Source organism: Vibrio sp. 10N.286.55.E10 (genome assembly GCF_002872555.1).
In the GTDB taxonomy this organism is placed as follows: Bacteria; Pseudomonadota; Gammaproteobacteria; order Enterobacterales; family Vibrionaceae; genus Vibrio; species Vibrio crassostreae.
Genome location: NZ_MCSD01000060.1, coordinates 173,014 through 288,356 on the forward strand (window position 1 = coordinate 173,014; position 115,343 = coordinate 288,356).

Annotated in this window: 97 protein-coding genes, 5 tRNA genes and 1 other annotated feature; of the genes, 59 read left to right on the forward strand and 43 right to left on the reverse strand. The window is 44.2% G+C overall.

Annotated elements, in window-relative coordinates; genetic code table 11:
- Nucleotides 1-62 precede the first annotated feature (62 nt).
- The 14 genes from ruvA (at nucleotide 63) to nadA (ending at nucleotide 12,437) form a co-directional block, all read left to right on the forward strand.
- Nucleotides 63-674: a Holliday junction branch migration protein RuvA gene (gene ruvA, locus BCV39_RS21890; RefSeq protein ID WP_017062079.1), complete on the forward strand. Its 612-nt coding sequence runs from the start codon at nucleotides 63-65 to the stop codon at nucleotides 672-674.
- 103 nt (nucleotides 675-777) lie between these two features.
- The gene (gene ruvB / locus BCV39_RS21895; RefSeq protein WP_017062078.1) at nucleotides 778-1,794 is read left to right on the forward strand and encodes a Holliday junction branch migration DNA helicase RuvB; all 1,017 of its coding nucleotides are present in this window, start codon (nucleotides 778-780) and stop codon (nucleotides 1,792-1,794) included.
- 552 nt (nucleotides 1,795-2,346) lie between these two features.
- Nucleotides 2,347-3,933 carry a cytochrome ubiquinol oxidase subunit I gene (cydA, locus tag BCV39_RS21900; RefSeq protein WP_102432925.1) on the forward strand — a complete coding sequence of 529 codons (1,587 nt, stop codon included), beginning with the start codon at nucleotides 2,347-2,349 and terminating at the stop codon, nucleotides 3,931-3,933.
- Between the two features lie 13 nt (nucleotides 3,934-3,946).
- Nucleotides 3,947-5,083 (forward strand): cytochrome d ubiquinol oxidase subunit II, encoded by a 1,137-nt coding sequence (gene cydB, locus BCV39_RS21905; RefSeq protein WP_048659654.1) that lies wholly within the window; start codon nucleotides 3,947-3,949, stop codon nucleotides 5,081-5,083.
- Between the two features lie 31 nt (nucleotides 5,084-5,114).
- Nucleotides 5,115-5,222, forward strand: coding sequence for a cytochrome bd-I oxidase subunit CydX (gene cydX / locus BCV39_RS21910; RefSeq protein ID WP_000270284.1), 108 nt, complete (start codon nucleotides 5,115-5,117; stop codon nucleotides 5,220-5,222).
- The gene (gene ybgE, locus BCV39_RS21915) at nucleotides 5,215-5,517 is read left to right on the forward strand and encodes a cyd operon protein YbgE (protein ID WP_017055065.1); all 303 of its coding nucleotides are present in this window, start codon (nucleotides 5,215-5,217) and stop codon (nucleotides 5,515-5,517) included. Before cydX ends, ybgE begins: the two co-directional genes overlap by 8 nt.
- Before the next feature lie 172 nt (nucleotides 5,518-5,689).
- Entirely contained in the window at nucleotides 5,690-6,127 is a 438-nt protein-coding gene (ybgC, locus tag BCV39_RS21920; RefSeq protein WP_102432924.1) for a tol-pal system-associated acyl-CoA thioesterase, read from the forward strand.
- Nucleotides 6,117-6,800 carry a protein TolQ gene (gene tolQ, locus BCV39_RS21925; RefSeq protein ID WP_010437896.1) on the forward strand — a complete coding sequence of 228 codons (684 nt, stop codon included), beginning with the start codon at nucleotides 6,117-6,119 and terminating at the stop codon, nucleotides 6,798-6,800. Before ybgC ends, tolQ begins: the two co-directional genes overlap by 11 nt.
- Nucleotides 6,801-6,803: 3 nt before the next feature.
- A complete protein-coding gene (gene tolR / locus BCV39_RS21930; protein WP_048664689.1) occupies nucleotides 6,804-7,247 on the forward strand; it encodes a protein TolR in 444 nt (147 codons plus the stop codon).
- 13 nt (nucleotides 7,248-7,260) lie between these two features.
- The gene (tolA, locus tag BCV39_RS21935; protein ID WP_102432923.1) at nucleotides 7,261-8,328 is read left to right on the forward strand and encodes a cell envelope integrity protein TolA; all 1,068 of its coding nucleotides are present in this window, start codon (nucleotides 7,261-7,263) and stop codon (nucleotides 8,326-8,328) included.
- Nucleotides 8,329-8,340: 12 nt separating this feature from the next.
- Nucleotides 8,341-9,696: a Tol-Pal system beta propeller repeat protein TolB gene (gene tolB / locus BCV39_RS21940; protein WP_102432922.1), complete on the forward strand. Its 1,356-nt coding sequence runs from the start codon at nucleotides 8,341-8,343 to the stop codon at nucleotides 9,694-9,696.
- A 111-nt stretch (nucleotides 9,697-9,807) separates the two neighbouring features.
- Entirely contained in the window at nucleotides 9,808-10,350 is a 543-nt protein-coding gene (pal, locus tag BCV39_RS21945) for a peptidoglycan-associated lipoprotein Pal (protein WP_017062069.1), read from the forward strand.
- Between the two features lie 33 nt (nucleotides 10,351-10,383).
- Nucleotides 10,384-11,166, forward strand: coding sequence for a tol-pal system protein YbgF (gene ybgF / locus BCV39_RS21950; RefSeq protein WP_048612755.1), 783 nt, complete (start codon nucleotides 10,384-10,386; stop codon nucleotides 11,164-11,166).
- 209 nt (nucleotides 11,167-11,375) lie between these two features.
- Nucleotides 11,376-12,437, forward strand: coding sequence for a quinolinate synthase NadA (gene nadA / locus BCV39_RS21955; RefSeq protein ID WP_017062067.1), 1,062 nt, complete (start codon nucleotides 11,376-11,378; stop codon nucleotides 12,435-12,437).
- A gap of 13 nt (nucleotides 12,438-12,450) precedes the next feature.
- Here nadA and BCV39_RS23470 read toward each other — a convergent pair whose 3' ends face one another.
- Nucleotides 12,451-12,579 (reverse strand): hypothetical protein, encoded by a 129-nt coding sequence (locus BCV39_RS23470; protein WP_258186367.1) that lies wholly within the window; start codon nucleotides 12,577-12,579, stop codon nucleotides 12,451-12,453.
- Between the two features lie 30 nt (nucleotides 12,580-12,609).
- On the opposite strand from BCV39_RS23470, the gene BCV39_RS21960 reads away from it, so the two are divergent.
- A complete protein-coding gene (locus tag BCV39_RS21960; protein ID WP_017063519.1) occupies nucleotides 12,610-13,641 on the forward strand; it encodes a potassium channel family protein in 1,032 nt (343 codons plus the stop codon).
- A 75-nt stretch (nucleotides 13,642-13,716) separates the two neighbouring features.
- Here the strand turns inward: BCV39_RS21960 and BCV39_RS21965 are convergent, their stop codons facing one another.
- Nucleotides 13,717-14,286 carry a UPF0149 family protein gene (locus tag BCV39_RS21965; RefSeq protein ID WP_048659643.1) on the reverse strand — a complete coding sequence of 190 codons (570 nt, stop codon included), beginning with the start codon at nucleotides 14,284-14,286 and terminating at the stop codon, nucleotides 13,717-13,719.
- Between the two features lie 171 nt (nucleotides 14,287-14,457).
- Here BCV39_RS21965 and BCV39_RS21970 point away from each other — a divergent pair, with 171 nt between their 5' ends.
- The 6 genes from BCV39_RS21970 (at nucleotide 14,458) to BCV39_RS21995 (ending at nucleotide 22,086) form a co-directional block, all read left to right on the forward strand.
- Nucleotides 14,458-16,911, forward strand: a complete 2,454-nt coding sequence (locus BCV39_RS21970) for a hybrid sensor histidine kinase/response regulator (RefSeq protein ID WP_102432921.1) — start codon at nucleotides 14,458-14,460, stop codon at nucleotides 16,909-16,911.
- Nucleotides 16,912-17,159: 248 nt separating this feature from the next.
- Nucleotides 17,160-17,609 carry an L-alanine exporter AlaE gene (locus tag BCV39_RS21975; RefSeq protein ID WP_102432920.1) on the forward strand — a complete coding sequence of 150 codons (450 nt, stop codon included), beginning with the start codon at nucleotides 17,160-17,162 and terminating at the stop codon, nucleotides 17,607-17,609.
- A gap of 180 nt (nucleotides 17,610-17,789) precedes the next feature.
- Nucleotides 17,790-17,880, forward strand: a tRNA-Ser gene (locus tag BCV39_RS21980).
- Nucleotides 17,881-18,135: 255 nt separating this feature from the next.
- Nucleotides 18,136-19,350: a sodium/glutamate symporter gene (gltS, locus tag BCV39_RS21985; RefSeq protein ID WP_102432919.1), complete on the forward strand. Its 1,215-nt coding sequence runs from the start codon at nucleotides 18,136-18,138 to the stop codon at nucleotides 19,348-19,350.
- 252 nt (nucleotides 19,351-19,602) lie between these two features.
- Entirely contained in the window at nucleotides 19,603-20,529 is a 927-nt protein-coding gene (locus tag BCV39_RS21990; RefSeq protein ID WP_102432918.1) for a LysR family transcriptional regulator, read from the forward strand.
- Nucleotides 20,530-20,832: 303 nt separating this feature from the next.
- A complete protein-coding gene (locus BCV39_RS21995) occupies nucleotides 20,833-22,086 on the forward strand; it encodes a D-amino acid dehydrogenase (RefSeq protein WP_102432917.1) in 1,254 nt (417 codons plus the stop codon).
- A 117-nt stretch (nucleotides 22,087-22,203) separates the two neighbouring features.
- On the opposite strand, the gene BCV39_RS22000 is transcribed toward BCV39_RS21995, so the two are convergent.
- Complete coding sequence (locus tag BCV39_RS22000; RefSeq protein WP_102432916.1) at nucleotides 22,204-22,983, reverse strand: ABC transporter substrate-binding protein; 780 nt, start codon at nucleotides 22,981-22,983, stop codon at nucleotides 22,204-22,206.
- Nucleotides 22,984-23,483: 500 nt separating this feature from the next.
- Between BCV39_RS22000 and BCV39_RS22005 the strand changes: the two genes are divergently transcribed.
- The 6 genes from BCV39_RS22005 (at nucleotide 23,484) to BCV39_RS22030 (ending at nucleotide 32,618) form a co-directional block, all read left to right on the forward strand.
- On the forward strand, nucleotides 23,484-25,118 hold the full coding sequence (locus tag BCV39_RS22005; protein ID WP_102432915.1) for an ABC transporter substrate-binding protein: 1,635 nt from the start codon (nucleotides 23,484-23,486) through the stop codon (nucleotides 25,116-25,118).
- Between the two features lie 55 nt (nucleotides 25,119-25,173).
- Nucleotides 25,174-26,148, forward strand: coding sequence for an ABC transporter permease (locus tag BCV39_RS22010; protein ID WP_102432914.1), 975 nt, complete (start codon nucleotides 25,174-25,176; stop codon nucleotides 26,146-26,148).
- A gap of 8 nt (nucleotides 26,149-26,156) precedes the next feature.
- On the forward strand, nucleotides 26,157-27,146 hold the full coding sequence (locus BCV39_RS22015; protein WP_048664694.1) for an ABC transporter permease: 990 nt from the start codon (nucleotides 26,157-26,159) through the stop codon (nucleotides 27,144-27,146).
- Nucleotides 27,146-28,099, forward strand: coding sequence for an ABC transporter ATP-binding protein (locus BCV39_RS22020; protein WP_102432913.1), 954 nt, complete (start codon nucleotides 27,146-27,148; stop codon nucleotides 28,097-28,099). The genes BCV39_RS22015 and BCV39_RS22020 overlap by 1 nt, the downstream gene beginning before the upstream one ends.
- A gap of 10 nt (nucleotides 28,100-28,109) precedes the next feature.
- On the forward strand, nucleotides 28,110-29,099 hold the full coding sequence (locus tag BCV39_RS22025; protein ID WP_061018419.1) for an ABC transporter ATP-binding protein: 990 nt from the start codon (nucleotides 28,110-28,112) through the stop codon (nucleotides 29,097-29,099).
- A gap of 75 nt (nucleotides 29,100-29,174) precedes the next feature.
- On the forward strand, nucleotides 29,175-32,618 hold the full coding sequence (locus BCV39_RS22030; protein ID WP_055319761.1) for a hypothetical protein: 3,444 nt from the start codon (nucleotides 29,175-29,177) through the stop codon (nucleotides 32,616-32,618).
- A 90-nt stretch (nucleotides 32,619-32,708) separates the two neighbouring features.
- Here BCV39_RS22030 and BCV39_RS22035 read toward each other — a convergent pair whose 3' ends face one another.
- Entirely contained in the window at nucleotides 32,709-33,704 is a 996-nt protein-coding gene (locus BCV39_RS22035) for a LacI family DNA-binding transcriptional regulator (protein ID WP_019821076.1), read from the reverse strand.
- Between the two features lie 547 nt (nucleotides 33,705-34,251).
- Between BCV39_RS22035 and BCV39_RS22040 the strand changes: the two genes are divergently transcribed.
- Together BCV39_RS22040 and BCV39_RS22045 are read left to right on the forward strand one after the other, a co-directional pair.
- On the forward strand, nucleotides 34,252-35,850 hold the full coding sequence (locus tag BCV39_RS22040) for a glycoside hydrolase family 16 protein (protein ID WP_057621915.1): 1,599 nt from the start codon (nucleotides 34,252-34,254) through the stop codon (nucleotides 35,848-35,850).
- Between the two features lie 456 nt (nucleotides 35,851-36,306).
- Entirely contained in the window at nucleotides 36,307-37,638 is a 1,332-nt protein-coding gene (locus BCV39_RS22045; protein ID WP_102432912.1) for a carbohydrate porin, read from the forward strand.
- A 280-nt stretch (nucleotides 37,639-37,918) separates the two neighbouring features.
- Here BCV39_RS22045 and BCV39_RS22050 read toward each other — a convergent pair whose 3' ends face one another.
- A complete protein-coding gene (locus BCV39_RS22050) occupies nucleotides 37,919-38,797 on the reverse strand; it encodes a helix-turn-helix domain-containing protein (protein ID WP_102432911.1) in 879 nt (292 codons plus the stop codon).
- Between the two features lie 142 nt (nucleotides 38,798-38,939).
- On the opposite strand from BCV39_RS22050, the gene BCV39_RS22055 reads away from it, so the two are divergent.
- Complete coding sequence (locus tag BCV39_RS22055) at nucleotides 38,940-41,753, forward strand: glycoside hydrolase family 3 protein (protein ID WP_102432910.1); 2,814 nt, start codon at nucleotides 38,940-38,942, stop codon at nucleotides 41,751-41,753.
- Between the two features lie 89 nt (nucleotides 41,754-41,842).
- Here the strand turns inward: BCV39_RS22055 and BCV39_RS22060 are convergent, their stop codons facing one another.
- The 5 genes from BCV39_RS22060 to BCV39_RS22080 form a co-directional block, all read right to left on the reverse strand.
- Nucleotides 41,843-42,748: a MalM family protein gene (locus tag BCV39_RS22060; RefSeq protein WP_102432909.1), complete on the reverse strand. Its 906-nt coding sequence runs from the start codon at nucleotides 42,746-42,748 to the stop codon at nucleotides 41,843-41,845.
- Between the two features lie 176 nt (nucleotides 42,749-42,924).
- Complete coding sequence (locus tag BCV39_RS22065; protein WP_102432908.1) at nucleotides 42,925-43,662, reverse strand: dienelactone hydrolase family protein; 738 nt, start codon at nucleotides 43,660-43,662, stop codon at nucleotides 42,925-42,927.
- Nucleotides 43,663-43,879: 217 nt separating this feature from the next.
- Entirely contained in the window at nucleotides 43,880-44,809 is a 930-nt protein-coding gene (locus BCV39_RS22070) for a pyridoxal-phosphate dependent enzyme (RefSeq protein ID WP_102432907.1), read from the reverse strand.
- Between the two features lie 92 nt (nucleotides 44,810-44,901).
- The gene (locus tag BCV39_RS22075; RefSeq protein WP_017063525.1) at nucleotides 44,902-46,200 is read right to left on the reverse strand and encodes a HAMP domain-containing sensor histidine kinase; all 1,299 of its coding nucleotides are present in this window, start codon (nucleotides 46,198-46,200) and stop codon (nucleotides 44,902-44,904) included.
- Nucleotides 46,197-46,874 (reverse strand): response regulator transcription factor, encoded by a 678-nt coding sequence (locus tag BCV39_RS22080; protein ID WP_102432906.1) that lies wholly within the window; start codon nucleotides 46,872-46,874, stop codon nucleotides 46,197-46,199. The genes BCV39_RS22075 and BCV39_RS22080 overlap by 4 nt, the downstream gene beginning before the upstream one ends.
- 125 nt (nucleotides 46,875-46,999) lie before the next feature.
- Here BCV39_RS22080 and BCV39_RS22085 point away from each other — a divergent pair, with 125 nt between their 5' ends.
- From BCV39_RS22085 to BCV39_RS22095, 3 genes are read left to right on the forward strand one after another with little or no spacing between them, the layout of a single operon-like run.
- Nucleotides 47,000-48,019, forward strand: a complete 1,020-nt coding sequence (locus BCV39_RS22085; RefSeq protein ID WP_102432905.1) for a glycosyltransferase family 2 protein — start codon at nucleotides 47,000-47,002, stop codon at nucleotides 48,017-48,019.
- Complete coding sequence (locus tag BCV39_RS22090; protein WP_102432904.1) at nucleotides 48,016-49,503, forward strand: glycosyltransferase family 39 protein; 1,488 nt, start codon at nucleotides 48,016-48,018, stop codon at nucleotides 49,501-49,503. The genes BCV39_RS22085 and BCV39_RS22090 overlap by 4 nt, the downstream gene beginning before the upstream one ends.
- A complete protein-coding gene (locus tag BCV39_RS22095) occupies nucleotides 49,490-49,954 on the forward strand; it encodes a GtrA family protein (protein WP_102432903.1) in 465 nt (154 codons plus the stop codon). The genes BCV39_RS22090 and BCV39_RS22095 overlap by 14 nt, the downstream gene beginning before the upstream one ends.
- A 102-nt stretch (nucleotides 49,955-50,056) precedes the next feature.
- Here BCV39_RS22095 and BCV39_RS22100 read toward each other — a convergent pair whose 3' ends face one another.
- The gene (locus tag BCV39_RS22100; protein WP_081016134.1) at nucleotides 50,057-52,459 is read right to left on the reverse strand and encodes a YgiQ family radical SAM protein; all 2,403 of its coding nucleotides are present in this window, start codon (nucleotides 52,457-52,459) and stop codon (nucleotides 50,057-50,059) included.
- A 237-nt stretch (nucleotides 52,460-52,696) separates the two neighbouring features.
- Between BCV39_RS22100 and BCV39_RS22105 the strand changes: the two genes are divergently transcribed.
- On the forward strand, nucleotides 52,697-53,377 hold the full coding sequence (locus tag BCV39_RS22105; RefSeq protein WP_048659617.1) for a hypothetical protein: 681 nt from the start codon (nucleotides 52,697-52,699) through the stop codon (nucleotides 53,375-53,377).
- A 113-nt stretch (nucleotides 53,378-53,490) separates the two neighbouring features.
- The gene (locus BCV39_RS22110; RefSeq protein ID WP_004741624.1) at nucleotides 53,491-53,691 is read left to right on the forward strand and encodes a DUF4250 domain-containing protein; all 201 of its coding nucleotides are present in this window, start codon (nucleotides 53,491-53,493) and stop codon (nucleotides 53,689-53,691) included.
- A 139-nt stretch (nucleotides 53,692-53,830) separates the two neighbouring features.
- Here BCV39_RS22110 and BCV39_RS22115 read toward each other — a convergent pair whose 3' ends face one another.
- Nucleotides 53,831-54,742, reverse strand: a complete 912-nt coding sequence (locus BCV39_RS22115; RefSeq protein ID WP_048664705.1) for a LysR substrate-binding domain-containing protein — start codon at nucleotides 54,740-54,742, stop codon at nucleotides 53,831-53,833.
- 281 nt (nucleotides 54,743-55,023) lie between these two features.
- On the opposite strand from BCV39_RS22115, the gene metE reads away from it, so the two are divergent.
- Nucleotides 55,024-57,387, forward strand: a complete 2,364-nt coding sequence (gene metE / locus BCV39_RS22120) for a 5-methyltetrahydropteroyltriglutamate--homocysteine S-methyltransferase (protein ID WP_102432902.1) — start codon at nucleotides 55,024-55,026, stop codon at nucleotides 57,385-57,387.
- Between the two features lie 101 nt (nucleotides 57,388-57,488).
- Here metE and BCV39_RS22125 read toward each other — a convergent pair whose 3' ends face one another.
- From BCV39_RS22125 to BCV39_RS22150, 6 genes are all read right to left on the reverse strand, one after another.
- Nucleotides 57,489-57,884, reverse strand: a complete 396-nt coding sequence (locus tag BCV39_RS22125) for a GspS/AspS pilotin family protein (RefSeq protein ID WP_048659614.1) — start codon at nucleotides 57,882-57,884, stop codon at nucleotides 57,489-57,491.
- A gap of 1 nt (nucleotide 57,885) precedes the next feature.
- Complete coding sequence (locus BCV39_RS22130; RefSeq protein WP_017063533.1) at nucleotides 57,886-58,182, reverse strand: YciI family protein; 297 nt, start codon at nucleotides 58,180-58,182, stop codon at nucleotides 57,886-57,888.
- Between the two features lie 194 nt (nucleotides 58,183-58,376).
- Nucleotides 58,377-58,775 (reverse strand): acyl-CoA thioester hydrolase YciA, encoded by a 399-nt coding sequence (gene yciA, locus BCV39_RS22135; RefSeq protein WP_009846426.1) that lies wholly within the window; start codon nucleotides 58,773-58,775, stop codon nucleotides 58,377-58,379.
- Between the two features lie 267 nt (nucleotides 58,776-59,042).
- Entirely contained in the window at nucleotides 59,043-59,627 is a 585-nt protein-coding gene (locus BCV39_RS22140; protein WP_048659613.1) for a septation protein A, read from the reverse strand.
- A 133-nt stretch (nucleotides 59,628-59,760) separates the two neighbouring features.
- Entirely contained in the window at nucleotides 59,761-60,009 is a 249-nt protein-coding gene (locus tag BCV39_RS22145; RefSeq protein ID WP_017069991.1) for a hypothetical protein, read from the reverse strand.
- A gap of 287 nt (nucleotides 60,010-60,296) precedes the next feature.
- Nucleotides 60,297-61,184, reverse strand: a complete 888-nt coding sequence (locus BCV39_RS22150; RefSeq protein ID WP_102432901.1) for a LysR substrate-binding domain-containing protein — start codon at nucleotides 61,182-61,184, stop codon at nucleotides 60,297-60,299.
- 181 nt (nucleotides 61,185-61,365) lie between these two features.
- Here BCV39_RS22150 and hisC point away from each other — a divergent pair, with 181 nt between their 5' ends.
- Together hisC and BCV39_RS22160 are read left to right on the forward strand one after the other, a co-directional pair.
- Complete coding sequence (hisC, locus tag BCV39_RS22155; RefSeq protein ID WP_102432900.1) at nucleotides 61,366-62,508, forward strand: histidinol-phosphate transaminase; 1,143 nt, start codon at nucleotides 61,366-61,368, stop codon at nucleotides 62,506-62,508.
- Between the two features lie 10 nt (nucleotides 62,509-62,518).
- Nucleotides 62,519-63,292: an ABC transporter substrate-binding protein gene (locus tag BCV39_RS22160; protein ID WP_048669311.1), complete on the forward strand. Its 774-nt coding sequence runs from the start codon at nucleotides 62,519-62,521 to the stop codon at nucleotides 63,290-63,292.
- Between the two features lie 120 nt (nucleotides 63,293-63,412).
- Here BCV39_RS22160 and BCV39_RS22165 read toward each other — a convergent pair whose 3' ends face one another.
- Nucleotides 63,413-64,732, reverse strand: coding sequence for a dicarboxylate/amino acid:cation symporter (locus BCV39_RS22165; protein ID WP_346762970.1), 1,320 nt, complete (start codon nucleotides 64,730-64,732; stop codon nucleotides 63,413-63,415).
- A gap of 410 nt (nucleotides 64,733-65,142) precedes the next feature.
- Here BCV39_RS22165 and BCV39_RS22170 point away from each other — a divergent pair, with 410 nt between their 5' ends.
- Together BCV39_RS22170 and BCV39_RS22175 are read left to right on the forward strand one after the other, a co-directional pair.
- On the forward strand, nucleotides 65,143-66,549 hold the full coding sequence (locus BCV39_RS22170; protein WP_102432898.1) for a nodulation protein NfeD: 1,407 nt from the start codon (nucleotides 65,143-65,145) through the stop codon (nucleotides 66,547-66,549).
- Nucleotides 66,550-66,631: 82 nt separating this feature from the next.
- A complete protein-coding gene (locus tag BCV39_RS22175) occupies nucleotides 66,632-67,429 on the forward strand; it encodes a slipin family protein (RefSeq protein ID WP_048664711.1) in 798 nt (265 codons plus the stop codon).
- 84 nt (nucleotides 67,430-67,513) lie between these two features.
- On the opposite strand, the gene trpA is transcribed toward BCV39_RS22175, so the two are convergent.
- The 7 genes from trpA to BCV39_RS22210 all read right to left on the reverse strand — a co-directional run bounded on the left by trpA (nucleotide 67,514) and on the right by BCV39_RS22210 (nucleotide 74,620).
- Nucleotides 67,514-68,320, reverse strand: coding sequence for a tryptophan synthase subunit alpha (gene trpA / locus BCV39_RS22180; protein ID WP_076654685.1), 807 nt, complete (start codon nucleotides 68,318-68,320; stop codon nucleotides 67,514-67,516).
- On the reverse strand, nucleotides 68,320-69,510 hold the full coding sequence (trpB, locus tag BCV39_RS22185; RefSeq protein ID WP_102432897.1) for a tryptophan synthase subunit beta: 1,191 nt from the start codon (nucleotides 69,508-69,510) through the stop codon (nucleotides 68,320-68,322). Before trpB ends, trpA begins: the two co-directional genes overlap by 1 nt.
- A 115-nt stretch (nucleotides 69,511-69,625) precedes the next feature.
- A complete protein-coding gene (trpCF, locus tag BCV39_RS22190; protein WP_102432896.1) occupies nucleotides 69,626-71,077 on the reverse strand; it encodes a bifunctional indole-3-glycerol-phosphate synthase TrpC/phosphoribosylanthranilate isomerase TrpF in 1,452 nt (483 codons plus the stop codon).
- A 25-nt stretch (nucleotides 71,078-71,102) separates the two neighbouring features.
- Complete coding sequence (gene trpD / locus BCV39_RS22195; RefSeq protein ID WP_102432895.1) at nucleotides 71,103-72,098, reverse strand: anthranilate phosphoribosyltransferase; 996 nt, start codon at nucleotides 72,096-72,098, stop codon at nucleotides 71,103-71,105.
- A 9-nt stretch (nucleotides 72,099-72,107) separates the two neighbouring features.
- Nucleotides 72,108-72,716 (reverse strand): aminodeoxychorismate/anthranilate synthase component II, encoded by a 609-nt coding sequence (locus BCV39_RS22200; protein WP_048659603.1) that lies wholly within the window; start codon nucleotides 72,714-72,716, stop codon nucleotides 72,108-72,110.
- Between the two features lie 2 nt (nucleotides 72,717-72,718).
- A complete protein-coding gene (locus BCV39_RS22205) occupies nucleotides 72,719-74,308 on the reverse strand; it encodes an anthranilate synthase component 1 (RefSeq protein WP_102432894.1) in 1,590 nt (529 codons plus the stop codon).
- A 125-nt stretch (nucleotides 74,309-74,433) separates the two neighbouring features.
- Nucleotides 74,434-74,548 (reverse strand) — a sequence feature (Trp leader region).
- Entirely contained in the window at nucleotides 74,495-74,620 is a 126-nt protein-coding gene (locus BCV39_RS22210; RefSeq protein WP_009848753.1) for a trp operon leader peptide, read from the reverse strand. (Overlaps the previous feature by 54 nt.)
- A 120-nt stretch (nucleotides 74,621-74,740) precedes the next feature.
- Between BCV39_RS22210 and BCV39_RS22215 the strand changes: the two genes are divergently transcribed.
- The 3 genes from BCV39_RS22215 (at nucleotide 74,741) to rluB (ending at nucleotide 77,472) form a co-directional block, all read left to right on the forward strand.
- Nucleotides 74,741-75,595: a PHP domain-containing protein gene (locus tag BCV39_RS22215; RefSeq protein WP_048659601.1), complete on the forward strand. Its 855-nt coding sequence runs from the start codon at nucleotides 74,741-74,743 to the stop codon at nucleotides 75,593-75,595.
- 62 nt (nucleotides 75,596-75,657) lie between these two features.
- Nucleotides 75,658-76,278: an L-threonylcarbamoyladenylate synthase gene (locus BCV39_RS22220; RefSeq protein WP_009848751.1), complete on the forward strand. Its 621-nt coding sequence runs from the start codon at nucleotides 75,658-75,660 to the stop codon at nucleotides 76,276-76,278.
- Nucleotides 76,279-76,437: 159 nt separating this feature from the next.
- On the forward strand, nucleotides 76,438-77,472 hold the full coding sequence (gene rluB / locus BCV39_RS22225; RefSeq protein ID WP_017055112.1) for a 23S rRNA pseudouridine(2605) synthase RluB: 1,035 nt from the start codon (nucleotides 76,438-76,440) through the stop codon (nucleotides 77,470-77,472).
- Between the two features lie 225 nt (nucleotides 77,473-77,697).
- Here the strand turns inward: rluB and BCV39_RS22230 are convergent, their stop codons facing one another.
- From BCV39_RS22230 to yeiP, 3 genes are all read right to left on the reverse strand, one after another.
- A complete protein-coding gene (locus BCV39_RS22230) occupies nucleotides 77,698-78,180 on the reverse strand; it encodes an RNA methyltransferase (protein ID WP_017629620.1) in 483 nt (160 codons plus the stop codon).
- Between the two features lie 147 nt (nucleotides 78,181-78,327).
- Nucleotides 78,328-78,657 carry an HI1450 family dsDNA-mimic protein gene (locus BCV39_RS22235; protein ID WP_004741258.1) on the reverse strand — a complete coding sequence of 110 codons (330 nt, stop codon included), beginning with the start codon at nucleotides 78,655-78,657 and terminating at the stop codon, nucleotides 78,328-78,330.
- A 10-nt stretch (nucleotides 78,658-78,667) separates the two neighbouring features.
- The gene (gene yeiP / locus BCV39_RS22240; RefSeq protein ID WP_017055115.1) at nucleotides 78,668-79,237 is read right to left on the reverse strand and encodes an elongation factor P-like protein YeiP; all 570 of its coding nucleotides are present in this window, start codon (nucleotides 79,235-79,237) and stop codon (nucleotides 78,668-78,670) included.
- Nucleotides 79,238-79,374: 137 nt separating this feature from the next.
- On the opposite strand from yeiP, the gene BCV39_RS22245 reads away from it, so the two are divergent.
- Nucleotides 79,375-80,142, forward strand: coding sequence for a nucleotidyltransferase (locus BCV39_RS22245; RefSeq protein ID WP_048659598.1), 768 nt, complete (start codon nucleotides 79,375-79,377; stop codon nucleotides 80,140-80,142).
- A gap of 85 nt (nucleotides 80,143-80,227) precedes the next feature.
- On the opposite strand, the gene BCV39_RS22250 is transcribed toward BCV39_RS22245, so the two are convergent.
- Nucleotides 80,228-82,591, reverse strand: a complete 2,364-nt coding sequence (locus BCV39_RS22250) for a DNA polymerase II (protein WP_102432893.1) — start codon at nucleotides 82,589-82,591, stop codon at nucleotides 80,228-80,230.
- A 426-nt stretch (nucleotides 82,592-83,017) separates the two neighbouring features.
- Here BCV39_RS22250 and uvrY point away from each other — a divergent pair, with 426 nt between their 5' ends.
- From uvrY to nspC, 10 genes are all read left to right on the forward strand, one after another.
- Nucleotides 83,018-83,662: a UvrY/SirA/GacA family response regulator transcription factor gene (gene uvrY / locus BCV39_RS22255; protein ID WP_004729778.1), complete on the forward strand. Its 645-nt coding sequence runs from the start codon at nucleotides 83,018-83,020 to the stop codon at nucleotides 83,660-83,662.
- A 15-nt stretch (nucleotides 83,663-83,677) separates the two neighbouring features.
- Entirely contained in the window at nucleotides 83,678-85,510 is a 1,833-nt protein-coding gene (gene uvrC, locus BCV39_RS22260) for an excinuclease ABC subunit UvrC (RefSeq protein ID WP_102432892.1), read from the forward strand.
- Nucleotides 85,511-85,556: 46 nt separating this feature from the next.
- Nucleotides 85,557-86,114 (forward strand): CDP-diacylglycerol--glycerol-3-phosphate 3-phosphatidyltransferase, encoded by a 558-nt coding sequence (pgsA, locus tag BCV39_RS22265; protein WP_048659595.1) that lies wholly within the window; start codon nucleotides 85,557-85,559, stop codon nucleotides 86,112-86,114.
- Between the two features lie 266 nt (nucleotides 86,115-86,380).
- Nucleotides 86,381-86,454 (forward strand) — tRNA-Cys (locus tag BCV39_RS22270).
- Between the two features lie 36 nt (nucleotides 86,455-86,490).
- Nucleotides 86,491-86,566 (forward strand) — tRNA-Gly (locus BCV39_RS22275).
- Nucleotides 86,567-86,646: 80 nt separating this feature from the next.
- Nucleotides 86,647-86,733, forward strand: a tRNA-Leu gene (locus tag BCV39_RS22280).
- A gap of 32 nt (nucleotides 86,734-86,765) precedes the next feature.
- A tRNA-Gly gene (locus BCV39_RS22285) sits at nucleotides 86,766-86,841 on the forward strand.
- 875 nt (nucleotides 86,842-87,716) lie between these two features.
- Nucleotides 87,717-90,656: a pyridoxal phosphate-dependent class III aminotransferase gene (locus BCV39_RS22290; RefSeq protein ID WP_198591315.1), complete on the forward strand. Its 2,940-nt coding sequence runs from the start codon at nucleotides 87,717-87,719 to the stop codon at nucleotides 90,654-90,656.
- An 8-nt stretch (nucleotides 90,657-90,664) separates the two neighbouring features.
- Entirely contained in the window at nucleotides 90,665-91,915 is a 1,251-nt protein-coding gene (locus BCV39_RS22295) for a carboxynorspermidine synthase (RefSeq protein WP_019820628.1), read from the forward strand.
- Between the two features lie 171 nt (nucleotides 91,916-92,086).
- Nucleotides 92,087-93,220, forward strand: coding sequence for a carboxynorspermidine decarboxylase (gene nspC, locus BCV39_RS22300; protein WP_048664720.1), 1,134 nt, complete (start codon nucleotides 92,087-92,089; stop codon nucleotides 93,218-93,220).
- A 66-nt stretch (nucleotides 93,221-93,286) separates the two neighbouring features.
- On the opposite strand, the gene BCV39_RS22305 is transcribed toward nspC, so the two are convergent.
- The 4 genes from BCV39_RS22305 to BCV39_RS22320 all read right to left on the reverse strand — a co-directional run bounded on the left by BCV39_RS22305 (nucleotide 93,287) and on the right by BCV39_RS22320 (nucleotide 97,336).
- Nucleotides 93,287-93,829: a DUF1566 domain-containing protein gene (locus BCV39_RS22305; protein WP_102432891.1), complete on the reverse strand. Its 543-nt coding sequence runs from the start codon at nucleotides 93,827-93,829 to the stop codon at nucleotides 93,287-93,289.
- Nucleotides 93,829-95,469: a DUF1566 domain-containing protein gene (locus tag BCV39_RS22310; protein ID WP_102432890.1), complete on the reverse strand. Its 1,641-nt coding sequence runs from the start codon at nucleotides 95,467-95,469 to the stop codon at nucleotides 93,829-93,831. The genes BCV39_RS22305 and BCV39_RS22310 overlap by 1 nt, the downstream gene beginning before the upstream one ends.
- Before the next feature lie 191 nt (nucleotides 95,470-95,660).
- The gene (locus BCV39_RS22315; protein ID WP_019820630.1) at nucleotides 95,661-96,173 is read right to left on the reverse strand and encodes an ACT domain-containing protein; all 513 of its coding nucleotides are present in this window, start codon (nucleotides 96,171-96,173) and stop codon (nucleotides 95,661-95,663) included.
- 254 nt (nucleotides 96,174-96,427) lie between these two features.
- Nucleotides 96,428-97,336 (reverse strand): DUF3943 domain-containing protein, encoded by a 909-nt coding sequence (locus BCV39_RS22320; RefSeq protein WP_102432889.1) that lies wholly within the window; start codon nucleotides 97,334-97,336, stop codon nucleotides 96,428-96,430.
- Nucleotides 97,337-97,546: 210 nt separating this feature from the next.
- Here BCV39_RS22320 and BCV39_RS22325 point away from each other — a divergent pair, with 210 nt between their 5' ends.
- On the forward strand, nucleotides 97,547-98,785 hold the full coding sequence (locus BCV39_RS22325; RefSeq protein ID WP_102432888.1) for a CinA family nicotinamide mononucleotide deamidase-related protein: 1,239 nt from the start codon (nucleotides 97,547-97,549) through the stop codon (nucleotides 98,783-98,785).
- A gap of 161 nt (nucleotides 98,786-98,946) precedes the next feature.
- Here BCV39_RS22325 and BCV39_RS22330 read toward each other — a convergent pair whose 3' ends face one another.
- Genes BCV39_RS22330 through BCV39_RS22340 form a run of 3 tightly spaced genes read right to left on the reverse strand, consistent with a single transcriptional unit; the run spans nucleotide 98,947 to nucleotide 102,864 of the window.
- The gene (locus BCV39_RS22330; protein ID WP_102432887.1) at nucleotides 98,947-99,792 is read right to left on the reverse strand and encodes a DmsC/YnfH family molybdoenzyme membrane anchor subunit; all 846 of its coding nucleotides are present in this window, start codon (nucleotides 99,790-99,792) and stop codon (nucleotides 98,947-98,949) included.
- 1 nt (nucleotide 99,793) lies between these two features.
- Complete coding sequence (locus BCV39_RS22335; protein ID WP_004733360.1) at nucleotides 99,794-100,414, reverse strand: DMSO/selenate family reductase complex B subunit; 621 nt, start codon at nucleotides 100,412-100,414, stop codon at nucleotides 99,794-99,796.
- A gap of 11 nt (nucleotides 100,415-100,425) precedes the next feature.
- Nucleotides 100,426-102,864: a DmsA/YnfE/YnfF family dimethyl sulfoxide reductase gene (locus tag BCV39_RS22340; RefSeq protein WP_048659585.1), complete on the reverse strand. Its 2,439-nt coding sequence runs from the start codon at nucleotides 102,862-102,864 to the stop codon at nucleotides 100,426-100,428.
- 199 nt (nucleotides 102,865-103,063) lie between these two features.
- On the opposite strand from BCV39_RS22340, the gene BCV39_RS22345 reads away from it, so the two are divergent.
- Nucleotides 103,064-103,630 carry a molecular chaperone TorD family protein gene (locus BCV39_RS22345; protein WP_102460947.1) on the forward strand — a complete coding sequence of 189 codons (567 nt, stop codon included), beginning with the start codon at nucleotides 103,064-103,066 and terminating at the stop codon, nucleotides 103,628-103,630.
- Complete coding sequence (gene napF, locus BCV39_RS22350) at nucleotides 103,630-104,145, forward strand: ferredoxin-type protein NapF (RefSeq protein ID WP_102431256.1); 516 nt, start codon at nucleotides 103,630-103,632, stop codon at nucleotides 104,143-104,145. Before BCV39_RS22345 ends, napF begins: the two co-directional genes overlap by 1 nt.
- Before the next feature lie 125 nt (nucleotides 104,146-104,270).
- Here the strand turns inward: napF and yfaE are convergent, their stop codons facing one another.
- The 4 genes from yfaE to ubiG form a co-directional block, all read right to left on the reverse strand.
- The gene (gene yfaE, locus BCV39_RS22355; RefSeq protein WP_048664729.1) at nucleotides 104,271-104,549 is read right to left on the reverse strand and encodes a class I ribonucleotide reductase maintenance protein YfaE; all 279 of its coding nucleotides are present in this window, start codon (nucleotides 104,547-104,549) and stop codon (nucleotides 104,271-104,273) included.
- On the reverse strand, nucleotides 104,549-105,682 hold the full coding sequence (nrdB, locus tag BCV39_RS22360; protein WP_048664730.1) for a class Ia ribonucleoside-diphosphate reductase subunit beta: 1,134 nt from the start codon (nucleotides 105,680-105,682) through the stop codon (nucleotides 104,549-104,551). Before nrdB ends, yfaE begins: the two co-directional genes overlap by 1 nt.
- Before the next feature lie 103 nt (nucleotides 105,683-105,785).
- Entirely contained in the window at nucleotides 105,786-108,068 is a 2,283-nt protein-coding gene (gene nrdA / locus BCV39_RS22365; protein WP_102431255.1) for a class 1a ribonucleoside-diphosphate reductase subunit alpha, read from the reverse strand.
- 508 nt (nucleotides 108,069-108,576) lie between these two features.
- The gene (gene ubiG / locus BCV39_RS22370) at nucleotides 108,577-109,320 is read right to left on the reverse strand and encodes a bifunctional 2-polyprenyl-6-hydroxyphenol methylase/3-demethylubiquinol 3-O-methyltransferase UbiG (RefSeq protein ID WP_019821739.1); all 744 of its coding nucleotides are present in this window, start codon (nucleotides 109,318-109,320) and stop codon (nucleotides 108,577-108,579) included.
- 258 nt (nucleotides 109,321-109,578) lie between these two features.
- Between ubiG and gyrA the strand changes: the two genes are divergently transcribed.
- Together gyrA and BCV39_RS22380 are read left to right on the forward strand one after the other, a co-directional pair.
- Nucleotides 109,579-112,239, forward strand: coding sequence for a DNA topoisomerase (ATP-hydrolyzing) subunit A (gene gyrA / locus BCV39_RS22375; protein WP_102431254.1), 2,661 nt, complete (start codon nucleotides 109,579-109,581; stop codon nucleotides 112,237-112,239).
- Nucleotides 112,240-112,412: 173 nt separating this feature from the next.
- Nucleotides 112,413-113,042, forward strand: coding sequence for a tetratricopeptide repeat protein (locus BCV39_RS22380; RefSeq protein WP_102431253.1), 630 nt, complete (start codon nucleotides 112,413-112,415; stop codon nucleotides 113,040-113,042).
- Between the two features lie 120 nt (nucleotides 113,043-113,162).
- Here BCV39_RS22380 and BCV39_RS22385 read toward each other — a convergent pair whose 3' ends face one another.
- Both BCV39_RS22385 and nrfA read right to left on the reverse strand, forming a co-directional pair.
- A complete protein-coding gene (locus BCV39_RS22385) occupies nucleotides 113,163-113,507 on the reverse strand; it encodes a rhodanese-like domain-containing protein (RefSeq protein ID WP_102431252.1) in 345 nt (114 codons plus the stop codon).
- 125 nt (nucleotides 113,508-113,632) lie between these two features.
- Nucleotides 113,633-115,063: an ammonia-forming nitrite reductase cytochrome c552 subunit gene (nrfA, locus tag BCV39_RS22390; protein WP_170960826.1), complete on the reverse strand. Its 1,431-nt coding sequence runs from the start codon at nucleotides 115,061-115,063 to the stop codon at nucleotides 113,633-113,635.
- Nucleotides 115,064-115,343 lie beyond the last annotated feature (280 nt).

Sequence of the window (115,343 nt, forward strand, 5' to 3'; positions counted from 1 at the left end):
GATAAGCATCCAGTTCTTTTATATTCTGTCCCTCAAATTATATTCCATCAAGAGAGTGAATTGTGATCGGACGTCTACGCGGTACATTAATAGAAAAACAGCCACCAGAATTACTAATCGAAGTGAGTGGCGTTGGCTATGAAGTTCAAATGCCAATGAGCTGTTTTTATGAATTACCAAATGTGGGCGAAGAGGCAATTATCTACACTCACTTTGTTGTTCGTGAAGATGCACAACTGCTTTACGGCTTCAATACAGTTAAAGAGCGTGCGCTGTTCCGTGAAGTTATCAAAGCAAATGGTGTTGGTCCTAAACTTGGTCTTGGTATTCTTTCAGGTATGACGGCGAGTCAGTTTGTTCAGAGTGTTGAACGTGAAGATATTTCTACGCTAGTGAAACTGCCGGGTGTCGGTAAGAAAACCGCAGAACGTCTGGTTGTTGAAATGAAAGACCGCCTGAAAGGGTGGGGCGCGGGTGACCTATTTACTCCAGCGACGGATGCAGCACCAATTGATTCTATGCCAACCGTTCACGACGCTGAAGAAGAAGCGGTAAGTGCGTTACTTGCATTAGGTTACAAGCCGACTCAAGCTTCTAAGGTGGTTTCTCAAGTGGCTAAAGATGGCATGACCAGCGAGCAGTTAATTCGCGAAGCACTGAAATCGATGGTTTAATACCTCATATACTTGTTCTACAAAACAGGCTCATTCACTTTGCCTTTACACAGAGTCAAGAAGCGCAGAGTCAACAAGCGCATAGTTAGGAATAGCAGAATTTATGATTGAAGCCGATCGCCTTATTGCACCGGACAACCCAGTATTCAAAGATGAAGATGTCATTGATCGTGCAATACGCCCTAAAGCACTTGCTGACTATCAAGGTCAGGATCATGTTCGTGGCCAAATGGAAATTTTCATCAAAGCGGCGCAATTGCGTAATGAGGCCCTCGATCATTTGTTGATATTTGGTCCTCCAGGCTTGGGGAAAACCACGTTGGCGAACATTGTTGCTAATGAAATGGATGTAAACATTCGCACCACTTCAGGCCCTGTACTGGAAAAAGCCGGCGACCTAGCGGCGCTGCTGACTAACCTTGAAGAAAATGATGTCCTATTCATTGATGAGATCCACCGCCTTAGCCCTGTGGTTGAAGAGGTGTTGTATCCAGCAATGGAAGATTACCAATTAGATATCATGATTGGTGAAGGCCCTGCGGCACGCTCTATCAAGATCGATCTTCCACCTTTTACGTTGATAGGCGCAACGACTCGTGCTGGCTCGCTTACGTCTCCGTTACGTGACCGTTTTGGTATCACTCAGCGTCTTGAGTATTACAAAGTTGAAGACTTGCAAAACATCGTGCAACGAAGCGCTGATTGCCTTGGTCTTTCTATGGAATCAGAAGGGGCGTTAGAAGTTGCTCGTCGTGCTCGTGGTACACCACGTATTGCCAATCGTTTACTGCGCCGTGTACGCGACTATGCGGAAGTGAAAGGAGATGGTCATATCTGCCCAGAGGTTGCCGATAAAGCGCTTAACATGTTGGATGTCGATGCTAAAGGTTTTGACTACATGGATAGAAAGCTTCTGCTTGCGATCATGGAAAAGTTTGGTGGTGGTCCAGTGGGTATCGACAATATGGCTGCAGCGATCGGTGAAGAAAGAGACACCATTGAAGACGTGTTAGAGCCTTACTTGATTCAGCAAGGTTACCTACAAAGAACGCCAAGAGGTCGAATCGCGACCGACAGAGCTTATTTACACTTCGGAATAGATAAGCCGTCTAATCGTTAAATTATTCATTTTTAAAGATCCCAGTTGCATAAGCGCTGGGATTTTTTGCATTTTACTGAATAACAACTCTTTGCGCTAATCGATAAAAAGGCTGAATAGCGGGTTTCAAAAATGAAAACTTTGATTTCAGGTTTGATTTAGCTAACAAAAATTGAAATAAGTTGTCATAACTTTTGTTAGTACTTTATGGGTAGTTGTAATTTGTATGTTGAAGTGGTGCTGAGCTTTTGTCACAGATATCATGCGCTGTTATTAACAGAGCTCAAATTGGTGTGATTTTAATCATGATTGTTCAAAAATACCTCTAATTTGCGTGAATAAAATTGATACAAATCAACGCAGGCTTCTCCTATAAATCTTTTGAAACATACTGATTTTACCAGTAATATTAGCGCCAGCTATATTAGCTCATGCTTAACAATAATCTAACTATAACGGTACGTTTTTGCTACAAATTTCAATTTGTAATAACAATTACATAAATTGTTTTAACATGGATTTTTGCGGTGAATAATCACACAAGTGTCATTCAGCCGACACAAAGGAGTTACCATGATTGATGTTGTTGATCTGTCGCGATTGCAATTTGCATTTACAGCGATGTATCACTTCCTATTTGTTCCACTGACACTAGGTATGGCATTTCTACTTGCCATTATGGAGTCAGTTTATGTAATGACTGGAAAGCAAATTTACAAGGACATGACTAAGTTCTGGGGTAAATTGTTTGGTATTAACTTTGCTCTTGGTGTAGCGACAGGCTTAACCATGGAGTTCCAGTTCGGTACTAACTGGTCTTACTATTCTCACTATGTTGGCGACATCTTTGGTGCACCGCTGGCTATCGAAGCGCTTGTTGCATTCTTCCTAGAGTCTACTTTTGTTGGTCTTTTCTTCTTCGGTTGGGACAGATTGTCGAAGCGTCAACACTTAGCGGTAACTTGGTTAGTAGCACTTGGTTCTAACTTCTCTGCGCTTTGGATCTTGGTAGCTAACGGCTGGATGCAAAACCCAGTGGGTGCGGAATTTAACTTTGAAACGATGCGTATGGAAATGGTGAGCTTCGCTGAAGTTGTACTAAACCCAGTAGCACAGGTTAAATTCGTACACACAGTAGCGTCTGGTTACACAACGGGTGCAATGTTCATCCTTGGTATCAGCTCATACTACATTCTTAAAGGTCGTGACCTTGCCTTTGCTCGTCGTTCTTTTGCGATTGCAGCATCTTTCGGTATGGCGGCGATCCTGTCAGTAATCGTGCTAGGTGATGAATCTGGTTACGAGCTTGGTGAAGTTCAAAAAGTGAAACTCGCTGCTGTAGAAGCAGAGTGGCACACTGAAGAAGCACCAGCTGCATTCACTGTTTTTGGTATTCCAAACCAAGAAACAATGGATACTGACTACGCAATTAAGATTCCTTACGTAATGGGTATTATCGCAACACGTTCTCTTGATAAAGAAGTAACAGGCCTGCGTGACCTGCGTGATGACCACGTTGATCGTATCCGCACGGGTATGTACGCATACGAGCTGCTTGAAAAGCTACGTTCAGGCGATAAGTCTGAAGAAAACATGGTGGCATTCGACGAAGTGAAAGGTGACCTAGGTTACGGTCTACTTCTTAAGCGCTACACAGACGACGTTGTTGATGCAACAGAAGAGCAAATCCAAATGGCTGCGGATGATTCTATCCCAACAGTTTGGCCTCTATTCTGGTCATTCCGTCTGATGGTTGCTTGTGGCTTCATCATGTTGTTTGTATTCGGCGCAGCGTTTGTTCAAACGTGTCGTCAAAAGATCGAACAGAAACCATGGGTACTTAAAGCGGCGCTGTTCTCAATCCCACTTCCTTGGATTGCGATCGAAGCGGGTTGGTTCGTTGCTGAGTTTGGTCGTCAACCATGGGCGGTTGGTGAAATCCTACCGGTTAACGTTGCAGCATCAGCACTAACTATTGAACAGCTTTGGACTTCTCTATTCGCTATTCTGGCACTGTACACAGTGTTCTTGATTGCTGAAGTTTACCTAATGCTGAAATTCGCACGTAAAGGTCCAAGTAGCTTAAAGACAGGCCGTTACCACTTTGAACAAAACGATAACTCTGTTGAAGACAAAGTTAGCCGTTCAGTCGAAGTATAAGTGAGGGAATATTATGTTTGATTACGAAAGCTTACGACTTATTTGGTGGGTATTGATCGGTGTTCTACTGGTTGGTTTCGCCGTAACTGATGGCTTCGATATGGGTGTTGCTGCTCTTTCACCGGTTATCGGTAAGAGCGACACTGAACGCCGTATTATGCTAAACACGATTGCCCCTCACTGGGATGGTAACCAAGTTTGGCTTATCACTGCGGGTGGCGCATTGTTTGCTGCGTGGCCACTGGTTTACGCAACATCGTTTTCTGGCTTCTACTTCGCAATGTATGCGACGTTAGCAGCGCTTTGGTTACGACCACTTGCTCTTGATTACCGTTCTAAGATCGAAGATCCAAAATGGCGCAAAACTTGGGACTACGCACTTTGCTTTAGTGGTACAGTTCCACCAATCATCTTCGGTGTAGCATTTGGTAACCTATTACAAGGTGTTCCATTTGACCTGAACGAATTTATGATGTCTAAGTACCATGGCACGTTCTTCGCTCTGCTAAACCCGTTTGCATTGCTTTGTGGTGTATTAGCTCTGATGTTGTTCGTGATGCAAGGTGCAACATGGCTTCAAATGAAGACTACAGAAGAGCTGCACGCTCGTGCTCGTAACGTTGCTCAGATCACTGGCCTAATTGCTATTGCTCTGTTCGTTATTGGTGGTTTCTGGGTTCAATCTATCGAAGGCTATGTTATTACAAGCACTATCGATACGTTTGCTGATTCAAACCCTCTAAACAAAGAAGTATCACTTCAAGTGGGTGCTTGGATGACAAACTTCGAAACGTATCCAGCAATGTGGGCTGCACCGATCCTTGGGGTAGCGATGCCACTGCTTGCTGTGATTGCATCTCGCTTTGAGCGTGGTGGTTTCGCATTCTTGTTCTCAAGTCTATCGAACGCAGGTGTTATTTTAACGGCTGGTTTTGCAATGTTCCCATTCGTAATGCCATCAAGCCTGAACCCTAGCCATAGTTTGACTATGTGGGATTCAACAGCGAGTGAGCTTACGCTTGGCCTTATGACTGCTGTTGCGGCGGTAATGGTTCCGGTGATTCTTGGCTACACAACTTGGACATACTACAAAATGTTCGGTCGTCTAGATAAGAAACACATCGAAGATAACGACGTTTCAGCTTACTAAGCTAGAAGTTAAATAACTTAGGAGAAATTTTATGTGGTATTTCGCATGGATTTTGGGTGTACTTCTAGCATGTGCATTCGGCATCATTAATGCTCTTTGGCTAGAGCATTCAGAAATGATGGACAAAGACAGTGAGTAATCTCGCAGAGCAAATCGCTAAACTGCATCAACCAATGGATAAGACTCTATTAAGAGCTTTATCCTTGGTATTGGGTTTCATGCATGTTGGTTTAGTGATGTGGGATCCTGAAGCGTATGCGACAAGCATCGGGGGCTTTAACGCGATCATCGGGCCAATGTTTATCTGGGCAGTTTGCTCAAGCATGGTTTACGGTATTGGATTTAAGCCAAGAGCTTGGATGTGGCAGCTACTGTTTAGCCCATACGTTTCACTCACAATTTTGCTCTACCTAACGGTGCTGCGCCTTCTATAAAAGGCAAAGGATTTAGGTTCATAACGATGTGAATCTTTATACTTGTTGGGTTTTTAGCCAAAAAGAGGTCATCTTATACAGATGGCCTTTTTTTTCGTCTGTTAAATCAAAAAATTCACAGCGATATACTATTAATGATAAGGAGTTAGGTTATAGTGAGATCTTTATCGTTTTGGGTTGTGGTAGCAAATTGCAGGGATTATCTAAGCCATTTACGTGGCCAGTGACAGTGTATTACGAAGACACCGATGCAGGTGGTGTTGTATACCATTCAAACTATCTTAAGTTTTTCGAACGCGCTCGAACTGAGATGTTGCGCTCAATTGGCGTTTCTCAGCAAGTCTTGTTAGAACAAAACATCGGTTTTGTAGTCCGACATATGGACATTGATTTTATTCAAGGTGCGCGCCTTGATGATTCTTTACAAGTCATTACAAATATTTACGAGTTGAAGCGAGCTACCTTGGTCTTCTGTCAAGAGATCGTAAATCCTGATGGCAAAGCATTGTGTAAAGCAATGGTTAAGGTAGCATGTATCGACAATCAAAAAATGAAACCAAAGGCAATGCCAACATTTATTCTTACGGAGCTAACGAATAGTGACTGCTGAAATCTCAATCTTAGGCCTAATTTTAGAAGCTAGTTTATTAGTTAAAATGGTCATGCTAGTTCTTATGGGCATGTCTGTTGTTTCTTGGGCGATGATCATCAAAAGAAGTAAAGTATTATCTCAAGCTTCGAAACAAACAGAAGTGTTTGAAGACAAATTTTGGTCAGGCGTTGATCTTGCAAAATTGTACCAAGAGAGCAATAAACGCAAAGACGAGCTTTCTGGTACTGAAGAAATTTTCTACGCAGGCTTTACTGAGTTTGCTCGCCTTCGTAAATCGAATGCAACATCACCTGACTTCATTATGGAAGGCACTGGCCGTGCGATGCGCGTTGCTGTTGCTCGTGAAGTCGATGAACTAGAAACTAACTTACCTTTCTTGGCGACCGTTGGTTCTATCAGCCCATACATCGGCCTATTTGGTACGGTTTGGGGCATCATGCACTCATTCATCGCATTAGGTGAAGTGAAGCAAGCGACACTCGCAATGGTTGCCCCTGGTATTGCAGAAGCGCTGATCGCAACCGCAATGGGTCTATTTGCTGCAATTCCAGCAGTTATGGCGTACAACCGCTTCAGCAGCCGAGTAGGCAAGCTAGAGCACAACTACGCGACTTTCTCTGAAGAGTTCCACAGTATTCTTCACCGTCAAGCGATGGCTGGCAGGGAATAATAGATGGCTGGATACCAACCTAAAAAACGCAAAATGACAGCAGAGATTAACGTTGTACCTTACATCGACGTTATGCTTGTTTTGCTGATCATTTTTATGGTGACTTCGCCGTTTGTTACTCAAGGCGTTGACGTTGAATTGCCTCAGGCTTCAACGGCTAAATCGGCACAAGACCTACTGGGGGACGACAACGCAAGTTTCATCATCGTTGAAGTGAACAAAGACGGTGAACTTGGCTTGAGCGTTAATGACGAAGAAGTACAGCGTGGTTTATCTATGGAAGATATTATCATCCGAGTGAAAGCTGAGTTGTCTTTGAAGCCGAATTCTCCAGTGGCGGTTGGCGGTGATGCCGCAACGCCTTACGCTGAAGTGGTTTTATTACTTGATGAATTAAGCCGTGCAGGTGTGCCAAAGGTTGGCCTTTTAACGGATATAAGGGAATAGCTCCGTAGCATTCATGAAAGCGACTAATAAAAAATCCAATAGTTTCAGAAAACCGCTTCTTATTTCACTTGGGCTGCACGTCATTTTATTCGTTGCGCTTATTTGGGGAGCGGATTTCACGATGTCAGAACCTAAGCCGACAGGGCAGATGGTTCAGGCTGTGGTGATTGATCCTCAGTTGGTTCGCCAGCAAGCTCAACAGATTCGTCAACAGCGAGAAGCCGCGAGCAAGAAAGAGCAAGAGCGTTTAGACAAACTGAGACGTGAAAGCGAACGACTTGAAAAGAATCGTAAAGCTGAAGAAGAAAATATTCGTAAGCTAAAAGAACAACAAGCGAAAGAGGCTAAAGCGACTCGTGAAGCTGAAAAGCGCCGAGTTGAGAAAGAGAAACAACGCAAAGCTGAAGAAACGCGTTTACAGCAAGAGAAAAAGAAAGCCGCTAAAGCCGAAGCTGATCGCAAGCTGAAAGAAGCTGCGTTGGTGAAAGCCGAGAACGAGCGTAAGGCCAAAGAAGCGGCAATCGCAAAAGCTGAACAAGAACGCGTGGCAAAAGAAAAAGCGGCGAAAGAGGCAGCAGACAAAGCTCGTAAAGAGAAAGAAGCCGCTGAACGCGCTGAAAAGCAACGCATAGCGAAAGAGAAAGAAGCGGCAGCCGCAGCAGAGAAAGCCCGTAAGGCAAAAGAAGCTGCAGCTAAAGCAGAAAAAGAGCGTAAACAACAAGAAGCAGCATTGAACGATATCTTTGCTGGTCTTGAAACTGAAGCGACTCAAAACTCTTCAGCAAGACAACAATTTATTAGTGATGAAGCACAACGTTACGGGGCTATCTATACCCAATTGATTCAACAGAATCTGTTGTTAGAAGACAGCTATCGAGGGCGCTCATGTCGAGTGAACCTTAAGCTGATTCCAACGGGCTCAAACGCTATTTTGGGTAGCTTAAGCATCTTAGATGGCGATAGCCGTTTATGTGCAGCAACCAAGCGTGCCGTGGCACAAGTGCAATCTTATCCATTGCCTAAAGACCCAGACATCGTGAAATCACTAAAAGACATTAACTTAACTGTATCACCAGAGTAAAAGGACGAACTTGTGTTAAAGAAACTACTACTGAGTTTTGTTTTCTTAATAGCTACAAGCAGCCAGTTTGCACATGCGGCACTGGAGCTGGTTATTACAGACGGTATTAACTCTGCACGACCTATCGCTATTGTACCTTTCCGTTGGGAAGGCGCAGAGCCATTGCCACACGATGTATCAGCAGTTATCGCTTCTGACCTACAACGCAGTGGTAAATTCAGCCCAGTTGCGACAAGCAAAATGCCTCAAACGCCTTACAGCGAAACTGAGGTGAACTTCGATGCTTGGACTAACTTAGGCGTTGATTCACTCTTAACCGGCTCTATTTCTCCAAACCCCAATGGTACTTATACAATCAGTTATCAGTTAATTGACACTATTCGAGGGCAATTGACGAAAGGTCATAGTAAAGGGCTAAATGATGATGGTCATTTGGTTCGTACTATGGATCATGTTCTCTTTCATAAAGTGAAGCGTGATTTATCGGCAACGGACTTGCGCCGATACGCACACCGTATTTCTGACTTAGTGTATGAAGAATTAACCGGTGAGAAAGGCGCGTTCTTAACTCGTATCTCTTACGTAGTTGTGAACGACAAAGATAAGTACCCATACCAACTTCGTGTTGCTGACTACGATGGCTTTAATGAGCGTTTAGTACTTCGTTCTAAGCAGCCTCTTATGTCTCCAGCATGGTCACCAGATGGTAAGAAACTTGCGTATGTGAGCTTCCAGAATGGCCAAGCTGAAATATTCATCATGAATATTTACACCGGTGAACGTGAGAAAGTGACGTCATACCCTCGTCACAATGGTGCGCCAAGATTCTCGCCAGATGGTAAAACATTGGCATTGGTATTGTCGAAAACAGGCAGCCTTCAGGTGTACACACTTGACCTTGCTAGCCGTAAGCTGACTCAAATTACCCGCGGCCGTTCGAATAATACTGAACCATTCTGGCACCCAGATGGCAAGTCTCTTATTTTCACATCGGATCGTGGTGGTAAACCTCAGATTTATAATGTAAATTTGTCCAATAATTCGACTTCTCGTATTACTTGGCAAGGTAGCCAAAACTTAGGTGGCCAGATCACCCCTGATGGTCGATTCCTTATCATGGTGAATCGCAGTAACTCAGGTTTTAACTTGGCTAAGCAGGATTTGGAAACCGGTGCGGTTCAGGTGCTAACAAAAACATTGTTAGATGAATCTCCAAGCATTGCGCCGAATGGAGGTATGGTTATCTATAGCTCTATTTACAATAAAACTAACGTACTATCGATGGTTTCTATCGATGGCCGTTTTAAAGCTAGATTACCGGCAACCAACGGACGTGTAAGAGCGCCTGCGTGGTCACCGTTCCTCTAGTTCTCTTGATACATTCTTTTAGCTATTGATAGTGTTAACTATTGTGGCAATTAACTATCTATAGCACTTAGTCGCTGTAGAAACTAAGTTTGATAACGTAAGGAAAAAAAGATGCAACTTAACAAAGTTCTTAAAGGCTTGATGATTGCACTACCAGTGATGGCAGTAACGGCATGTAGCTCAACTGATGAAGCAACATCTGCAACATCTGGTACAGAAAGCAACCAAACAACTTCAGGTTCAGAAGGCAACGTAGACACAACTGTTGTAACGCCAATTGACGCTAACGGTCAACTGTCTGAGCAAGAGCTTAAAGAGCAAGCGCTACGTGAAACTCAAACAATCTACTTCGCATTCGATAACTCTACTATCGCTGGCGATTACGAAGAAATGCTAGCAGCTCACGCAGCATACCTAGTTAAGAACGTTGACATGAACGTTACTATCGAAGGTCACGCTGATGAGCGCGGTACTCCTGAGTACAACATCGCACTTGGCGAGCGTCGTGCACAAGCTGTAGCGAAATACCTACAAGCACTAGGTGTTCAAGCTGACCAAATCTCTATCGTAAGCTACGGTGAAGAGAAGCCACTTCTTCTAGGTCAATCTGAAGATGTGTACGCTAAAAACCGTCGCGCAGTACTAGTTTACTAATTTTAGTAGACTATATAATTGAGGAATTGCCTCATGTTCAGTAACACAAAGCGAGTCATTTTGCTTTCGTTACTGGCAAGTGCAGCGAACACCGCGTTCGCTGCACCAGCTCCAGTATCCGATCTCAATAGCACCGCAACCAATTCATCATCTTCCTCTCGATCAGCATCTAACGAATCAGATATTGAGCGTTTAGAGCGCCTGCTTCAAAATCGCAATCTCGTTCAGCTTCAAATGCAACAGCAAATCGACGACATGGCACTGGAGATCAGTGAACTTCGTGGTGAGCTGGAACGAAACAGCTACGATATGAAGCAAATGCTAGAGCGTCAGCGTGAACTGTTCATTGAACTGGACCGCGTAAGAGGCGAGGTGAAAGCAGCAGGAACAGCAACGGTAGCAGTGGCGGCGAGCGAAGGCTCTAAAGACGCTTCTGGTACGTTCAGTACTGATGTGGATGAGCAAACTGCTTATCAAAATGCTGTAGATATGATTCTAAAGCAACGAGACTACACGGGTGCTATCGCTGCATTCCAGAAGTTTCAAAAAGACTTCCCAGATTCTACTTTCACACCTAACTCACATTACTGGTTAGGTCAGCTTTATTTCGCTAAGAAGCAAGATAAAGAAGCGGTGAAGAGCTTTGCTGCTGTTGTGTCTTACAAAGACTCAAACAAGCGAGCAGATGCACTGGTTAAGCTTGGTGACATAGCTGCGCGCAACAACAACGCGACGCAAGCTAAGAAATATTACCAACAAGTCGTAACCGAGTACCCAAACAGTGCTTCGGCTAAAGTGGCTAAAACCCACTTATAAACAAAATAGGGGTGCTTAGGCGCCTCTTTTTTATACCTGTTCACTTCCGTTTAGTGTTTACTTCTCTTGCTAGTGATGCCAACGCATTGCCTTGTTTATGCGTTTTAAGCATTAGCTAGCCACCGCTTGCAACCAATCCTTTTTGATCCCAATCGCTGTCCTGTGTAGAATACTCTAATTCTCGGAAGAAGTTGCGTAGAGCAAGAGCAATGAGTCATATACTAGATAAAATCGATACAGTTTACCCGTTTCCGCCTAAGCCAGTTCCATTGAGCGACGCTCAGAAACAGGCCCACATCGCAAACATCAAAAAACTACTTCAAGAAAAAGATGCAGTTCTAATTGCACACTACTACACCGATCCTGAAATTCAGGCTCTGGCAGAAGAAACTGGTGGTTTCGTTGGCGATTCATTAGAAATGGCTAAGTTCGGTAACCGTCACTCAGCAAGCACTTTGATCATCGCTGGTGTTCGTTTCATGGGTGAGTCTGCAAAGATTCTTACTCCTGAAAAACGCATTCTAATGCCAACACTTGAAGCTGAATGTTCACTTGATCTTGGCTGTCCAGCTGACAAATTTACAGAATTTTGTGATGCTCACCCTGACCACACCGTGGTTGTATACGCGAACACCTCTGCAGCCGTTAAAGCTCGTGCAGACTGGGTAGTGACGTCGAGCATCGCTTTAGAAATCGTTGAAAGCCTAGACGCCGAAGGCAAACCTATTATTTGGGGGCCAGACCGTCACCTAGGTTCTTACATCGCAAATCAAACTGGCGCTGACATGTTGCTTTGGCAAGGTGAGTGTATCGTTCATGATGAGTTCTCAGCTGATGCTTTGAAGAAAATGAAATCGGTATACCCAGAAGCGGCTATTTTGGTTCACCCAGAATCACCAGCAAGCGTGGTTGAACTGGCTGATGCTGTAGGCTCAACAAGCCAACTGATCAAGAAAGCAAAAGAGCTACCTCATCCACAAATGATTGTCGCGACAGACAAAGGTATCTTCTTCAAGATGCAGCAATTGGTTCCTGAAAAAGAGCTGATTGAAGCGCCGACAGCCGGTGCTGGTGCAACGTGTCGTAGCTGCGCACACTGTCCTTGGATGGCAATGAATGGCCTTGAAGCGATTGAAAACGCGCTTGAGAATGGTGGTGAGCAACACGAGATCTTCGTTTCTGACGAACTACGTGTGAAGTCTCTTATTCCATTGAACCGCATGCTAGATTTTGCAGAGCAGTTAAATGTACAGGTAAAAGGTAACGCGTAAGTCGTTCTTTTATCTAACCCCAAAAACCAGCCAATAGTGCTGGTTTTTTTGTACCTGCGTATAGGCCGCCAATATCAATCTTGTGGTCATGTATCTTTTTCTGATGATACATCTTGTTGATATCAAGTATTTTTTCTAGCATGTAAGTAAGATCGAAGGATTAGAGGCTCGAATGATAATCTGGTTACAACTCAAACGCTGGATCAAAGCAAACATCTTTGTTTTGAACGGCAAAAACTTACTGTTCACTTTTCTTGGCTACATCGCTCTATCGTGGTCGATGCTGTATTTGGCGGGTGAAACAGATTTAACCAGTTCGGTTACTGTATTCGCTTACTACTTAGTGGTGACGGCTTCTACAGTTGGTTATGGTGATTTATCACCGACCACGGTAGCGGGGCAGTGGATCGTTATTCTATTTGTGATTCCAGGCGGGTTGAGCCTTTTCGCCGCGTTACTCGGTAAAGTGGCAACAGAAGGTGTTGAATATTGGCGAGCGGGCTTGCTAGGAAAAAGGAGAGTTAGAGTGGACAACCACATTTTGATGTTGGGGTGGAATGAGCAAAGAACCATTCATCTCATTCGGATGCTACAACACGAAGAAACGGGTAAACGACCAATCGTGTTATGTACGCGTTCAGATATCGAGAACCCGTTACCCGGTGAAATTAACTTCGTTAAAGTAAACAGCTACACCGATGGCAAAGAGATGGAGAAAACGGGCATTGAGTCTGCAAGTTGCATCTTGATTGATAACCCAGAAGACGACATTACGTTATCTGCGGCGCTTTACTGTGCCAACCGAAATCCTAAGGCGCACCTTCTTGTTTACTTTAAAGACGAAGCGCTGAGCGATTTGTTACACAAGCATTGCCCTAACTCAGAATGTATTCCAGCGGTGGGTGCAGAGATGCTAGCAAAGGCTGCGGTAGACCCAGGTTCCAGTGCGCTTCACCAAGAATTATTGAGCTCAACAAGAGGCATGACACAGTATTCAACGTATTTCCCTGAAGACGCTGAGTCTGTCACCGTCGCGCCTATTTTCTCAGTGTTTAAAGAGAAGTATCAAGCAACTCTGATCGCCATTGATACGGGGAGCGGTATTGAACTCAACCCAGAGTTAGATCAAGTGGTCAGCAGTGGCACTAAGCTGTTTTATATTGCTGATGAGCGAATTGATGACTTCGATTGGAAAGGCTTCTAAAGCGACTATTTTATTTCGTCTGAAAACTAAAAAAGGCCTCATAATGAGGCCTTTTGGCTTGTATAAAGCTAACTGTTATTGAGCTTCAGCCAGTGCAATGCCACGCTGCGTTAGTCCACAAAGCATCACAGGAACCGCATTAAAGATCTCTTCAAATTGCTCTAGGCCTTCGATGCCTTGCTCTGCAAGCGTAGCAATTGAAGTTTCTGGATCGTAAAGCATGCTCAATGAAAGTAGGACGCCGCCAACAAGCGCGTTGTCTTCGCTCTCTTCAGGCATTAGCGTTTCCCAATCATCACGAGCAATCTGCCAGCCTTGAAGCAAGCCTTCACAAAAATCACGAGCGGCAGTGTTAACCACTTCTTCGTCGTCTAATTGACAAGCTTCAGGCCAAACCCAAGTACCTTCAATCAGTTCTGGGCGGGTTTTATTCCAAAGCTCGATGATAACTTCAATGTAGCTTTCTAGCTGTTCACCATCCGTAAAAGGCGCGACTTCTTCGCCACCCCATAAGAACGGTAGCCACTCATGCGGGGTTAACACATTGGGTGCCGCTGCCATTGCAGTGACAAATCCGATGGTTTTGTGTTCTGTGATTAGCTTTCCTTCCAACTCTGGAAGCGCAAGAATATCTTGTAAAGTCAAAGTGAGGTACCGTAAAAGGGAACATATTTGCGCTTATAGTACCAATGAACTTGTGCCAATCAAGCTTCAATCTAAAAAGGCTTGATGTCATGGATGATAAACACTAGTTTTAACAGAAAAGAAAACAATAAAAGAATTATGCAGATACGGTCGTCTTTAAAGAAAAAAAGCATGGTAGCGCTTGGGCTGTACCTTGCTATGTTTATTGCCATTGTCGGTAGTGTGACGTATTACGTCGTAGAATCCCCTGTGCGCGCCAAATTACAACAAAACCTCGACTTACGTACGCAACTGTTATCCGCATTGATTACAGAGCCACTCAGTAGCTCTCAAGGCTTTGTTGATAGTTTAGTTGGTTTTGCTCAAGCACATCGCAAAGGTGAAGATGTCATCCCGCTATTCAAGTCGATGTTAGCCGCGAGCGATGACACAATTGTTAGCGCTGGTATTTGGCCAGAACCGTATGCGTTGGATTCCGACAAGCTCTTAAACAGTTATTTTTTCAACAAAGCTGACGATGGCACGATTGATCAACTGTTCTCTTACAACAATCCTAAAAACGCCCCTTATCACGAAGAGTATTGGTATACCTCGGTTGTAGACAAGCCACAGGGAACCATCTCTTGGAGCGATGTCTATATTGATCCCTATACTCACGTTCGAATGATTACGGCTTCGTCACCTTATTACTATGACGGCACCTTTGCTGGTATTGCGACGGTGGATCTCTCGCTCGAAGAGTTGTTGGGTTTCATTAAAAACCACGCCGAAGAGTACAATCTTGGTATCACCCTGAGAGATAAACTCAACCAAGTGTTGGTTTCTTATAACTTCAATCTTGTTGAAGGCATCTATATCAGTAGCAACCAATTTGGTGATTTCGGCTGGCAAGTGGATGTGGTGAACTCAAAAACACGTGTAGCAGACGAAGTATTTCGCCAGGTGATGAGCATTGAAGGCGGTATTGTTCCGCTATTGCTACTTTGTGTGATGGCGGGATATTACTTATTGAATCGTTATTTGATTAGTCCAATCACAAGGATTGCTGCACAGGTTGATAGCTCGAAAGCCGGCGAAATCATTGATGTGGATTACTCGAGTGATGACGAAATCGGCCATTTAATTAAAACCTTTAACGAAAAGACTATTTATCTCGAAGCGGAAAAGGTTAAAGCTCAGGCGTCTACCAATGCAAAAACCGCTTTCCTTGCAACCCTATCACATGAAATTCGCACCCCTATGAATGGTGTGTTGGGTACCGCTCAGATCCTATTAAAAACGCCTCTAAACTCCGAACAAGAGAAGCATCTTAAGAGCCTGTATGAGTCCGGCGATCATATGATGACCCTACTCAACGAGATCTTAGACTTCTCGAAGATCGAGCAGGGTAGGTTGGATCTTGATGAAACGCGTTTCCCGCTTGATTCGATCATCGGCAGTATTAACAGTGTTTACTACACATTGTCTTCCGAGAAAGGGCTTCAATTCAAAGTGTACTCCGAGGTGCCTTCTGGTCGTTGGTATTTCTCAGATAAAGCTCGCCTTCGCCAAATTTTGTTTAACTTGTTGAACAACGCGGTGAAGTTCACCTCCAGAGGCTTTGTTGAGGTGTACTTGAAAGAAGTCGTAGAGGGAAGTGACACCTACCTTAGTATTCGAGTTCGTGACACCGGAATTGGTATCTCTAAAGAAGCTCAAAAGCGTATTTTTAAACCGTTTGAACAAGCGGAGTCTTCCACTACAAGGCGTTTTGGCGGTACTGGTCTTGGCTTAGCGATTGTGAAGAAAATTGCCCAACTGATGGATGGCAGTATTACCGTCACCAGTGAAGAAGGGATAGGCACGAGCTTTGATGTTCGCTTGAAGATTCAACCTTGCCAGCCTGGCGAAATCGAGAGCTTGCCACATAAGAAGCTAGACTACTCAGGCTTAAAGGTACTGATCGTCGAGGATAACCGAACCAATACAGTGATCATTGAAACCTTCATGAGCAGTAAAGGATTCATTTGTAAGAGCGTCGAGAATGGTGAGTTAGCGATACAAGCCGTGGTTGCTGAGCGCTTTGATTTGATACTCATGGATAACCATATGCCTGTGATGGATGGTGTTGAATCAACCACTGCGATTCGTGCGTTGATAGGTGATGTGTCATCGGTATTGGTGTTTGGTTGTACGGCTGATGTCTTTAAAGAGACTCGTGAGCGTATGCTGGGAGCGGGTGTGGATTATATTATCGCTAAGCCGATTGATGAGCGTGAACTGGATGATGCTTTATTCCGCTATTCAAATAAGCTTTACCAATACCATGAAGTAAAAGCGGATGATCTCGAAAGTCAAGACGTAAAACAACACGATTCGAAAAGTAAAAGCGAGTCACTGCCTAAACCTGATCTTCGAAACAAAGATAACACTGAAGAGCTGTTAGTGACGCTGTATGTGGCGTTAGAAGACAACAACCTAGAACTGATTCAATTTGCACTAGAGAGTCTACGTGTTCACGTTGAACCTATGAACAATGCGGAACTTACTGAACAAGTCGATAAAGCGTTAGAGCAGGTTGCTTTAGGATCACCACCAACACAAGATGTCATTAATATTATTACTGTAAATCTACCGATGGCTTAAATGTTGTTTAATTACGGTAAGTAAATGACGAATTGTCCAACATTTGACCTTGGTTGGATTTTTTGGTGAAAGTAACTGCTTTTAAAGTGGTTTTTGGTTGTTAATTTACAACTTGATTTTTAATTTGGAATGTATGACTACTAATCTTGTGATTTAATAGCGACATTATCTGGTGAGGTGCAAATGTGCCTTGTTTATATGTTACTAAATCACTAATTAAGCAGTGATATATTTTAGGTTTGTCGTCAATGAAGTCTCGTGGTCCATTTTGTATTCGAAACGCAGCTGCGGATACATTTGCTATGGTCGTTTTCTGTTTTATTTCTGGCATGATCGTAGAAGTGTTTATTTCTGGTATGACGTTTGAGCAATCTCTTGCTTCTCGAACGTTATCTATTCCTGTAAACATTGCTATCGCTTGGCCTTATGGCGTTTTTCGTGATTGGTTCTTGCGCAATGGTGCAAAACTTTCACAAAGCTCATTGATGAAAAACTTGTCTGACTTGATGGCATACGTGTTATTTCAGTCTCCTGTGTATGCGGGTATTTTGTTGGCAGTGGGTGCTTCAGGCGAGCAGATCGTTACGGCTGTCACCAGTAATGCCGTTATCTCGTGCGGTATGGGCGTACTTTACGGCTACTTCCTCGATATGTGTCGTAAATGGTTTCGAGTTCCGGGCTACTATCAACAAGCTTAAGAAAAGCAACAAGCGTAAGTGCAGCGTAAGAATGAAATTTGGTTTGTTTTTGATCTAATGAGTTAATTTGTAATCGAACAAACCGAAAAAGGCACTTTTTTTGAGAATGCCCCTTGACCAAAGCAAGCAGAATCAATAAAGTAGCGCCTCGTTGAGTGACATGCTCAATACACAATTTGTGGAAGGATGGCTGAGTGGCTTAAGGCGCTCGCCTGGAAAGCGAGTATACGTTTATAGCGTATCTGGGGTTCAAATCCCCATCCTTCCACCACTATTCAAAACCCTAGCAGAAATGCTGGGGTTTTCTCGTTTTAGAGCTCCTATATTCACGTAATCTGCCTCCTTCCATGACGTCGCCTTTTCAAATCCCTTTTCGTGATGGCATTTTCTCTGTTTATGTTGAAACACATTGATCCAGATTAGCGATTGATGTCACCGATAAACGCTTGATTTCTTGGTCTGGATCTACAAGATTAAGAGTAAGCAACATTTTGAATAATCTTAACTTTTAGGAATCTATAGCATCATGACAGAAACCCTCGTTTCTCCAATGCTCTCCTTTACTATTGCGATCTCATTACTGTTTATTGGTAAAGGTTTAATCGAGCGCTCTGAAGTATTAAGGAAGTACTCTCTGCCAGAGCCAGTTATTGGTGGCTTTGTTTGTGCCGCTATCGTAGCGGCGCTTTACTATCTATTTGAAATCCAGATCACCTTTAGCCTTGATGTCAGAGATTTTTTGCTACTTTACTTTTTTGCTGGTATTGGGCTTCAAGCGGATATTAAGACGCTGGTAAAAGGTGGGCGACCGTTGTTCATCCTGCTCTGTCTGGCTTCGGCTTTTATTGTCCTTCAAAACTTAGTTGGCATGGCTGTCGCGTCGGGTTTTGGTATGGATGCGAAAGCGGGTTTGTTGTCAGGTTCTATCAGTCTGATTGGCGGTGTGGGTACGACACTAGCTTGGGCGCCAATGTTTGTTGAAGAGTTTGGTATTGCTAACGCGCTAGAACTTGGTGTGGCTTCCAACACAGTTGGTTTGATAGCGGCGTGTGTGATTGGTGGTCCAATTGCTAACTACCTACTCAATAAACACAAAGTAAGTCCTTCTAATGAAGAAGAGGTCACCGTTGGTGCATTCCAAGAGAGTGAAACAAAAACAGAGCTAAGCCACTACGGCGTTCTATGGGCATGGTTGATTCTAAATCTGACGCTGATGCTAGGTTATAGCTTGAGTGAAGTTATCGAATCAATGGGTTTGAAACTGCCGTTATTCGTTAGCTGTTTGATCGCGGGTATCTTAATCGGAAACGTTGGTAGGGCTCTGTTCAGGAAGCGCCGTACACAAGAGAAAATTGCTCAAGGTCGCAAAGGTTTAGCGATGATCTCTGACATCTGCTTAGGCATGTTCTTAACCATGGCTTTGATGGGACTACGAATCTGGGATCTTGACGGGCTGTTTGGCTACATCTCTGTGGTCATGAGTATCCAGATTCTACTTTCACTACTGTTTACTATCTTCGTTGTTTATTACTTGATGGGAAGAAACTACGACTCCGTGGTGATATGTTCTGGTTTCGGTGGTATCACTCTAGGTTCAACAGCAACTGCGATTGTTAACATGACAGCGGTAACTCATCGCTATGGCGCAAGCCCACAAGCATTCATTGTGGTGCCATTAGTGTGTGGATTCTTTGTTGATTTGATCAACGCGCTAGTGATCAGTTTCTTTGTTGGCCTGTAAGTGAAGTGACGGATTGTTAACTGCTTGAGACTAGCATCTGATTCATGACCACAAAGGTGATGACGAAAGTTGTCGCCTTTGTATTATCGACAGCAAGCTAAAACACGTATATCAGCCTTTGATGTAGTGCCTTGAAGTGACTCGGTGCACAAGTTAGTAAGAGCAATTACGATCTTGATAAATTGGGATATATGTTCGCAGCAAATTTGTGAGACGCTTGATCAAGTGTCAGTTGAATCACAAGGAAGTTGAATGCACCACTTTAATATCCGCGCGCTGGAATACCTTAATGCTTTATCGAAATATGGGTCGTTACGTAAGGCATCTAAGATGATGAATGTTGACCCTGCCGCGATGAGCAGAATGCTGACACAGTTAGAAGCGCAAGCGGAAATGAAAGTATGGGAGCGCAACAACCGCCAATCACTGTTAACCGAAGCAGGTAATGAACTGTTGAATTACTACCGTTCCATAGTTCGTAGTGAAACGGCGGTACTGGCTCGTCTAACTAAGTTGAAAAACCTCAAGGGCGGTAACGTTAGCATTGCGATTGGGGAAGGTTTTATCACTAACTTGGTTTCTAAACCGATGCAAACCTTCATGGCTCGATACCCTGATATCAATTTATCGATTGAAATTGCAGGTGCATTGGATGCCGTGAAAATGTTAGAAGATCAACAGATAGATTTCGCGATCACCTATGCGTCTGCACCTCATCCTAAACTGCACTCCCATGTTGAACGTAGCCATCCGCTCGAATTGATTGCTCCGAAGGGGCACTTCCTTACGATGAAAGAAGCGCCTGTGGCACTGCAAGATGTTAGAGAGGCCTCTGTTGCTTTGATCGACAACTCGACAGGTATGGGGTGGTTAGTAAAGCAGGCTGAACAAAACTCTCATCTCACTTTGCAACCTAAGCTTCAAACTAACTCGGTTACCGCGCTAACTAACTTCGTTTCGGCTGGGTTGGGCGTAACCTTTATGCCCAAGCTCACCGTGATCGATGAGATAAAGTCAGGGCAGATTGAAGTGGTGGCGACCGAGTTGGAGATGCTATCGAAGGCGACGGTGAAAGTTCAATCTCTCAAAGGCCGCGGGCTATCATTGCAAGCCGAAACCTTTTTAGACTTTCTCATCGAGAACGCCACATTCTTGAGCCACGACGCCCATAATATTTAGATTGAAGTAGGTTGGTGCACATAATCACATCACCTAACTTCATTCCGCGATAGTTCAGTATTCCTATCCTCGTAGAGGGCTTTCTCTTAGTAATAAACCGATCCCTTGAAAGCTTTATAACCATCCAACATCACACTTCCCATATTCATTCTCCCGATTTACGACTGAATTGACTTTTTATCAACACTGTATGCATTGTTAAGTCAACGTGTGCTGAATAAGTTACAAATTATTAACGAAGGTAGTTTGAAACAGACAGCTGTGTTCGGCATGTTTTGCTGTGTCGGGCATTAGGGGAAGAGAATGGAAGTAATTGTAATTGGCAGCGGTGTTATTGGGTTGACCAGTGCTTGGTATCTGGCGAAAGAGGGCCACTCGGTGACGGTTATTGATCGTCAAGATAGTAGTGGCAAGGAAACCAGCTTTGCGAATGCAGGGCAGATTTCTTACGGTTATTCTTCACCATGGGCGGCGCCTGGGATTCCGTTGAAAGCAATGAAATGGCTTACCCAAGAGCACGCTCCCTTAAAGGTGAAACCGTCACTTTCTCCGGAATTAGTGGCTTGGGCGACTAAGATGTTGGCCAACTGTAATGAAGCCAAGTACGCCGTGAATAAGTCACGCATGTTAAGAGTGGCAAACTTCAGTCGAGAGTGTCTCACTCATCTAAGAATCAGTGAAAATTTGGCTTATGAGGGCAGGCAGAAAGGTACCTTGCAAGTATTCCGAAGCGAGAAGCAACTCGATGCGATTCAGCAGGATATGAAGCTATTAACAGAGAGTGGAATCAAACACTCACTGTTTGATGTTCAACAGTGTCTGTCAGTGGAGTCGGGCTTAGCGGACGTTAAAGACAAGCTGGTGGGCGGCTTATATTTACCTCATGATGAAACCGGTGATTGTCATCAGTTCTGTTTAGCGCTGACTGAGAAGGCCAAGCAACTTGGTGTTAGGTTCGTGTTTGATACTGAGGTGGTGAGTTTGAATCATCAGAACCAAACCATAAAAAGCATTGCGACAACTCAAGGTGAATTCAAAGCGGACGCTTACGTGGTGGCTTCGGGAAGCTACTCTCGTGAACTGCTCAAGCAAGTGGACTTATCGATTCCTGTATATCCCGTGAAGGGCTACTCCCTGACACTTCCGATCGTGAGTGCAGATAAGTCGCCGACCTCTACAGTAATGGATGAAACCTACAAGGTAGCGATGACTCGTTTCGATGACCGAATTCGTATTGCAGGGACGGCAGAGCTTGCTGGCTTCAATTATCTTATTCCTGAAAAACGTAAAGCCACGATTGATATGGTGATAAAAGATCTTTTCCCACAGGCGGGGGATTTCTCTAAGGCAGAATACTGGACAGGGTTAAGACCGATGACTCCGGATGGTACGCCTATAATCGGCGCGACGCCTATCAAGAATCTATTTACCAATACAGGCCATGGAACTCTAGGTTGGACAATGGCATGTGGCTCAGGAAAGATCTTGGCAAGCGTGGTCAGTGGCTCTGCTAGTGATATAAAAACTGATGACTTGAGTATCCACCGCTATATGTAAAAGCAAGCCGTTAGTTATCTTGCCTATGGTTTGATGATATCGACATTAGGAGCATAAAGCGGATGCACCTAATGTTGCAAATCTAGGTGCATGGTTTTAAGTCTCCTCTATTTATAATCACGAGATGAATTGAGACTTAAATGACCTTAGCTCTGGCGGTAGCTCCTTATTTACGAGGTTAATAGCTTTGCGATGTTCTAATCCAATGGATCTCACTACGTCCCCGAAATGTTGGTTAAACAATAGCTCGAAATCACCACTGAGTTTGTAGTCTTGCAGTTTGTCCTCAAGTAATTGAGCCAGTTGAGCCTTGTCTGGGTGGACATAGAAGACCAGAGGAAGAGGGTAATAAAGCATAATACTTTTTTCTATGACTAACCCATCCAGGGAATAGGTATGTTCTTGGTATATGCTTTCAACTTCATTGGCTCCGAGTGACACATAATCACATTCTTTATCTGAGAGAAGTTTCAGAATCTCTGGTAACGTTCCTTGCTCTAGTAGTCGATATCCATTTGCTCTAAACAGCTCAGCATCAGCCCATGTCGCAGGAATTCCAGCGATAAGTGATTTCAGTTTATTGCTGTTGATATTATGGAATGTGGGTTGATCTTGTTCCCTAATTATCAGGATACGGTGTCCTAATAAGCCTTTACAAATTGGAGAGTTGAGTTTGATTGCAGGCTTATCAGCAAATTTACGGTTTCCCGCCACCGTGACGAGTACATCATAATTCTTGCGGAATATATTTCCTTCATCCTCAGCTCTTGGAAAGTCTGTATTATCGCTGTGAACGACAATAGGTTCGTTCGGATCCCAATTCAACAAGCTATGAATTAGCTCCAACTCATAGTGCTGTCTTTTACCTGATTTATTGCCATTCCAAAAGTTAAACATAGTTGTCCTAAGGGGGAACTTACATTTTATGACTGGTATGCTGACATAGGTTTAGCGGCCAAGAAAGCGCTTTCTTTTGTTTTTGAGAGAATCATACATAGATACAGTCTATGTATGTTGAGAATCGCGACGGAAAGGCTATTTTAAAGAAAGCACATAAGTTCATTGATGGGTTAGAGGTTCGACGATTAGGAAAGACGATGGGGGCACTATTAGTGAATCTTAACTTATTGTTTTTAAATTGTTTTTTGTTTTAGCGAACAATTAATGTGACGAATGGCACTGTTGTGTATTTCTATTCTCAATCTATTCTAAATTTGTGATCTATGGTTCGTTTCATCGAAATGTAAGTTGAAGAATCATTCTATCGGCTTATTATCCATCTAAAGAAAGCGGTTTCTTGATGCGAGTTGCCGATAGTGAATACGAAAACACCCCCTTTTTTTAAAGTTAAAAGAAAGCGCTTTCTTTCTGGTTATTATCATTAAAAGGACAACGTGATGCACAAAAAGACATTGATTGCTTCGCTCGCCATTGGAGCTTTATTCGGAGCCTCTGTACAAGCAGATGAAGTTAAGCAGGGTGGCACACTAACGGTGCCAATTATCAATACTGGCTTTGTTGAAAACTTTAACCCTTATACAACTAAAGACTTGCTGCATGGGGTAATGTTTGAGCCATTGGTCGTATTCAACAACATGACAGGTGATGTTGATTATCGCCTGGCTGAGTCGGTTGAGTATTCAACTGACCTGAAAACATTGACGCTTAAGTTACGAGAGAATTTGAAGTGGTCTGATGGTTCAAAGTTAACTGCAGACGACGTTGTTTTTAGCTTTATGTTGACTAAAGAGGCACCAGCTTTTGACCAGAAAGGTATTTGGTCTTCAGGTAATTTAAAAGAAATCAAATCTATTGACGCGCGAACCGTCTTGTTTGAGCTGACGGAAGCGGATTCTACATTTGCTTGGAACTTAGAGCGTTACCATATTGTACCAAAGCATATTTGGTCGAAAGTTGAAGAGCTGACAACGTTTACCAACCTTAACCCGGTAGGTAGTGGCCCAATGACGACGGTTAAATACATTAAACCGCAACAGATGGAGCTGTGCCGAAACCCAAATTACTATTTAGAAAATAGACCTTATTTAGATTGCATCAACTTCCGTTCTTACAATGACAACTCTCAGATCCAACCTGCCTTAATCAAAGGTGAGATTGATTGGGGTTCAAATTTTATTGCTGACGTTGAGTCAACATTTGTCGATATGGATAAAGAAAATAACCATTTTTGGTATCCAGCGAATGATGCGATCCACCTTTATGTAAATACCAAAGAAGCGCCATTTGATGACCTAAGAGTACGACAAGCACTGTCTATGGCTCTTGATCGTGAAACTATCGTTGATATTGCTGCCTACGGTTATCCGACTGCAAACTTCAATGCTGGTGGCATCGGTGAGCTATACGAAACGCACATTGATAAAAATGTATCTAAGAAATATGGCTATCTAACTAAGTACGATGTTGAAAGAGCAAACGCTTTACTTGATGAAGCGGGCTTAGTTGACAAAAACGGTGATGGATTCCGCGACAAAGCAAACGGGGAAACGGTTGAGTTTGATATCGAGGTTGTAAACGGTTGGACCGACTGGATCCAAGTGGTTCAGATGGTATCTGAATACTTTGAAGAAGTGGGTGTGAAAGCAAACGTTAAGACCGTGGATTGGGCGGTATATGACAGCAATTTGAAAGAAAGTAAATATACCATGTCAATTAACTGGTCAATGGTCGCGACAAATCCAATCTTGGCGTACCAAGAGTACTTCTCAACGTCTCGAATCGGAAAAACTTGGCATGCTGGTCACGGTGTTAATTCACCAGAAATCGACGCATTGATCGACAGCTTCGGCAAAATTGGTGATGCAGAGCAGCAAGAGAAAGTGTTGAGTGAACTTCAGGAGTTTACGGCTGAAAACCTTCCCTTTATCCCTCTATTTTCTAACCCAACTTGGTTCCAATACAGTACTAAACATATTGTTGGTTGGCCAAGTGAAAAAGACCCATACGTACAGCCAGTATGGTACGACGGTGGTAAGAGAGTAATAATTCTCAACAATCTACACCTTAAGTAAGTTATTTTTGAGAGGGCTACAGCTTAGGTTGTAGCCCCTAGGTTAAAAGATTTTTATGTCGTTTTTAATTCGCCGATTTGGCTTCTATTTTACCGCTTTCTTAATCGCTATCTCGTTTAATTTCATGTTGCCTCGCCTAATGCCAGGAGATCCTGTTGATGCTCTTTTCGCTGCAGCTCAAGGTCGAATGGATCCTGCTCAAATGGATGCTGTTCGTGAAATGTACGGTTTTGTTGATGGCAATGTTTTCGAACAATACTTCGCGTATATGAAAAGCGTATTCACTCTTGATCTGGGACCTTCAGTGCTTATGTTTCCTGTAAGTGTTTCAGATGTCCTTGCTATGGCACTGCCGTGGACTATGTTCCTAGCGCTTGGTTCGCTGATTGTTGCTCTTATCATTGGTGTCAGTATTGGTACGTATGCATCGTATCGACGTGAAGGGCTATTTGGACAAATTGTTCCGCCAGTTTTGGCATTTATTAGTAACTTCCCGTACATCGTGACCGCGTTACTGTTGTTCTATTTCTTCGGTTTAAAACTCGAACTATTACCTTTGGCATACACCTATGACCCATCGCTAGAGCCAGGTTTTACATGGGAGTTTATTTCTAGTGTGGCTAAACACGCTGTGTTGCCTATGGGCTCTATGGTCCTGGTTGGGATCGCAACATGGGTCTTCAATATGCGTAATGCGATGATCAATGTGTTGGGTGAAGATTACGTAACGATGGCTGAGGCCAAAGGCTTGAGTAGTTATCGTGTTATGTTTCGCTATGCTGGTCGAAATGCCATCCTTCCTGTTGCGACCGCTATTGCAATGGCAATCGGATTCTCATTCGCAGGCTCAATCATGACCGAAGTGGTTTTTAACTACCAAGGCTTGGGGAACATCCTTCTTAAAGGCATAGTTGCTCGTGATTACCCACTTATCCAAGCCATTCTTCTTATCTTGGTGACAGCGGTACTGACCGCTAACTTTATTGCCGACCTTCTATATGTCTGGCTTGACCCTAGAATCTCGAACTGAGGCGCATGATGGATAATTTAATGGATACTCAAAAAACCGCTAACCAGCCGAATATGCCAGTACGTGAGCCAAAATGGTCGTGGAAAAACGTAAAGAAAACTCTCGGTAAAGCTTACGCATTTTTCTACGGTAACCCTCCAGCCATTGTAGGTACTTTTTTACTTACGATTGTCTTAGCTGGGGCGTTATTTGCGCCTGTATTATCGACTCATAATCCAGAAAAGCGCGTAGCACGTCCACATATTGCACCAAGTTCTGAGCATATTATGGGCACTACTCGTAGCGGGCGTGATGTATATAGCCAGGTTCTATTTGGAGCAAGAAAGTCGCTTACTGTTGCGATCTCTGCGGGCGTAATCGCGATGACAATAGCAGTACTCGTCGGGGTTTCATCTGGTTACTTTGGTGGAAAAGTCGATGAACGCTTGAACTTCGTTACTAACGTATTTCTTGTGTTTCCACAGTTGCCCTTGCTGATTGTTCTCGCCGCATTCTTAGGGCAGGTCGGTTCGCTGGTTATTACCGTGTTGTTAGGAATAACCTCCTGGCCTTGGGGAGCTAGGGTGATTCGTGCACAGACCATGGCAATTAGAAGCAAAGAATTCATCATTTCTGCAGAAGTTATGGGTGAATCAAAAATCCGCATTATTTTAGTAGAGATCTTACCAAACTTAGTTTCGATTGTTTTTGGCGGCTTCCTAGGCACGGTTATCTACGCAATGGGCTCTGAAGCTGGTCTAGGTATTTTAGGTTTAGGTGATGCAACAGAAGTGAGTTGGGGCTCTATGCTGTATTGGGCACAGACCTCTTCATCGTTATATACCGGAGCATGGTGGGAAATGCTGGTTCCTGCATTGGCGTTAGCGATTACTGGTGGTGGACTCGCATTGATTAACATGTCAATTGACCAAGTGAGCAACCCTAAATTACGTACGGGCCCACACATCAAACTGTGGCACAAACTTAAAAAAGAAGCAGATAAACGCCGAGGCCTATAATGAGAAATCTATTAGAAATTAATAACCTGTGTGTTGATTACGTTTCTCCTAATGGCGTAGCAAGAGCCGTTAATGACGTTAGTATTTCCATTGCGCCCGGTGAAACGCTCGGTATTGCCGGTGAGTCTGGTTGCGGTAAAAGTACATTGGCTTTTGCTATATCACGCCTACACAAAGCACCAGCGCTTATCTCTGAGGGTGAAATACTCTACAAAGGGCAGGATGTTTTAAAGATGAATAACAAGCAGTTACGTGACTTCCGTTGGAATGACGTTTCTATTGTTTTTCAAAGCGCAATGAACTCACTTAACCCTGTCATTACCATCGGTGAGCAGCTAACGGACGTTATTCTAGCGCACAGAAAAATACCTTATAAACAGGCTCACGATCGTGCGGTCGAGCTGTTAGGAACGGTTGGGATTCATGGCGACAGAATGTCGAGCTTTCCCCATCAACTGAGTGGAGGTATGCGTCAGCGAGTTGTTATTGCGATTGCTTTGGCGCTGGAACCTAAACTGATCATCATGGACGAGCCAACAACGGCACTTGATGTAGTGGTTGAACGTGAAATCTTGAATGAACTGTATGAGCTTAAGAGTAAGTTTGGCTTCTCTATTCTGTTTATTAGTCACGACTTAAGCCTCATGGGCGAAATTGCTGATCGAATTGGCGTGATGTATGCGGGTAACCTTATTGAATTAGGTGATGCGAAAACGGTATTTAGTGAACCTAAGCATCCTTATACAAAAGGGCTTATCTCTTCATTCCCGACTATTCATGGGCCAAAAGAACGTCTCTACGGGATACCTGGGAATCCTGTCAACCTTTTGGATACACCTCAAGGATGTAACTTCCAAGAGCGATGTGGCGAATGCATTTCAATGTGCATTAAAAGTGAGCCTCGTTTGGGCGCTATTGCGACTGGGCATCACGTATCTTGTCACCTAGTTTGAGCGAAAGATTATGAATACTTTAAAGAACGTTGATAAAAGCGAAGTTATCTTATCAGTTAAGAATTTGGTAAAAGATTTCCCACTTGGCCAGTCAGTCAAAAGCAATATGATGCGAGCCGTAAATGATGTTTCATTTGATCTACGTAAAGGAGAAGCATTAGCGATTGTTGGCGAATCTGGCTCAGGGAAAAGCACAGGAGCTCGAATTCTTACCCGAATTTACGATAAGACGGCTGGAGATATCGAATTCAAAGGTGAGCCTCTGTCTGACTATATTGAAAAATATGGTGAGCTTGAATATGCACGCCAGGTGCAAATGATTTTTCAAGACCCGTTTGGCTCGTTGAATCCTGTACACACGATTTACCACCATATTGCGCGACCATTACTTATCCATAAACGAGCAGAAAAAGAAGCGATTCCGAACCTCGTTTATGAATTGCTTGAAATGGTTGGGCTTACACCAGTTAAAGAGACAGCAGAGAAGTACCCGCATGAATTAAGTGGTGGACAACGACAGCGTGTCGCAATTGCACGTGCAATTGCTGTTAGCCCGGAAGTTATCCTAGCTGATGAACCCATTTCTATGCTTGATGTGTCTGTGCGATTAGGAATCCTAAACCTAATGGCTGACTTGAAAGATAAGCATGGTATTTCGTTCATGTACATCACTCATGACATTGCGACAGCGCGTTATTTTGCTGAGAAAACGGCGGTGATGTATGTAGGACATATGGTCGAATGGGGCAATAGCGACAACGTCACTCAGAACCCGCAGCATCCGTATTCTCAGCTGTTGTTGTCAGCAGTGCCAGAAGTCGGTAAATCGGGCAAGCGTGACATGAACGTGAAAAAAGGCGATATCCCTTCTTGGAAACCAAGTAGCGTGGGCTGCCCGTTCGCAAGCCGTTGTCTGAAAGCCGATAAACTTTGCACGCAATCAATACCAGAACCGACTCAAATTGCAGAAGAGCATTTTGCTCGTTGTCATCATTTGTAAACTTTAAATCCTTTTTTGAAACGCAAAAGAAAGCGCTTTCAAAGTTTAAGTGTAAGAATTTTTTGGAATTTTGATATGAAACAAGACTATAACTCAACACCAGAGGTCGATGGCAAGTTCGTTGATTTAGATGGTGAGCGTTACTACCAAATCTCTAATGTTGACCAAATGACGCCATTCTTTATTAGCGTTGTATCGTCGAGCGATCACTGGTTATTTATTTCATCAACAGGCAGCCTTTCAGCTGGACGCATTCGTCCGGAAAATGCGCTTTTTCCTTACAAGTCTGTTGACCATATTCATGAAAATGCGGAAAACACCGGCTCAAAATCCATCTTCCGTATTGAACATGGCGACAAGGTTGTACTTTGGGAACCGTTTAATACATTCCATGATGGTATTTTTGATGTTGAACGCAATCTTTATAAAAATACGATTGGAGACAAGATTGTATTTGAAGAGATAAACCATACTTTGCAACTACAGTTCCAATACAGCTGGAATACGAGTGAAAAATACGGCTTTATTCGTCGTTCAAAACTGACCAACCTCGCGAGCTTTGAGCGTAAAGTCGAAGCACTAGATGGCTTACAAAATATACTTCCTTCAGGCGCTCCGTTATCAGCTCTTCAAACAAGAAGTGCATTAGTTGATGCGTACAAGTGGAATGAACAAGTTGATGGTAGTTCATTAGCTCTGTTCAGCATGTACGCGAAATTGAGCGATAGAGCCGACCCTGCTGAATCTTTGCTAGCGACGACAGTCTTCAGCTTAGAAACGGAAAGCAGCCAAATTTTATTGACGAGTGCTCAAGTTAATGCGTTCAGAAAGGGTCGAGCGGTTAAAAGTGAACCTTTAACGAAAGGGGTTAGAGGGAGCTATTTAGTTCATAAGTCTCTGACGCTGCGAGCACATCAAACCAAAGTTTGGTCGATTGTCGCTGATATAGACAAGACTCATTCCGATATCTGTCAGCTTCAATCTGAGCTCTCTGTTCCTGCTAACCTAGCACTAGCTTTAGAAAAGAGCGTTGCAGATAATCAAGATGAATTGATCACATTAATGTCTGGCGCGGATGCGTGGCAAATAACAGCTGAAGAAAATACCAGCGTTCACCATTATGCCAATGTGTTGTTCAATAACATGCGTGGTGGCGTGTTTGAAAACGGCTATATGTTAGAAAAGGCTGACGTAGTTAAAACTATGGAAAAGGCCAACTCTCAGGTAGCTGGCCGCCATCAAGACTTTTTTGATCAGTTAGGGGATGTTTTCAGCCATTCTGAATTAGTTTCGCGCGCTAAAGCGACAGGGGATTCTCAATTAGTTCGATTGAGCTACGAGTATCTACCGCTTACTTTTGGACGTCGTCATGGTGACCCTAGTCGCCCTTGGAACCACTATGAGATTAAGCTCAAAGATGAAAATGGCGAACGCTTACTTTCTTATCAAGGCAACTGGCGTGATATTTTCCAAAACTGGGAAGCGATGGCTCTTAGTTATCCAGGGTTCATCAAATCATTCATCTCTAAGTTTGTTAATGCTTCAACAGTGGATGGTTACAATCCGTATCGAATTACTAAAGATGGTGTAGATTGGGAGCTGTTAGAGGCGGATGATCCTTGGAGTAACATTGGTTACTGGGGCGATCATCAAATCATTTATCTATTAAAATTCCTTGAGTTGGCAGACAAATTTGAGCAAAGCGATCTTATCGAATTACTAGAGAGTGACATTTTTAGTTATGCCAACGTGCCTTACGAGCTTTGTGGAGTTCAAGGCCTCTTTGATAACCCTAAAGATACCGTAGAGTTCAACCAAGACTTGCAGGAATTGACAGAGCAACGTGTAAAGAGCTTAGGCAGTGACGGTCGCTTGTTGATGACGGGTGACCAAGAAGTTTATATGGTCAACTTAATGGAGAAGATACTCGTCCCTTTGTTGGCGAAATTGAGTAACTTAGTGCTTGATGGTGGTATTTGGCTCAATACACAACGTCCAGAATGGAATGATGCAAACAACGCTATCGTTGGCAATGGCCTCTCAATGGTAACCTTGTACTACATGCGTCGCTATGTTGCCTTTATGCAGCGCCTGTTAGAGAAGTCACCATCGTCATACAGTATTTCCAAAGAAGTGTTTGAGTGGATGTCTTCTGTTACACAGATCGTTTCAGAGGCAAATACAGAGATTCGTCAAGATACGGTCACTCGTCAAACTCGTAAAGCAATGCTGACTAAGCTGGCTAAATCCGCTGCTAATTATCGTGAGCGCGTGTACCGAGTAAATGGATTCTCAGGGAAAACGAAAGTTGAGAAAGAAGCGATTGTTCAATTGATGGGCGCGAGCTTAAAAGTCCTAGATTCTACGATTGCAAACAACTTGCGTGAAGACGGTTTGTACAATGCGTATAACATCTTGAGTTGTTCTGGTGAGAGCTTAATGGTTGAAGAGCTTTACCCGATGCTAGAAGGGCAAGTTGCAGTATTGAGCTCGGGTCTATTATCACCTAAACAAGCGGTTGAGTTGTTGGATAAATTGTTTGCCAGTGACATGTATCGTGCTGATCAAAATAGCTTCATGCTTTACCCTGACCGTGAGCTGGCTTCTTTTATGGACAAAAACTGTTTAGACGCTAAAGACATTGACCAGAGCAAATTGTTAAGCATGATGGTTGTTGCCAAAGATAACCGATTAGTAAACCAAGACAGCAAAGGTTCTTACCACTTCAATTCAAGCTTTGAAAACAAAGGTTTCCTTCAGGCTGCGATTGATGAAATTAAAGCCGATTACCCGTCAATTAGTGATGATGAATTTTGTCATGTATCTAGTTTGTATGAGCGTGTATTCAACCATAAAGCCTTTACTGGGCGTTCGGGAACCATGTTTGGTTATGAAGGTTTAGGTTGTATCTATTGGCATATGGTTTCTAAGTTGCTGCTAGCTGTGCAAGAAAACTATCAGCATGCTTGGAGTATGGACTCTAATAGCCAGGAAACTCTTAAATTAGCGGATTACTATTACAAAGTGAGAGCTGGTATTGGTTTCAACAAAACGCCGGAAAACTACGGTGCGTTTCCGACGGATCCGTATTCTCATACGCCAAAGCACTCTGGAGCACAGCAGCCAGGGATGACAGGGCAAGTTAAGGAAGAAGTGATTACTCGTTTTGGAGAGCTAGGTCTAGAGGTCGTTGATGGCACAATTGTAATTAACCCTTCACTTCTTAGTCCTAAAGAGTTCTTACAAAAAGCGGCGACTTTTGACTGCCAAAATATTGAAGGACAAATGCAGAGCTTTATTGTTCAGGCTGGGCAACTGGCTTTTACTTACTGTCAGGTACCGTTTATTTACCAACTCAATGATGAGCCAACACAGGGTATTGAAGTTCAGTTTAAAGACGGAACAAGTGAGGCATTTGCATCGTTAACGCTAAACCATGAAATGGCTTCACAGCTCTTTTCTCGTAGTGGTCTTATTGAGAAAGTCGTTGTCGTGTTGTCAAAGCACCAGTTACTCTAATTCTAATTTAAAGTGAAATAAAAAGGCTCTAAGTGAATACTTAGAGCCTTTCTTTTAAGTGTAAAAAATGGGGTGCTTGATATACAAAAATCAAAGCTTAGCCACGGACTCTCTTACAATCAATGTCGGGGTTAGTTTGTGCTTCAATGGGTAGTCGCGTTTATTAATTAACGATAAAACACCTTTTGCAGCTTCTTCTCCCATCTCATGAACTGGAAAGTCGACCGTCGATAAGCGAGGACGAATATGCTGGCTATGAGTATCGTTATCGAAGCCTACGACTGAAAGGTCTCGCCCAATAATGAGGTTTCGCTCTGCTGCTACGTCATATACAGCAAGCGCGATATTGTCATTTTGACAGAAAATCGCGGTGATCTCAGGGTCTCGGTCTAACAAGCGTCGCGCAGCTTCGTGGTTGCCTTGATGATCAAAGCGTCCCTCTACAAACAGCCCTGCGTCGTATTCGATACCGAACTCTAACAAGGCATTTCGATACCCTTGAAAGCGATCTCTACTATCAACTTTACTCAACTGGCCTGTGATACAAGCGACTTTTTTATGGCCGTTCTCAAGTAAGTGCTTCGTTGCAAGGTAGCCACCAAGCTCATTATCAATGTAAATACAGCGATCAGAAATCTCAGGAATAAAACGGTTGAGAACAATCATTGTTTCACTGTCTTTCGCTATTTTGATCAGTTCGTCATCACTGAGCTTGTCTGAGTGAACAATGAGGCCATCCACAAGTTTAGATTGCAAAAACTGGATAGAATCGAGCTCTTTGGTTCGTGATTCCTGGCCACTTGTAACGATTAAGTGAATATTATTTTGGCGAACGGTATCTTCGGCTGTATGCATTAATGGTCCATAGAAAGGCCCATCAAGCGAACCAACTAGCATGCCAATGCTATTTGAACGACTGGAGGCTAGAGCTTGTGCAAACGCATTAGGCTTGTAGCCCAGTTGCTCAATAGCTTTGAATACTTTTTCGCGATTGGCTTCCTTTACCGTAGGGTGACCATTTAATGCTCGTGAGACAGTTGATTGAGAAACTTGAGCAAGTTCAGATACTTCTTTAATGGTGATCAATGGTAGTGGCCTTATCTCTACAAGGAGTGAACTAAGCTATATTACCTTCGTGATCAATAAGAGCCTAGCAATCCAATGATTAATATTTAAAAACTCTGAACTGCTTAACGCTAAATTTGAAGGTTAAGCATACAAAGTAAGGTCACGAATATTTCCATATACTCGTTCAAATATCAAGCAAGCGCTTTCTTTGCGTTGTGATAAAAGTGAATCTGTTTTTCTGAGCTTCGTTGTAAGCTAGAAAAAATAGAAGCCTGAGAATAAAAGGGATTCTAGGGTGTTATGCAGATAATCAGGTCAAAAAATTCTTGAGAATCTACACAAACCACAACGAATTTTAGCAAAATGTGAAATCCAACAAGAAAGCGCTTTCTTAAGGTGAGCGTTGTCTCTTTTTTGAACTATGCACTTTTATATACTCATTTTGAAACAGTCGTGCATGGCATATTGGGTCCATGCTCGCGGACTTATTCATTTATCGACTTTCTGTTATGGGCTCCGATATTACGTGTCGCCTGCTTAGAAAGTCGTGATACAAGGAGTTGTAATGCAAGATCTAACCAATCAGGTAAAGATATTAACGTCTTTTATTTCTGCCGCTTTGATGTCTGGCTGCACGGCGATAGAGCTGCCGGTATCCGAAAGTGCTGACTTAGCTCAAACTGAAAAAGCGATTGTGCTATCCCATGCTCCAGTTACTTTAAGTTCAGACTGGCAATTGGTGTGGGAAGACCAGTTTGAAGGCGAGCAAATAAATAAACGTAATTGGTCATTAGAAGTGAACTGTTGGGGAGGAGGGAACAATGAACAACAGTGCTACACGGATGATCCTAATAACGCATTTGTTAAAGATGGCTTTTTACACATTGTCGCGCTGAAGCAAAGTCATACTGGGCCTGACAATGCCGAAGGTACGATTGGCGGAGCAACTAAAACACTCCCTTATACTTCTGCGAGGCTAAGTACAAGAGACAAGCGTGACACCAAATATGGCCGTTATGAAATCAGAGCAAAGTTACCCGGTGGACAAGGTTCATGGCCCGCGATTTGGATGCTGCCAACCGACAATAAATATGGTACATGGGCTGCTTCTGGCGAAATCGATATTATGGAAGCGGTTAACCTAAACACACTTTCAGATGCGGCGGGAGCGAAAAATGATGCTCTAGAGAGCCGGGTCTACGGGACGTTACATTACGGACGAAATTGGCCAGACAATGTTTATAAAGGGCAAGCCGCGACATTGCCAAATGGTGTGAACCCTACTGAGGGCTTCCATACATACGCGATTGAGTGGGAAGAAGGTGAAATTCGTTGGTATGTAGACAATATTCATTACGCGACTCAAACTCAAGAGGGCTGGTACAGCCAATATGAAGCGGAAGAAGGGAAACTCATTAATGCGAGTGGAGCAGCTCCGTTTGATGAAAAGTTTCATTTGTTATTGAACTTGGCCGTCGGTGGGGCGTGGTCAGCAAACGCAAATGATAAAGGCATCGACGAAGGTTTGTTTCCGAAAACAATGCTAGTTGATTCAGTAAAGGTTTACCGTTGTAAGGTTGATCGTTGGAAAGGAAAAGGGTGTGCAAGTCGTTCTGAACATGCAATACAAGTGATAGGGCACGAAGCTCCAGAGATCTTAGCAACCGATGATAGTTATGCTGATGGACCAACGTTGGAGATTTTTACCGAAACTCTTAACGCAAGCTTGGCTTATGCAAGTTATGACCCATTGGATATTGTTGACTATCAAGAAGTGACCGAACCAGATCGTGGAACAGTGCTACAAGTGAATAAGAATCAAGGATCAGGAAATATCTATTTTCGTTCTCCTGTAACAGATGTGACACATTGGCAAGAAACGGGTGAACTGGTCTTTGATTTGAAAGTTGAGAGCATGGCCGACGGGGTTGAACTATTGGTTAAGATGGACAGTGGCTGGCCGAAAACAAGTGACTATACCGTGCCGCTATCAGCAATCAATGAATGGAAGACGGTACGTATTCCAATCGCTGACATTTTAAAGAGAGACAACCGTTTTGCTGGTGGGAATCAAGCTGATCCAACAACGATCACTAACCTTTTAGTGTTTGAGCCTCAAGGAGAAATGAGTTTTAAATTAGACAATATTCGATTTGAAAAGTAAGCTTTTTAACAAAAGGGTTTGAATAAAATTCTGAATATAAAGGGAACATACGATGTATGTTCCCTTTTTTATTTCGACGAGCATTCCAGGAAGATAATCGACGATGTATTCCGAAACAGGTTCTGAGTGATTGAACGGAGTAATTCGTCCTTAATATGTGAACAGTGATATTTTACTTGGTTCCATGATTGTTCAAACAAAATACTTAACATCTCTATTTTTGTGACTTATGCATAAGAAAGCGCTTTCTTTGGTGGGGTTGATCACGGTTTATATTCACAAGATCCATTTATACTCTTTCCATACCAACTGAGCGGTTAAAGCCAATAAGGTTAAGAGTGCATAGTGAATGTGGGCTTAGATTTGATCTTCTTTAAATCTGTTCGATTGGTTTTTTTAAGAAAAATAAAGAAAGCGCTTTCTTTTTGAAAGTATAATTTGGAACATGGAGTTATTATGAAACTTTCTAAGCTTACCCTTGCTTGTTTAGTCGCTACTGCTGGCTTGTCTACTGTACCTGCTGCATATGCCGAAAAATCGGATGGATTTGAATTTCACGGCTATTTCCGTGCTGGTGTTCTATTCAGTGAAAATGACGATTTTAAACGTGCAAAGTTCCCAGCATCTAAAGAGCGTTTAGGTCGATTGGGTGTTGAGTCGGATAGCCACTTTGAAGTAGCACTGCAGAAAAATTTTGAGAATGACGGTGGTCAGAAAATTCGAATCAAAACACGAGCTGCAGCCAATAATGCGGAATATGCAACTAACCAACTTGGTGCCAATGCCGATGCAACCAACAGCGAAATTGGTATGGCAGAAACTTTTGTCGAGTTTGAAGGTGTATCTGAAACCGGTGTTGTATGGGGTGGTAAGCGCTTTTATGGTAAAGATAATTACATCTTTATGACCGACTTTTTCTACACGGATATGTCAGGTACTGGTGTTGGTATTGAAGGTGTTGAGCTAGGTGGCAATAAGTGGGACTTTGCTTATATTGCAAGCGATGACTCTGGCGATACAAGTTTCTGGGGTGACAGCAATAACATCATGCATGCACTTCATGCTGGCGTGAACTTTGGCAGTGTTGAGCTTCACGCTATGGCTAAGTATATGCCAGACAATATGGTCGATTTAGGTTTTGGTAATGGCCCAGAAGCATTCGCTGAGAATGGCTATGAAATGACGGCAATTGTTCACACTGAGTCTGTCTTTGGGTTGTCAGATAAAGGTTTTACAAAATACATCGCGCAGGCTGGTAAAGGCTTAGGTTCGGGTAACCTTTTAGGCGGTACTCTTACGACTTACAACACGTACAAGCCTGGTAGTGACTATCAAAGTTGGTTAACGACAGGCACGGGTTGTGGTACGTCTTGTTTGAAGGCTGTTGATGAAAACGATGTATCACTACGTGCTTTAGCATGGGGTGGGTACTTTTTTGAAAATGGTGTGAATATTTTCCACTCTCTTCAAACCCAGTACAACGATTTTGACAATGGTGACACAGACGGCTGGGTATCAGCAATGGTGCGACCAACGTTCCCAATTTCAGAAAACTTCTTTATCGCTACCGAAGCTGGTTATATGTACAACTACGAAGACCGTAATGGTGAGTCAAAGAATTCTTATGATTACAAGCTAACAGTAGCACCGACTCTAGTTGTGCATTCTGGCTTCGGTCCATCTCCAGAAATTCGCTTCATGGCATCTTACCTTGATGGTGAAATGCAAGACGGCACGGGTAAAGAGGGTGACTTTGTTGTAGGTATTCAAGCTGACATGTGGTGGTAGAATTTTTACCTTCGGGTCTTAAGTGATATCGAGTATACCGGGGGAGTGGTATGACGGCCTTGCCTTTAGGGCGGGCAAGGCTCTCGATATCCCAATTTATTGCAATAGTTGAGCTCTTTCCTAGCAGCACAAAGAGTTTCATTTTTATTGCTATGAGTCTTCCATATTTGAATGTCGTTTCAAGTGTGTTCTTGCCAAAGATACTCATCTACCGCTTCGAAAGAAGCGGTTTTTTTATGTGTGACATATCTAATCTTTTTAAGGCTTAAGGGGGAAAGGATTATGAATTATGGCAAGCATGTTGCTTTCTAAATTCGCGAGGGCTGCATCCATTTTTGGCCTTAAAACACTTGGAGAAATAGTTGCTGTCAGAAAAGCCGCAAGACTCAGCAATGTGTTGGATGCTTTTGTTGTCGTTTAATAATAAGGTTGCCGAGTGTCGAATTTGAAGGTCTTTGACGTATTGGTTTGGGGATGTATTTAAAAACTGCCTGAATAACCTTTCTAGTTGCCGCTTGCTGATATACGCCGCTTGCGCAATGGTTTCTGTATCTAATCCTACTTCTTTGTAATGACGGTCAATATGTGCGAGAGCACGGCTCAATGCCAAGGTTGTTTTTGGTAAGCTATGGGTCTGTTCTTGATATCGCCGAGAAAGTTCTATCGCAAGTTGCTGCATTGTGCTCGTCAATATGATTTCAAACCCCTGTTCTGCGTTGTCGTATTCCGATTTGATTTGTTGTAGAAGTCCATTAATTCGTTTCAACTGAGAAAGTGATAACGTAAGCTTTGCTTGATATTCAGATGCTTGTCGAGCAATGGGTTCTACCTTGAAAAGCGCTTGATAGCCTGGCATTTGACGCATTGAAGGGACCTCAAAAAAAGGCAATGCCGTATCAAACATCAAGTTTACAATCTTCAGTTTATTTACTTCGCAAAATCCATGTTCAATATCCCCATTAATAACAAATACATCTCCTGTACTTAAAGGGTAGGTGTGGCTAGCTACCGTATGCTTTCCACTACCGCTCACAACTAAGAAAAGTTCAGAAAAGTCATGGCTATGTACGTCAAAGTCGAAATCGTGATGACCATCGACATAGGCAAATTTTATCTGAGGATATCTCTGATGACTTTGGAGTCTAAACTTGGTTTTCATGTCGCTATTTTACCTACTTCTGTCGCTTATTTGGTAGTTACACGCCGTAGTTAATATTACTATTTTTTGAACAAAGACAATATTAACTTTTAGAGCGAGAGGCAAAACTTTTGCTCTAAGTAAAAAAATAATAGGACTCAAAATGAATACTGTGGAAACTCTCGAAGCACAGAAGCAGCTTGCACCCATAAGTCGACAAGCGGCTGCTGAGGGCATTGTGCTACTAAAAAATAGTGATTCAATATTGCCATTGCAGGCTAGTGATACGGTGTCTCTTTTTGGTCGCTGTCAGATTGATACCTACCGAAGTGGCACTGGATCTGGTGGAGCGGTGAATGTGCCTTATTCCGTAAATGCATTACAGGGCTTGTATGAAAATCCAAACATCAATCTTAATCTCAGTTTGGTGGAGGTATACCAACGTTGGATCAAGGACAACCCGTTCAATGACGGCGGTGGTGGTTGGGCAGCTGAACCTTGGTTTCAAGATGAAATGCCTCTTTCAACTTCTGTTGTGATGGATGCCGCCGCCAAATCTAACAAAGCTATTATCTTTATCGGTCGAACGGCGGGTGAGGATCAAGATAATGCACAGCAGCAAGGCAGTTACAATTTAACCGCGCTCGAAATGCAAATGTTGGAGAAAGTGACGGAACATTTTGATGATGTCATTGTGATACTGAACGTGACCAACATTATTGATATGTCATGGACAACTTCACTTAAAGGTGCTGCTGCGATTAAGGCTGTTCTGTATAGTTGGGCCGCAGGTATGGAAGGTGGGCATGCTCTTACGGATGTCTTATCTGGTGATGTTAGCCCAAGTGGCCGTTTGACCGACACGATTGCGCACTCTTTATCTGATTACCCTTCGAGCCCGAATTTTGGAAACAAAGACCGGAATTTATATCAAGAAGATATCTATGTCGGGTATCGGTATTTTGAAACTTTCAATCCTAAAGCTGTTCAATTTGAATTTGGTTTTGGGCTGTCCTACACCCGCTTTTCCAATAAATTAAATGCATTGACGATTCTTGGTTCCGGCTCTGAACAAGAGTTGGTCTTCGATATTGAAGTTAAAAACATAGGCGAGAAATACAGTGGTAAGGATGTGGTTCAACTGTATGTTGAATCGCCTCAAGGTCATCTTGGTAAACCAACACGAGCACTGATCGGGTTTGTGAAAACACCGACCTTGGGCCCGCAAGATACGGTGTGTTTGACTATTTCATGTCCTCTATCTTCCTTCGCATCATTTGATGACTCCGGTAAAACGGGACATCCAAATAGTTACGTACTTGAAGCTGGAGAATATCACTTTTATCTAGGAGGAAGTGTTCGCCAGGCAAAGCTTGTTAGTGAGAGCGTTAAAATAGAAGAGCTGTTGGTTGTTGAGCAATTAACGGAAGCACTTGCTCCTGTCACCGGATTTAGTAGGTTGATCCCAAAAGGCAACGAGGAAAATGGGGTTTACAGTTGTGACTATGAATCTGTACCACTACGAACTATAGATTTGAGTAAACGTATTCTGAGTGAGCTTCCAAGCTCTATTCCTCTTGGTGAAGATACGGGCATTCGTTTACTGGATGTTAAGCAGGGGCGAGCGAACATTGACGAATTTGTCTCGCAAATGAACGTAAAGCAGTTAGCGACAATTGTTCGTGGGGAAGGTATGTGCAGCCCTAAGGTGACGCCAGGTACTGCTGCTGCTTTTGGTGGTGTTTCGCCGAGCTTATTTGATTTAAGCATCCCTGTCGTTGCAGCTGCTGATGGTCCGTCTGGTATCCGAATGGACAGCGGACATAAAGCATCTCAAGTCCCAATTGGTACATTATTAGGCTGTACATGGAACCCGGAACTGAATGAGAAACTATTTCATTTAGTGGGGAAAGAGATGCAAGCCAATCATATTGATACGTTGCTTGGTCCTGGGATTAACATTCACCGCCACCCTTTGAATGGTCGAAATTTTGAGTATTTCTCAGAAGATCCATTTCTCTCAGGGGTAATGGCAGCATCTCAAACTCTTGGTCTTAAAGCTGCAGGAGTATCTGGCACAATCAAGCATTTGGTGGCGAATGATCAAGAAACGTCACGGTTTGATGTTGATAGTGTTGTATCTCAGAGAGCACTTCGTGAGATTCATCTGAAGCCTTTTGAAATAGCGGTAAAACAAGGAGGAGCTTCGAGTGTTATGACCTCCTACAATCCTATTAATGGTCACTGGGCTGCATCCAATTACGACCTCAATACTACGATTCTTCGTGGGGAGTGGGGTTATAAAGGGATAGTGATGACGGATTGGTGGGCAAAAATGAATGACCCAATCAAAGGTGGCTCTGAAAGTCGAAGTTACACATCCTTTATGCTTCGCTCTCAAAATGATCTTTATATGGTTGTTGAGCATGATGGTGCGGAAAATAACGTGTCGAATGACGATACGTTACAGGCGCTTGAAAACGGAACGTTGAGCTTAGGGGAGTTGCAACGAAGCGCGATGAATATTTGTCGTTTTATTATGGACTCTCCAGCAATGGGTCGCCCATTAGTCGCTTTTGATCCAGTTAAGAGCTTTGAGGCGACCCAAAATCTTAATAAACAACAGAGTAAAACTGATGGAGAGTTTTGCTCTCTGATGGCAGAGCAACATGCAATAGTATTACCACTTAATATCAGAGAAAACCGTAGCATTGTTTTGGAAGTTAAACAGGCTGGTGTGTATCGATGTGCAGGTATTGTTAACTACGATAGTGGCACTTTGGCTCAATCTGCGTGTAGTTTAAGTCTCAATAACGTGTACGCGATGTCTCTATCAGTGAATGGTACTAATGGCGAGACAGTTTCAGTTGAGGGGCTCTCCGTTAAGCTTGATAAAGGCTTTTATTCTTTGGATATTGAATTTATCAAATTAGGCTTAGAATTGGAGCAATTAGAATTTTCGTTTATGCCTGAATAGGGCTGAGGGATAACAGTCGTTTATTTAACTCTCGTTTGCTCAAAAAAGAGGTAAAGTGAGAGAAAATAAACGACTACTTTGAGGCTGAGTTATTGTGCTTTTTGATATTGCTTCATCGCGTCAACAAAGGAGTTTCGCATCCCTTCGATTCCTAATCGCTCAGATTCTTCAACGTAAGTCAGTGCTGCACTAAAATCTCCAGATGAAACCGAGTTTTCTATAAGAGTTTGATAAACCTCTTTCTTATTCAGTGTATTTTCCGTTAATAAATCTGATTGGGCTACGGTTGATTCTGGAATAATTTGTTGAACTCGCTTTTGACGGTTTTGTTCTTCAACAACGGTGGTTACCGCTGTGAATTTAAAATCAAAGAAGACTTTCCCGATTGCAGAATGAGGGATGGCGTAGTCCGTGTTATGAGCGATGTTTGCCTGGATATCACCAGAACGTATCGCCATATCACTTGGTTTTTCGACAGGAGTTGTTTCCGCGAGTGCTTCGCTGGTTGTGAATACGACCAAGTAAGCAGGAGCCTCGCCGTTTAAGTAACGTTCTTGCAGTTCGATTTGCGCGCCATATTGTGCACCATCAAGCAGGCTAAGTGGTTGGTACTTAATACTTTCATTGCCAATGACATCTAGCGGCTGGTAATTTTTGTCTAAGACTAAAAGTGACGGAACGAATGCTGAATAACTAGCATTTGAAGTCACTGAAAAACGAATAGCATCTAGTGTTGTAGGAAGCTTTAGCCCTCCAGCAAAGGATCGGCCCGATTTGAACTCGATCTTAGGGCTTGCTGTGGTGATCGAAACAGATGTTTCTTCTGGGTTCGTAACGCTTTGATATTGAATTGTACTCAGGTTTTCACAGCAGTTTTCGTTGTTCTGTAGTGACTCTAGCCCCGGAGAAGTTTTGTGGTAGCTAACCGGTGACTCTGTCACTGTTGAACAGGCGCTTAGTGCGAATACCGCTGGTAGAATTGCTAAATATTTCATAATTTCTCACAGTTAAAAAAGCATATCTGATTCAGAGTGCCTGATTGATAATAGAGACACACTACAAGAAAGCGCTTTCTTTTTGAGTGACGAACACCAAATTTAAAGAAATACTCGCTAATAATTAGTACGAATTAGGTAACAGGCTGCCGTTGGGCTGTTACCTAGATTGAAAGTTAACGAGATACCGAACTTAACAACTGAGTAAAGCGTTGCCATGATTTTTGGTCAGCTTCATGTTGATAGTTATTCGATCCGAATACTGTGAAGGCGTGTGGCGCACCACTATAAGTGATCATCTCATGCGGAACTTTGGTTGATTCAAGTTGAGCGGCGAGGCTTCCAAAGTCGTGCATTGAGATCATGGCGTCTGCTGTGCCATGGAATACGACAACTGGGGCTTTGGTTTGCGAGTAATCTTGTCCTTTCGGTGTCGATAAACCACCGTGGAAGGTAACATAAGCTTTCGAAGGGATACCTGCACGAGCCGCTTCTAAAACGGCAGCGCCGCCAAAACAGTAACCCATCATCACGTTATTATCTAAGTTACCTCCAAGCCTTTCGGCTTCCATTGCTCCCGCATTAAGTAGCGTACGTATTTTTGCTCTGTCTTTATACAGTTCGCCGGTGTGTTGCTTTTTGTCTTTCACTTCTGTTGGACGAATGCCTTTACCAAACAGGTCGATGGCGAACACGTTGTACCCAAGCTCATTGAGCATCTCAGAACGTTTCTTCTCGTAATCGGTTAAGCCATCCCAATCGTGTACTAATAGCACTAAAGGTGCTTGGTCGCTGGCTTCACTCCAATAGCCTTCGTAATCCACTCCATCCACTTGGTAAGTGACGTTTTCTCCTGAAATCGCTGAGATGGGCAGTAAAACTGACAAGCAGCCGAGCATAGTGAGTTTTCGCATACGTTATTCCTTTCGATGACAATTGCCGTTCCAATCGAAAGTATAGATAACGCGATGATTCTCGCCAGATTACTGTCTTTAATTTGAAGTGTAAGAGTAGAGGTAAAATATGAAAGTGAAACGCTAAAACAGCCATCACGATCAAGTGTGATGGCTGTATGACGGTGTTCTCAGATTACGGAAATTCGAATATCCAGAGCTCGGTGTGACGGGGCAATTACCAGGAAGCGTTAGTCGTGCTACGGCACATATCTGGATATTTTCGCTGATAGCGTGGCAGCATCGATTCGTTACCTAAGATACCGCCTTGGTGAATGTAGATAATGGTTTTAGTTGGGTTATCTTCTTGCCATTGTTCTAAGCATTGCCACATCAATGGGTCGTAAAGCAGGTCAAACTCGATGTCGGTTTGCTCTTGTAGATCCAACCAAGTTTGATAATCCTGTTGATACAATTTTCCAAAGTGGTGTTTGGTTTCGAGCGATAAGATCTGTGGATGTTCGGTTTCACCTAGCTCATTAAATTGCTGCGTTAAATAGTCGCTGCCACCAACACAAGCACAGGTTAATACCGGGATGTTGTGCAGCTTTAAATGCTTATGAAGATAGAGAGCTGTGCTACCTGTCCCTGCGGGGAGTGCGATCACAAAATCGTGTTGGTTTTCGAAGCGAGTCCAGCTCAGTATTTCCATTGCCAATTGCTTAACACCATACTCAGCAAGCTGAGAGCGGCCACCCTCTGGTAACACAATGCAGTGGGAGTCAGGTTGTCTTACTTGCTCAATATACTCTTTAGGATGAAGCTCAGAGCCTGTCTCTTTGACTGAAATCACCTTAGCGCCAAGGTCTACTGAACCACGGTAATTACCTATTGGGCGTTCTAGTAGCCACTCGGGAAGATGATCGACGTAGAACTCAAACGTCCAACCTTTGATCTTTGCCAGTGCCGCGAGTGAGAACAGAGAGTTAGCCTGCGCAGAACCATAGCTGATCAAGGTTGTTGTCTCTGGGTGCTCGTCTTCCAGCAGCTTCATGAACTTGCGGGCTTTGTTACCGCAAAAGTGTGAGTGAAGTTGATCGTCACGCTTTAAGAAAAAGGTGTGGTCGTTAAATTGATGCTGAGTTACAGGGCTATTATTTAGTTTCATCGCACTTAAACAAAATGCTGACTAAAGAGCCAGCATTTTTAAATCAAATAGGACGGACGAGTATCTAGTAGCCAGAGGCGGCTGTAAACCAACTAAATCAAGTTTTCGTTCGATATTGACGCGGATGAATCGGCTTGAAAGGTGATCTTGGCTGTGCATCCACCACAGCTGCGATTAAACAACTCAAAGTCCCAATGAAAACGCTGACACAAGTCATCGACAATCAACAAACCTAGCCCGTGTCCATTCGGGTTGTATTGCTCCTGCAGGCCTTCGCCTTGGTCTTCAATAATAAGACTGTCTTGAGAAAGGGTAATAGTTACTGTACCGCTATTAGTGGCTGCAATCGCGTTTCTTAACAAGTTACCGACCAACATATTCATGATCGCGCTGGTGGCTTGAATGGTTGGTTCTGATTGAACTTGTAAGGTTATCGCGACTTCCTTCTCGTCAGCCTGCAACGAATTTTTAGAAACGATAGTCTCTAGCTCTTGCTGGCTGAATAAACGTAGAGGTGCATCGTCACTGTTTCTTTCATAGCGAACGAGACCAAGCAGGGCATCGACCATTTCAGACATTTGAACAATGGCTTCATCAATACGTTCAACCTGACGAGATTGAAATTCGGTTGTTTCGCTTCTCAGTAACAGTTTGTTGGCACCACGAGCAACAGTCAACGGAGTTCTTAGTTCATGACTTGAGTAGCGTGCGAAAGCTTGCTCGCGTTTTACTAGAGAATTGATTTCTCTTCTGTATTGATTGAGTTGATCCGTCAACTGACGAAACTCCACCGCCGCATCGTCATTCACTCCAAACTCTTCGTTTAGATTGAGCTTATTGGATTCAAGCTGTTCAGACAGGGAGTTGAAGGGCTCAATCAGCCGTTTAGACAACCGATAGAGCAGAGCTCCGAAGCTGAATATTAGAATAGAGAGAAGGGCTAATACAAATGTGGTGGCATAAACGAGTTCAAAGACACTAAGCTCGACACGGTCTATTTCAGAAAGCAGAACAATAGGGTGAGTTCTACCTTCATGAGTATACTCGCCTACATAGACCATGCGAGATTCTGGATCTTCACCGACCTCACCAATGAAATTTTCTTTGCCTTCAATATACTTTAAATACTTTTTCGGTAGATAGGAAAGATCGTTGTAAGCGATAGTCAGGTCATCAATACGAAGCTCTCCACTTTCGCCTGACTGGAATAACCCGACTGCATAGTTGCGGTCAATTAGGATGCGTCTTTCACCCACGCGGTCTTCCGACAAGTACAGGGCTGTGATAAATACCACATAGACAAATGCCGACACAATTACGGCCATTAACCCAAAGAAAACCGCTAAGCGGCCCGTTAGGGTTTTTGTGCTTGTAAGAACATTTGAAATCAATTCGATGGCTCCAATCGGAAGCCAACTTTAGGCACCGTAATTAACATCTGAGTGTCAAAAGGCTTGTCGAGTTGATTACGTAACTGATAAATGTGACTGCGCAACACATCATTGTTGGGCTCGTTTTCTTCCCATAACTTGTAGGAAATAGTTTCACGAGTGACTACTTCAGGTGCGCTTTGGCACAGCATCTCAAGTATGGTGTAAGTGGTTGGATTGAGCGCTAGTAGTTTATCTTGGCGGTAAGCTTTATGGGTTTTTTGGTCGATGGTGAGTTCATCGAACTGAAGTTTTGAAGAGGCGACTTTTCCGCGGTAACGACGGACTAACGCGTTCATTCTTGCTTCTAGAATATCCAAATCAAAAGGCTTGGTGAGGTAATCATCGGCACCGTGTTCAAAGCCTTTCAGCATATCTTCTCGGCTATCTAAGGCGGTCAGCATCAAAATAGGTGTCGCGTTACCTTGGTCTCGCAGTTTATTACAAACCGTTAGGCCGTCCATTCTCGGTAACATTAGATCCAATATGATGATATCAAATGAGTTTTCCAACGCGAGTTGTAGGCCAAGTTCACCGTTGTCTGCGTAATCGAGTTCCATGCCAATACACTCAAAATAATCAAACAAGACACCTGCAATTTCACGGTTATCTTCGACTAATAGAACTCGTTTCATTTTGATTCTCATACAGAAATAGACAGTAACATTATCCTGAGTGAGCGTGAAAAATATGTCAATAACATAACTTTCACTTATGGGAGGGTAGATTGGCTTCAGATTAAAAAATAGAAGAACGTATTATGTCTGAACTTCATATTAGCCGCCCTAAGATATCTACATCGCAGATCAATCCTGCGGTCTCTTTGTCTATCATTGTGCCTTTTTACGATGAACAAGAGGTATTGGAAGAGTTCCACTCTCGCCTTACCAAGGTGCTTGATAGCTTACCGATCACGAGTGAGATTGTTTATGTCGACGATGGCAGCAAAGACAACAGCTTGGACTTGGTGAGTTCATTCACTTCAATCAATAGCTCAATCTCGGTGATTGGTTTAAGCCGTAACTTTGGTAAAGAGTCAGCCATGAGTGCTGGCCTTGAGCATTGCCGAGGACAAGCGGTGATCTTGTTAGACGCAGACCTGCAAGATCCGCCGGAGCTGATCCCACAAATGGTTGCCAAGTGGCGCGAAGGCTATGACGTTGTGAATATGCAGCGCAGCCAGCGTGATGGTGAAACGTGGTTTAAGAAGTTTTCAGCGGCGAGCTTTTACAAAGTCATGAATGTGGCTGCGAAAATCGATGTTCCTGAAAATGTTGGTGATTTCAGACTGTTGAGCCGTGAAGTCGTCGACCATATCAATCAACTTCCTGAACGTAATCGCTACATGAAAGGTATTTTCTCATGGCCTGGTTTTGGGCAAGCAACGATTCAGTTTAAGCGCGACGCGCGCTTTTGTGGTGAGACCAAGTGGAACTACTTGAAGCTGGTTGGCTTGGCGATGGATGGCATCACTTCGTTCTCTATCCGCCCACTGCGTATTGCGACGGCCGTTGGTGGCTTAGTGGCACTTACTGCTTTCGTGTATGGCGTCTTCATCGTGTTCAAAACCATGATGTTTGGTGAGCCAATCACGGGCTATCCGTCAATGATGGTCGTACAGCTTGCCCTTGGCGGTATCCAACTGTTGTGTATTGGTTTAATGGGAGAGTACATAGGTCGTATTTTCATTGAAACCAAGAATCGTCCTTTGTATCTGATCCAATCGGTGGTCGATACACCGGCATTAAAAACACATTTTAAATTAGAGGAGTCAGCATGAGCCTGAACCGAACGCACCTATGGTACTTGTTGGCTTTTGCATTGGTTTTAAGGCTTTTATCTTTGGCAACCTATCCATTAATGGATACCACAGAAGCGCGCTATGGCGAAATGGCACGTCTGATGGTGGAAACTGGGAATTGGTTAACGCCTCAGTTTGATTACGGTATTCCTTTCTGGGGTAAGCCACCGTTGTTTACATGGATGAGCGCTGCCGGTATTGAGTTGTTCGGCCTGAGTGAGTTTGCCGTTCGCGCACCACATTGGTTAGCGGGTGTAGCAACGATTTTGTTGACCTCTTACATGGCGAAACGAACAGGGCAAAGTGCGTTGGTTGCCGCGGTAGTGTTGGCGACATGTGGTATTTTCTCTATTGCGGCAGGTGCTGTGATGACAGACATCGCGTTAACCTTAGCGATGACTATTGCCATGCTGGGTTTCTACCTATGTTGGCTAGGAGGAGAAGCGGGGAAGGGTGAAGGGAGTGCGAAGACTAATCGATCTTGGGGTTACGTTGGTTTCATTGGTTTAGCACTAGGCTTGCTGGCAAAAGGGCCGGTAGCGATTGTCATCATGGGTATCGCAGTTTTCCCTTGGTTGGTATTACAACACGGCTTCTTTGGTGCTTTCAAAGCGCTTTGGCAACGTTTCCCATTGTTGTCTGGTTTAGGTGTGATGTTAGCGATTGCTCTACCTTGGTACATCATGGCTGAAATGGCAACGCCGGGCTTCATCGACTACTTTATTGTTGGCGAACACTTTAAGCGTTTTGTTGTGAGTGGCTGGGAAGGTGATCTGTACGGTTCTGCTCACGACCAAGCACGAGGTATGATCTGGGTGTTCTGGATTCAAGCCGCTGCGCCTTGGTCAATTGTTTTGCCTATATTAGCGTTTGTCCGCCGTAAGAAAATTGCAGAAATTAACACTGAGAATAGTGGGCTGTTTTCATTTCTTGTCTGTTGGTTGATTTCACCTCTGATTCTTTTCACTATGGCGGGCAATATTCTCCCAGCTTACGTCCTACCAGGTATTCCGGCTCTTGGCTTGTTGATTGCTATACTCGTAGTGGAAAAAGATAAGAAGTGGTTCTCGAGCGTGGCTTTGGTTCTGCCTGTGTTGCTAATGATTGCGATGGTCTACCTGAATCTCGGCAAGGCGAACGAGAAAAGTGACCGTATTATTTTCGAACAGATTACGGATTCTGCGCCAAGCTTTTACGTGGGTAAACGACCATTCTCTGGGCAATTTTACAGTCATGGTCAAGCGAAAAGACTTCTCGATATCGAGCAGATAGTGGGCATTGATAAGTTCTATCTGATTGGTAAAAGATCTGAAGTGGAAACCAAGATTAAAGACAACGCGTTAACTTGTATTTTGGAACCAACGGTGAAAATAAAGCGTGCTTTGTTCAGCTGCCATAGCCAAAACATCAAACCAAATTTGTCGTTGAGCCACATTCGAAGTGAAAGTGATGTTCAGCATTAACTCAGGGCTGCAAATGTTCAATAATAAGCTTCAGGCACACAGTCAAAAGCTCCAATCCCATCACAGGATGGTTCGATTTGCTGTGGTTGGTGCTGGTGGATTTGTTGTTGATTGTGCGGTATTTGCCTTTCTGCATTACATTGCTGGTTTGCCTTTAATGACGGCGAGAATAGGCTCGTTCATTGCTGCTGCAACGACAACGTGGTTTGGTAATCGCGTGCTGACTTTTGGATTCAAAGGTCAGGGGAGTTGGTCCGAAAAGTTGATCCAGTGGCAGAAATTCATGTTTTCCGCATCGATATCGGCGATTCCTAATTTGTTGTGCTTTAAGTTGGTGACGGAACTGTTGCCTGCATTTACTGGGGCCGTGTTTATCGCAATGGCGGTTGGTATCTTAGTGGGTATGGTCACCAACTATTTGTTTAGTCAGTATTGGGTATTTACTCGTTAGACAACTCAGTGAGATTTTTGATGAGTTGGCAAAAACAAAAAAGCGCAGCTAAATAGCTGCGCTTTGTGTTTTTACGATAACAGAATAAATTGGCTTGCGATATTAGCGTTGTGCTGCGCGCTGGCGGTTCTTGCCGTTACTTGCAGGTTTGCCACCTTGACCATTACCGCCTTTATTGCGGTTTGGTTTGCCGTTTCCGCTGCCATTACCTTGTGATTGCTGACTACCAGGACCTTTCTTAATGAAGCCTGTCGCTGGTTTACGACCGTTACCGTTGTTACTACCACCAGCGTTTTGCTTTCCGTTACCTTGGTTAGCATTGCCTTGGCTACCGTTACCAGTAGGCTTCTTGCCACCAGATTTAGAGTGATTACGTGGCTTCTCGCCGCCTAAACCCGGTTGAGATTTGCTGTGTTTAGTCGCAAAACGTTGTGAACCGTGACGACCAGACTTACGACGTTGTGCTGGCGTTTGAGCATCAAAGTCTTCTGCTGGTACTAGGCAGTTTACTTTGTCGCCGATCAAGTGCTGTTTGCCCATACTGATCAGCGCTTCACGGATGATCTTCCAGTTTTCAGGATCGTGGTAACGTAGCAGTGCTTTATGGAGACGACGTTGACGATCACCTTTAGGTACAGGAACATCTTCACGCTTCTTATATTTCACGCGTTTCAGAGGGTTGGTCTCTGAGTAGTACATCGATGTTGCATTACACATTGGCGATGGGTAGAAGTTCTGTACTTGGTCACATTCGTAGTTATGCTTTTTCAGCCACATTGCAAGGTTAAGCATATCTTCGTCTTCTGTGCCCGGATGAGCAGAGATGAAGTAAGGAATCAGGTACTGTTTCTTACCGGCTTCAGCGCTGTACTTCTCGAACATCTCTTTGAAACGATCGTAAGTGCCCATGCCCGGTTTCATCATCAGGTCCAACGGGCCTTTTTCAGTATGCTCTGGAGCAATCTTCAAGTAACCACCAACGTGGTGAGTCACAAGCTCACGAACGTATTCTGGAGACTCAATCGCTAGGTCGTAACGAACACCAGAAGCAATCATGATCTTCTTAACGCCCGGTACTTTTCTTGCTGAGCGGTACAGGTCGATGGTGTGTTGATGGTCTGTGTTTAGCTTTTCACAGATTTTCGGGAACACACATGATGGACGACGGCAGTTAATTTCTGCTTTTGGATCTGAACAACCTAAACGGTACATGTTCGCCGTTGGACCACCTAAGTCAGAAATAGTACCGGTAAAGCCCGGTACTTTATCTTTAATGTCTTCGATCTCATCCAAGATAGATTCTTTCGAACGGTTTTGAATGATACGACCTTCGTGCTCTGTGATTGAACAGAAAGAACAACCACCAAAACAACCACGCATGATATTAACCGAGGTTTTGATCATGTCGTATGCTGGGATTTTCGCTTTACCGTACATCGGGTGAGGAACACGCTTGTAAGCAAGGCCAAACACGTAATCCATCTCTTCTGTAGTCAGTGGAATTGGCGCTTGGTTAACCCAGAGCTCACGATCACCGTGACGTTGAATCAGAGCACGACCCGAGTACGGGTTTGTCTCAAGGTGCAGAATACGGCTAGCGTGAGCGTAAAGAATACGGTCATTGTTTAGCTTTTCGTAACCTGGGATACGAACTGCTGTAGTTTTTGCATCGTGACGAGAAGGGCGAATAGTAATAGGCTGCGCTTTTACTTCTTCTTTTTCGTCTTTCTTGGTATCACACTGGGTTTCAACTTCGTATGGGTTAACGGGAACATACGCTTTGTTCGGCTTTTCGATACGAGAAGAGTCAATGATTTTGAAGCCTTCAGGCGCTGCTGGAAGATTGATAGCAGTACCGCGGATATTGGTTAGCGTAGACATGTCTTCGCCGTCGGCAATGCGATGTGCCACTTCAACCAGTGCACGTTCAGCGTTACCAAAAAGAAGAATGTCGGCTTTTGCATCAAACAATACAGAGCGACGAACTTTATCCGACCAGTAGTCGTAGTGAGCAACACGACGCAAGCTCGCTTCAATACCACCAAGAACGATTGGCGTGCCTTTGTAAGCTTCACGACAGCGTTGAGAATAAACCAGAGTTGCACGGTCAGGACGCTTGCCACCTTCATTGTTTGGTGTGTAAGCATCATCGTGACGTAATTTGCGATCAGAGGTGTAGCGGTTGATCATGGAGTCCATGTTACCCGCTGTGATGCCGAAAAATAGGTTAGGTTTACCTAGCTTCATGAAGGCATCTTTATTGTCCCACTTTGGTTGAGCAATAATGCCTACGCGGAAACCTTGAGCTTCAAGCAGACGGCCGATGATAGCCATACCAAAGCTCGGGTGATCGACATACGCATCACCAGTTACAATAATAATGTCACAGCTATCCCATCCAAGAGCATCCATCTCCTTTCTACTGGTAGGCAAAAAGGGTGCAGTTCCGTAGCACTCGGCCCAGTATTTTTTGTGTTCGTGAATAGGAGTGATATCGCTGTACATATTTCAACCTCTGATTTTTGAGGCGGGAATTATAGCGGCATGAGACTAGACTAGCCAGTAGAACATGCCCCTGTTAGTTCTGGTGTCTTTCGCTATATCGCTTTTAAAAGCATCAAAAGAGCCATACAACAGCATAGTTGAAGCCTTGAATAACGTCGCTAATTTGTGATTTTGATTAGTGTTCGCAGCAGTTTTTGATATTATTCGCGAAAATAAGTCTGAAGAAGTAGATCCACAATGGTCGAAACGTTATTAGTACAATTTGCTCCGATGCTTTTAGGAGCCCAACTGATCTTAACCCTCATCTTGGTGAAAGGGGATATTTGCCCGGGACAACGTGGCCGTATTCACAAGATGTTACCTGCAATTGGCGTGCTTTGGCTGGCGGTTGCCTCAGTAAAAATTGAAGCCTTTCTGGTCGTGTTCGCAATTTTTTATTTCTATTCTCAAGTTCAAACTAAGAAGACTCGTGATTCTGGCCCTATCTGGGTTATGTATTTGGCGTGTGGTTTGGCGTTATCTTACGTTGCTATTCAAGCGACGGAGCAAGCAACCACAGTCGGCATCATTACGACTCTGCTGTTGGTCGTATTGTTAGGTGCTGCGTTTGGTCATTTACTGCTGACGATCGCAAGAACGCGTTTGCAAGCTTTCCACCGTGTTTTGCCAGTGGTGGGTGTATTGGCGGGTATGTTGGTGGTACTGGCAACAGTCGTGAATGTTTACTCACTCTCTGAAGCTCAGTTAGAGCCAGTAATTTCCACGTTACTATTTAGCTTCGCTTTGTTGATCTCTTCTATCGTGGTGTGGTGTTGGCATCTACTGTTCGTTAAGACACCTGAAAAGCTTCAACTTACGGTTTCATTGTTGATGTTATTAGCGGCTGCTGTTGGTTTAACGCCAGTTTGGGCATTGTAACTTCGGGCATTGTAACCACGTATATGATTTAAGAAGTGTGATCTGTTTTTTAGCGTGACCTTGGTAAGCGTTCTAAACTTAACTCTAGTCAGTGTGTTCGTAAGGAGTACGAGATGGATTTAAGCAACGTCAAAAGCCTGGATAGCATTATCTTGCTGGGAATAGTGAACGAAAAACTGCGCTTAGAGTGCGACAGTTTTGAAGAGCTCATTAGCATGTATGAGATGGATATAGAAAGTGTCGTCGGTAAGCTTGATATGCTTGGCTATCAATACGACCCACTGACTAACCAGTTTAAATCTTACGCAAGATAGTCTATTTTTCGCGAATCAACAGGTATCGAAAATCATCGGTACTGAAACTAAAAAGTCACAGATTATCTGTGACTTTTTTTGTTTCTGGCATTTGTTTCTTGTGCTTGGTGTAAGCGGAGTTAGTTGACGATGGTTATTGTTAAACGACCTCAATACCATCAAGGTGACTCTTACTCTGCTGCCTTGCCGTACTAAAGAAAGCCTGTAGGTAACGCTTGTCTTTTTCTGAGTTTCTTACTGCAGCAAACAGTCTTCTCGAAAGCCCTTTACCTAACGGCTTGCTGGCTATCAAGCCTTGCCTTGAGAACTCACTGATTGCCCAGTTTGGTAATGCCGCGACACCTAATCCTGCCGATACCATTTGCACCAACATCAAGGTGTTGTCTGCTTGCTTCCACTTCTTAGGTTCTACACCTGCAGGTTGCAAAAAGTGCTTCACGACATCTAAACGCTGTTTTTGAACTGGATAGGAGAGCATCGTGAGATCGCTAAGATCTTGCGGTTCAATGCTTGGCTTTTCAGCCAAAGGCGAGTTTATTGCAGTGATCAAACGCATCTCGAAATCAAAGAGTGGCTCATAATGAACCTCTGAACGCGGCTGTATATCAGAGGTGATCACCAAATCTAATTCACCAGCCATTAATGCGGGCAGCGGCTCAAAACCAAAGCCTGACGAGAAATCTAGGGTTACGCTTGGCCAAGCAACTTGGTATTCCTTCAAAGCGGGCATTAACCATTGGAAGCATGAGTGACACTCGATCGCCATGTGCAAACGGCCATTCACATCCTCTTTCAGGCTTGCGAGTTCGTTCTCTGCTTTAGCGATTCTTGGTTGTATCTCATCGGCGAGCTTAAGCAAAATCTCACCTTCAGAGGTGAATTTAACTGGCCTAGTTTTACGAAGGAAAAGCTGACCGCCAATACGCGCCTCAAGGTCTTTCAATTGATGAGAAAGCGCCGACTGCGTCAGATGAAGAGAGGTTGCAGTTGCTGTCAGTGAGCCGCTGTCTCTCAAGGTAGTCAATGTTCGAAGGTGTTTAAGCTCTATCATGAGTATTCCTCATATTCCCTAAGCCAATTCAATATTTCTTAATAATCACCCTACGGGGTTTTTTATCATTTGTAAACGTCTAGATGTCTAGATGGTTTTGAGTTCCTCATCTTTGGTTTATTCAAGATGAATATTTTTAATAAACAAGATGAATATTTGGACGTTGTTCATTATTCAGATTGGGTGGATAGTTTAGCCATCCAGACGCCTTTTTGATAAAGCGTAATCTTCAATAGGTGGTCTGAAAAGATACTAACAATTATTGAATAAGGAACAGGCTCATGACTACGACAACGCATATTCTTGGCTACCCACGCATCGGTGAAAAACGCGAACTGAAATTTACATTAGAGAAGTACTGGCGCGGCGAGATTGGCCAGTCAGAGCTTAAGCAGCTCGGCAGCGAACTGAGAAATCGTAACTGGAATGTACAAGCCGACGCGAATCTAAGCTTTGCAACTGCGGGTGACTTCGCATGGTACGACCATGTGTTAACAACGACTTTGCTTTTGGGTCATGTGCCAAAGCGTCACGCTGGTGGCTCTGAAGAAGAGAAAGCCTTCCCAGACTTAGATACCTTGTTCCGTGTTGGTCGCGGGCAATCACAAACTCAAATACAATCTCAAAAGCAGCCAACTTGTTGTGGCGGGAAACATGGTTCAGAAAGTGCTCAAGACGGTGCAGCTGCATCTGACATGACCAAGTGGTTCAACACTAACTACCACTACATTGTGCCCGAATTCAGTAAAGATGATTCGTTTGACGTGAGCTGGCCGCAACTGTTTGATGAAGTGAATGAAGCTATTCAAGCTGGGCATAAGGTTAAGCCAGTCCTTCTTGGCCCGCTGTCTTACTTGTACCTAGGCAAAGAAGTGGAAGAGGGCTTTGATCGCCTAAGCTTGCTTCCACGCCTGCTTACTGCCTACCAAGCGATTTTGGCTAAACTTTCCAAGTTAGGTGTTGAGTGGGTGCAAATCGATGAGCCTATCCTTTCTCTGGAACTTGAAAAACGTTGGGCTGATTCATTCAAGTTGGCTTATCAAGTGATTCAAGGCGATGTAAAACTGCTGCTTACCACTTACTTTGATTCGGTGACTGACACGTTAGATAAAATCATAGAACTGCCCGTCAATGGTTTACACATCGATTTGGCTGCTGCGCCACAACAACTCGATGAAGTCGTGAGTAAACTACCTGAAGAGTGGGTGCTGTCTGCAGGTGTCATCAACGGGCGCAATGTTTGGCGAGCAGACTTGGCTACTCAGCTAGCGAAACTGCAACCAGTGAAAGAGAAGTTAGACGATAAGCTTTGGGTCGCAAGTTCATGTTCGCTGCTGCACAGCCCAGTTGACTTAGAGTTAGAAGATTCACTTAGCGATGAAGTGAAAAGCTGGTTTGCTTTCGCGAAACAGAAAGTCACGGAAGTTAGCTTATTGGGTGCTGCGCTTGACGGCGATCAAAATGCCATATTAGCGTGTGAGACTTATAGCCAACCTATTGTTGCACGTAAGAGCTCGACTCATGTGAACAAGCCTCAAGTACAGGCTCGTCTTAGCACGATTACCAAAGCATTAGCAGAGCGTAGTGCTCCTTATGCAGAACGTGCGGTTCATCAGTCTGAGGTGCTGGGTTTACCACTATTGCCAACCACAACCATTGGTTCGTTCCCACAAACAGGGGAGATCCGAATTCAGCGTAGTGCTTACCGAACCGGCAAACTGAGTGAAGCGGAATACACAACCGCATTGAAAGGCCATATTGCGGATGCGGTGAAACGCCAAGAAGCGCTAGATTTGGATGTGTTGGTTCATGGTGAAGCGGAACGTAACGATATGGTGGAGTACTTTGCAGAAAATCTAGCGGGCTTTCAAACCACTAAATTTGGTTGGGTGCAAAGCTACGGTTCTCGCTGCGTGAAACCAGCTATTGTAGTCGCGGATATCGAGCGTGAGAAACCGATGACGGTGGAGTGGTCTACCTATGCCCAATCTCTAACTTCTAAACAAATGAAAGGGATGTTAACTGGCCCTGTCACTATCTTGTGCTGGACGTTCCCACGTGAAGACATCTCACGCAAAGAGATCACTAATCAATTGGCATTTGCGCTGCGTGATGAAGTGTCTGACCTACAAGATGCAGGAATCAATATTATTCAGATTGATGAACCAGCGATTCGTGAAGGTTTACCATTGAAAAAACGTGACCACGCAGAATATTTAGAATGGGCCGTCGATGCCTTTAAGATCTCGGCCGCGAGTGCTAAACCAGAGACGCAAATTCATACTCACATGTGCTACAGCGAGTTCAACGAAATCATTGATTCAGTGGCCGCATTAGACGCCGATGTGATTACCATTGAAACCTCTCGTTCAAATATGGAACTATTGAAAGCGTTTGAAGAGTTTAACTATCCGAATGCGATAGGCCCGGGTGTTTACGATATTCACTCGCCAAACATCCCTTCAGAAGAGTGGATTATTGATTTACTTAAGAAAGCGGCAAAGAGAATTCCGGTTGAACGTTTATGGGCAAACCCTGACTGCGGACTGAAGACGCGTAACTGGGCTGAGACAGAAGCCGCCTTGGCCAACCTTGTATCGGCGACGAAGACACTGCGTAAAGAGTGGGAATCAGCTGAGGCATAGTTCGGCCTAAGATTTGATTGACCCGCTAATCCACGATGAACCACAAAAAAGGCCTCGCAAATGCTAGGCCTTCTGGTTTTATGCTTGTTTAAATCTCGAATCTAACTGCTGCTCTGACAGGTATTTTTGCTGATCAGCTTCTCAACCATCAATTGTCCGCGTGTGTTACGAATCTTGATGTTGTAAGCCAAGCCCATGTCAAGGTTTGCTCTTACTTCTGAGTTAGTGCAGTAGCTATTCACACTCATGTCTACAACTTGGTTTAAAGGCTTAGCACCTTTTGCATCTTGGTTGTAGATCATCATGATTTCGATAACCGTGTTTTTTGCTAATACGCGCATGACCGACAGCGGGCCGTACTCAATCGGCAGGCCAGCAGATAAAACGCCAGCACGGTGCTGCGCCATCATCTCTAGCTGTCTTTGTTCGTCATGCTCACTTGATGAACAGCCTGCGAGCAGAGCTAAAGTCAGTGAGCCAATAATCCATTTTTTCACGTTAAAATACTTTCTTGAATGGTTTAACAATAACATTTTGGTAGACACCAGCAGCGATGTACGGGTCTGCGTCTGCCCATGTCTGTGCATCTTCTAAAGAATTAAACTCAGCAATCACAGTCGAACCTGTGAAGCCAGCTTCACCAGGGTTATCTGAGTCAATGGCTGGCATTGGGCCTGCTGTTAACAGTCGGCCTTCATCGTGAAGTGTTTGTAGGCGTTCTAGATGTTGTGGGCGAACACTTAGGCGCTTTTCTAATGAATTTTCGACGTCTTGAGAAAAAATCACGTACCACATATTGAGATATCCTTATTTTACTTCACTAAATTGGGGCGTTTAAATTCGCTATCTTGCTAATTTACGCGAACTAATTGGTATTGGAAGAGCTAATGATAAGAAATTGTGAATTGGTGCGAGAGAGCGCTATGGTCTTTAGCTATTTCATTGACTCGAACTAAAGACCATTTACGTAAACGACGGAGTGAAAAGTCCTATTTATTGATAGAGCGAGGCTTACCACTTTCATCAACCGCGACGTAGTTGAATGTCGCGCCACAAACCTTGTAACGGTCACCGATGCCGTGGTCAAGTACCGGCTTAACCCATACTTCTAGGTCGATATTCATCGAGCTGCGACCAATCTTAGTGCAATCACCATAAACACATACCACATCACCCACAGAGACTGGTTGTTTGAACTCGATACTTGATACTGAAACTGTGACTATTTTGCCGTTAGAGATCTCTTTCGCCAAGATACCGCCAGCTAGGTCGAGCTGAGACATTATCCAACCACCGAAAATCTGGCCTGCTGCATTTGTATCAGAAGGCATCGCTAATGTGCGAAGAAGTAAAGAACCAATCGGGTTCAAAGTTGATTGAATAGTCATTGTTGTACTCTTGATGGTATTGATTATCTTAAATAAAAACAGATGTGTTGACTGGTTAAGCACATTGGCAAATGAGTGCATTGAACAACAAGAAACCAGATTGCCGCTAATTTAGTGAGATTGTCAGTAAATAATAGGCTTTATTTTGACCAGTTTCTGCAACACAAAAAAGCCAGTGGCCAATGATCACGAGTATCATTGGCCACTGTTAAATAGCATATTGATAAGAATTGTATCAAAAAGGGAATGAGGACTCATCCCTTAGGGTTACTTCTCGTCGGTATTTTTGTCTGTTAGTTCTTGCTGTTGGTCTTTTTGTAGGTGCTGATCTTTTGGTAAATGCTTATAAATATATACACCCGTCAGTAAGGTGAAGAGCAGGGTAGCGATGAGTAAGCCAAACACCTTGAAGTTCACCCAAACATCCAACGGTAGGTTGAAAGCAACGTAAACGTTGAGAATAGCGCATAGAGTAAAGAACAGAGTCCATGCCCAGTTGATCTTGGCCCACACTGATTCAGGAAGTGAAATCTCTTTGCCCAACATTCCTTTAATAGCTGACTTGCCCATGATGTGACTGACTGTCAGGCCGATAGCAAACAGCGCGTAAACGATGGTCACTTTCCACTTAATGAAGTTGTCGTCGTGCAAGAAGATGGTCATGCCGCCAAATACGGCAACCATCAGAAACGTGATGATCTGCATTTTTTCTACTTTCTTGTAGATGAAATACGTCAAAACAATTTGAACTGCAGATGCAACGATCAAAGCACCAGTCGCTGTATAGATGTCATACATCTTATACAGCGCAAAGAAAATAATGAGAGGAATGAAATCAAGGATTTGCTTCATGAGACACTGACTATCCAGTTAGTTGAGTTGCAGACAGTCTAACGAAAACTGTCTCGATGCTAAATAGCCCGAGACAATTGGGTGCCATTTAATTCCATCTAACCCTTCATCGTGTTTAACGAGTTTAGACCGGTTATCGCATTGACGAGGTTTGGTAGCGAGGTATCAGCTTCTTGATGTCTTCAAGATAACCTTCGCTTTTCAAACTGTCTAAGGTGTTTTCGAGTTCTTGTTCACTCATGGCAAAACATGTCGATTTACCGGTCGTTAAGTCGAGATACTCATGATATTCACGTTCTGTGAAGTGGCCAATTCTGTCCATTAATAAGGTTTTAATTCCATGGTGAATTAAGCCGTAATACGTATGTCTTTGTAAGGTCATAGCCTATCCTCCGTGACAAGCTGCAGTTCAAATGATGCAACCTGCTGTATATTGGTTGGGTTATCTATGACAAAGCAATTCGAATGCCATTTTTTCCAATTGAACAGAACCACTTTCCTACCAAATAGAATTGAATTTCTTTTCAATTAGTTAAAGGAACGTAAGTTCTATTCTCTAAACACCAATACGGAGCTGACGAAAAATAGTTTTATTTTGAGAATGGTAAAATTCTCATTATGACGATCTACTGAAGCTTTAAGGCTCCTGAATTGGCAATTTGATAACCGTTAATCGACTAGCCAATCGACTAAGGTTGATAGCGAGGCATTCTGACGGTTCTTGGGTTGTAATAGGAAGTAACCATTTCCAGAGAAGACACTGCCTTCACTCACTTTCACCAATCTGCCCAAATCAATATCTTGCTTAGCAAGCGTGATGTCACCGATTGCTATACCAAAGCCCTGAATCGCGGCATTCATCGCTTGGTCGAGTGTCGCGAATTGTTGGTTGTTCTTGCTTGAAAGGTCATGGCTTCCTATGTGCTCTAACCATAGTCGCCAGTCACTCTGCTCATTGTTAGCGTGCAACCAAGTGTACTGAGCAAGCTTGTGTGGCTTGATGAAAGTTGAAGTGCTATCTATCAGGTGACTTGGAACAATACTCTGTGTTTGGCAGACAGGAGCTAGTTGCTCGTTGAACAGTAGTTGGCTAACAATTGAGTGTTGGCTTGGTTTCTTGCCATAAGTAATCACCGCATCGAAGGGATCAAAGCTTGGCTCAAAAACGTGCTTGATGGTCGAAGTGAGCTCGACATCAATATCAGGATAGGCCTGTTGAAATGACATCAACTTGGGTAAGAGCCAAGAGGTAATACAACTCGGAGCATTGAGTTTGATCTTAGAGGGAGAGCTAGCCACTTGATTCAGAGCCGATTGCAGTTGATGAATCGTTCCTTGTATCAAGGGAACCAGCTCTTCTCCTTTCGGCGTTAAAGACAATCCTCGAGCATGGCGATAGAAGAGGTCGCAGCCAAGGCTTTCTTCAAACGAGAGTACCTGACGACTCACTGCACCTTGCGTGACATTGAGCTCATGTGCCGCGCGCGTAAAGTTAAGGTGCCTTGCCGTCGATAAAAATGCGAGCAAGGTTTTGGTTGAAGGAAGTGTGCTATTCATATCTTTACCTATGACTTTTTATCATGGCTATTATGTGATTATTTCGATTCATTTATCAATAGTGTTCTGTTTGAATGTAAATACTTAGTCATCATTTGTGATTCAATATGTGCATAGTTCACATTTTTTGAATATGAAGGCAGTGGTGAAGACATTGTGATTTTGTGAAAGGGATAGCTTCTTGACATCTTTTATTGATAGCTTAGTGCCTCAGGCTGTAAAAAAATTAATACCTTATCAATCGGCAAGAAGAATTGGTGGTGATGGACGTGTATGGCTAAACGCGAACGAATTGGAAAGCTCGCTGTTTCAAGGAGAAGCCAGCCATAATCGTTACCCAGACTTTTTACCACAAGATATTGCCAAGGCTTACCAAGCGTATTGCGGAACTGACGCTGCAACTGTTGCTGTTCGTGGCGCTGATGAAGCGATTGACTTACTGATCAGAACATTCTGTAAGCCCGCGAGTGACAATATCCTGATTTGTTCACCAACGTATGCCATGTATGAGTTTTGCGCTGATGCATTAGCGATTGAAACGCTCGACTCTCCTTTGCAGGAAGATTTCAGCTTAGATGTTGCTGACATTCTGAATAAAGCTGAGTTGGTCAATATCGTTTTCCTTTGTTCACCAAACAATCCAACGGGTAATGTGATTCCCAGATCGGATTTGATTCAGGTACTGGAAGGGACTATCGGGAAATCTCTAGTGGTGGTTGATGAAGCGTATATCGAATTTGAACCACAAACGTCAGCCGTTAGCCTTATTGAGCGTTATCCGCACTTGGTTGTGATTCGCACTTTATCTAAGGCGTTTGGACTTGCTGCGGTGCGCTGTGGCTTTATCTTAGCGAGTCAAAATGTGATGCAGTATGTCGCTAAATTAATTCCACCGTATCCAATGCCAGATTGCTCATCGCAAATCGTGCTAGACGCTTTGTCTGATGAACGAGTCTCAGTGATGCAAGGTGCTACACAAAAGCTGGTCGAACTACGCAACTGGTTTGCTTGTGAGTTAACGCAGTTTGATTTCATCGGGTCTGTTTACCCTTCATCGACGAACTTTATTTTGCTGCGTCAAAAACCTGGGCATCAAGTGTTCGGTGTATTGGCGAAGGATGGCATTGTGACAAGGAATCAAAACCATGAACCTGCTTTGCGTAACTGTGTTCGAATCAGTATTGGTAGCCAAGAGAGCATGCTAGAAGTGATAACGTCACTAACACGCTACCAAACCGAATTAGAAAAGAATCAACAAGGCAGACAAATTCAACAACCTCAACATAAAGAAACTCAATCTCAACTCGATAAAGATCATATCTAGGATGGCAATGATGAAAAAGATAATACTAGGACTCGCTTGTGCGGCCGCTTTACTTGGTACAACGGTACAGGCGAAAGAAATCCGTTTGGCGTCAGACTTTACGTATCCGCCATTCAACTACAAAAATAGTGATGGTGTGCCTGTCGGGTTTGATATTGAGATAGCTGATGCCTTGTGTGAGCAAGCCAAACTCGATTGTACTTGGGTTTCACAAAGTTGGGACTCGTTGATTCCAAGTTTATTGGCAAGAAAGTCAGATGTGATTATGGCTTCAATGCGTATCACTGAAGAGCGCAAGCGTAAGATCTTGTTTACCGATAAGTACTACCAAACACCAGCCGTATTTGTTGCTGCTAAAAGCGCGGAATTCAGCGTCGATGAGGCCGGCTTAGCGGGCAAAACCATCGGTGTTCAACAAGGCACGATTCACGATCGCTACGTAACAGATAAGTTTGGTGATGTGGCAAACATTAAACGTTATACCGGGCAAGATGAAGTGTATCTGGATCTGCAAAATGGCCGTCTAGATCTCACCTTCGGCAACTCAGATCAATTGTCATTGGCTTTCTTAGACAAGAAAGAAGGTGAGGATTTTGAATTTAAAGGCAAAGCAGTAACTGACAAAGCCTACATTGGTGAAGGTACGGCTTTAGCACTAAGAAAACAGGATTCAAAACTGGCGAAACAATTCAATGCCGCGATTGAAGAGATCAGAGCAAACGGTACTTACGATAAGATTGCTTCTAAGTACTTCACATTTGATATTTATGGCGCTGATTTGTAGTTCGCGTAACGCCTAAAGTTAAATCACCAAAAACAAAAAATCCGAGGGCTGTGAGGCTCTCGGATTTTTAGTTTAAGCTGGTGGTATCAATTCAATCACTACCAACTTAGCGTTTATTGATTACGCTTGCTGTTTTTGTAGCTCAGCTTCTTTCGCTTCGTCTTTAATTAGAGAATCAACGATTACTGCACATGCTGCATCACCAGTGATGTTCAGAGCAGTGCGGATCATATCGAAGATACGGTCTAGAGCGAACAACAGAGGTAGACCTTCGATAGGGATACCAGCTGCTAGAAGAACGGCAACCACTAGGAAAGAAGGACCTGGAACACCTGCTTGACCAACTGCGCCTAGCGTAGAGGTTACGATGATAGCAACGTAAGCACCCATAGACAGGTCGATGTTGAACAGCTGTGCAAAGAAGATAGCAACTAGGCCGTAGTAAATTGCATTACCAGACATGTTGATCGTAGCCCCAAGTGGTAGAACGAATGAAGCCGTAGAGTTACGAACGCCAAGTTCTTTCTCTACCGTTTCCATTGTTACTGGCAGTGTCGCCATTGAAGAGGCTGTTGATAGTGCAACCGCTTGAGGCTTCTTCATTGCCACTAGGAACTTCTTAGCTGAAGTCTTAGTGAAGATCTGAATCATCAGTGGGTAAGCAACAAAACCGAAGATCAGGATCGCAGCGATGTAAACAACGAACAGTTTGAACACAACCATAAGTGCGCCAAAACCGAATGTACCAACTGCTTCTGCCATTAGGCCGAATACGCCAAGTGGTGCAATGATCATAACTTTGTTGATCATCCAAACCATAGCGTCAACGATAGCATTTACACCGTTGATGATAGGGTCACGTTTCTCTTTTGCTTGTTTAGAAATCGCAATACCAAAGAATAAGCAGAAAACGAGAATTTGCAGAATGTTTGCTTCATTCAGTGATTGGAAAACGTTGGTAGGGATCATGCCAGTGATGGTTGCCCAGAACGTTGGAAGTTCGCCTTTCGCAGCGTATTCTGAAGAGAACATACCTTCAACGCCAGAAACATCGATACCACGACCGGGTTCGAACACTTCACCCATTACAAGCGCTAGCGCTACAGCAAGTGCAGACGTTAGTGCGAAGTAACCCAGTGTTGTTACACCCACTTTACCAGCAGATGAGCTGTTACCTAGGCCTGCAGCACCTGAAATTAGTGCAACTGCGACTAGTGGAATTACCAGCATCTTGATCAAATTGATGAAGATCGCGCCCAGTGGAGCGAACATTGTCGCGCTGTCACCCATCATCGCACCGACTGCGGTACCGACGATCATTGCAATAACGACTTGAACGCCGATGTTGCTTAGTAAACTCTTTTCTTTTAACACTTCCATAACCTCTGTGCTACTAAATATAAAAATCCCAGAACTACTCACCAATGTACGATGTACCATTGGATTAATATTTCGCGACGAGTTTTACACGTATCCTTTACATTTATCAATATGAGCTGAGGTGAAAGTCCTTTAAAAAGAGGTGTTCCGATCTCATTTGGCGTTTTTTTATACCAGAGCAAACGTTTGCTTTGGTTTTTCGTGGTTCGGTTATTTATGAGATTTATAAAAGTGTTTTTCTTGATCGCTTTGTGAATGGATTGTGGTCTGCGCCGCACACTTACATTTGTTAACATTTAATCCATATTTCAGTGTTTTTTCTATACAGGCTAATCTGACTGAAAATGATAAAGCTTGTTGTGCGAAACTAAGCCTGAACTATGCTTAAGGTATCTATTTATTACCAAGATGTTACCTCTACGCTTTAAATAAAACGTCTATCTAGCATCTCAGTTGTAAGGAGTGGGGCTATGACTTTTATATTAAAGTACTTGTTTGCGTTTCTTCTGTTATTCAGCTCTACATACGTTCAGGCCGATGATGTTTGGGTGATCGAGGTGAACGGAGGTATAGGTCCCGCGACCAGTGATTACCTCACTAGAGAAATAGAACAAGCTCACGATGAGCAAGCCAAGCTCATCATTTTGAAAATGAACACGCCCGGCGGGTTAGATTCATCGATGCGCGACATTATTCGATCCATCACCACCTCACCGATTCCAGTCGCTACTTGGGTTGGGCCTGCGGGTTCAAGAGCGGCGAGTGCGGGGACCTATATTTTACTTGCCAGCCACATCGCTTCCATGGCGCCCGGAACCAATTTGGGTGCAGCTACGCCAGTGTCTCTTGGCGGTGGCAAAGCGCCGACTAATCCTTTATCGCCTCAAGACGATACCAATAAAGACGACAACACTTCAGCGAATGAGCAAGCCGAAACAAAACAAGACAAGTCAGATCAAGTAAAAGCGACGACGGCAATGGAGAAGAAAGTCATCAATGATGCTGCTGCCTATATTGTCAGTTTGGCCAAGCTGCATAATCGAAATGAAGAGTGGGCAGAAAAGGCGGTAAGAGAAGCGGCGAGCTTGGATTCAGAGAATGCACTTACACTTAACGTGATCGATTTTATTGCCAGCGACCTTCAGCAATTGGTTGAACTGAGTAACGGGCGTATCATCACCATCAACGGGGTCAGTCAGGAAGTCCAACTTAGTGATGTTGCTTTTGTCGAGCGAGAACAAGACTGGCGCTTTAGTTTGCTTTCGGTGATTACGAATCCAAATGTCGCTTACATCCTCATGCTCATCGGTATCTATGGTTTGTTGCTGGAGTTTTATAACCCAGGGGTCGGCTTACCAGGTGTATTGGGCGGTATCTGTCTGTTATTGGCGATGTACTCGTTACAAATGCTGCCTGTGAGTTACGCGGGTCTTGCTTTGATCTTGTTGGGTATAGCTTTAATGGTTGCGGAAGCCTTTAGTCCGAGCTTTGGTATTTTCGGTTTGGGTGGCGTTGCTGCATTTACATTGGGCTCAATCATGCTGATGGACACTGAAGTACCGGGTTACCAAATCGCATTGCCGTTAATTATCGGAATCAGTTTGTTCTCTGTAGCGTTTATTGTCGTAACAATATCAATGCTAGTCCGAGTCAGAAATAAGCCAGTGACGACTGGGATGGAAGCGGTGGTTGGCGAGACGGGTAAAGTTGTAAGCGGTTTTCCTGGCTCGGGTCGAGTGCTGGTTGAAGGTGAAATCTGGCAAGCTAAATGCGTCAATGAACTGAAAGCAGGACAGAGTATCAGAGTCACCAAGCTCACCGGGCTTTCTTTGGATGTTGAAGCGCTGCCCGATGAGACACCATCGAAGTCTGGTTAGCACGGGCTGTTAGCGCGGAATGCTAGGACAAACTTGATTGAATTATTTATTGCTTAACCATCGTTACCATTAGGGGGCGGTTATGTTTATACACACTATAGGTATTGTTATCGTGCTTGTTATCTTGTTGATAGCTAGTATGTTCAGAGTTCTGCGCGAGTACGAGCGTGCAGTAGTGTTCTTCTTAGGGCGCTTTTACGGTGTGAAAGGGCCAGGGTTAATTATCATCATTCCCTTCATTCAACAAATCGTGCGAGTCGACTTGCGAACCATCGTTTTAGATGTACCAACACAAGATTTGATCACCAGAGATAATGTGTCGGTTAAGGTTAACGCTGTGGTCTATTTCCGAGTGCTTGATCCTAAGATGGCAATCAACAACGTGGAGAACTATCTCGAAGCCACTAGCCAACTCTCACAAACCACGTTGCGGTCTGTTCTAGGTCAGCATGAATTGGATGAGCTGTTGTCTGAGCGAGAAGAGCTCAACAGAGATTTACAATCAATTCTTGATCAGCACACCGATAACTGGGGGATTAAGATTGCCAATGTCGAGATTAAGCATGTTGATCTTGATGACAGTATGGTGCGAGCTCTTGCGAAACAAGCAGAGGCAGAGCGTTCTCGTCGAGCTAAGGTGATACATGCAACAGGTGAGCTAGAGGCATCCACTAAGCTAAGAGAAGCCGCAGAAGTGCTGAACAAAGCGCCTAACGCCATTCAGTTACGTTATATGCAGACATTAACCGAGGTCGCGAATGAACGCACCACGACCATCGTATTCCCAATGCCTGTCGACTTAGTGGATAAAATCACTGATCCCATTAAAGCGACACTCAATGAGGCTGCGATTAAGAAGGCGATGAAAGTTGATGATTAGTGAGTTTTTCTGACAACAATAAAAAAGGCACCACATCTGTGGTGCCTTTTAGAATCTACAGTCGTGTTTAGCGAATGCTAAAGATTACTTCTGTGTTGCAGCTTTCATTGGCGTTACAAACTCAGCCAATGCTTTAAGCATTGCTTCTGGCTGTTCAACGTTGTTCTCAATGATTTTTACAACCGCTGAGCCTGAGATAGCACCGGCAGCGCCAGCTTGAATCGCTTCTTTTACTTGCTCAGGAGCAGAGATACCGAAACCAAGCAGTGCTGGTGGCGCATCGAACTTGTTCAAACGATCAAGTAGAGCAGTTACTGGCATGTTTGCTTTAGTTTCTGCACCCGTTACGCCAGCACGAGAAAGCAGGTAAGTGTAACCACCACCAAGCTCAGATACTGACTGAAGCGTTTCATCGCTCGCTGTTGGTGGAGCAATAAAGATTGGGTGAACGCCAAACTTCTTCGCTGCAGCAACAAACTCATCACTTTCATTGGTTGGTACGTCTGCAATCAGTACCGAGTCGATACCCGCATTTGCACAACGCTCGTAGAAGTTCTCAATACCACGTGCGTAGACCAAGTTCGCGTACATCAGTAGGCCGATTGGTAGCTCTGGGTATTTCGCGCGGATTTGGCCAATAAGGTCAAAACATACATCAGGCGTTACTTTAGAATCTAACGCACGAATGTTCGCACCTTGGATTGTTGGGCCATCAGCCAGTGGATCAGAGAATGGGATACCAAGTTCAAGCGCATCAGCACCTGCTTCAACCAAAGTTTCCATGATCTTAAGAGACTGTTCAGGGTTAGGATCGCCAACCGTTACGAATGGTACAAATGCACCTTGATTCTTTTCAGCTAAGCGAGTGAATAGTGATTGATAGCGATCCATTATAATGCTCCTTTCTCTTTAAGGATGTCGTGTACAGAGAAAATGTCTTTGTCACCACGGCCAGACAAGTTAACAACTAATAGTTGCTCTTTTTCTGGTTCGTCATGAGCCATTTTGATTGCATGAGCTAAAGCATGAGATGACTCTAGCGCTGCAAGGATACCTTCGTTACGTGCGATAGATTGGAACGCTTCTAGCGCTTCGTCATCGGTTACGTTTTCGTATTCAGCACGGCCAATTGCGTTCAGGTGAGCGTGTTGAGGACCAACTGATGGGAAATCTAGACCCGCAGATACAGAGTAAGACTCTTCTACTTGGCCGTTCTCATCTTGCATCAGTGGTGCTTTCATACCAAAGAAGATACCGGTTTTACCGTGCTTAAGCGGCGCGCCGTGTTGGTCGGTATCAATACCTTTACCAGCAGGCTCTACACCTATTAGGCGTACAGATTCTTCTTCAATGAAATCCGCGAACATACCGATAGCGTTAGAACCACCGCCGACACAAGCAATAACTGCATCAGGAAGGCGACCTTCACGAGCTAGAATTTGGTTCTTCGTTTCTTCACCAATCATGCGCTGGAAATCACGAACAATCGTTGGGAATGGGTGAGGACCCGCTGCAGTACCCAGTAGGTAGTGCGCGTCTTCATAAGTTGCAGACCAGTCACGTAGCGCTTCGTTACACGCATCTTTTAGCGTAGAAGAACCAGAATGAACAGGGATAACCTCTGCGCCCATTAGCTTCATACGGAACACGTTCGGGCTTTGACGTTCAACGTCTTTAGCACCCATGTAAACGCGACACTTAAGCCCCAATAGAGCACATGCTAGCGCCGTCGCAACACCGTGTTGACCAGCGCCAGTTTCAGCGATGATTTCTTGTTTACCCATACGTTTAGCAAGAAGCGCTTGACCCAGTACTTGGTTCGTCTTGTGTGCGCCACCGTGAAGTAGGTCTTCACGCTTAAGGTACAGTTTAGTTTTTGTACCTTTCGTTAGGTTGCGAGTCAGCGTTAGTGCCGTAGGACGACCCGCGTACTCTTGAAGAAGCGTCATGAATTCACTGCGGAACTCAGGATCGGCTTGTGCATCGATAAATGCTTGTTCAAGTTGGTCTAGTGCTGGCACTAGGATCTGCGGTACGTATTGACCACCGTATTCACCGAAGTAGGCATCGAGTTTAGCCATTATTTTATTCCTTCAATTCTATTGGCGTGTCTTCACACCAAGTCGTTTAGTCTTGTTTGAGCCTCGCTCAGGCAAAGCTCACAAATATGTTTTAGTTTCTGCGTTTAAAGCCAGACTAGTAATTACGAATCGCTGCAAAAGCACGTTGCAGTTTGTCTGCGTCTTTTTTACCAGGAGCGGATTCAACACCAGAGTTTAGGTCTAATCCTAAGCAGCCCAACTTAGCGGCTTGGTTAGCATTTTCTGGGTTTAGACCACCAGCCAACATGATTGCGCTTTGGTTGTTGATCAGGCTCCAATCGAACGCTTGGCCTGTACCACCCGTTTGCGAACCCACTTTAGTATCTAGCAGGTGACGAGTCACGTTGCTTTCCAGTAATTCTGGTAACGCGCTCCCAGCGCCGTTTTCAGCACCCGAAGCCACACCGTAAGCTTTCCAAATCTCAACGCCTTCAGGCAGTGATTGTTTTAGCTCATCGACATACGCTTGAGACTCATCACCGTGCAGTTGTACAGCAAACAAACCGAGCTCAGAAACCGTGTTAGCCACATCTGCCACGCTGTGGTTTTGGAACACACCCACGTAGTTCAGCGGTGCACCGCTCATCGTCAAACGAGCCGCTTCGATATCCACATGACGCTTAGACGCTTCAACGAAAATCAGACCACCGAATACCGCACCCGCTTGATACGCTTTTGCAGCATCGTCAGAGTGAGTTAAACCACACACCTTGTTTTCGCCCAGCGTTACTTTACGAACGGCCAGTTCAAGGTTCTTTTCAGCCATAAGAGAGCTGCCGATTAGGAAGCCATCTGCAAATGTTGAAAGGTCACGCACTTGTTGGTGGGTGTAGATACCAGACTCTGAAATCACGATGGCATTTGGAGCCAGCTCGCGAATCAGTGGAGCCAACTCTTTGGTACGGTTCAAATCCGTCGACAGGTCACGTAGGTTACGGTTGTTAATGCCGATCACCTTAGCGTTTAGAGCCACAGCGCGGTGAAGCTCTTCTTCATTGCTGACTTCAGTAAGCACACCCATGTTGAGTGAGTGAGCAACCTCAGCAAGTGCTTTGTACTCTTCATCATCTAATACCGATAGCATCAACAAGATAGCATCAGCTGAATAGTGACGAGCTAAGTAAACTTGGTAGGTATCAACCATGAAGTCTTTACACAGGATTGGTTGCTTAGCAATGCTGCGAACCTTAGGTAAAAACTCAAAGTCACCTTGGAAGTATTTCTCGTCGGTCAGAACTGAAATCGCATTAGCGTGGTTGTTGTAAACCGATGCAATGTAGTCCAGGTCAAACTCGTCACGGATCAAACCTTTTGACGGAGAGGCTTTCTTACATTCAGTAATGAAAACCGTCTGTTCGCCGCTCAGTGCATCATAAAAGCTGCGTTCTGTTGCGGTTAACGCTGCTTTAAACTCGTCCAATGGTTGAGTTTGCTTACGCGCTTCAACCCATTGGTATTTATCACGAACGATTTTTGCTAGTACTTCCGCCATTTCAGCTTCTTTGACTGAAACGTGGGTCGACAGTTTATCGGTAGTCTGTGTCATGTTCTTTGTCTCAACTCGTCGTTCGTTAGGCGTGCGCAGCAAGCTTTTGTACAAGCTCGTATGCTTTGCCAGAGTTCATCGCATCAATGGCTTGTTGCGCGTTGGCTTTTAGGTCTTCGTGACCAAATAGACGCATCAATAGAGCAACGTTCACCGCTACTGCGCCAACTTGGGCTTCAGTGCCTTTACCCGTCAGGATATCGGTTGTGATGGCTTTGTTCTCTTCTGGCTCGCCGCCCTTGATAGCTTTAAGAGGGTGAGTGTTCAAACCAAAGTCAGCTGGAGTCACTGTGTACTCGTGAATCTCACCATCTTTAATTTCAGCAACCATGGTCTCGCCATGAATCGCCACTTCATCTAGGCCGCTACCGTGAACAACCGCTGCACGCTTCATGCCCATTTGCAGCATGGTTTCAGCGATAGGGCGCACCAGCTCTTTACTGTAAACACCCATTAGCTCGATGTTAGGGCGAGCAGGGTTAATCAGTGGACCAAGGATGTTGAAGATAGTGCGTGTTTTCATTGTTTGACGAACAGGCATCGCGTGACGTACACCGACGTGATACTGCGGAGCAAATAGGAATGCTACGCCAAGTTCATCAACAGCCGTACGTGTGTCTTCTGCTGTCATCGCTAGGTTGATACCGAATGAATCCAGTAGGTCAGAAGAACCCGATTTGCTCGATACACTGCGGTTACCGTGTTTCGCGACTTTTAAGCCACACGCTGCGGCAACGAACGCAGAAGTCGTTGAGATATTAATGGTGTTGTGACCGTCGCCACCTGTACCTACGATGTCTGCGAAATCGTAATCAGGGCGAGGGAACAGGTTTGCATTCGCAAGCAGTGCTTTCGCCGCACCAGCGATCTCATCGGGCGTTTCGCCTTTGATTTTTAGTGCAGTCAGCGCAGAAGCCATCAAGATTGGGTCAAGTTCACCCTTGATGATCACATCAAACAATTGTTGGCTTTCTTCTTGAGTAAGAGACTGCTGTTCGTAAAGTTTATTAATCTGTTCCATGATCGTTTCCTATTTTCCAGTCTTTTCGAGACGAAGAGGTTTCTCAAGAGCCCATTCGATAGCGTTCGCAAGAAGCGTTGCACCGTAGGTCGTCATGATTGATTCAGGGTGGAATTGGAATCCACAAACCTTGTCTTGTTCTTGAACCACAGACATCACCAAGTCATCAACTTCAGCTGTCACGGTTAGGCTGTCAGATACATGCGTTGCTACCAAAGAGTGGTAGCGAGCGATAGCCAGTGGAGAAGGTAAGCCTTGGTAAGTCGCATGATTTTGGTGTTCCATCAGCGACACCTTACCATGAATGATTTCGCCAGCGCCTGCAACGGTGCCGCCGTAGGCTTCAACAATCGCTTGGTGGCCTAAGCAAATACCAATCATTGGTACTTTACCTTTTAGCAGCTGAATCAGCTCTGGCATGCAGCCCGCATCAGCTGGAGCGCCGGGGCCTGGTGAAAGCAGTGCAACCGGGTTGTCTAGTTCGTTGATCGCCGCTTCAACAACCTTTGCCGGAATGTTGTTACGGTAAATCTTTACGTTGTGACCTAATGAACGAAACTGGTCTACCAGGTTGTAAGTGAACGAGTCGAAGTTATCGATGAATACAATATCAGCCATGATTACGACTCCTTCTTGTTAGAAATGGTTTTAGTATGTGCAGCTTGAATCGCTGAGATGACTGCTTGTGCTTTGCCGCGAGTTTCATCGGCTTCTGCTTGTGGGTCTGAGTCGAACACCACACCAGCGCCAGCTTGTACTTGTGCCACGCCATCTTCAACGTAAGCAGAGCGAATTACGATACAAGTATCCAGAGTTCCTTCACCGGTTAGATAACCGACTGCACCGCCATAGCTACCACGACGTGTTTTTTCTACGTCACGAATAAGCTGCATTGCGCGGATTTTTGGTGCGCCCGTTAGTGTGCCCATGTTCATACAAGCTTGGTAAGCGTGCAGTGCGTCTAAGTCTTCACGTAGTTGACCAACCACACGAGAAACTAAGTGCATCACATGGCTGTAGCGATCAACCTTCAGCAAGTCTGCCACGTGGCGTGTGCCTGCTTCTGCAATACGTGCAACATCGTTACGCGCTAGGTCTACTAGCATCATGTGCTCGGCGTTTTCTTTCTTGTCGGTACGCAATTCAAGTTCGATACGGCTGTCTAGGTCGAAATCGATTTGGCCATTTGGGCGCTTACCACGACGGCGAGTACCAGCAATTGGGTAGATCTCGATTTGGTTGGTTTCGGTCTCGTACTTAAGCGCACTTTCTGGAGATGCACCAAACAGAGTAAATAGCTCGTCTTGCATGTAGAACATGTAAGGGCTTGGGTTACTTTGTTTCAGTTCTTTATAAGCTGCCAATGGAGCAGGGCAAGGTAGAGTAAAGCGGCGTGAAGGTACCACTTGGAACACATCGCCTTTAACTACGTATTCTTTTAAATCACGAACCGTTTGGCAGAAGTCTTCATCTGAAACGCTTGGTACCGCTTCAACATTGTCTAGCGGCGTTACTTCTGTGATGGCTTTTAGTGACTGACACTGAGTTTGAATATCGGCTAAGCGCTCAGTTAATTGCGCTTTGATGCTTTCATCTTGAGCGAACAAGCTCGCATGAAGTAGGCCTTCGTTCTCTTGGTGGTCGAAACGCAACAGTGTTTCCGCAACGTAGAATACAAAGTCAGGACAATTGTTGGTTGCTTCAGCATCTCCGAGTGGTTCAAAGTTTGCCACGATGTCGTAAGCGAATAAGCCCGCCATGAATAACGCGTGTTTATTATCCGCGTCTTGCTCAAAGCTGTGCTGAACTAAACGCAGTGCGTCGAATGAAGAGGCTTCTCTTAAACGTGAGTCTTCATCTAATTCATTGCTTGGCTCGACAAAAGTCAGCGTCAAAACGTTATCAGTCAGGTCAGATTTAATTTCTGTTTTAACGTTTTGAGTAAGGTGTTCAATTAGCGCTTGACCGTTTTCAGTCAATGCTTGAAAGGTTACTTCATGTCCGCGACATACGATGCGAACAGCAGAGTCGATAAGGAGTAGGCTTGTCAGGTTCTGTTTAGATTCAATCTCAGCCGATTCCAACAGCAAACTGTCTGTTTTGTTTTCACACAGAGTATGGAAAACGCTGGTTGGATCTTGCGAGTAAGGAACTGATGAATTGATGACCTCAATGGTTCCCAGCTTTTTGATTTCAATGGCCTTGTTCACAAGACCTCCTTTATGATTCTTTAAATTTCCTGCCGTACATAGTCGCATAAAGATACCTTTCACCCAATCTAGAATATGGTCAATTCGATGATTTGTTAGTCAGTTGAATGTGAGATGTTCGACAAATTAAAAAGCCCGCTATGAAAGCGGGCTTAGTGATAACTTTTTTATAAACAAACTGTTTAACTAGAAGTACACGTTAGCCCACCAAGAACTTGTCCAAGTGCGCCACCAATTAAGCTCTGAACTTGCTTCTACTGAAGAAAGTTCTAAAACTTTATCTTTATGGTTTTGGTTAAATTCTTGTAACATGGTGAACCTATCAAATGTGATACTTCGTATTTGTGTACTAGTTAACTAGTTTTCCGCTTGCGGGTCAAGTGTGTTGACACAAATATAACGATAAAAATTGAAAACAATGAAAAAGAATATATGAGAATTGATCTACATAGTCATACAACAGCCTCAGATGGCCGACTTACTCCACCTGAGCTAATTGACCGAGCGCTTGGCTTTAACATCGAAGCGCTAGCGATTACAGATCATGATACGACTGATGGGCTTGCTGAAGCACGCAGCTATATTGCTGATAACAACCTTCCGATTCAGTTGATCAACGGCATTGAGATTTCGACTGTTTGGCAAAACAAAGATATCCATATTGTTGGGTTAAACGTTGATCCTGAGTCACCAGAACTCAAAGCGCTCATTGAACAACAGAAGCAACACCGTATTGGACGCGCAGAGATGATTGCTCAACGTCTTGAGAAAGCGACTCGTGAAGGGGTGCTAGAAGAAGTTAAATTGATTGCGGGTGATGCGCCTATTACTCGCGCTCACTTTGCTAAGTGGTTAGTCGACAACGGCTACGCAAAAACCATGCAGCAGGTGTTTAAAAAGTTTCTTACTCGCAATAACCCAGGTTATGTGCCGCCGACGTGGTGCTCAATGAGTGATGCTGTCACGGCCATTCATGCTGCTGGTGGTCAAGCCGTACTCGCTCACCCCGGGCGATATGGCCTTACAGCCAAGTGGGTTAAGCGCTTGCTAGCTGCATTTGTTGAAGCGAAAGGGGATGCGATGGAAGTCGCTCAACCTCAGCAAGCGCAACAAGAAAGACGCACACTCGCGGATTATGCTATACAATACAAACTATTAGCCTCCCAAGGCAGTGATTTCCATTACCCATCTCCGTGGATGGAACTTGGACGTAATCTCTGGCTACCTTCTGGGGTCGAAGAAGTATGGAAAGATTGGGAGTTTCAAACGGTTTCACCATCTGAATAGTCTTTAGGTGAACCAGCTCCTTCTGATGATAGAGTCGAGAGATTCGATAACGAGGATCAACAATGAGCCAGTTTTTTTATGTACACCCAGATAACCCACAAGCACGCTTAATTACTCAAGCGGTTGCGATTATTCGCAATGGCGGCGTAGTGGTTTATCCAACAGATTCCGGTTATGCGCTGGGCTGTCAGCTTGAAAACAAACAAGCACTTGAACGTATCTGTAAAATTCGTCGTATCGATGACAAGCACAACTTCACGTTGTTATGCCGTGATCTTTCTGAATTATCACTGTATGCACGCGTCGATAACGTGGCTTTCCGTCTACTGAAAGCACACACGCCAGGTGCTTACACGTTTATCTTTAAAGCAACCAAAGAAGTGCCAAAGCGTTTGATGAACGCCAAGCGTAAAACGATTGGTATTCGTGTCCCAGACAACAAGATTGCACTCGACCTGTTGGAAGCGATGGGCGAACCACTGATGTCGACGTCTCTGATTCTTCCGGGTAACGAGACGACTGAGTCGGATCCAGAAGAAATTCGTGACAGCCTAGAGCATGCAGTTGACGTCATTTTGAATGGCGGTTACTTAGGTGAGCAACCGACGACGGTTATTGACTTCAGTGACGATGATGCCGTAGTTCTGCGTCGTGGTGCGGGCGATCCTGCGCCGTTTGAATAATAGCTTTACTGATTAACAGTCTGTAACGATACAGCAAACCTGCCACAGTAAATAACAAGTGCTTTTTGGCAGGTTATTTGCGATAATACGCGACCGCGATTTGGTCGCGAAAAATTCATTCGACGTCTGTGAAGACGACAATTAGGTAGAAAAGAGTAAATGAGCGAAAAATTACAGAAGGTTTTAGCGCGAGCTGGTCACGGTTCTCGTCGTGAACTAGAAGGTTTAATCAAATCTGGTCGTGTAAGTGTTAACGGTCAAGTTGCGAAACTGGGTGAGCGTCTTGAAGACGAGAACTCAGTGATCCGTATCGATGGCCATACTGTTTCAGGCAAGGCTTCTGAAGAAGTGGTTTGTCGTGTACTTGCTTACTACAAACCTGAAGGTGAGCTTTGTACTCGTCACGATCCTGAAGGCCGCCGCACTGTTTTCGATCGTCTACCTAAGATCCGTGGTTCTCGTTGGATTTCAGTTGGTCGTCTTGATGCAAACACATCGGGTCTTTTGCTTTTCACTACTGATGGTGAGCTTGCAAACCGTCTAATGCACCCAAGCCGTCAGGTTGAGCGTGAGTACCTAGTACGTGTATTCGGTGAAGTGACTGAGCAAAAAGTTAAAAACGTTACTCGTGGCGTACAACTAGAAGACGGCATGGCTCGTTTTGAAGATGTGGTTTACGCTGGTGGTGAAGGTATGAACCATACTTTCTACGTAGCGATTAACGAAGGTCGTAACCGTGAGGTTCGTCGTCTTTGGGAATCTCAAGAAACAACAGTAAGCCGCCTGAAACGTGTACGTTACGGTGATATCTACCTTGATAAGAAACTGCCTCGTGGTGGTTGGAAAGAGCTAGATCTTCAAGAAGTTAACTACTTGCGTGAACTTGTTGAGCTTAAGCCAGAGAAAGAGACTTTATTGGATCTTGATCCTTCAAACACTTCTCGTAAGCGTGAGCGTTCTCGTAGCCAAAAAATTCGTCGTGCTGTTAAGCGTCACGAAGAGCGTGCTAACGCACCAAAAGGCCGCAGTAACCAAACTAAACGCAAGAAGCCTGCAACTCGCGGTACAACAACACCTGATTCAGGTCGTAGCGCTCCAGCTGCAAACAAAGGCAAACCTCAGGCTAACAAAAGTAAGCCTAAACTGAACAACGGTCGTCCGGCTAAACCAGCTAAGCCAAGAACACGTCAGTAATTACGTAAGTTCTTACGCGTAAGCTTCATTAGCTGAAAGCACTGAATACTAAAAAACCTGCTCATTGAGCAGGTTTTTTTACGTCTGAACAAATAGAAGATGCGAGATGCGAGATGCGAGTAATCGAGTATCGAAAACATGCTGCCATAAACGACAGTAAGCGAGCTTTTCGCATCTATAATCTGCTCGTATCTCGTATCTCGTATCTCGTATCTCGTATCTCTTCTACTTATGATTCGAGAAGTTATCGCCTTTCGCCAGTCGGTCGTAAAGCACAACATTCACTGATGCTGCTAGATTCATACAGCCGTTGGTCGGAACGTAAATCGTCTCACGACAGAAGTCTGTGATCTCTTTCTTTAGCGTGCCGTCTTCAGGGCCAAAAATGTAAAACGCGCGTGGTGGGTGCTTGTAATCAGGTAGCGGCTTAGCACCTTCAATCAGATCAACAGCTACAGGTACGCAGCCTACAGGAATAATGTCTTTCAGATCTTCAACACCAATTAGAGGCAACGCTAGGTGCTTCTCTTTGGTGTCGGTATGGAATTTTCGCGCGTGGTCGTAGCGTGTGCCCGTGTAAAACACAGAGTTGGCGCCATAGCAGCCAGCCGCTCGCATTACAGAGCCTACGTTTTCCGGCGTCTTTGGGTTAACTAGGCCAATGCAGGCATAGCCTTTCGATTGTGTGTCCGTTTTTGCTTTGGTCATAATCAGTGAATCTAACGTTGATGATGAAAGTAGGTAGTCATGATGGGAAACAGCGTGATAAAAATAGCCGAGCAATCGGCTCGGCTAACTTTTAACTCGCGTACATGAATACTTGTTTACTCATGCAGATGAGTGTCAATAGCGGTACTAGTCGCGCTTCCACAGCATGTGACAGAACTTATGCTCTGGATCACGGCTGATTAGCATGCGAGCAAATACGTCGTCTAGAACGTCATCAGCTTCATTCACAAGACCAATGCGCACTTCAGCGTAGATTTCTTTGTCGACCTCAAAGCCAACATGTTCAACCCAATCATCGCCAGTTTCAACAAGCTCTGCTGCGCCACGATCTTCAAACTGAGCAGTGAAAAGAATCACGTCTGCAGGTTCTAGGTTGTCAGGTGCCATCTCTAGGAAGATGTCGTATGCAGTGTCAATTGCGTCGTCATAAGACATTAGGTCGTTAGCTTCGGTCATAATAAGTATCTTAGCTTGCGCGGTTCATGTATTTACGTTCAGCAGTGTTTACTACTACTTTGTCGCCAGTCGCGATGTACTCAGGTACTTGGATTGTAAGACCTGTAGAAAGACGAGCAGGCTTAGTACGAGCAGACGCTGATGCACCTTTGATTGAAGGGTCAGTTTCTTCGATAACTAGCTCAACAGATGTTGGTAGCTCAAGCGTTGCAGCGTTGCCATCAATAAGAATCGCGTACATGCCTTGAGTTTCTTCGTTGATGAACAGCAGTTCGTCTTCGATTGTTTCACCGTTGAAGATGAATTGTGTGTAATCTTCGTTGTCCATGAAGATATACTCGTTGCCATCAACGTAAGAGAACATTACTGCACGCTTAGTTACGTCAATAGTTTCAACAATTTCGTCAGCCTTGTGGCGAACTTCAGTTTTAACGCCAGTTGCTACATCGTTACCACGGAAGCGGTAAATCTTTTGGCCGCCACGGCCGCCTGGTGTTGTTACTTCAATATCTTTAACGATTACTGTTTTGCTTTCTACTGTGATAGCAAAACCTTTTTTAATTTCACTTGCTCTAGGCATTTTGTGTTTGTCCTTAGTGGGTCTATCCGCTGATTATATCTCGGAGATGCTATAAATAGGAATAGCTTGAATCATAAAGTCACCTAGGCGATCATAGAGTTACTGTTAAATCATGATTTTATTTACCGAAACGACCTATGCAGCTACCTGTTATTGACCCAACACAGCCTTTTCAACCTGAATTCCAACCTGTGGTTAACGATCTGATTACCTTCTTAAAAGGTGGATTAGGTTCTAATCTACACAGTGTCTATATTTATGGCAGTGTTGCTCGCAAGCAAGCCGTCGTCGGTCGCTCAAATCTTGATGTGGTTGTGGTGACACACCGCCCGTTTCCTGACCAGCGAACCACGCTGTTGAATACCATTAAATGGCGCTTCCAAAAAAGCTTCCCACAGGTGACTCAAGTGGCGATTAAAACCACCTTGGTGAGCGAGATAGTCGATTTCGACAACATCTTCACCTGGGGCTTTATGCTTAAGCATTTGGCCGTGTGTGTGCATGGTGAAGACTTGTCAGATTGCTATGGTGATTTTGAGACGAGTTGGGAAATTGCCAAGCATTGGAATATGGATGCGGAAAACTGGTTAGCGGTGTATCGCAACAAGATTGCCCGAGCTACAACGCCAGAACAACAAGTGGCCGCGCAAGTGATCATTGCCAAGAAGTTGCTAAGAGCAAGCTACTCTTTGGTGATGTATCGCGATAAGTATTGGTTCGATGATCCTGTAGAGTGTGGTCAACAGTTCTTGAAGTATCACCCAGATAGAGAAGTCGAAATTCAAAGGCTGGGCATTTTACTCTCAGGTAGACCGATCCCGAAACGTTCGGTGATCGGTATTCTTGATGGCTTTGGTGAGTGGTTAGTTAAGCAATATCAGAAAACCGAGTTTAGAATCGGATAGAGCTTCTTAATCTATCGATATAAAAAAGCAGAGCGAATTGAACATTCCTCTGCTTTTTTGTTTTGATGAAACCTCGACAATAATCTTAGAATAAACCTAATTGCTGTCCACTGACTCTCTCAAAATCTAACCCGATGAAGGGTAAGATAGCTTCAGCGACGGGTTTAATCTGTTTGTCGATGTAATGCTGATAATCAATACCACTCTTTAAATACTCTTTAGGCTCAGGGCCGCTCAGAGTAATCAAATATTCAATACGTCCTTTGTTTTGGTATTGAAGAGGGCGCCCTAACTGAGCATTGATTTCATCGGCCATACGAGCTGCACGAACCTGCGGCGGAATGTTCTTTTGGTATTCATGTAGCTTACGACGCAGACGCTTCTGGTAAACCAGTAAATCGTCATGTTTACCCGCTGAAGTCTCATCTACAAACTGTCTGACATAGTCGGTAGGGTCTTGGTCATGAAACACCATCTCATATAGGGTTTGTTGAAACTGCTGTGCTAGAGGTGTCCAATCGGTTCGAGCACTTTCAAGGCCTTTAAAGATGATCTTCTCTTTGTCGCCTTGAGTGATTAGGCCGGCATAACGTTTCTTTGAGCCGGTTTCTGAACCTCTAATGGTCGGCATTAGAAACTTGCGATAGTGAGTTTCGTATTCCAGTTCAAGTATTGAGGTTAAGTTGTGGGTCTCTTTTAAGTGATTCGTCCACCAATCGTTGATGTAAGCGACCAGTTCATTCCCTATCTCGTCTGCTTTTTGCTGGTCATAACTGCCGTTCAGAGACACGAAGGTTGAGTCGGTATCGCCGTAAATTACTTGATAGCCTTTGTCTTCGATCAGAACCTTAGTTTGCTTCATGATCTCATGTCCACGCATGGTAATCGAAGACGCTAACCGGGTGTCGAAGAAACGACAACCGGACGAACCTAACACACCATAGAATGAGTTCATGATGATCTTAATCGCCTGAGAGAACGCTTTCTCGTTGTTCTTCTTTGCCACGTCACGTGCAGCCCATAGGTTTTCGATCATCTCTGGCAGAAAGTGCATTGAACGGTGGAATTGACCACCTCTAAAGCCCTCGACCGCTTGGTTTTCGTCTGGGCCTAGTTCCAGCTTCAACCCTTCGATTAATCCCATAGGGTCAATCAGGAACGAGCGGATGATTGATGGGTATAGGCTCTTGAAGTCGAGCACCAAAACAGAGTCGTACAGGTTGGGAATTGAATCCATCACATAACCACCGGGGCTCGCAATCCAGTTCTCAGGCTCTAAGTTAGGTGCGACATAACCCGCTCTGTGTATCTGTGGTAGGTACAAATTAGTAAAAGCAGCAACAGAACCGCCAACACGATCAAGCTCGACACCAGTCAGTCGCGAACGCTCAATCGCAAAATCGAGTAGGTGGGTATGTTCGAAGATTCGGTTTACCAACACACAGTCTTGAAGGTTGTACTTAGCTAATGAAGGCTTATCGAACTTAAACATCCGGTTAATCTCATCCATGCGGTCATGAACGTTGTGGATGTCTTTACCTTCTCCTAGTAGCTCTTGCGATACCGACTCCAGTGACCAAGACCGGAAGTGGTAGGTTGCCGTTTTAAGCATATCGATACCATCCAAGACAACGCGCCCAGGGATAGTGATAAAACCCTGCTGATTCTGTGCAGAGCTACGGAAAAAGCTCGGTTGATTGTCTCTGCCGATATTTAGCTTCACTTCGTTCCATTCTGAACGTTTGTGCAGCAGCCTAAAGTCGAAGTCGATAACATTCCAACCAATGATGATGTCAGGGTCAAATTCAGAGAACCACATAATCATGGCTTCAAGAAGAGCTTTTTCGTTGGCAACCCACTGGATATTAGTGCCGGCTTCTTGAGGGGCGCCGACCATGATCACTCGGCTATCCATTGGGCTGTCTAGACCAATCGAATAAAGCACGCCTTTTTCTGAACATTCAATATCAAGCGAGACGACAGATAGATTAGGTAAGTAGTCGCCCGCTCGGCATTTCGCATTTGATACTTTGCGATGCTGGTTCTTTTGTACCGCGGTACCCGTGAACTCAATACTTCCTTTGATAAAGCGTTCCATTAAGAATCGATCGGCGAGTCGAATATCGCTTTCAAAGGTTTGGATGTCTTCGCTGTGAAAGGCTTGCGCTAAACCAAAGCTACTTCTCGACAGCGAGGTGTAACACGCGGCGAGAGGTGTTTGCTCGAATGTGGCTAGTTCTAGAGGCTTAAATTGGCAATCAATCGACTCTTTCGCTGCGATTGTCTGACATGCTTCTAAATCAGATTGAGCGACAAAAAATACAGGTTTTTCATTTGGAATGGTCAGCAGAGTAGGGCCTTGAGGGGTGCTTAACCACAAGTCGATTTGCGTGCGCCCTGAAAAATCTCTCGCTTGTCTTGTAAGTACAAAGCCTTGCTGAATATCCAATGTAGTAACCTATTGAAATTGGGAATCGAATACTACCACTTAGCGACCCTTAGCGCACAACAGGCAGCAAAAATACTAACTAAATTCTAGTTAACAGAGGCAAATAACGGGACTCTATAAGCAAATAAGTGAAATTGTCGCGAATGGTTATTCAATGGTATTGAAAATATCTTTATCTTGTGTAATTTTATTGGGTGTTGTTTTAACTGGTTGATTTTTAGAAAAAGCTTGTTGTTTTAGTTAGCTTATTTGTTAATAAGTACTTGCTAAAGTTCGTGTTTCAGCACATATTCAACAGAGCTTTTTTTTAGTAATTAAGTTAAGATGTACTCAATGCTGCGATCCACTGTTCCTTTGTTCAATTGTTTCAAACAGATGAAACGACACAGTGGTTGCAGAGCCAATTAATAGTGTGGAGATACAAGTTTGATAAATGTTTTCCTTGTAGATGATCACGAGCTGGTTCGCACAGGGATACGACGTATTATTGAAGACGTCCGTGGAATGAACGTAGCAGGGGAAGCTGAAAGCGGTGAAGATGCTGCAAAATGGTGTCGTACTAACAATACTGACGTTATTTTGATGGATATGAATATGCCTGGTATTGGTGGCTTAGAGGCAACCAAGAAAATCTTGCGTTTCAACCCTGATGTTAAAATCATCGTTTTAACTGTTCATACGGAAAATCCGTTTCCAACTAAAGTGATGCAAGCTGGAGCTGCTGGTTACCTTACTAAAGGGGCAGGTCCGGATGAAATGGTAAATGCAATTCGAGTGGTTAACAGTGGCCAACGATACATTTCACCAGAAATTGCGCAGCAGATGGCTTTGAGCCAATTCTCTCCTGCGTCTGAAAATCCATTCGCAGACTTATCTGAACGTGAACTTCAAATCATGATGATGATTACCAAAGGTCAGAAAGTGACGGATATTTCAGAACAACTCAATCTAAGTCCTAAAACAGTCAACAGTTACCGCTACCGTTTGTTCAGCAAGCTGGATATCAGTGGCGATGTAGAGCTGACGCATTTAGCGATTAGACATGGAATGTTAGACACTGAGACCCTTTAACACTGAGATCGTATAGTGACCAACTTGTTTGACTCAGTCTCATTCCTCAAGACAGTAACAGAGCAGCCCGGCGTTTATCGAATGTATAACGCCGAGGCTGTCGTTATCTACGTCGGTAAAGCTAAGAACCTCAAAAAACGCCTTTCTAGTTATTTTCGTAAAAAAGTCGACAGTGAAAAAACACGCGCTCTAGTCAGCAATATTGACAAGATCGATGTCACTGTAACGCACACGGAAACCGAAGCTCTTATTCTTGAGCATAACTACATCAAGCAGTACCTACCGAAATACAACGTACTTCTGCGAGATGATAAGTCGTATCCCTATATTTTTATTAGCGGTCACAAGCATCCTCGTTTGTCGATGCATCGTGGTGCTAAAAAGAAAAAAGGTGAATATTTTGGTCCTTATCCTGATTCCGGCGCTGTGCGTGAGACGCTGCACCTAATACAAAAAATCTTTCCTGCCCGCCAGTGTGAAGATACGGTTTATGCCAACAGAACACGTCCATGTTTGATGTATCAGATTGGCCGTTGTGCTGCGCCATGTGTCAGCTCGATTATCTCTGACGAAGAGTACAGCGAGCTTATCGACTATGTTCGTCTGTTCCTGCAAGGAAAGGACAAATTAGTCCTTGAGACGCTCATCGAAAAGATGGACACAGCAAGCCGAGAGCTTCGCTTTGAGCAAGCTGCCGCTTTCCGTGATCAAATCCAAGCGATTCGACGCGTGCAAGAACAACAGTATGTATCTGACGATTCAATGGAAGATATGGACGTGTTGGGCTTTGCTCAAGAGAATGGCGTAGCGTGTATTCATATCTTGATGATTCGCCAAGGCAAGGTTTTAGGCAGTAGAAGCCATTTCCCTAAAATTCCAAACAATACGGTGCGAGAAGAGGTCTTTTCGAGTTTTCTAAGCCAATACTATCTTGCGCATAATGAAGCGAGAACCATCCCAACTCGTCTGATTCTCAATGCCGATTTGATGGAAGATGTGACACCGATTCAAGAAGCTTTGTGTGAAGTTGCGGGTCGTAAGATCCACTTCAATACCAACCCTTCAGGGACTCGAGGTCGTTACCTTAAGTTGTCGAATACCAATGCATTGACGGCTATTACTACCAAGATTAATCACAAGATGACGATTAATCAGCGCTTCAAAGAGCTTCAAGAAGTGCTGTCGATGGATGCTATCAAGCGAATGGAATGTTTCGATATCAGTCATACCATGGGTGAAAGTACGATCGCTTCTTGTGTGGTATTTAATCAAGAAGGCCCGGTTAAACCGGAGTACCGTCGTTACAACATCACCGGCATTACTGGTGGTGATGACTACGCTGCGATGGCTCAGGCGCTTGAGAGGCGTTATTCGAAGCAACTCGATGTCGACAAGATCCCAGACATTATCTTTATCGATGGTGGCAAAGGTCAACTAAACCGCGCTCATGAGATCATTTCTCAATATTGGGGGGATTGGCCGTTTAGACCAAGAATGATGGGTATTGCGAAAGGCGTGACTCGTAAACCTGGTTTAGAGACTCTAGTGACCCTAGAAGGGGAAGAGTTCAATTTACCCAGTGATGCGCCAGCACTACACCTTATCCAGCACATCCGTGATGAAAGCCATAATCATGCGATTGCAGGGCATAGAGCTAAACGTGGCAAAACACGTAGAACCAGTGCTTTGGAAGGAATTGAAGGGGTAGGGCCTAAACGTCGTCAAGCGTTGCTGAAATATATGGGTGGCTTACAAGAACTTAAGCGTGCAACTGTCGAAGAAATAGCCAAAGTGCCGGGCATTAGTCATTCTTTGGCAGAAAACATTTATCAAGCATTGAAACAATAGTAAAAATCCCGCACCATTAAAGCGCAATTAATAAGAGCCCAATAATATGCGTTTGAATATACCTAACATTTTGTCCTTACTGAGACTATTTTTGATCCCAGTATTCGTTGTCGTTTTTTATCTACCTTATCAATGGGCTCCTTTTGCTGCTGCGATGGTGTTTTGGGTGGCAGGCTTTACTGATTGGCTAGATGGTATGCTGGCTCGCAAGTTAGGGCAAACGTCTCGTTTTGGCGCATTCATTGACCCAGTGGCTGACAAAGTGTTGGTTGCTACGGCACTTATCCTGATTACTGAGCATTACCACTCAATCTGGGTGACGATTCCAGCGGTGACCATGATTGCTCGTGAGATCATCATTTCAGCACTTCGTGAATGGATGGCTGAAATCGGTAAACGTGCAAGTGTTGCGGTATCTTGGGTTGGTAAAGTCAAAACCGTTTCTCAGATGTTCGCCCTTTGGGTGCTTATCTGGCGCTATGACGACTGGATGGTTTGGGTAGGATACATTGCACTCTATGTCGCAACCGTTCTTACTTACTGGTCAATGGCGCAATACTTGATGGCCGCTAAAGACGATTTGTTAGACGAAAAACATCATTGATGAAGAAGCGAGCTGAGGCTCGCTTTTTTGATCTTTAACCTAAGGTTAAGCCACCAATAGCGGATATCTAATGTGATATAGATCTCCTTTGAATAACCCGCTCACAGTGTGTTTTGAACATAAAGTCAGCTATTTGGCCTGTTTCGTATGAAATCTATTCAAACGAATTAAAAATACAAAAATAATATTGACTCAATCGTCTGAATCCGTAGAATGCATCCCGTACCCAAGAGGATGGCAATAAGCGATTCGCTTGGAGTTACTAAGGCGCCTTGGCAGAGTGGCTATGCAGCGGATTGCAAATCCGTGGACCTCGGTTCGACTCCGGGAGGCGCCTCCATTCTTTCTTTCTTCTAGAAAGAATATGAATGAAAATGCGATACTAGCTCAGTTGGTAGAGCGCAACCTTGCCAAGGTTGAGGTCATCGGTTCGAACCCGATGTATCGCTCCAAATTTTGTAATGTTGATTGGCGTCAGCATTAAGATGGTGTTTTACTTTTCAGTAATCGGCATCGCAATAAAGAATTGCGTGCCCTGGTGGTGGAATTGGTAGACACAAGGGATTTAAAATCCCTCGGCGTTCGCGCTGTGCCGGTTCAAGTCCGGCCCGGGGCACCATCTATTAAAGTCTTTATCTTGATAAAGCAAATGCGATACTAGCTCAGTTGGTAGAGCGCAACCTTGCCAAGGTTGAGGTCATCGGTTCGAACCCGATGTATCGCTCCAAATTAAAAGCCCGAACAGAAATGTTCGGGCTTTTTGGTTTCTGGCGTTCAGCGTTTCCATATCTGTACTTTTGTTGTTTGAATCCACACTCAAAATTCACTTCTATTTTTATTTCAAAATTTCGCAATTAAGTTCATTTAGAACAGTTAGTTTTTAAAAGCGAGATCCCCTATGAACTCTTTCCTCGTACCAGGGAATGATGTAAAGGCGGCACAGCCTCAAGCCATCACTAACACCGTCTATATACCTGTGTCGTCATCCTCGGGCATGAGGAACGAATGAACCGGAGATCTCTTTCTTAAACGATATTGCTGACAATATTTTCAGCAATTGCTTAGCCACCACTGCTATTTATCAGGCTATTATTAAAAACTATTGATCGTTCATTTCACTTTATGTTACTTTCCTGCGCAATCTCGGAATGAACAATGTTCAAGAAGAGCAACGATTGCTTCTGGGGGATACGCGTAGTGACCATTCTTGCTGATTGGGACATTACGTAGGGTAGGTATTGGCTAGTCCTTTAGCTGATAGACGGGATACTTATGGCGCAGTTCGCCATGTTAATGGGAAACCCAACATTGAACACACTAATTACAACATTGCTAATCAGCTCTGCATTTCCAAAGGGATCAGCTCCTCATAGCTGCCCGATCCTGCAAAAATGTCCAATTCTTCAAAACAGTAGCATTACTGAACCTTGAGCTCACGCTAACAATTTATCGCTGTCTTAAGACGGCTTAATTTCGTATTCGTCATTTGACTTATGCGAGCGTACAGCTATATCTCATTTCTAGACAATACGCGTGCTTCACTATGAACTCTCTCCAAATTTAACGAGAGTTGGTGGGTAATTGCGTCTGATGGAGGTGAGTATGAACACATTCAAGGGGACTTTTATGACTACCGCCTTTGAAGTCGATATCAATACTATCGCAAATTCATTTTCAACTATGGTTCCTATCTTAGAGGGAACGTACGACCTAACACCTGACGCTATTCTGCTTGAGCAAGAACAGCATGAGTCGGATGTTCGTTCTTACCCAAGACGCCTGCCTATTGCTATTAAACGAGCATGTGGCGCTTTAGTTGAAGACACTCGTGGCCAACTCTTTCTCGATTGCTTAGCCGGTGCAGGGACACTTTCTCTGGGTTACAACCACCCTGAGATTAACCAAGCACTTAAAGACCAACTCGATTCTGGTTTGCCATACCAAACTCTTGATATCACGACTCAAGCAAAAGAGACGTTTATCAAGCGAGTTAAAGCTTTTCTCCCTCAAGACTTTTCAGACAACTCGGTTCTTCAATTCTGTGGCCCATCGGGAGCTGACGCTGTGGAAGCGGCGATCAAGCTCGCTAAGCAAACCACAGGTCGCAACACCATGTTTGCTTTCCGTGGTGCTTACCATGGCATGACCAACGGCACCATGGGTATGATGGGTAATCTCGGCACTAAAGAACGTCGTAGCGGCTTGATGTCTGACGTACATTTCATGCCTTTCCCATACAACCTTCGCTGCCCATTTGGCATTGGTGGTGAAGCGGGTGCCAACGCGAGCATTCGTTACATCGAACGTATGTTGAACGATGACGAGTCTGGCATCATGAAGCCGGCTGCGATGATCGTTGAGCCGGTGCAAGGTGAGGGCGGTGTGATTCCTGCTCCTGCTTCTTGGTTGCAAGGTTTACGTCGCATCTGTGATGAGCACGGCATCCTACTGATTTTTGATGAAATCCAGTGTGGTGTAGGCAAAACAGGTCATCGATTCGCGTTTGAAGAGTCAGGCGTTAATCCAGATATTTTATGTTTGTCTAAAGCGATTGGTGGCGGACTGCCTATGTCGCTGCTTGTATTCGATAAGAGCATCGATACTTGGAAAGCGGGTGAGCATACCGGCACTTTCCGCGGTAACCAACTGGCTATGGTGTCTGGTGCGAAAGCGTTAGAAATCATCGAGCGAGACGGTTTGGTTGAGCACGCGAACATTGCAGGCCAATACTTGCGTCATGGGTTGGAGAAGATTCAATCTCGCGTTAACTGTATTGCTGAAGTTCGTGGTAAAGGTCTAATGCTTGGCGCTGAGATCAAGCAACCAAGCGGCGAACTTAACAAATTTGGTGAACCGAAATCAGACGGTGAACTCACCCTAGCGATTCAACGCGCAGCACTAGAGCGTGGTTTGATGGTCGAGAAGGGCGGTCGTGATGGTTCTGTGATTCGCTTCCTACCACCGATGATTATCTCTTTTGAGCAGATTGACTTTGCATTGCGCGTCATGGAAGAAGCGATCATCGCAGCAGGTGGTGGTTTACAAAAAGACCCAGCTTCAAGCGAACAAGCAAACCAAGAATGGAACAAGCATTTCATCCAGACAGGTTTAGGCGGTAGCGACGAATTCGCTAACGTGATGAACCAAACCACTCAAGCGATGAAAGCGGTTTTTGAGCAAGTTGAAACGCCATACTCAGGTCTAGAACCTAAAGTACTAGAGGCCGCTATCAAAGCTGTCGACCTCGATAACAATCAACACGCTTTGGTTGATGTTGTAGATAGCACTGCAGACCTTGTCGCTGCAAACTCCATCTTCGTGCAACACCCAGACTGTATTGCACACCTCCACACTCCTCCTCTTATGGCTTCGGTAGCGGCGGAATCAATCATCGCGGCGTTGAATCAATCAATGGATTCATGGGACCAAGCGTCTGCTGCGACTTATGTTGAGCAGCGAGTGGTTGATTGGATGTGTGACAAGTACCAACTTGGCGACCAAGCGGACGGTGTTTTCACTAGTGGCGGCACGCAAAGTAACCTAATGGGATTATTGCTAGCAAGAGACTGGATTGCTGATAAACACGATGGTCACTCAATCCAAAAGCTGGGTTTACCAGATTACGCGAGCAAGCTTCGTATCTTGTGCTCAAAAAAATCTCATTTCACGGTTCAAAAGTCCGCTTCACTACTTGGTTTAGGCGAGAGCGCGGTGTGCTGCGTTGAAACATACGCAAACGGAACCATCAAACCGGATTTATTAGACGCAGAAATCAAAGCACTTAAAGCTCAAGGCCTGATTCCTTTTGCTGTAGTCGGTACAGCAGGTACAACCGATCACGGTGCTATCGACGACCTTGATGCGATTGCAGACATCGCAAGCCAACAAGGTCTTTGGTTCCATGTCGACAGTGCTTACGGTGGCGCGCTTATCTTAAGCAGCCATAAAGCTCGTTTACAAGGCATCGAGAAAGCGGACTCTGTAAGTGTCGATTTCCATAAGCTTTTTTATCAAACAATCAGCTGTGGTGCGGTGTTGTTGAAAGACAAAGCGAACTTTAAGTACCTTCTGCATCACGCAGATTACCTAAACCGCGAACACGATGAGCTGCCGAACTTAGTCGATAAGTCTATCGCGACTACTAAGCGTTTTGATGCATTGAAAGTCTTCATGACTATGCAAAGTGTTGGTCCAAAGCAGTTGGGCGATATGTACGACCATCTTCTTGAGCAAACGCTAGAAGTGGCAGACCTGATTCAAAACCAAGCTGACTTAGAGCTACTCGCGGAGCCTTCACTATCAACAGTGTTGTTCCGATCTAAGCCGTCAGCAAACGGCGAGCTAGATTTAGACAAACTGAATCAAACGCTAAGACTGGAAGCGCTGACTCGTGGCGTTGCAGTATTGGGTGAAACGATCGTGGATGGTAAGAGTGCGCTTAAATTCACTATCTTGAATCCGTGCCTAAAGACATCAGATTTCAAATCTCTAATTAACAAAATTCAAACTCTAGCCACTGAGCTAGCAGAACAACAAGGGTAATTAATACTATGGCTATTCTACAAATTGGTGCAGGCGGCGTTGGTTGGGTTGTTGCACACAAAGCAGCACAAAATAACGAAGTACTGGGTGATATCACAATCGCTTCTCGCACAATCGCGAAGTGTGAAAAAATCATCGAATCGATTAAAGGTAAAAACAACCTTAAAGATTCAACTAAAAAACTAGAAGCTCGCGCAGTAAACGCTGACGATGTTGATGCACTTGTTACTCTGATTAACGAAGTGAAACCAGACCTAGTAATCAACGCTGGTCCTCCTTGGGTAAACATGGCGATCATGGAAGCGTGTTACCAAGCAAAAGTATCTTACCTAGATACATCGGTAGCGGTTGACCTATGTTCTGAAGGCCAACAAGTACCACAAGCTTACGATTGGCAGTGGGGTTACCGTGAGAAGTTTGCTGAAGCAGGCATCACAGGTATTCTTGGTGCGGGTTTCGATCCAGGTGTGGTTTCAGTATTTGCAGCGCACGCGGTTAAGCACTTGTTCGATGAAATCGATACGATCGACGTAATGGACGTAAACGCAGGCGATCATGGTAAGAAGTTTGCGACAAACTTTGACCCAGAAACGAACATGCTTGAGATCCAAGGTGATTCTTTCTACTGGGAAAATGAAGAGTGGAAACAAGTACCTTGCCACTCTCGTATGCTTGAGTTTGATTTCCCTAACTGTGGTTCTCACAAAGTTTACTCAATGGCGCACGATGAAGTTCGTTCAATGAAGGAATTCATCCCAGCTAAGCGTATCGAATTCTGGATGGGCTTTGGTGATGCTTACCTGAACTACTTCAACTGCATGCGTGATATCGGTCTTCTGAGCCCAGATCCGCTAACACTGCACGATGGCACTGTTGTTCAACCTCTACATGTTCTTAAAGCTCTATTGCCAGACCCAACGTCTTTGGCTCCGGGTTACACAGGTTTAACGTGTATCGGTACTTGGGTTCAAGGTAAGAAAGATGGCAAAGAGCGCAGCGTATTCATCTACAATAACGCAGACCACGAAGTGGCTTACGAAGACGTAGAACACCAAGCGATCTCTTACACAACCGGTGTTCCAGCAATTACTGCTGCACTTCAGTTCTTCCGTGGTGAATGGGCTGATAAAGGCGTGTTCAACATGGAACAGCTAAACCCAGACCCGTTCCTAGCAACCATGCCTGAAATCGGTCTAGACTGGCACGTTCAAGAGCTAGAACCTGGGCAAGGTCTACCTCTAATCCATACTTTGAAGTAATTTTGGCTCTTTGCCCTCGTTGCGTTGCCCTAGCGACAAGGTCAAAGCTCTGCGAATTCAATTCAAAGTCATATGAATGACGAGAACGTATAACTACAAGCCGATGCATTAGCGTCGGCTTTGTTCGATTATCATGTGCCTTCGTGAACTCGAGGGCCGCAAGGTATTAACATGCAAAACAACGAACTAAAAACGCCTTATTTCATGATCAACGAAGACAAGTTGATTGCGAATCTAGAGAAAGCGAAGCAGCTGAAAGAGATTTCAGGTGTGAAGCTAGTATTGGCACTGAAGTGTTTCTCTACATGGGGTGTGTTTGACATCATCAAGCCTTACCTCGATGGCACGACAAGCTCTGGCCCGTACGAAGTAAAACTTGGTCATGAAACCTTTGGCGGTGAAACGCACGCTTACAGTGTGGGTTACAGCGAAGATGACGTGAGAGAAGTTGCGGATATTTGCGACAAGATGATCTTCAACTCGCAAAGCCAATTCGAAGCTTACCGTCATATTGTTGAAGGTAAAGCCTCGCTGGGTTTACGTCTAAATCCGGGCGTAAGCTACGCAGGACAAGACTTAGCAAACCCTGCGCGTCAATTCTCGCGTTTGGGCGTACAAGCTGACCATATCAAGCCTGAAATCTTTGATGAGATTAATGGCGTGATGTTCCACATGAACTGTGAGAACAAAGACGTCGATGCCTTTATTGGTTTGCTTGATTCAATCTCAGAACAGTTTGGGGATCACCTAGATAAGTTAGATTGGGTGAGCATGGGCGGCGGCGTGTTCTTCACATGGCCGGGCTACGACATCGAGAAACTTGGTCTTGCGCTAAAAGCCTTCTCTGAAAGACACGGCGTGCAGATGTACCTTGAGCCGGGTGAAGCTATCATCACTAAAACGACAGATTTAGTTGTGACAGTGGTTGATATTGTTGAGAACGTGAAGAAAACGGCGATTGTGGATTCAGCTACCGAGGCTCACCGCCTTGACACGCTTATCTACAACGAGCCTGCATCGGTATTAGAAGCGTCTGAAAACGGAAGTCATGACTACGTGATTGGTTCGTGTTCATGTCTGGCGGGCGATCAGTTTTGTGAAACAAGCTTTGACGAGCCGCTGAAAATAGGTCAAAAGCTTCACCTATTGGATAGTGCAGGTTACACCATGGTGAAACTGAACTGGTTCAATGGTCTGAAAATGCCATCAATCTACTGCGAACGCAGCAGTGGTGAAGTTCAGAAGCTAAATGAATTCGGCTATGAAGACTTCAAACGCTCATTATCACAATGGTCGATTAAGTAACTGAACATTGCATTAGAACAAAAGAGCAGCCGATGAGCTGCTCTTTTGTTCTGTACAGTGATAAACCTAATTAAATGTTTTCACTAAGCGAACAAGAGGATGTGGAATATCATCTGGGTCTGTAATGACTTCTAAAGCTTCTTCAAAATCAATAATTAAACCATCATAGTCACTGTTGATTTTATGAGCGTCAGGAGTATTAGTCCAATATGGTTCGTTGGTTGTAGTCGGGAAGTGTGTCAGGTTGATTGCTGGTCTAGTACAGCTATAGTCAACGATTGAACTTAACTCTTTGATATTAGGCAACCTAAAACCAACCTGACCTGCGATAGTGGTCAGATTCGAATCTTCAGTTGCGATAAGTGCATCCTGCCAATTTTGATATTTAATCGCGGTACCATCACATGTGTCATTGGATTGATTGTAGATTTCGCCTAGGTTGCATTTTGACCAAAGCAAATTAGTCGTTACGTCGAGTAATGTCCCATCTTTACGGTCAATAAATTGCCCGTCTTGGTGAGAGGGAGTTTGAGTTTGCACGCAGGTTTGCGCGATGGCATTTGCACTTAACAGAGAGGCAATTACACCTAAGCATAGTTTTAGTTTCATTACTCAATACCTCCACTTACAGCCACAATTCCTGTTGAGCCTGCGATGTTTTTATTACAAAGCTCAAGCTCTCCATTTTGAGAGTCGATACATCTAGCACTACCATCTTGTTTAACAGAGCTAGAGTGCGTGAAGAGTCGGTCTCCAAGATTAGGAAAGAAATCAATGGCTCCTACTGGTGCAGTGCCGACATTGAAGTTGATAAATGAACGAGCTTCAACAGGTGAAGGTAAGCGCCAATCTGTAATACCGCAAATAGAGCGACTGTTTAGACTACTAATATAACTACTTGTATTACAGTAGTTACTTCCTGAACCATCGTTAATGTATGCACATTGAGAAGAGATCGGGCCGACGCTGTACAATAGATCATTGCGTGCTCCTGCATAGCCACCATTGGTTGTATTATCAGAGTCGTGCCAAGTATATGTGTACGAAGCGCTTCGCCATGAGCTTGATTGACTGTCCCATGGATAAGGGTGGGCATCAGGGTTGTCTTTATGGTTCTTAACCCAGGTATCGACCGCGGACTGACTCGGCAGTGCTACCGGATCTTGTTTTGCTTCAATATATAATCCGGTATGCTCATCTTTAACACAGCGCCAATCAGTAGAGCTAGGTATTAGAGGGTTCCCGTGAGCATCTAGCTTGGTGTAGCGGAAGCCATATCCCCCATCCGAATGTTCACTTCCATTTGTGACATCTAAACCAAAATCGGCATCTTGATTTGGATGTGATACTGGAGGAGTGACGCTGTCGTAGTCTGTTCCATCAAAATAAGTGACATACCCAGTATCATTAAAACTTTTCTGCCCCGGAATATAGAACGCGAGAGTGTTTTTACTCGAATCGATAGTCGCGTTACCAACGGAAGCTATCGTGTAGATTACCGATTCGCCACCTTCATCGAAGCTATCATCACGAGCAGAAAAAGTGATATTTGTTGATAGGGTTTCTGCTGGCAATTTAAGAGTTAACTCTGATATATCAACAGTAAAGTCCTCAGGCGCGGCAATACCAGTTTGAGTTAAGGTAAGTGTTACATCTTGAGATGTGTAATGACTCAAAACAGCTTGTTGAATAATGCTGTCACCTTCTACAACGGTACTTAAGTCGTTACTAAAACTAACTGTTGGTTGAGTATCGCTATCATCAATGGTTACTACAGTTCGTTCGTTTGAAAGAGTGTAATTTGTACTGTTATCTGCGCTAATAGAGTAATGAAGTGTTTTACTGCCCTCATACAGATTATTGTGTATAAGGTTTAGTGGTAGAGCTGCGCTGGTTACACCTGCCGCAATTTTGACGTTTTGACTTGATATAGCATCGTAGTTTTTGAAGGTGCCATTAGAGTGAGTTGTCACGTCACTAGTTAAGATAGTTAAGGTGAGTTCTTGAGCTAATGCTTCGGAAAGAGAAACGGTAATGGATTCTGTTTTCGACCCTGATTGTGGTTCAGAAAATGAGACACTACTTGGGATGCTAAGCGTAATAGGAGAAGATGACGTACTTGAAGTTGTTCCCGTAGTCGTTGTTCCACTATCGTTATTTTCATGACCACTTTTGCAACCGCTAAACAGTGTCGTAAGAAGGATTGCTGAGATGACATTGAGCTGCCAACTCGACCTTTTTCTTTCCATGTGTGAACCTAAGCTACTAAATTATATAAGATATCTATCGTATCAAAAAAATTATATAAATGCTTAATTTCATATGCTGTCGCTATGTATTTTAGGTGTTTTGATGGTTTTTTTTTGTAAGTAATGTAAGAGAGGTCTTATTTATTAGGTGACCTCCCAACGATCAAGGTATCGTCAGGAGGTAAGTTAAATTAGCTTTCAATCATCACACGAGTGTCTTCACTGAGTGTTTCGAGTTCATTAACTACATCATCGATTTGAACTTCGATTGGCAGCTTAACCGCTATTTTTGAAGTGAATAGGCTTGAGCTTACACCACCGCCGCCTGCAATGAAGACTCGGTGACAGTCCATGTCTAGAATACTGATCCCTTGTCTATCTAATACATGTGTCACTTCATTGACGATACCTGCTCGGTCGTTAGAATCGAGTCTTAGGTGATGGATTGTGTCTTGGACATTATGCGTATGATCTGAATCGACAAATTGTACGATGAGATCTGGATTGGCGCTGAAAGCCTCTTTAACAATCGATTCGTTGATGGCTGGAAGTTGAACCTTGAGTACGCCTGCGACTTGGTCTTCAATAAAGTTCACTTTACTGATGAGCCATTTTCCGTCGTTTTCGTGAGTAACCGCAGCAAGCTGTTTGATTGTTGTTGGTGATGCTTTTCCGATAAAGTTTACGATAAATGTACTGTTCATATCAGCCCCCAAAGTTTCAATGATTTGTTGCGAATTAAATGTTTGATATCACGCGATAAAGTTCTTTAATTTCAGTGTAGAAGGTTACATCGAACAATGTTTGACCTACGTCAATTTTTGAAACTAAGCTGTGATGCAAAAAAAGAGAATGAAGAGTAGGGCACAAAAAAAAGCGGCTAGAGAGCCGCTTTTGGGATGAGTTGTCGTTTTTATTGGGAATGCAGTAACTTAAAACTTAGAGACTGAAAGCTGACTTAGAACGTTACTTTAAAGTTCATACCAACAAATTGAGAATCGTATCGTGCCCCAGCATCATAGGCGAATCGTGCTGCGTCTTGGTTATCCCACCAAGGGTTAGTATTCAGATTAACTTCTGCGTCACCGCCCCATGCATCACTTACCCAGTAGTGGATGTGACCAACAGGGTTTAGGAAGAATAGAGACACATCACCCATAGTTTGAGATCCCATCACTTCGCCACCTGAAGCAACGATGTCTTGCTCTGCTTCTAGCATCATTTCACCGACAACAGCACCAAAGAAAGGAGTGATAAAGAGGTCTTGCCATGAAGGTACTTCAGCAAACGCTTCTACGCCGTATTCCCAGAAGAACGTCGACATAGTCCAAGAGTATAAGAAAGACTCAAACTCATCGTAACCTGCGTGTCGAGCTGCAGTGTAGTAAACACCACCAAAATATGGGTGCATTACGTAGTTTAGGAAGTGTTCGTCACGGTCCCATACTGGGCCATCAGACACGTTATCTTTCCACTTTTTACCTAATGAGCTGATGTCACGTTGGTCATCATCCCACTTAGTGATACTTTCAGGTAGGAGAGTCATCAAACCCACCGTCGCGACACTCAGGCCAAGAATGGTGTAGGTTTGACCCATTAGGTAATCCCAATCCTTCTCCTGACTCACCAACAGGTGTTTTGGTTGTTGGATTGAGAAGTCGTACTCATCACTTGATTCGCTCAGTGCGTAATTGGTACTAGGCTTGTAGGTGTACAAGCTATCATTAACACAGTAATCTTGAGCACATTCATCCGAATAAGAAAGGTTGATTGGCTGGTCGAAGTCGTATTGGCTTGCAACCGAGTTAACTGACATTAGCATTGTAAATGCAGCAGTAACCTTTGCTAGTAACGGTGATTTGGCCACAAGGGTCTCCATGAGAAAGTTTGGAATTGATCAGGGTCACAATTATCTATTAAATGCCTGATTTAGGGAACTAATAATTTATAGCTTTTCCTAAGAAAACCTTAGGTTTAACATTATTAATATTAGTGAAAAGGCGGATTGCTCCAAATTCAACCATAGACCAGTTTGTAAATAATGCAGTGTCTTTTTATGACAACAAGGGATAGAAATATGACGAAAATCGCAATGTTAAGTACAGGTGAAGAAGTTCTTCATGGAGACATTGTAGATACAAACGCAGCTTGGATGTCTGGTGAGTTTTATCAGCATGGTTTTGCTCTTGCTAAGCGCTCAACTGTGGGTGATCAAATGAATGCTCTTGTTGAAGAACTGCTGATGCTGAGCTTTAACTATGATGTGGTTATCGTTAATGGTGGTCTAGGGCCGACAACCGATGATATGAGTGCAGCCGCCGCTGCAACTGCTTCAGAGCAGAAACTCGTCATGTTCCCTGAATGGCTGGCTCGTATGGAAGAGATGTTCTCAGGACGCGGTATGCCGATGCCTGACAGCAACCTTAAGCAAGCCTTGTTGCCAGCAAGCTCTGAGATTGTCGATAACCCTGTCGGTACTGCATGTGGCTTCAAGCTGAAAATCAACGATGCGACTTTCTATTTCACGCCGGGTGTACCGAGTGAGTTCAAACGTATGGTGACGTTTGAGATTCTTCCTGACTTGTCGCGTACCTACCCTCAAGTGGTTGCCTCTGAATGCAGTCGACTGTTTACGTTTGGTTTGTCTGAATCGGGTATCTCGGATGTGTTAGACCAGCTTAAGCTGCCAGAAGGTTATGAGTTGGGTTATCGCTCTTATTTGCCTTTCATTGAGGTCAAACTGTTTGGTCCTAAGGCAGACTTAGAAACTCGCGTTAAGCTTCTGCAAATGGTGTACAAGCTGCTAGAGAGTAACGTAGTCAGCGTTGATGAGCCGATGATTGACCATATTGGGCATATCATGGCAGAGAGAAAGAAAACCTTGTCTGTATCTGAAGTGTCGACCAAAGGTGCGCTTTCAGCTTGGCTACAATCGAATGAGCAGCTTGAAGATTGCTTTGGGCATTCTTGGGTGATGGCTGAACCCAAAGAGAGTGAGCTTGAAAAGAGCGATCCATTAGCCGCCACCTTTGCTCTGGCTGGCGCAACAAGAGAGAAGTGCGAAACCGAATTGGCTTTGGTGACTGGTAAGTTAGAAGGCAACACATTCAGCGTTGCATTGTCGACTGAAGCAGGCGAGTGGGGGCAGGTGCTTGAGTTTTATCGTCAGTACTCGCGTGAAGACCAACGCAACGTGATTAAGACCGTTGCCGCCGATATGCTGAGAAGGCATCTAGACAACAAACCGATGTTTGGTACTTACTCTTCGGTTAAGCGATTGAAAGACATGTTTATTCCAGCGGCTATCATTAAGTAACTATGTAAGCGAAATCGCAAAGTCTGTACTAAAAACGCTAGAAAAAACGCAATAAAAAGGCCCAACATCTAAATAGGTGTTGGGCCTTTTGTTTATCTAGCCTTCTAGATAACTAAACAAGCAGCGACTTTTACACGTAACTCATGTCTGTAAGAACTTGATTACAAACCGCTTGTCATATGTAAGCTGTAGAACAAACCACGGCCGATTAACTCTGAAGCCAAGAACAATACTAGTGCTAAGCCAAGGTTCACTGGGTTCACTTTTGCTTTGTTCAGCATAGGTAGAATCCAAATCAACAAGCTTGCCATTAGCAGTGCCACTTGAAGAATCACATAGCTACCTAAACCATCGACTAACTCAGACGCTTTTGCTGCTGAAGTTTGGATCTCACCGATTAGGTTCAGTTTTCCTACTGTTGCAAGCAAGCTGATAGCAACTGCGATAACAGCCAGCATGGTGATGTTACGGTCAACCGTAAAGCGGCTGTCGTTTGCGAACACAATCACGAACTGAGACAGCAGCAAGCCACCCACAACCATCGTCATGATGAAGCTTAGTGGTGTGTAGATGTTGTCCCATGTCGGTACTGTATTGATCATGTATACGTTGATCATCGCGTACATGAAGATAACACCCAGCACCATAGCGCCGACCACCAGTGCTTTTTGGATAGCTACGCCACCTTTCTTAACCACAGACAATAGCCATTGCAGGCCGCCTACTGCGAAGAATGCCGCACCGAAGAACACTTCGTTAGACAACCAAGCCGAGCCTAGTTGGTTAAAGGCATTAAACGCGCGCAGTGGAGAACCCAGGTGCGTTGTCGAGAACATGAAGCCAAGACCCATGAATGCCCACAGAATGAACATTGGAACCTTATAGCTGTTTAGTTTCTCTTCATCGTGACCAAGTACCAGTGCACGAGCACCAATCAGTAAGTAACCACCAACCGCAGTTTGCGCCAGCACCGTAAAGAAGATTAAAGACCACTCATGAAAAATCATCTTACACCTCCTTCGGGTTTGCTAGGTGACCACTGGTATCGCCAGTAGGCTTCGCGTTTTTGTTCAGCTTAATCACGATGTTTGGCAGTGTTTCGGTTGAAGATGGCAGTGGCGCCACATCTGCACCAGAGCCGTACTTCTCGCGAAGCGTATTGATTTCACCAAACTCCAATGCACGAAGTGGGCAAGACTCAACACAGATAGGCTGTTTGCCTTCTGAAACACGTTGGTAGCAACCATCGCACTTGGTCATGTGACCTTTCTTAGCATTGTATTGTGGTGCGCCGTAAGGACACGCATTGCTACAGTGCTGACAACCAATACACACACTTTCGTCAACCACAACCAAGCCGTCTTCATCACGTTTGTGCATTGCACCCGAAGGACACACTTTCACACACGCAGGGTTAGTACAGTGGTTACAAGCGATAGACAGGTAGTAAGAGAAAACATCTTTCTGAACCCAGGTATCGCCATCTTGAGTGAAGCCACCACCTGCGTATTCGTATACGCGACGGTAGTTCGTTTTGATGTCGAGATCGTTATAATCTTTACAAGCAAGCTGACAGGTTTTACAACCCGTGCATTTACTTGAATCAATGTAAAAGCCGTATTGTTTCATTCCAACCTACCTTATGCTTTCTTTAGCGCTTTGATTTGAACTAGGTTTGTATGCTGAGGGTTACCCTTAGCAAGTGGGCTCGGGCGCTGAGTGGTCAGCACGTTGATAGAGCCTGCATGGTCGATCTTCTGACCATCTGGTGCGTACCATGCACCTTCGCCTAGCGCGACAACTCGAGGAAGGATCCTTGGTGTCACTTTCGCTGGAATGTGTACTTCGCCACGGTCGTTGAAAATACTCACCATGTCGCCGTTTTCGATACCACGTTCTTTCGCATCAATTGGGTTGATCCACAACTCTTGCGGTGCTGCTGCTTTGATTTCTGCAACGTTGCCGTAAGTCGAGTGAGTACGAGCCTTATAGTGGAAACCAGTTAGCTGAAGTGGGTACTTCTCTGCTAATGGGTCGTTGTGGCCTTCAAAAGAATCGGCGTAAATCGGAAGAGGGTGAATCACTTCGTCTTCTTTCAATTTCCAAGTCTTCGCGATATCAGCCAGTTGCTCTGAGTAGATCTCGATCTTGCCACTTGGTGTGGTCAGTGGATTCGCTTCAGGATCTTTGCGGAAATCTTCGTAAGCGATGTAGTGGTGGTCATAGCTACGTTTGTAGATACCCAGCTCTTTCATCTCTTCGAAGGTTGGCAGTGTTGGATCGTTCTTACGAGTTTCAGCGTAAAGATGCTCAATCCATTGCTCTTGAGTACGGCCTTCTGTGAATTCTTTTTCTACGCCCATGCGTTTCGCCAGTTGAGAACACATCTCGTAGATAGATTTCGCTTCGAACTGAGGCTCGATCGCTTTTTGCGCGTAGATGAAGTAAGGCATGTTCGATGCTTTACCATCCATACACCAGTCGTCTTGCTCTGACGTCGTTAAGTCTGGCAGGATGATATCGGCGTATTTCGCAGAAGAAGTCATATGGTTATCAACCACGACAATCATTTCACACGCACTTTCATCTTGAAGAATCGCGTGAGTCTTGTTGATGTCTGAGTGTTGGTTGATGATGCAGTTACCTGCATAGTTCCAGATCATCTTGATTGGGTTTTTAAGGCGCTCTGCACCGCGAACACCATCAGTGATGTCGGTCATTTCATGGTGACGGTAAATCGCATCTGTCCACATGAACATTGAAATTGACGTTTCAACTGGGTTTGGCACAGTAGGGAAGCGAACAAACGGAATGTTGATGTCACTTTCACGAGCACCTGTTGAACCACCTGATACACCCACAGAACCAGTGAGTAGCGACAGCATCGCGATTGCACGACAAGCTAGTTCACCGTTCGCTGTACGTTGTAGGCCCCAACCTTGGTGGATTGCACATGGTTTTGCTGTGCCCATTTCACGGCCAAGCTTAACGATAGTATCAACTGGAATGCCTGTGATCTTAGAGGCCCATTCAGGTGTCTTCTCTACGCCATCTTCACCTAAACCTAAGATGTAAGATTTGTAGTCGCTGTTTTTAGGCGCTGATGCAGGCAGAGTCTTCTCGTCGTAACCTACGCAGTATTTGTCTAGGAACGGTTGGTCGACAAGGTCTTCAGTGATCATCACGTGTGCAAGACCTGCTACCAATGCAGCATCAGTTGAAGGACGAATTGGAATCCATTGATCTTCACGACCACCTGCAGTATCGGTGTAGCGAGGGTCGATGATGATCGTTCTTGCGTTCGATTTGTTTTTGCTTTCTACGTAGTGGTGGATCAGACCGCCGCCAGACATACGAGTCTCAGCAGGGTTGTTACCAAATTGGATATTAAGCTTTGTGTTCTCTAGGTCAGAGAAAGAGTTGTTGTTTGCCCAACCACCGTAGGTGTAGCTCAAGCCTTTCGCGATTTGCGCTGTTGAGTAGTCACCGTAATGGTTTAGGTAACCACCACTTAGGTTCATTAGACGAGCAATCAGCGTTTGTGCTGGTGGCCAAGATTTAGTAACCGTACCGCCAAGGGTGCCTGTACCATAGTTTAGGTAGATAGTGTCGTTACCGTAGTCTTTGATCAGGCGTTGCATAGTACCAGCGACTTCATCATAAGCCTCTTCCCAGCTAATGCGTTTAAATTTGCCTTCACCACGTTTACCAACACGTTTCATTGGGTATTTCAGGCGATCTGGGTTGTAAACACGGCGGCGCATAGAGCGACCACGTAGACACGCACGAACTTGGTGATGACCATATTCGTCAGTACCTGTGTTGTCTGTTTCTACGTATTTGATTTCACCGTTTTGTACATGCATACGTAAAGGGCAGCGAGAGCCACAGTTTACAGTACATGCACTCCATACGATTTTCTCATCCACATTCTCAGCAACTGCAGCCGCTACTGGTTTGGATTTGAAAGGTAAAGCGATACCGCCCGCGAGTGCGGCTGCACTACCTACCGCAGAAGAAGCTTTCATGAAGCCTCTTCGAGTAAGGTTCATTACCCCAGATTCTTTCTTATTCGTCATTCTAAGATGCCTATTGTTATTGATGTATAGCACTTTATAGGTAGTTTTGTGTTTGTCTTTTAATATTTAAATATTGATTGATAGGTATCAAATAAGTATGAAATTTAAATCTTATGAATTGAATGTATAAATTAGATCAAAGAATGGAATGGTTTAATTAATATAATTATCTTTAAAACCTATTACGGTATAAATAATAATGATTATCGATACGCACAAACTGTTGGGTTCGCTATTTTATAAAGCGATAAATAAAGAACAGTTGTTAACCATTGTCGAAGCCTTGGTTGAGAGTGAAGTTCTATCAGAAGAATGTCTGCTGGCACTGAGAAGTGAGCAGGAAATCGCCTTGTCTGCGGAATTTAGTCGCTTGTTTGAAGGCGTTGGAGACATGCCAGCTCCACCTTGGGGCTCTGTATACCTAGATAAAGACCGTGTTGTATTCGGCGCGTCGACTGTGGAATATCGCCAATTCTTAGAATTGAATCAAATTGAGTTAGACACTGGATTAAGAGAGCCAGAGGATCAGTTTGGTTTAATGCTATTCGCCCATGCATATTTGTTAGAAAATAATAATATCAATTCAGCTAATGAATTACTTGAGTGTCATTTATTACCTTGGTCTTCTATTTATTTGGATAAATTAAATACAGCATCAGATTTATCATTTTATAAGCAGCTATCAAGTGATGTAATAGATTGGTTTAAGTATTTAACATCTGAATATAATTTAAACGTTGCTACTAAAAAGTTATATATCGACTAATGTCTGAACAAATAAATTCAAATAGACGCGGTTTCTTAACTCGACTTTCTAAACCGGTTAAAGCAGCCGCGAATTACGAAGAGATCTCACAGCGCTTGCATTCAAGACCGCCAAGAGCGGTTGATGAGGTGCTGTTTGAGCGTCTTTGCGAAGGTTGTGGGCTGTGTGAGCAAGCGTGTCCGAATAGCGTTATTGAGATGCTAGAGGGAAGTGCACTGCTGAATTTGGATTACAACAGTTGTTCTATGTGTAACAAATGCACTGAAGTGTGTACGACTGGCGCACTTCATCCAACGGTCACACCTTATATCGACCTCAAGCCAAGCTTTGCCGATACCTGTAACAATTACATGCAAATGGATTGCTCAGCATGCCAAACTGCGTGTTCAGCAGGTGCGCTACACATCGAAGTAGGAGAGCTGCCTACAGTGGATAAAGATAAGTGTAATGGTTGTGGAGAGTGCCGAAGCGCTTGTTATATTGGCTCGGTGACTCTAAACCTGACTCAGCAATAAACGTTTGGTTAGGTGGTTGAGAACTTAAGACACGAATAGAAAAAGGGTCCGCATTCCTAAAGGAAGCGGACCCTTTTTAATTCTTATTGACGATATTCGAACAAGGTGACTTAAAGCCAGTTGGCTTATGCGCGTTTTTGCTTGCTTCTATGAATAACGTTACTCAGCGATAGCTCAGTCTTCGCTTTACAGATACAAGGCAATATTTCATTACCTTGCGTGTAAGCCATAGCAAAACCAACGTACTCGACCTCACCAGAATCCAACGTGCAGCGGCAAGCGCCACAGTGGCCATCTCGGCAGTTGTATTCTGGCTCTAACCCAGCTTGTTCCATTGATTCCAACAGAGTGTTTGAAGGGTTAGATTCAATTGAAGTCAGCTTGTTGATTTTGATTGTTGGCATTACAGCTCAAATCCTTCAAAGTCGTCAGCTTTTACTTCGTTGTCGATCTGACCAACTAGGTAAGAACTGATTTCTGCTTCTTGTGGAGCAACTTGCACGTTGTCTGAAGACAACCAAGCGTTAATCCATGGAATTGGGTTCGATGTTGCTTCTGGGTAAGCGGTACCTAGACCAACAGCCTGCATACGAATATTGGTAATGTACTCAACGTATTGGCAAAGAATGTCTTTATTCAGACCAATCATAGAGCCGTCTTTGAATAGGTACTCTGCCCACTCTTTTTCTTGCTCAGCCGCTTCTTTGAATAGGTCGAAACATTCTTGTTTACACTCTTCAGCGATCTGCATGAATTCGAAATCATCTTGACCGTTGCGTAACAAGTTGATCATGTGCTGCGTACCAGTAAGGTGAAGTGCTTCATCACGAGCGATTAGCTTGATGATCTTCGCGTTACCTTCCATTAGCTCACGCTCAGCGAATGCAAATGAACATGCGAAACTTACGTAGAAACGAATCGCTTCTAGTGCGTTTACAGACATTAGACATAGGTAAAGTTTCTTCTTCAGATCGTGAAGTGAAATCTTAACGTCTTCGCCGTTGATGCTGTGGTTGCCTTCACCGTAGCGGTGGTAGTCAGCCGTCAGCTTGATTAGGTCGTCGTAGTAGAAAGCGATGTCTTTAGCACGCTTCAGGATCTCTTCGTTTTCAACGATGTCGTCGAATACTACGCCTGGATCATTCACGATGTTACGAATGATGTGCGTGTAAGAACGAGAGTGAATCGTTTCTGAGAAAGACCATGTCTCAATCCAAGTTTCTACTTCAGGTAGTGATACCAATGGAAGTAGGGCAACGTTAGGGCTGCGACCTTGGATAGAATCTAGAAGCGTTTGGTACTTCAAGTTAGAGATGAAGATGTGCTTTTCATGCTCAGGAAGCTTGTTGTAGTCGATACGGTCGCTAGACACGTCTACTTCTTCTGGTCGCCAGAAGAAAGAAAGCTGCTTCTCGATAAGCTTTTCGAAGATTTCGAATTTTTGTTGGTCGTAACGTGCAACGTTTACCGACTGACCCAAGAACATTGGTTCTTTTAGTTGGTCATTTTTTTGCTGAGAAAAAGTACTGTAAGCCATAAATGCCTCAAATCCTTTAAAGACCCGTAATAAAACGGACCCTGTTAATGCTTTAAACCCAGAGAAGATAACTCTTCTCTGGGGTCTTAATGTTTATTGCGGTTTAGATCTTACAACCGCCGCCTTCACAATCTTCTTCCGGCACTTGAACTGCATCGCCTTGGTCGTCTTTAGCACCATCACGAGTGTTATGGTAGTAAAGCGTCTTAACACCGTACTTGTACGCTGTTAGTAGGTCTTGAAGCAGCTTCTTCATTGGTACTTTACCGCTGTCGTAAACACTTGGGTCATAGTTAGTGTTTGCAGAGATAGCTTGGTCAACGAATTTTTGCATGATACCTACTAGGTGTAGGTAACCGTCGTTAGAACCAATGTTCCAAAGTAGCTGGTAGTTTTCTTTTAGATTTAGGAAATCTGGAACAACTTGCTTCAGGATGCCGTCTTTCGATGCTTTCACTGATACGTAACCACGTGGTGGCTCGATACCGTTAGTCGCGTTCGAGATTTGAGACGATGTCTCAGAAGGCATAAGCGCTGTTAGCGTAGAGTTACGCAGACCGTGCTCCATGATCTCTTCACGTAGAGAATCCCAATCGTAGTGCAATGGCTCTTCACATACTAAGTCGATATCTTTCTTGTAAGTATCGATTGGCAGTAGGCCTTTCGCGTAGTTGGTCTCGTGGAAAGATGGGCAACGACCTTGCTCTTTCGCTAGTTCAACAGATGCTTTTAGCAAGTGGTATTGAATCGCTTCAAAAGTACGGTGAGTCAGGCCATTGGCGCTGCCATCAGAGTACTTAACACCATTCTTCGCTAGGTAGTATGCGTAGTTGATTACACCCACACCTAGAGTACGACGGTTCATTGTCGACTTGTATGCGGCTGGAAGCGGGTAGTCTTGGTAATCAAGAAGTGCATCTAGTGCACGAACAACCAGTTCAGAAAGCTCTGCTAGGTCGTCTAGTTCATTGATTGCGCCAAGGTTGAATGCTGAAAGCGTACAAAGTGCAATTTCGCCTTCGTCATCTTCTACGTTAGAAAGCGGCTTAGTTGGTAGCGCGATTTCTAGACATAGGTTCGATTGACGAACAGGTGCAACTTCAGAATCAAACGGGCTGTGTGTATTACAGTGGTCAACGTTCTGAATGTAGATACGACCAGTAGAAGCACGCTCTTGCATTAGCAGAGAGAACAGCTCAACAGCTTTTACTGTTTCACGCTTTACTGATGGATCGTTTTCGAACTTAACGTATAGCTCTTCAAAACGGTCTTGGTTTTCGAAGAACGCATCGTAAAGGCCAGGTACGTCAGAAGGTGAGAACAGGCTGATGTTGCCACCTTGAACAAGACGAGAGTACATAAGCTTGTTCAGCTGTACGCCGTAGTCCATGTGACGAACACGGTTCTCTTCAACGCCGCGGTTGTTTTTCAGTACTAATAGAGACTGAACTTCACCGTGCCATAGTGGGTAGAACACTGTTGCTGCGCCACCACGAACACCACCTTGAGAACAACATTTTACTGCTGTTTGGAAGTATTTGTAGAAAGGGATACAGCCAGTGTGGAACGCTTCACCATTACGGATTTCAGAACCAAGCGCACGGATACGACCTGCGTTGATACCAATACCAGCACGTTGAGATACGTAACGAACAATTGAGCTTGCTGTTGCGTTGATAGAATCAAGGCTGTCACCACACTCGATCAGTACACAAGAACTGAATTGACGAGTAGGCGTACGTACACCAGACATGATCGGTGTAGGTAGAGAAATCTTAAACGTAGACGATGCGTCGTAAAAACGTTTGATGTAGTCAAGACGAGTCGATTTCGGGTACTTAGCGAATAAACACGCAGCAACTAAAATGTAAAGGAACTGAGCACTCTCGTAGATTTCTTTCGTTACACGGTTTTGCACGAAGTATTTACCTTCGAGCTGCTTAACCGCTGCGTAAGAGAAGTCTAAGTCACGTTTGTGGTCGATGTACTCGTCAAGCTCGTCAAACTCAGCTTTCGTGTAGTCTTCCATAAGGTGGCTATCGTATTTACCCATATCAACCAGTTTTGCAACGTGGTCATACAGTGCCGGCGGCTCGTATTCGCCGTACGCTTTTTTACGTAGGTGGAATACAGACAGACGTGCTGCTAGATATTGGTAATCAGGAGTCTCTTCAGAGATTAAATCCGCTGCCGACTTGATGATAGTCTCATGAATGTCAGTAGTGGTGATGCCATCGTAAAACTGAATGTGAGCTTTCAATTCTACTTGTGATACAGAAACATTGTGCAAGCCTTCAGCTGCCCATGTAATCACGCGATGGATCTTCTCTAGATCGATCGTTTCTTTGCGCCCGTTACGCTTGGTAACAGTAAGTTGTTGGTTCATTCTGCTTAATTTCCCTAACAAAACTGAACAAGGCCGTGTTTTTGTGTATTTCTGTGTAACTTTTGTAAATTACGTTTCGGCTTTGTGATCTTGGTCTACCCATATATTGTAGTTCAAACACAACATATAGGGGTCATTTGTTTGTTGGGTTACAAGATAGTGCTACAACTGATATTTTTCAAGGTAAAGAAATTGGGTTGCTTGTGGATAAGTGGTGGATTGAAAAAAAACTGTAAGTGACCACTAACTGATGAGGTTAGATGTGACTTGATTGTATAAAAGTCGGCTTTTAATGATGCTTTATTTTTGCACGCCCATAAAAAAAAATCCCTTGATCTTTGACCAAAATAGGCGATGGATTTTGGGCGATTAAATTTAAATCGAGGTGGTCAAAATGGAAGCTAGCGCACGAAATTTAGACTGAAAAAAGTCGCAAACTTATGGTAATTGCAACTCTTTTCATTCGTCTTTTTTACAAAAGGTTTTACGGTAGGGCTACCGATATTTTTTAGCCGAAGTTTTGCGTGTGGACGATGTAGTTTACGTCTACATTTGTGCCTAAACGGTAAGTGTCCGTAAGAGGGTTGTAGTGCAGTCCTGTAATCCCTAATTCTTGCAGCGGCGTGTTATCAACCATCTTGATAAGTTCAGCAGGGCGAATGAATTTCTCGTGTTCATGAGTGCCTTCAGGAACAATCTTCAATAGCTTCTCTGCACCAACAATCGCAAACAAGTAAGATTTGAAGTTACGGTTCAATGTAGAAAAGAACACGTGGCCGCCCGGTTTCACCAATTTCGAACAGGCAGTGATAACAGATTGCGGATCAGGAACGTGTTCAAGCATTTCCATGCACGTTACCACATCGTACGTCTGTGGGTTCTGGTCTGCGTGGTCTTCGATAGTGCTCTGGATGTAATCGAGCTTGGTGCCAGTTTCCAATGCGTGAAGGCGCGCTACTTCTAGCGGCTCTTTACCCATGTCTAGGCCAGTCACTATCGCACCTTCAACCGCCATGCTTTCTGCAAGAATACCGCCGCCGCAGCCAACATCGAGGACTTTCTTGCCAAACAGGCCTTCCGTCTTCTCTAACACGTAATTTAGGCGCAGTGGGTTGATTTGATGTAGCGGCTTAAATTCGCCTTCTAGATCCCACCAGCGTGACGCCATGTCTTCGAATTTCTTTATTTCTGCTGGGTCTACGTTCTGTGATTTAGTCATAATCGGCATTTCCAAGTTAAATAATGCATCCATGAAATTGCAGGCATTATAACTTGCCTTTTAGCGCTGACCAGAAGATCTACAATTTTGCTAGTTTATTGGATGTAAAGTGACCATGTTTCAGCAAGATATGATGCGGAGGTGCAATTTCTCATCAATTGATTGGCTACAAGGGTCACAAGATGGTAAAAGGAGAGGGAAAGTGATGCCTCCGTAGGTAAATTTGTGTTATATTTTTCGGTCTTATACGTATTCAAAAATACGATCTGACTATAGAGGGAAAATGGCTCTATGAGCGATCTAGCGAAAGAGATCACGCCCGTAAATATTGAAGATGAGCTTAGAGGTTCATACCTAGACTACGCGATGTCCGTCATCGTTGGTCGTGCCCTTCCAGATGTGCGTGATGGCCTAAAACCAGTACACCGCCGCGTTTTGTTCGCGATGAATGTACTAGGTAATGATTGGAACAAACCATATAAAAAGTCTGCTCGTGTAGTAGGTGATGTAATCGGTAAATACCACCCGCATGGTGATAGTGCTGTATACGATACAATTGTTCGTATGGCGCAACCGTTCTCACTGCGTTACATGCTAGTTGATGGCCAAGGTAACTTTGGTTCTATCGATGGCGACTCCGCGGCTGCAATGCGTTATACCGAAGTTCGTATGGCGAAAATTGCGCACGAGCTACTGGCTGACCTTGATAAGGAAACTGTGGATTACGTACCGAACTACGATGGTACAGAACAAATTCCAGCAGTACTTCCTACAAAAATTCCTAACCTATTGGTAAACGGTGCTTCTGGTATCGCAGTAGGTATGGCTACCAACATTCCACCACATAACCTTGGTGAAGTTGTTGATGGCTGTTTGGCTTACATCAATAATGAAGAGATCACTATTGATGAGCTAATGGACTACATTCCTGGTCCTGACTTCCCAACAGCAGCACTTATCAGTGGTCGTAAAGGCATCGTTGATGCTTATAAGACTGGCCGCGGTAAGGTTTACATGCGTTCAAAAGCGGATATCGAAGTAGAGAAGAATGGTAAAGAAACCATTATCGTTACTGAGATCCCTTACCAAGTAAACAAAGCTCGTTTGATCGAGAAGATTGCTGAACTGGTTAAAGATAAGAAAGTAGAAGGCATCAGTGCACTGCGTGACGAATCTGATAAAGATGGTATGCGTATTGTTATTGAATGTAAGCGTGATGCAGTAGGCGAAGTGGTTCTAAACAACCTATACGCTCAAACTCAACTGCAAACGACTTTCGGTATCAACATGGTTGCGTTGAACAACGGTCAACCACAGTTGTTCAACATCAAAGACATGCTTAAGTGCTTCGTAGACCACCGTCGCGAAGTTGTTACACGTCGTACTATCTTCGAACTGAAGAAAGCGCGCGATCGTGCACACATCCTTGAAGCGTTGTCTCTAGCACTTGCTAACATCGACGAAATCATTGAGCTTATTCGTAACGCTCCAACACCAGCTGAAGCAAAAGCTGGCTTAGTTGCACGCGGTTGGGATCTTGGTAACGTTGCTTCAATGCTTGAGCGTGCTGGTACTGATGCGGCTCGTCCTGATTGGTTGGAAGACCAATACGGCATCCGCGATGGCCAATACTTCCTAACGGAAACACAAGCACAAGCTATTCTAGAACTTCGTCTTCACCGCCTAACTGGCCTTGAGCACGAGAAGATTCTAGACGAGTACAAAGCACTTCTAGAAGAAATCGCTGAGCTAATGCACATCCTTGCAAGCACTGAGCGTTTGATGGAAGTTATCCGCGAAGAACTTGAAGCGGTACGTGAAATCTATGGCGACGAGCGTCGTACAGAAATCACAGCTGCAGTTCATGACATCGACATGGAAGAGCTGATTGCTCAAGAAGACGTTGTAGTAACGCTTTCTAACGCAGGTTACGTTAAGTACCAAATCCTAAGCGACTACGAATCTCAACGTCGTGGTGGTAAAGGTAAGAGTGCAACTAAGATGAAAGATGAGGATTACATTGAGCGTCTGCTTGTTGCTAATACTCACGATAACATCCTATGTTTCTCTACTCGTGGTAAGACATACCGTCTGAAAGTTTACCAACTACCATTAGCAAGTCGTACTGCTCGTGGTAAGCCTATCGTGAACATTCTTCCTCTAGAAGAAGGTGAACGTATTACGGCTATCCTGCCTGTTTCTGAGTTCTCTAACGAGAAATTCATCTTCATGGCAACAGGTGACGGTACAGTTAAGAAGACATCTCTGGATCAATTCGCAAACGTACGTGCTAACGGCCTAATCGCAGTTAACCTACGTGACGACGATTCACTGATTGGCGTTGACATCACTAACGGTGATAGCGACATCATGCTGTTCTCTAAATCGGGCAAAGTTGTTCGCTTTAACGAGGACAAAGTACGCGCAATGGGCCGTACTGCCTCTGGTGTTCGTGGTATGAAGCTTCCAGAAGACGATCAAGTGGTTTCACTGATTGTTCCTTCTAACGAAGGCGATATCCTAACTGTGACTCAAAATGGTTACGGTAAGCGTACTGAGCTAGCAGAATACCCAACGAAAGGCCGTGCAACGCAAGGTGTAGTATCTATCAAAGTCTCTGAACGTAACGGCCCAGTTGTTGGCGCTGTTCAAGTTGAAGAAGGCGATGAAATGATGATGATCACCGACGCAGGTACACTAGTACGTACTCGCGTAGCGGAAGTAAGCCAAGTTGGTCGTAACACTCAAGGTGTAACACTGATTCGTACTGCTGAAGACGAGAATGTTGTAGGTCTACAACGTATCGACGAAGTAGAAGAAGCTGAGATTGTAGAAGGCGAAGCTGAAGAAGCAAATGCTGAAACTATCAACGCTGAAGTTGCTGAATCAAGTGAAGAGCAAGCATCAGATGCTTCTGACTCTGAAAGTGATAGCGAGCAAGACACTGAGTAATCTCGATTACGTTAAGTAATTAAGCTTACCATTGAAAAAACCGAGCCTAAGTGCTCGGTTTTTTATTGTCTGCTCGTTTATTCTGATTGGCGTAAATCCTAATAGCTAAGTCTCGATCAATATTGCCTGATTGGGAAAGTGGTAAACTTAAAGGGTTGATAAAGGAGTGTGGAATGGACATCTGGTTGTTGGTTGCGTTAGTACTAATTAGCCTGTTTTTGATCGTGGTCGTTATTGCCGCGAGCGACAATGGTAGTCATCTAAAAGGCAATGTGGTGATTTCCCTTACTGCAGTGGCTCTGAGTGTGCTTGTCTGGTCTCAAATGAAACAGGACACACCCCAACTTCCTTTGGATGATAGCAATGGTTACACGGCAACAGATTTCGAAGGTGAGCTTCAACAAAGCCTCAAACAAGATCCGAATCAATCCGATTTGTGGTTTAAGCTGGGTGGTGTGTATATGCAGAAAGGGGAGTTTGATGCAGCGTTCACCTGTTATGACTACGCGATTCGGTTGGATCCTCAAGCACCATCGGGCCTTTATGCGGCCAAAGCAACCGCACTTTATTACCTCAGCTCTCAAGCTATGAGTGATGAAGTGAATGCGTTATTGGATCACTCAATGGAGCTTGATCCCAATGATCGTACGGCATTGATGCTGATTGCGACCGATCATTTCATCAGCATGCGCTATCAACAAGCGATTGATGCGTGGACTCAAATCCTCGACTCCAATCAAAAGGGGATTGATCGCGTTTCGATTATTCACTCGATCAACCAAGCCAAACAGATGATCCGCTAAGCTTGGTCAATAGGCTGTTCTTCCTGATTAGCTTTTGAAGCTATTTGTCTTTGAAACGATTAGCCTTTGAAACGACTTACCTTTGAAGCGTTTAGCCTCTAAAGCCATTAATCTCTCAAGCTATTGGCTTTCTTGCATTTCTATTAACCCACCTGCGTTGTGGATTTGAGTAAATCCTTGAGCTCGCAAGAATTGATAGGCTTGTCCTGAACGATTACCACTGCGGCAATACAAAACGATCGGTTGGTCTTTATCTATCTTGGCGAAGTGAGTAGCGACTTCAGAAAGAGGGTAGTTGATGGCGTTGTCCAGATGCCCTTGTTCGAACTCTGCAGGTGTTCTGACATCAACCACTAATGCGCCTTTCTCTATTAATTCCCACCCTGTCTCAGCACGCTCAGAGGCGTAAACGCCTGAACTGAGTAGTGCGATACATAATGCTGAAAGTGAAAGTAAGGTTTTCATTATATATTCCTTGAATTGGCGAGTGGATTGGGGAGGAGATATTAATGTGTATTGCCCCAAACCTAAAAAACCAGCCACACAATAATAGTGTGACTGGTTTTTACGTAATGGTCTAATTGAAGAAACTAGTATTCGTAGCTGGCTTCACGCTTTTCAGCTTGCTCTTCCCATTTAGGAACAACTGTGTCTAAGAAGTGTTGTTTTTCAGCGTTCATCTTATCCATGTCCATTCCAAGCGCTTTTTGAGCCGCCTCTTTGGTTGAGATGTCTGGAATCTCGATTGGATCAGTGATGCCTTTCTTCGCCAGTAGACGAACAATCTTAGTACGAGCATCGGCTGCGCGGTCAACGGCAGTGCCTAGCACTTCTAGAGCGATTTCAGGTGCATGCATATGAACGCCGTGAGATGCAATAGCGTAGTCCCAACGCCATTGAGCGTGACGGATATCCAGTAGGATAGGCTCCATCTCTTGCTCTGTCGCACCTGCTTCCCATGCCGCGCCTGCTTCAAAGTGAGCGGCAACGATTTGTTTCTCAGCGGTCAGCTTCATGTTTAGCACTTGAGCTTTACGGCTTGAAACGATGTTACGCATGGTTTCTTTAGATTGAGTGTGACAGTTTGCACACGTATCTTCGAAGCGGTCGAATGGGTTACCCACTTTATGGTCGGTATAAACGGTGCCATCTTCTTTGGTCACTTTCGGCATATGACAGTCAACACAAGCAACTTTGTTTTTGCCGTGAATGCCTTCACGCCACGTTTCATAGCCAGGGTGCTGTGCTTTTAGCATTGGCGCTTTAGATACTTTGTGCGTCCAATCTTTAAAGCCGATTCCATCGTAATACTCTTCCATTTGCTCAACACGAGTCCCTTTGTCCCAAGGGAATTTCACGCCTTTTGTTGGCCCTGTGAAGTAGTATTCCACATGACATTGAGCACAAACGGAAGCTTGTTGATCTAAGCGACCTTGGTCTTCAAACTTCTTACCAATCGCATCGAACGCACGTTCAACATAAGGACGCGTCACCTTCAGTGCTGGCTCACCATTTTTAAAGCCTTCGCTTTGGGTATCGTGACAGTCGGCACAGCCAATAGGGTTCACAATCTCGTTGCCAAGACGTGCCCATTTACCTTCAAAGTAACCGTCTTCACCACGCTCTTCGATAACGCGTGCTACGTCTGGGCTTTTACAGCTCCAGCACGCCATTGGCATAGGGCCAGAGTTTTCGTCCGTTGGGCCGCCAGTACGAAGTGTTTGTCGTACATCGTCAATCGCATAAAAGTGACCACGTGCCTTGTTGTAATCTTTTGCGAAGCCGTAGCCAGCCCACATGATAACCATGTTGGGATCTTCTTTTAGTGCGTCTTCAATGGTTTCGCTTTCTGAAGTCTGTCTCCATGAATGATATTGATCTGGGTGGTTTTGCTCGAACTGGTCGTTACGAGGGTCGCCAATTTCTTTTTGTTCAGACGCAGCAAAACTGGTTGCGCTTGCTAGTGATGCGCTAACCATTAATAGTGCTGTGACCGAATTACGTATCCAATGCTTTTTCACAGTGATATCTCCAATATACTGATTCTTATACCAAGCGTTGTGAGTTTGCTATTCAAATTAAGAACTGGAGAATTCCTGTTTATATTAATTCATAAACAAACACATTTTGTTACGTGTTGGATATAGCTTGTCTTAGATCAATTAATGGTAGTGACTTCAATCACGTTGAAGTTTATATAACCCTAAAGGGGTACTGCTGGGTAGGGATATTAAAGTTCAATTGATAATTATTATCATATATAACAATCAATTACCTAGATTGACCATGATATAAATAGGG

What these genes read in the sequence shown, in the direction of transcription:
- BCV39_RS22010 (WP_102432914.1), top strand. Translation starts at nt 25,174, where the DNA reads ATGTCGTTTTTAATTCGCCGATTTGGCTTCTATTTTACCGCTTTCTTA.
- BCV39_RS22385 (WP_102431252.1), bottom strand. Translation starts at nt 113,507, where the DNA reads ATGAAAACCTTACTTTCACTTTCAGCATTATGTATCGCACTACTCAGT.
- BCV39_RS22110 (WP_004741624.1), top strand. Translation starts at nt 53,491, where the DNA reads ATGGATTTAAGCAACGTCAAAAGCCTGGATAGCATTATCTTGCTGGGA.
- BCV39_RS22085 (WP_102432905.1), top strand. Translation starts at nt 47,000, where the DNA reads ATGTCTGAACTTCATATTAGCCGCCCTAAGATATCTACATCGCAGATC.
- BCV39_RS22150 (WP_102432901.1), bottom strand. Translation starts at nt 61,184, where the DNA reads ATGAATAGCACACTTCCTTCAACCAAAACCTTGCTCGCATTTTTATCG.
- BCV39_RS22140 (WP_048659613.1), bottom strand. Translation starts at nt 59,627, where the DNA reads ATGAAGCAAATCCTTGATTTCATTCCTCTCATTATTTTCTTTGCGCTG.
- BCV39_RS22335 (WP_004733360.1), bottom strand. Translation starts at nt 100,414, where the DNA reads ATGAAACAATACGGCTTTTACATTGATTCAAGTAAATGCACGGGTTGT.
- ybgF (WP_048612755.1), top strand. Translation starts at nt 10,384, where the DNA reads ATGTTCAGTAACACAAAGCGAGTCATTTTGCTTTCGTTACTGGCAAGT.
- BCV39_RS23470 (WP_258186367.1), bottom strand. Translation starts at nt 12,579, where the DNA reads ATGCTAGAAAAAATACTTGATATCAACAAGATGTATCATCAGAAAAAG.
- BCV39_RS22080 (WP_102432906.1), bottom strand. Translation starts at nt 46,874, where the DNA reads ATGAAACGAGTTCTATTAGTCGAAGATAACCGTGAAATTGCAGGTGTC.
- BCV39_RS22230 (WP_017629620.1), bottom strand. Translation starts at nt 78,180, where the DNA reads ATGACCAAAGCAAAAACGGACACACAATCGAAAGGCTATGCCTGCATT.
- BCV39_RS22090 (WP_102432904.1), top strand. Translation starts at nt 48,016, where the DNA reads ATGAGCCTGAACCGAACGCACCTATGGTACTTGTTGGCTTTTGCATTG.
- BCV39_RS22290 (WP_198591315.1), top strand. Translation starts at nt 87,717, where the DNA reads ATGAACACATTCAAGGGGACTTTTATGACTACCGCCTTTGAAGTCGAT.
- BCV39_RS22215 (WP_048659601.1), top strand. Translation starts at nt 74,741, where the DNA reads ATGAGAATTGATCTACATAGTCATACAACAGCCTCAGATGGCCGACTT.
- nadA (WP_017062067.1), top strand. Translation starts at nt 11,376, where the DNA reads ATGAGTCATATACTAGATAAAATCGATACAGTTTACCCGTTTCCGCCT.
- napF (WP_102431256.1), top strand. Translation starts at nt 103,630, where the DNA reads ATGTCTGAACAAATAAATTCAAATAGACGCGGTTTCTTAACTCGACTT.
- BCV39_RS22380 (WP_102431253.1), top strand. Translation starts at nt 112,413, where the DNA reads ATGGACATCTGGTTGTTGGTTGCGTTAGTACTAATTAGCCTGTTTTTG.
- BCV39_RS22115 (WP_048664705.1), bottom strand. Translation starts at nt 54,742, where the DNA reads ATGATAGAGCTTAAACACCTTCGAACATTGACTACCTTGAGAGACAGC.
- BCV39_RS22105 (WP_048659617.1), top strand. Translation starts at nt 52,697, where the DNA reads ATGGTCGAAACGTTATTAGTACAATTTGCTCCGATGCTTTTAGGAGCC.
- BCV39_RS22340 (WP_048659585.1), bottom strand. Translation starts at nt 102,864, where the DNA reads ATGACGAATAAGAAAGAATCTGGGGTAATGAACCTTACTCGAAGAGGC.
- BCV39_RS22315 (WP_019820630.1), bottom strand. Translation starts at nt 96,173, where the DNA reads ATGAACAGTACATTTATCGTAAACTTTATCGGAAAAGCATCACCAACA.
- nspC (WP_048664720.1), top strand. Translation starts at nt 92,087, where the DNA reads ATGCAAAACAACGAACTAAAAACGCCTTATTTCATGATCAACGAAGAC.
- BCV39_RS22295 (WP_019820628.1), top strand. Translation starts at nt 90,665, where the DNA reads ATGGCTATTCTACAAATTGGTGCAGGCGGCGTTGGTTGGGTTGTTGCA.
- BCV39_RS22025 (WP_061018419.1), top strand. Translation starts at nt 28,110, where the DNA reads ATGAATACTTTAAAGAACGTTGATAAAAGCGAAGTTATCTTATCAGTT.
- yfaE (WP_048664729.1), bottom strand. Translation starts at nt 104,549, where the DNA reads ATGCCAACAATCAAAATCAACAAGCTGACTTCAATTGAATCTAACCCT.
- tolA (WP_102432923.1), top strand. Translation starts at nt 7,261, where the DNA reads ATGAAAGCGACTAATAAAAAATCCAATAGTTTCAGAAAACCGCTTCTT.
- trpD (WP_102432895.1), bottom strand. Translation starts at nt 72,098, where the DNA reads ATGGAACAGATTAATAAACTTTACGAACAGCAGTCTCTTACTCAAGAA.
- BCV39_RS22130 (WP_017063533.1), bottom strand. Translation starts at nt 58,182, where the DNA reads ATGTGGTACGTGATTTTTTCTCAAGACGTCGAAAATTCATTAGAAAAG.
- pal (WP_017062069.1), top strand. Translation starts at nt 9,808, where the DNA reads ATGCAACTTAACAAAGTTCTTAAAGGCTTGATGATTGCACTACCAGTG.
- BCV39_RS22050 (WP_102432911.1), bottom strand. Translation starts at nt 38,797, where the DNA reads ATGAAAACCAAGTTTAGACTCCAAAGTCATCAGAGATATCCTCAGATA.
- BCV39_RS21995 (WP_102432917.1), top strand. Translation starts at nt 20,833, where the DNA reads ATGGAAGTAATTGTAATTGGCAGCGGTGTTATTGGGTTGACCAGTGCT.
- metE (WP_102432902.1), top strand. Translation starts at nt 55,024, where the DNA reads ATGACTACGACAACGCATATTCTTGGCTACCCACGCATCGGTGAAAAA.
- cydX (WP_000270284.1), top strand. Translation starts at nt 5,115, where the DNA reads ATGTGGTATTTCGCATGGATTTTGGGTGTACTTCTAGCATGTGCATTC.
- BCV39_RS22245 (WP_048659598.1), top strand. Translation starts at nt 79,375, where the DNA reads ATGCAGCTACCTGTTATTGACCCAACACAGCCTTTTCAACCTGAATTC.
- BCV39_RS22045 (WP_102432912.1), top strand. Translation starts at nt 36,307, where the DNA reads ATGAAACTTTCTAAGCTTACCCTTGCTTGTTTAGTCGCTACTGCTGGC.
- ruvB (WP_017062078.1), top strand. Translation starts at nt 778, where the DNA reads ATGATTGAAGCCGATCGCCTTATTGCACCGGACAACCCAGTATTCAAA.
- gyrA (WP_102431254.1), top strand. Translation starts at nt 109,579, where the DNA reads ATGAGCGATCTAGCGAAAGAGATCACGCCCGTAAATATTGAAGATGAG.
- BCV39_RS22345 (WP_102460947.1), top strand. Translation starts at nt 103,064, where the DNA reads ATGATTATCGATACGCACAAACTGTTGGGTTCGCTATTTTATAAAGCG.
- nrdB (WP_048664730.1), bottom strand. Translation starts at nt 105,682, where the DNA reads ATGGCTTACAGTACTTTTTCTCAGCAAAAAAATGACCAACTAAAAGAA.
- tolR (WP_048664689.1), top strand. Translation starts at nt 6,804, where the DNA reads ATGGCTGGATACCAACCTAAAAAACGCAAAATGACAGCAGAGATTAAC.
- BCV39_RS22145 (WP_017069991.1), bottom strand. Translation starts at nt 60,009, where the DNA reads ATGACCTTACAAAGACATACGTATTACGGCTTAATTCACCATGGAATT.
- cydA (WP_102432925.1), top strand. Translation starts at nt 2,347, where the DNA reads ATGATTGATGTTGTTGATCTGTCGCGATTGCAATTTGCATTTACAGCG.
- BCV39_RS22095 (WP_102432903.1), top strand. Translation starts at nt 49,490, where the DNA reads ATGTTCAGCATTAACTCAGGGCTGCAAATGTTCAATAATAAGCTTCAG.
- BCV39_RS22030 (WP_055319761.1), top strand. Translation starts at nt 29,175, where the DNA reads ATGAAACAAGACTATAACTCAACACCAGAGGTCGATGGCAAGTTCGTT.
- BCV39_RS22210 (WP_009848753.1), bottom strand. Translation starts at nt 74,620, where the DNA reads ATGTTACAAGAATTTAACCAAAACCATAAAGATAAAGTTTTAGAACTT.
- BCV39_RS22070 (WP_102432907.1), bottom strand. Translation starts at nt 44,809, where the DNA reads ATGAAACTAAATAATAGCCCTGTAACTCAGCATCAATTTAACGACCAC.
- BCV39_RS22060 (WP_102432909.1), bottom strand. Translation starts at nt 42,748, where the DNA reads ATGAAATATTTAGCAATTCTACCAGCGGTATTCGCACTAAGCGCCTGT.
- BCV39_RS21990 (WP_102432918.1), top strand. Translation starts at nt 19,603, where the DNA reads ATGCACCACTTTAATATCCGCGCGCTGGAATACCTTAATGCTTTATCG.
- BCV39_RS22235 (WP_004741258.1), bottom strand. Translation starts at nt 78,657, where the DNA reads ATGACCGAAGCTAACGACCTAATGTCTTATGACGACGCAATTGACACT.
- BCV39_RS21960 (WP_017063519.1), top strand. Translation starts at nt 12,610, where the DNA reads ATGATAATCTGGTTACAACTCAAACGCTGGATCAAAGCAAACATCTTT.
- BCV39_RS22310 (WP_102432890.1), bottom strand. Translation starts at nt 95,469, where the DNA reads ATGGAAAGAAAAAGGTCGAGTTGGCAGCTCAATGTCATCTCAGCAATC.
- gltS (WP_102432919.1), top strand. Translation starts at nt 18,136, where the DNA reads ATGACAGAAACCCTCGTTTCTCCAATGCTCTCCTTTACTATTGCGATC.
- nrdA (WP_102431255.1), bottom strand. Translation starts at nt 108,068, where the DNA reads ATGAACCAACAACTTACTGTTACCAAGCGTAACGGGCGCAAAGAAACG.
- BCV39_RS22020 (WP_102432913.1), top strand. Translation starts at nt 27,146, where the DNA reads ATGAGAAATCTATTAGAAATTAATAACCTGTGTGTTGATTACGTTTCT.
- trpCF (WP_102432896.1), bottom strand. Translation starts at nt 71,077, where the DNA reads ATGACACAGACTACCGATAAACTGTCGACCCACGTTTCAGTCAAAGAA.
- BCV39_RS22100 (WP_081016134.1), bottom strand. Translation starts at nt 52,459, where the DNA reads ATGTACAGCGATATCACTCCTATTCACGAACACAAAAAATACTGGGCC.
- BCV39_RS22165 (WP_346762970.1), bottom strand. Translation starts at nt 64,732, where the DNA reads ATGGTACATCGTACATTGGTGAGTAGTTCTGGGATTTTTATATTTAGT.
- cydB (WP_048659654.1), top strand. Translation starts at nt 3,947, where the DNA reads ATGTTTGATTACGAAAGCTTACGACTTATTTGGTGGGTATTGATCGGT.
- rluB (WP_017055112.1), top strand. Translation starts at nt 76,438, where the DNA reads ATGAGCGAAAAATTACAGAAGGTTTTAGCGCGAGCTGGTCACGGTTCT.
- trpB (WP_102432897.1), bottom strand. Translation starts at nt 69,510, where the DNA reads ATGGCTAAACTCGATGCCTACTTCGGTGAATACGGTGGTCAATACGTA.
- yeiP (WP_017055115.1), bottom strand. Translation starts at nt 79,237, where the DNA reads ATGCCTAGAGCAAGTGAAATTAAAAAAGGTTTTGCTATCACAGTAGAA.
- BCV39_RS21970 (WP_102432921.1), top strand. Translation starts at nt 14,458, where the DNA reads ATGGTAGCGCTTGGGCTGTACCTTGCTATGTTTATTGCCATTGTCGGT.
- BCV39_RS22175 (WP_048664711.1), top strand. Translation starts at nt 66,632, where the DNA reads ATGTTTATACACACTATAGGTATTGTTATCGTGCTTGTTATCTTGTTG.
- BCV39_RS22005 (WP_102432915.1), top strand. Translation starts at nt 23,484, where the DNA reads ATGCACAAAAAGACATTGATTGCTTCGCTCGCCATTGGAGCTTTATTC.
- ubiG (WP_019821739.1), bottom strand. Translation starts at nt 109,320, where the DNA reads ATGGATGCATTATTTAACTTGGAAATGCCGATTATGACTAAATCACAG.
- BCV39_RS22015 (WP_048664694.1), top strand. Translation starts at nt 26,157, where the DNA reads ATGGATAATTTAATGGATACTCAAAAAACCGCTAACCAGCCGAATATG.
- BCV39_RS22000 (WP_102432916.1), bottom strand. Translation starts at nt 22,983, where the DNA reads ATGTTTAACTTTTGGAATGGCAATAAATCAGGTAAAAGACAGCACTAT.
- BCV39_RS22325 (WP_102432888.1), top strand. Translation starts at nt 97,547, where the DNA reads ATGACGAAAATCGCAATGTTAAGTACAGGTGAAGAAGTTCTTCATGGA.
- BCV39_RS21975 (WP_102432920.1), top strand. Translation starts at nt 17,160, where the DNA reads ATGAAGTCTCGTGGTCCATTTTGTATTCGAAACGCAGCTGCGGATACA.
- BCV39_RS22330 (WP_102432887.1), bottom strand. Translation starts at nt 99,792, where the DNA reads ATGATTTTTCATGAGTGGTCTTTAATCTTCTTTACGGTGCTGGCGCAA.
- BCV39_RS22160 (WP_048669311.1), top strand. Translation starts at nt 62,519, where the DNA reads ATGAAAAAGATAATACTAGGACTCGCTTGTGCGGCCGCTTTACTTGGT.
- BCV39_RS22055 (WP_102432910.1), top strand. Translation starts at nt 38,940, where the DNA reads ATGAATACTGTGGAAACTCTCGAAGCACAGAAGCAGCTTGCACCCATA.
- BCV39_RS22200 (WP_048659603.1), bottom strand. Translation starts at nt 72,716, where the DNA reads ATGGCTGATATTGTATTCATCGATAACTTCGACTCGTTCACTTACAAC.
- pgsA (WP_048659595.1), top strand. Translation starts at nt 85,557, where the DNA reads ATGCGTTTGAATATACCTAACATTTTGTCCTTACTGAGACTATTTTTG.
- BCV39_RS22170 (WP_102432898.1), top strand. Translation starts at nt 65,143, where the DNA reads ATGACTTTTATATTAAAGTACTTGTTTGCGTTTCTTCTGTTATTCAGC.
- BCV39_RS22040 (WP_057621915.1), top strand. Translation starts at nt 34,252, where the DNA reads ATGCAAGATCTAACCAATCAGGTAAAGATATTAACGTCTTTTATTTCT.
- BCV39_RS22220 (WP_009848751.1), top strand. Translation starts at nt 75,658, where the DNA reads ATGAGCCAGTTTTTTTATGTACACCCAGATAACCCACAAGCACGCTTA.
- trpA (WP_076654685.1), bottom strand. Translation starts at nt 68,320, where the DNA reads ATGGATCGCTATCAATCACTATTCACTCGCTTAGCTGAAAAGAATCAA.
- BCV39_RS22305 (WP_102432891.1), bottom strand. Translation starts at nt 93,829, where the DNA reads ATGAAACTAAAACTATGCTTAGGTGTAATTGCCTCTCTGTTAAGTGCA.
- yciA (WP_009846426.1), bottom strand. Translation starts at nt 58,775, where the DNA reads ATGACTATTCAATCAACTTTGAACCCGATTGGTTCTTTACTTCTTCGC.
- BCV39_RS22065 (WP_102432908.1), bottom strand. Translation starts at nt 43,662, where the DNA reads ATGCGAAAACTCACTATGCTCGGCTGCTTGTCAGTTTTACTGCCCATC.